The 112643-nt window shown below is 59.2% G+C and carries 109 protein-coding genes, 1 tRNA gene and 4 pseudogenes (2 of these 114 cut by a window edge); 68 read left to right on the top strand and 46 right to left on the bottom strand.

The window, feature by feature from the left end:
- Positions 1–705 carry the 3' portion of an acyl-CoA dehydrogenase family protein gene (locus tag AC1Q6D_RS09145; RefSeq protein WP_103403047.1) on the top strand. It extends 534 nt beyond the left edge of the window, so 705 of the gene's 1239 nt are visible here — the last part of the coding sequence; the start codon falls outside the window, past its left edge; the stop codon is at positions 703–705.
- 112 nt (positions 706–817) lie between these two features.
- On the top strand, positions 818–1597 hold the full coding sequence (locus AC1Q6D_RS09140) for a TSUP family transporter (protein WP_047529357.1): 780 nt from the start codon (positions 818–820) through the stop codon (positions 1595–1597).
- On the opposite strand, the gene nudC is transcribed toward AC1Q6D_RS09140, so the two are convergent.
- Together nudC and AC1Q6D_RS09130 are read right to left on the bottom strand one after the other, a co-directional pair.
- Positions 1565–2395: an NAD(+) diphosphatase gene (gene nudC, locus AC1Q6D_RS09135; RefSeq protein ID WP_103403046.1), complete on the bottom strand. Its 831-nt coding sequence runs from the start codon at positions 2393–2395 to the stop codon at positions 1565–1567. The two genes, AC1Q6D_RS09140 and nudC, sit on opposite strands and share 33 nt — an antisense overlap.
- Positions 2396–2402: 7 nt before the next feature.
- Positions 2403–3215, bottom strand: coding sequence for a crotonase/enoyl-CoA hydratase family protein (locus tag AC1Q6D_RS09130; protein ID WP_103403045.1), 813 nt, complete (start codon positions 3213–3215; stop codon positions 2403–2405).
- A gap of 260 nt (positions 3216–3475) precedes the next feature.
- On the opposite strand from AC1Q6D_RS09130, the gene AC1Q6D_RS09125 reads away from it, so the two are divergent.
- From AC1Q6D_RS09125 to AC1Q6D_RS09115, 3 genes are all read left to right on the top strand, one after another.
- The gene (locus AC1Q6D_RS09125) at positions 3476–4009 is read left to right on the top strand and encodes a tetratricopeptide repeat protein (RefSeq protein ID WP_103403044.1); all 534 of its coding nucleotides are present in this window, start codon (positions 3476–3478) and stop codon (positions 4007–4009) included.
- 66 nt (positions 4010–4075) lie between these two features.
- Positions 4076–4561, top strand: a complete 486-nt coding sequence (locus AC1Q6D_RS09120; RefSeq protein WP_256590126.1) for an RNA polymerase sigma factor — start codon at positions 4076–4078, stop codon at positions 4559–4561.
- Entirely contained in the window at positions 4558–5319 is a 762-nt protein-coding gene (locus tag AC1Q6D_RS09115) for an anti-sigma factor family protein (protein ID WP_103403042.1), read from the top strand. The genes AC1Q6D_RS09120 and AC1Q6D_RS09115 overlap by 4 nt, the downstream gene beginning before the upstream one ends.
- A gap of 80 nt (positions 5320–5399) precedes the next feature.
- On the opposite strand, the gene AC1Q6D_RS09110 is transcribed toward AC1Q6D_RS09115, so the two are convergent.
- Positions 5400–6698, bottom strand: coding sequence for an ATP-binding protein (locus tag AC1Q6D_RS09110; RefSeq protein WP_103403041.1), 1299 nt, complete (start codon positions 6696–6698; stop codon positions 5400–5402).
- Between the two features lie 4 nt (positions 6699–6702).
- On the bottom strand, positions 6703–7404 hold the full coding sequence (locus AC1Q6D_RS09105; RefSeq protein WP_103403040.1) for a response regulator: 702 nt from the start codon (positions 7402–7404) through the stop codon (positions 6703–6705).
- Positions 7405–7681: 277 nt separating this feature from the next.
- Between AC1Q6D_RS09105 and AC1Q6D_RS09100 the strand changes: the two genes are divergently transcribed.
- The 10 genes from AC1Q6D_RS09100 to AC1Q6D_RS09055 all read left to right on the top strand — a co-directional run bounded on the left by AC1Q6D_RS09100 (position 7682) and on the right by AC1Q6D_RS09055 (position 19689).
- Positions 7682–8839, top strand: a complete 1158-nt coding sequence (locus tag AC1Q6D_RS09100) for an efflux RND transporter periplasmic adaptor subunit (protein ID WP_103403039.1) — start codon at positions 7682–7684, stop codon at positions 8837–8839.
- A 15-nt stretch (positions 8840–8854) separates the two neighbouring features.
- Positions 8855–11953, top strand: coding sequence for a multidrug efflux RND transporter permease subunit (locus AC1Q6D_RS09095; RefSeq protein ID WP_103403038.1), 3099 nt, complete (start codon positions 8855–8857; stop codon positions 11951–11953).
- A gap of 153 nt (positions 11954–12106) precedes the next feature.
- Positions 12107–12748, top strand: coding sequence for a DUF1345 domain-containing protein (locus AC1Q6D_RS09090; protein ID WP_103403037.1), 642 nt, complete (start codon positions 12107–12109; stop codon positions 12746–12748).
- Positions 12749–12825: 77 nt separating this feature from the next.
- Positions 12826–13665, top strand: coding sequence for an AraC family transcriptional regulator (locus AC1Q6D_RS09085; RefSeq protein WP_103403036.1), 840 nt, complete (start codon positions 12826–12828; stop codon positions 13663–13665).
- A 53-nt stretch (positions 13666–13718) separates the two neighbouring features.
- Positions 13719–14327 (top strand): LysE family translocator, encoded by a 609-nt coding sequence (locus AC1Q6D_RS09080; protein ID WP_103403035.1) that lies wholly within the window; start codon positions 13719–13721, stop codon positions 14325–14327.
- A gap of 132 nt (positions 14328–14459) precedes the next feature.
- Positions 14460–15485 (top strand): LacI family DNA-binding transcriptional regulator, encoded by a 1026-nt coding sequence (locus AC1Q6D_RS09075; RefSeq protein ID WP_103403034.1) that lies wholly within the window; start codon positions 14460–14462, stop codon positions 15483–15485.
- A gap of 95 nt (positions 15486–15580) precedes the next feature.
- Positions 15581–16363: a sugar phosphate isomerase/epimerase family protein gene (locus tag AC1Q6D_RS09070; RefSeq protein ID WP_103403033.1), complete on the top strand. Its 783-nt coding sequence runs from the start codon at positions 15581–15583 to the stop codon at positions 16361–16363.
- Entirely contained in the window at positions 16356–17345 is a 990-nt protein-coding gene (locus tag AC1Q6D_RS09065; protein WP_103403032.1) for a sugar kinase, read from the top strand. The genes AC1Q6D_RS09070 and AC1Q6D_RS09065 overlap by 8 nt, the downstream gene beginning before the upstream one ends.
- Before the next feature lie 46 nt (positions 17346–17391).
- Positions 17392–18690 (top strand): MFS transporter, encoded by a 1299-nt coding sequence (locus AC1Q6D_RS09060; protein WP_103403031.1) that lies wholly within the window; start codon positions 17392–17394, stop codon positions 18688–18690.
- 21 nt (positions 18691–18711) lie between these two features.
- Positions 18712–19689: a 2-hydroxyacid dehydrogenase gene (locus tag AC1Q6D_RS09055; RefSeq protein WP_103403030.1), complete on the top strand. Its 978-nt coding sequence runs from the start codon at positions 18712–18714 to the stop codon at positions 19687–19689.
- A 155-nt stretch (positions 19690–19844) separates the two neighbouring features.
- Here AC1Q6D_RS09055 and AC1Q6D_RS09050 read toward each other — a convergent pair whose 3' ends face one another.
- Both AC1Q6D_RS09050 and AC1Q6D_RS09045 read right to left on the bottom strand, forming a co-directional pair.
- On the bottom strand, positions 19845–22079 hold the full coding sequence (locus AC1Q6D_RS09050) for a fibronectin type III domain-containing protein (protein ID WP_158249376.1): 2235 nt from the start codon (positions 22077–22079) through the stop codon (positions 19845–19847).
- Positions 22080–22209: 130 nt separating this feature from the next.
- On the bottom strand, positions 22210–23403 hold the full coding sequence (locus tag AC1Q6D_RS09045) for a pyridoxal phosphate-dependent aminotransferase (RefSeq protein ID WP_103403028.1): 1194 nt from the start codon (positions 23401–23403) through the stop codon (positions 22210–22212).
- A gap of 463 nt (positions 23404–23866) precedes the next feature.
- Between AC1Q6D_RS09045 and AC1Q6D_RS09040 the strand changes: the two genes are divergently transcribed.
- A complete protein-coding gene (locus AC1Q6D_RS09040) occupies positions 23867–24151 on the top strand; it encodes a helix-turn-helix transcriptional regulator (RefSeq protein WP_103403027.1) in 285 nt (94 codons plus the stop codon).
- Between the two features lie 109 nt (positions 24152–24260).
- Here the strand turns inward: AC1Q6D_RS09040 and AC1Q6D_RS09035 are convergent.
- Positions 24261–24911, bottom strand: a pseudogene (locus tag AC1Q6D_RS09035) (glycerate kinase); the annotation flags it as partial.
- Positions 24912–25122: 211 nt separating this feature from the next.
- Between AC1Q6D_RS09035 and AC1Q6D_RS09030 the strand changes: the two are divergent.
- Both AC1Q6D_RS09030 and rarD read left to right on the top strand, forming a co-directional pair.
- Entirely contained in the window at positions 25123–26136 is a 1014-nt protein-coding gene (locus AC1Q6D_RS09030) for an aldo/keto reductase (RefSeq protein ID WP_103403026.1), read from the top strand.
- Positions 26137–26294: 158 nt separating this feature from the next.
- Positions 26295–27176, top strand: a complete 882-nt coding sequence (gene rarD, locus AC1Q6D_RS09025) for an EamA family transporter RarD (protein ID WP_103403025.1) — start codon at positions 26295–26297, stop codon at positions 27174–27176.
- Between the two features lie 64 nt (positions 27177–27240).
- On the opposite strand, the gene hppD is transcribed toward rarD, so the two are convergent.
- Together hppD and AC1Q6D_RS09015 are read right to left on the bottom strand one after the other, a co-directional pair.
- Entirely contained in the window at positions 27241–28317 is a 1077-nt protein-coding gene (gene hppD / locus AC1Q6D_RS09020; protein ID WP_047529408.1) for a 4-hydroxyphenylpyruvate dioxygenase, read from the bottom strand.
- 249 nt (positions 28318–28566) lie between these two features.
- Positions 28567–29511, bottom strand: coding sequence for a DMT family transporter (locus tag AC1Q6D_RS09015; protein WP_103403024.1), 945 nt, complete (start codon positions 29509–29511; stop codon positions 28567–28569).
- Between the two features lie 78 nt (positions 29512–29589).
- Here AC1Q6D_RS09015 and AC1Q6D_RS09010 point away from each other — a divergent pair, with 78 nt between their 5' ends.
- The 3 genes from AC1Q6D_RS09010 to AC1Q6D_RS09000 all read left to right on the top strand — a co-directional run bounded on the left by AC1Q6D_RS09010 (position 29590) and on the right by AC1Q6D_RS09000 (position 32704).
- A complete protein-coding gene (locus AC1Q6D_RS09010) occupies positions 29590–30462 on the top strand; it encodes a LysR family transcriptional regulator (protein WP_103403023.1) in 873 nt (290 codons plus the stop codon).
- Positions 30463–30572: 110 nt separating this feature from the next.
- On the top strand, positions 30573–32105 hold the full coding sequence (locus AC1Q6D_RS09005; protein ID WP_103403022.1) for an EAL domain-containing protein: 1533 nt from the start codon (positions 30573–30575) through the stop codon (positions 32103–32105).
- A gap of 233 nt (positions 32106–32338) precedes the next feature.
- Positions 32339–32704: a histone-like nucleoid-structuring protein, MvaT/MvaU family gene (locus AC1Q6D_RS09000; RefSeq protein WP_047529417.1), complete on the top strand. Its 366-nt coding sequence runs from the start codon at positions 32339–32341 to the stop codon at positions 32702–32704.
- A gap of 175 nt (positions 32705–32879) precedes the next feature.
- On the opposite strand, the gene AC1Q6D_RS08995 is transcribed toward AC1Q6D_RS09000, so the two are convergent.
- On the bottom strand, positions 32880–33404 hold the full coding sequence (locus AC1Q6D_RS08995) for a DUF4946 domain-containing protein (RefSeq protein ID WP_103403021.1): 525 nt from the start codon (positions 33402–33404) through the stop codon (positions 32880–32882).
- A 145-nt stretch (positions 33405–33549) separates the two neighbouring features.
- Here AC1Q6D_RS08995 and gloA point away from each other — a divergent pair, with 145 nt between their 5' ends.
- On the top strand, positions 33550–34071 hold the full coding sequence (gene gloA, locus AC1Q6D_RS08990; protein WP_103403020.1) for a lactoylglutathione lyase: 522 nt from the start codon (positions 33550–33552) through the stop codon (positions 34069–34071).
- Positions 34072–34212: 141 nt separating this feature from the next.
- Here gloA and ahpF read toward each other — a convergent pair whose 3' ends face one another.
- The 3 genes from ahpF to AC1Q6D_RS08975 form a co-directional block, all read right to left on the bottom strand.
- Entirely contained in the window at positions 34213–35775 is a 1563-nt protein-coding gene (ahpF, locus tag AC1Q6D_RS08985) for an alkyl hydroperoxide reductase subunit F (RefSeq protein WP_103403019.1), read from the bottom strand.
- Between the two features lie 127 nt (positions 35776–35902).
- On the bottom strand, positions 35903–36466 hold the full coding sequence (gene ahpC, locus AC1Q6D_RS08980) for an alkyl hydroperoxide reductase subunit C (RefSeq protein ID WP_103403018.1): 564 nt from the start codon (positions 36464–36466) through the stop codon (positions 35903–35905).
- Positions 36467–36603: 137 nt separating this feature from the next.
- Positions 36604–37542, bottom strand: a complete 939-nt coding sequence (locus tag AC1Q6D_RS08975) for a site-specific integrase (RefSeq protein ID WP_103403017.1) — start codon at positions 37540–37542, stop codon at positions 36604–36606.
- A 178-nt stretch (positions 37543–37720) separates the two neighbouring features.
- Between AC1Q6D_RS08975 and AC1Q6D_RS08970 the strand changes: the two genes are divergently transcribed.
- A complete protein-coding gene (locus tag AC1Q6D_RS08970; protein ID WP_103403016.1) occupies positions 37721–38734 on the top strand; it encodes a DNA-binding protein in 1014 nt (337 codons plus the stop codon).
- On the opposite strand, the gene gorA is transcribed toward AC1Q6D_RS08970, so the two are convergent.
- Positions 38731–40089, bottom strand: a complete 1359-nt coding sequence (gorA, locus tag AC1Q6D_RS08965) for a glutathione-disulfide reductase (RefSeq protein WP_103403015.1) — start codon at positions 40087–40089, stop codon at positions 38731–38733. The two genes, AC1Q6D_RS08970 and gorA, sit on opposite strands and share 4 nt — an antisense overlap.
- Positions 40090–40220: 131 nt before the next feature.
- Positions 40221–41060 (bottom strand): UTP--glucose-1-phosphate uridylyltransferase GalU, encoded by an 840-nt coding sequence (galU, locus tag AC1Q6D_RS08960; RefSeq protein ID WP_047529432.1) that lies wholly within the window; start codon positions 41058–41060, stop codon positions 40221–40223.
- Between the two features lie 293 nt (positions 41061–41353).
- Between galU and AC1Q6D_RS08955 the strand changes: the two genes are divergently transcribed.
- Positions 41354–41542, top strand: a complete 189-nt coding sequence (locus AC1Q6D_RS08955) for a hypothetical protein (RefSeq protein WP_103403014.1) — start codon at positions 41354–41356, stop codon at positions 41540–41542.
- Positions 41543–41670: 128 nt separating this feature from the next.
- Positions 41671–41952 (top strand): hypothetical protein, encoded by a 282-nt coding sequence (locus AC1Q6D_RS08950; protein WP_047529436.1) that lies wholly within the window; start codon positions 41671–41673, stop codon positions 41950–41952.
- 12 nt (positions 41953–41964) lie between these two features.
- Here AC1Q6D_RS08950 and AC1Q6D_RS08945 read toward each other — a convergent pair whose 3' ends face one another.
- Both AC1Q6D_RS08945 and AC1Q6D_RS08940 read right to left on the bottom strand, forming a co-directional pair.
- A complete protein-coding gene (locus AC1Q6D_RS08945) occupies positions 41965–42195 on the bottom strand; it encodes a hypothetical protein (protein ID WP_103403013.1) in 231 nt (76 codons plus the stop codon).
- Between the two features lie 72 nt (positions 42196–42267).
- Complete coding sequence (locus AC1Q6D_RS08940) at positions 42268–42624, bottom strand: hypothetical protein (RefSeq protein WP_047529440.1); 357 nt, start codon at positions 42622–42624, stop codon at positions 42268–42270.
- A 212-nt stretch (positions 42625–42836) separates the two neighbouring features.
- On the opposite strand from AC1Q6D_RS08940, the gene AC1Q6D_RS08935 reads away from it, so the two are divergent.
- From AC1Q6D_RS08935 to ada, 4 genes are all read left to right on the top strand, one after another.
- Complete coding sequence (locus tag AC1Q6D_RS08935) at positions 42837–43139, top strand: DUF1883 domain-containing protein (protein ID WP_047529442.1); 303 nt, start codon at positions 42837–42839, stop codon at positions 43137–43139.
- Positions 43140–43174: 35 nt separating this feature from the next.
- A complete protein-coding gene (locus AC1Q6D_RS08930) occupies positions 43175–43345 on the top strand; it encodes a hypothetical protein (RefSeq protein WP_090469670.1) in 171 nt (56 codons plus the stop codon).
- Between the two features lie 127 nt (positions 43346–43472).
- Positions 43473–44138 carry a DNA oxidative demethylase AlkB gene (gene alkB / locus AC1Q6D_RS08925; protein WP_103403012.1) on the top strand — a complete coding sequence of 222 codons (666 nt, stop codon included), beginning with the start codon at positions 43473–43475 and terminating at the stop codon, positions 44136–44138.
- 87 nt (positions 44139–44225) lie between these two features.
- Positions 44226–45290 carry a bifunctional DNA-binding transcriptional regulator/O6-methylguanine-DNA methyltransferase Ada gene (gene ada / locus AC1Q6D_RS08920; protein WP_103403011.1) on the top strand — a complete coding sequence of 355 codons (1065 nt, stop codon included), beginning with the start codon at positions 44226–44228 and terminating at the stop codon, positions 45288–45290.
- A gap of 76 nt (positions 45291–45366) precedes the next feature.
- On the opposite strand, the gene acuI is transcribed toward ada, so the two are convergent.
- Positions 45367–46350 (bottom strand): acrylyl-CoA reductase (NADPH), encoded by a 984-nt coding sequence (acuI, locus tag AC1Q6D_RS08915; RefSeq protein WP_492618459.1) that lies wholly within the window; start codon positions 46348–46350, stop codon positions 45367–45369.
- Positions 46351–46664: 314 nt separating this feature from the next.
- On the opposite strand from acuI, the gene AC1Q6D_RS08910 reads away from it, so the two are divergent.
- From AC1Q6D_RS08910 to AC1Q6D_RS08870, 9 genes are all read left to right on the top strand, one after another.
- Positions 46665–47729 (top strand): NAD(P)H-dependent flavin oxidoreductase, encoded by a 1065-nt coding sequence (locus AC1Q6D_RS08910; protein ID WP_103404624.1) that lies wholly within the window; start codon positions 46665–46667, stop codon positions 47727–47729.
- Between the two features lie 142 nt (positions 47730–47871).
- Positions 47872–48639 carry a molybdate ABC transporter substrate-binding protein gene (gene modA, locus AC1Q6D_RS08905; protein WP_103404625.1) on the top strand — a complete coding sequence of 256 codons (768 nt, stop codon included), beginning with the start codon at positions 47872–47874 and terminating at the stop codon, positions 48637–48639.
- Positions 48640–49320 carry a molybdate ABC transporter permease subunit gene (gene modB, locus AC1Q6D_RS08900; RefSeq protein ID WP_047529455.1) on the top strand — a complete coding sequence of 227 codons (681 nt, stop codon included), beginning with the start codon at positions 48640–48642 and terminating at the stop codon, positions 49318–49320.
- Positions 49321–49323: 3 nt separating this feature from the next.
- Entirely contained in the window at positions 49324–50403 is a 1080-nt protein-coding gene (gene modC / locus AC1Q6D_RS08895) for a molybdenum ABC transporter ATP-binding protein (RefSeq protein WP_103404626.1), read from the top strand.
- A gap of 76 nt (positions 50404–50479) precedes the next feature.
- Entirely contained in the window at positions 50480–51499 is a 1020-nt protein-coding gene (locus AC1Q6D_RS08890; protein ID WP_103404627.1) for a DNA topoisomerase IB, read from the top strand.
- A 72-nt stretch (positions 51500–51571) separates the two neighbouring features.
- Positions 51572–51793: a hypothetical protein gene (locus AC1Q6D_RS08885; protein ID WP_103404628.1), complete on the top strand. Its 222-nt coding sequence runs from the start codon at positions 51572–51574 to the stop codon at positions 51791–51793.
- Between the two features lie 131 nt (positions 51794–51924).
- Positions 51925–52155 carry a hypothetical protein gene (locus AC1Q6D_RS08880; RefSeq protein ID WP_008031039.1) on the top strand — a complete coding sequence of 77 codons (231 nt, stop codon included), beginning with the start codon at positions 51925–51927 and terminating at the stop codon, positions 52153–52155.
- A gap of 205 nt (positions 52156–52360) precedes the next feature.
- Entirely contained in the window at positions 52361–52645 is a 285-nt protein-coding gene (locus AC1Q6D_RS08875) for a hypothetical protein (RefSeq protein WP_103404629.1), read from the top strand.
- Between the two features lie 174 nt (positions 52646–52819).
- Positions 52820–53026 (top strand): hypothetical protein, encoded by a 207-nt coding sequence (locus AC1Q6D_RS08870; protein WP_103404630.1) that lies wholly within the window; start codon positions 52820–52822, stop codon positions 53024–53026.
- A 306-nt stretch (positions 53027–53332) separates the two neighbouring features.
- Here the strand turns inward: AC1Q6D_RS08870 and AC1Q6D_RS08865 are convergent, their stop codons facing one another.
- The 3 genes from AC1Q6D_RS08865 to AC1Q6D_RS08855 all read right to left on the bottom strand — a co-directional run bounded on the left by AC1Q6D_RS08865 (position 53333) and on the right by AC1Q6D_RS08855 (position 56999).
- On the bottom strand, positions 53333–55573 hold the full coding sequence (locus tag AC1Q6D_RS08865) for a TonB-dependent receptor (protein ID WP_103404631.1): 2241 nt from the start codon (positions 55571–55573) through the stop codon (positions 53333–53335).
- Positions 55574–55681: 108 nt separating this feature from the next.
- The gene (locus AC1Q6D_RS08860) at positions 55682–56083 is read right to left on the bottom strand and encodes a ParB N-terminal domain-containing protein (RefSeq protein WP_103404632.1); all 402 of its coding nucleotides are present in this window, start codon (positions 56081–56083) and stop codon (positions 55682–55684) included.
- A 25-nt stretch (positions 56084–56108) separates the two neighbouring features.
- Positions 56109–56999, bottom strand: a complete 891-nt coding sequence (locus AC1Q6D_RS08855) for an HpcH/HpaI aldolase/citrate lyase family protein (protein ID WP_103404633.1) — start codon at positions 56997–56999, stop codon at positions 56109–56111.
- A gap of 603 nt (positions 57000–57602) precedes the next feature.
- Here AC1Q6D_RS08855 and AC1Q6D_RS08850 point away from each other — a divergent pair.
- The 12 genes from AC1Q6D_RS08850 (at position 57603) to AC1Q6D_RS08795 (ending at position 72729) form a co-directional block, all read left to right on the top strand.
- Entirely contained in the window at positions 57603–58997 is a 1395-nt protein-coding gene (locus tag AC1Q6D_RS08850; RefSeq protein ID WP_256590269.1) for a Y4yA family PLP-dependent enzyme, read from the top strand.
- Positions 58998–59011: 14 nt separating this feature from the next.
- Positions 59012–60055: a PLP-dependent cysteine synthase family protein gene (locus AC1Q6D_RS08845; RefSeq protein ID WP_103404635.1), complete on the top strand. Its 1044-nt coding sequence runs from the start codon at positions 59012–59014 to the stop codon at positions 60053–60055.
- A gap of 28 nt (positions 60056–60083) precedes the next feature.
- Positions 60084–61241 (top strand): NAD/NADP-dependent octopine/nopaline dehydrogenase family protein, encoded by a 1158-nt coding sequence (locus AC1Q6D_RS08840; protein ID WP_103404636.1) that lies wholly within the window; start codon positions 60084–60086, stop codon positions 61239–61241.
- A gap of 37 nt (positions 61242–61278) precedes the next feature.
- Positions 61279–63129 (top strand): IucA/IucC family protein, encoded by a 1851-nt coding sequence (locus tag AC1Q6D_RS08835; RefSeq protein ID WP_103404637.1) that lies wholly within the window; start codon positions 61279–61281, stop codon positions 63127–63129.
- A gap of 13 nt (positions 63130–63142) precedes the next feature.
- Positions 63143–64387, top strand: a complete 1245-nt coding sequence (locus AC1Q6D_RS08830) for an MFS transporter (RefSeq protein WP_103404638.1) — start codon at positions 63143–63145, stop codon at positions 64385–64387.
- A gap of 16 nt (positions 64388–64403) precedes the next feature.
- On the top strand, positions 64404–65588 hold the full coding sequence (locus AC1Q6D_RS08825) for an aminotransferase class V-fold PLP-dependent enzyme (protein ID WP_103404639.1): 1185 nt from the start codon (positions 64404–64406) through the stop codon (positions 65586–65588).
- Positions 65589–65671: 83 nt separating this feature from the next.
- Positions 65672–66187: a sigma-70 family RNA polymerase sigma factor gene (locus tag AC1Q6D_RS08820; protein ID WP_103404640.1), complete on the top strand. Its 516-nt coding sequence runs from the start codon at positions 65672–65674 to the stop codon at positions 66185–66187.
- Entirely contained in the window at positions 66188–67165 is a 978-nt protein-coding gene (locus tag AC1Q6D_RS08815; protein WP_103404641.1) for a FecR domain-containing protein, read from the top strand. It abuts the gene before it with no gap.
- A 99-nt stretch (positions 67166–67264) separates the two neighbouring features.
- Positions 67265–69679, top strand: a complete 2415-nt coding sequence (locus tag AC1Q6D_RS08810; RefSeq protein WP_103404642.1) for a TonB-dependent receptor — start codon at positions 67265–67267, stop codon at positions 69677–69679.
- Positions 69680–69740: 61 nt separating this feature from the next.
- Complete coding sequence (locus AC1Q6D_RS08805) at positions 69741–70922, top strand: ABC transporter substrate-binding protein (RefSeq protein WP_103404643.1); 1182 nt, start codon at positions 69741–69743, stop codon at positions 70920–70922.
- Entirely contained in the window at positions 70919–71980 is a 1062-nt protein-coding gene (locus AC1Q6D_RS08800; RefSeq protein ID WP_103404644.1) for a FecCD family ABC transporter permease, read from the top strand. The genes AC1Q6D_RS08805 and AC1Q6D_RS08800 overlap by 4 nt, the downstream gene beginning before the upstream one ends.
- On the top strand, positions 71974–72729 hold the full coding sequence (locus AC1Q6D_RS08795) for an ABC transporter ATP-binding protein (RefSeq protein WP_103404645.1): 756 nt from the start codon (positions 71974–71976) through the stop codon (positions 72727–72729). The genes AC1Q6D_RS08800 and AC1Q6D_RS08795 overlap by 7 nt, the downstream gene beginning before the upstream one ends.
- Positions 72730–73451: 722 nt before the next feature.
- On the opposite strand, the gene AC1Q6D_RS08790 is transcribed toward AC1Q6D_RS08795, so the two are convergent.
- Both AC1Q6D_RS08790 and AC1Q6D_RS08785 read right to left on the bottom strand, forming a co-directional pair.
- Positions 73452–74297, bottom strand: coding sequence for a hypothetical protein (locus AC1Q6D_RS08790; protein ID WP_103404646.1), 846 nt, complete (start codon positions 74295–74297; stop codon positions 73452–73454).
- Positions 74298–74313: 16 nt separating this feature from the next.
- Positions 74314–75132 (bottom strand): DUF2092 domain-containing protein, encoded by an 819-nt coding sequence (locus AC1Q6D_RS08785; RefSeq protein ID WP_103404647.1) that lies wholly within the window; start codon positions 75130–75132, stop codon positions 74314–74316.
- A 334-nt stretch (positions 75133–75466) separates the two neighbouring features.
- Between AC1Q6D_RS08785 and AC1Q6D_RS08780 the strand changes: the two are divergent.
- The 5 genes and pseudogenes from AC1Q6D_RS08780 to AC1Q6D_RS08760 all read left to right on the top strand — a co-directional run.
- A pseudogene (locus AC1Q6D_RS08780) lies at positions 75467–75667 on the top strand (arylsulfatase); the annotation flags it as partial.
- Between the two features lie 66 nt (positions 75668–75733).
- Positions 75734–76002 (top strand): annotated as a pseudogene (locus AC1Q6D_RS08775) (outer membrane protein transport protein); the annotation flags it as partial.
- Positions 76003–76047: 45 nt separating this feature from the next.
- Entirely contained in the window at positions 76048–76725 is a 678-nt protein-coding gene (locus AC1Q6D_RS08770; protein ID WP_103404648.1) for a DUF3313 domain-containing protein, read from the top strand.
- A 63-nt stretch (positions 76726–76788) separates the two neighbouring features.
- Entirely contained in the window at positions 76789–77205 is a 417-nt protein-coding gene (locus tag AC1Q6D_RS08765) for a hypothetical protein (protein ID WP_103404649.1), read from the top strand.
- A 15-nt stretch (positions 77206–77220) separates the two neighbouring features.
- Positions 77221–77679: a glycine zipper 2TM domain-containing protein gene (locus tag AC1Q6D_RS08760; protein ID WP_103404650.1), complete on the top strand. Its 459-nt coding sequence runs from the start codon at positions 77221–77223 to the stop codon at positions 77677–77679.
- A 359-nt stretch (positions 77680–78038) separates the two neighbouring features.
- Here AC1Q6D_RS08760 and AC1Q6D_RS08755 read toward each other — a convergent pair.
- A tRNA-Leu gene (locus AC1Q6D_RS08755) sits at positions 78039–78125 on the bottom strand.
- Between the two features lie 615 nt (positions 78126–78740).
- On the opposite strand from AC1Q6D_RS08755, the gene AC1Q6D_RS08750 reads away from it, so the two are divergent.
- On the top strand, positions 78741–79283 hold the full coding sequence (locus AC1Q6D_RS08750) for an Hsp20/alpha crystallin family protein (RefSeq protein ID WP_103404652.1): 543 nt from the start codon (positions 78741–78743) through the stop codon (positions 79281–79283).
- A 102-nt stretch (positions 79284–79385) separates the two neighbouring features.
- Here the strand turns inward: AC1Q6D_RS08750 and AC1Q6D_RS08745 are convergent, their stop codons facing one another.
- The 7 genes from AC1Q6D_RS08745 to AC1Q6D_RS08715 form a co-directional block, all read right to left on the bottom strand.
- Positions 79386–80528: an ABC transporter permease gene (locus AC1Q6D_RS08745; protein WP_103404653.1), complete on the bottom strand. Its 1143-nt coding sequence runs from the start codon at positions 80526–80528 to the stop codon at positions 79386–79388.
- Positions 80525–81949 carry an efflux transporter outer membrane subunit gene (locus AC1Q6D_RS08740; protein WP_492618458.1) on the bottom strand — a complete coding sequence of 475 codons (1425 nt, stop codon included), beginning with the start codon at positions 81947–81949 and terminating at the stop codon, positions 80525–80527. Before AC1Q6D_RS08740 ends, AC1Q6D_RS08745 begins: the two co-directional genes overlap by 4 nt.
- Positions 81950–82011: 62 nt before the next feature.
- The gene (locus AC1Q6D_RS08735) at positions 82012–82899 is read right to left on the bottom strand and encodes an efflux RND transporter periplasmic adaptor subunit (protein WP_103404655.1); all 888 of its coding nucleotides are present in this window, start codon (positions 82897–82899) and stop codon (positions 82012–82014) included.
- A complete protein-coding gene (locus AC1Q6D_RS08730; protein WP_103404656.1) occupies positions 82896–83615 on the bottom strand; it encodes an ABC transporter ATP-binding protein in 720 nt (239 codons plus the stop codon). Before AC1Q6D_RS08730 ends, AC1Q6D_RS08735 begins: the two co-directional genes overlap by 4 nt.
- 22 nt (positions 83616–83637) lie before the next feature.
- The gene (locus tag AC1Q6D_RS08725; RefSeq protein WP_103404657.1) at positions 83638–85011 is read right to left on the bottom strand and encodes an MBL fold metallo-hydrolase RNA specificity domain-containing protein; all 1374 of its coding nucleotides are present in this window, start codon (positions 85009–85011) and stop codon (positions 83638–83640) included.
- Positions 85012–85108: 97 nt separating this feature from the next.
- A complete protein-coding gene (locus AC1Q6D_RS08720) occupies positions 85109–86029 on the bottom strand; it encodes a universal stress protein (RefSeq protein ID WP_103404658.1) in 921 nt (306 codons plus the stop codon).
- A 76-nt stretch (positions 86030–86105) separates the two neighbouring features.
- Entirely contained in the window at positions 86106–86360 is a 255-nt protein-coding gene (locus AC1Q6D_RS08715) for an Lpp/OprI family alanine-zipper lipoprotein (RefSeq protein ID WP_103404719.1), read from the bottom strand.
- A gap of 236 nt (positions 86361–86596) precedes the next feature.
- Between AC1Q6D_RS08715 and AC1Q6D_RS08710 the strand changes: the two genes are divergently transcribed.
- Positions 86597–87244, top strand: coding sequence for a BON domain-containing protein (locus AC1Q6D_RS08710; protein ID WP_103404659.1), 648 nt, complete (start codon positions 86597–86599; stop codon positions 87242–87244).
- 21 nt (positions 87245–87265) lie between these two features.
- Entirely contained in the window at positions 87266–89107 is a 1842-nt protein-coding gene (gene ftsH, locus AC1Q6D_RS08705) for an ATP-dependent zinc metalloprotease FtsH (protein WP_103404660.1), read from the top strand.
- Positions 89108–89129: 22 nt separating this feature from the next.
- Here ftsH and AC1Q6D_RS08700 read toward each other — a convergent pair whose 3' ends face one another.
- The gene (locus tag AC1Q6D_RS08700) at positions 89130–90014 is read right to left on the bottom strand and encodes a universal stress protein (protein ID WP_103404661.1); all 885 of its coding nucleotides are present in this window, start codon (positions 90012–90014) and stop codon (positions 89130–89132) included.
- 43 nt (positions 90015–90057) lie between these two features.
- Positions 90058–90981, bottom strand: a complete 924-nt coding sequence (locus AC1Q6D_RS08695; RefSeq protein WP_103404662.1) for a universal stress protein — start codon at positions 90979–90981, stop codon at positions 90058–90060.
- Positions 90982–91268: 287 nt separating this feature from the next.
- On the opposite strand from AC1Q6D_RS08695, the gene AC1Q6D_RS08690 reads away from it, so the two are divergent.
- Together AC1Q6D_RS08690 and AC1Q6D_RS08685 are read left to right on the top strand one after the other, a co-directional pair.
- Positions 91269–92195 (top strand): universal stress protein, encoded by a 927-nt coding sequence (locus AC1Q6D_RS08690; RefSeq protein ID WP_103404663.1) that lies wholly within the window; start codon positions 91269–91271, stop codon positions 92193–92195.
- A gap of 194 nt (positions 92196–92389) precedes the next feature.
- Positions 92390–92953 (top strand): GNAT family N-acetyltransferase, encoded by a 564-nt coding sequence (locus AC1Q6D_RS08685; protein ID WP_103404664.1) that lies wholly within the window; start codon positions 92390–92392, stop codon positions 92951–92953.
- Between the two features lie 39 nt (positions 92954–92992).
- On the opposite strand, the pseudogene AC1Q6D_RS08680 reads toward AC1Q6D_RS08685, so the two are convergent.
- The 3 genes and pseudogenes from AC1Q6D_RS08680 to AC1Q6D_RS08670 all read right to left on the bottom strand — a co-directional run.
- Positions 92993–93136: pseudogene (locus AC1Q6D_RS08680) on the bottom strand (hypothetical protein); the annotation flags it as partial.
- Positions 93137–93243: 107 nt separating this feature from the next.
- Positions 93244–93912 carry a dienelactone hydrolase family protein gene (locus tag AC1Q6D_RS08675; protein ID WP_103404665.1) on the bottom strand — a complete coding sequence of 223 codons (669 nt, stop codon included), beginning with the start codon at positions 93910–93912 and terminating at the stop codon, positions 93244–93246.
- Positions 93905–94612 (bottom strand): phosphoribosyltransferase, encoded by a 708-nt coding sequence (locus AC1Q6D_RS08670; protein WP_103404666.1) that lies wholly within the window; start codon positions 94610–94612, stop codon positions 93905–93907. The genes AC1Q6D_RS08675 and AC1Q6D_RS08670 overlap by 8 nt, the downstream gene beginning before the upstream one ends.
- 290 nt (positions 94613–94902) lie before the next feature.
- Between AC1Q6D_RS08670 and AC1Q6D_RS08665 the strand changes: the two genes are divergently transcribed.
- Both AC1Q6D_RS08665 and AC1Q6D_RS08660 read left to right on the top strand, forming a co-directional pair.
- Positions 94903–95469, top strand: coding sequence for a bifunctional pyr operon transcriptional regulator/uracil phosphoribosyltransferase PyrR (locus tag AC1Q6D_RS08665; RefSeq protein WP_103404667.1), 567 nt, complete (start codon positions 94903–94905; stop codon positions 95467–95469).
- Between the two features lie 42 nt (positions 95470–95511).
- Complete coding sequence (locus tag AC1Q6D_RS08660) at positions 95512–96477, top strand: ribose-phosphate diphosphokinase (protein WP_103404668.1); 966 nt, start codon at positions 95512–95514, stop codon at positions 96475–96477.
- 28 nt (positions 96478–96505) lie between these two features.
- On the opposite strand, the gene AC1Q6D_RS08655 is transcribed toward AC1Q6D_RS08660, so the two are convergent.
- From AC1Q6D_RS08655 to AC1Q6D_RS08640, 4 genes are all read right to left on the bottom strand, one after another.
- Entirely contained in the window at positions 96506–97066 is a 561-nt protein-coding gene (locus AC1Q6D_RS08655; protein ID WP_103404669.1) for a nitroreductase family protein, read from the bottom strand.
- A 446-nt stretch (positions 97067–97512) separates the two neighbouring features.
- Positions 97513–97719, bottom strand: coding sequence for a hypothetical protein (locus tag AC1Q6D_RS08650; protein ID WP_256590273.1), 207 nt, complete (start codon positions 97717–97719; stop codon positions 97513–97515).
- 138 nt (positions 97720–97857) lie between these two features.
- The gene (locus AC1Q6D_RS08645; RefSeq protein WP_103404670.1) at positions 97858–98313 is read right to left on the bottom strand and encodes a hypothetical protein; all 456 of its coding nucleotides are present in this window, start codon (positions 98311–98313) and stop codon (positions 97858–97860) included.
- A gap of 465 nt (positions 98314–98778) precedes the next feature.
- Entirely contained in the window at positions 98779–99858 is a 1080-nt protein-coding gene (locus tag AC1Q6D_RS08640; RefSeq protein ID WP_103404672.1) for a GGDEF domain-containing protein, read from the bottom strand.
- Positions 99859–101077: 1219 nt separating this feature from the next.
- Here AC1Q6D_RS08640 and AC1Q6D_RS08635 point away from each other — a divergent pair.
- The 3 genes from AC1Q6D_RS08635 to AC1Q6D_RS08625 all read left to right on the top strand — a co-directional run bounded on the left by AC1Q6D_RS08635 (position 101078) and on the right by AC1Q6D_RS08625 (position 103477).
- A complete protein-coding gene (locus AC1Q6D_RS08635) occupies positions 101078–101410 on the top strand; it encodes a YceK/YidQ family lipoprotein (RefSeq protein WP_103404674.1) in 333 nt (110 codons plus the stop codon).
- Between the two features lie 262 nt (positions 101411–101672).
- Positions 101673–101882 carry a hypothetical protein gene (locus tag AC1Q6D_RS08630; RefSeq protein WP_103404675.1) on the top strand — a complete coding sequence of 70 codons (210 nt, stop codon included), beginning with the start codon at positions 101673–101675 and terminating at the stop codon, positions 101880–101882.
- A 332-nt stretch (positions 101883–102214) separates the two neighbouring features.
- Positions 102215–103477 (top strand): phospholipase D family protein, encoded by a 1263-nt coding sequence (locus AC1Q6D_RS08625; protein ID WP_146041500.1) that lies wholly within the window; start codon positions 102215–102217, stop codon positions 103475–103477.
- Positions 103478–103692: 215 nt separating this feature from the next.
- Here AC1Q6D_RS08625 and AC1Q6D_RS08620 read toward each other — a convergent pair whose 3' ends face one another.
- Complete coding sequence (locus tag AC1Q6D_RS08620; protein ID WP_103404677.1) at positions 103693–104595, bottom strand: GGDEF domain-containing protein; 903 nt, start codon at positions 104593–104595, stop codon at positions 103693–103695.
- A 633-nt stretch (positions 104596–105228) separates the two neighbouring features.
- Between AC1Q6D_RS08620 and AC1Q6D_RS08615 the strand changes: the two genes are divergently transcribed.
- A complete protein-coding gene (locus tag AC1Q6D_RS08615) occupies positions 105229–107298 on the top strand; it encodes a SwmB domain-containing protein (RefSeq protein WP_103404678.1) in 2070 nt (689 codons plus the stop codon).
- Positions 107299–107425: 127 nt separating this feature from the next.
- Here AC1Q6D_RS08615 and AC1Q6D_RS08610 read toward each other — a convergent pair whose 3' ends face one another.
- Both AC1Q6D_RS08610 and AC1Q6D_RS08605 read right to left on the bottom strand, forming a co-directional pair.
- Positions 107426–107944, bottom strand: a complete 519-nt coding sequence (locus AC1Q6D_RS08610) for a lysis system spanin subunit (RefSeq protein WP_103404679.1) — start codon at positions 107942–107944, stop codon at positions 107426–107428.
- Complete coding sequence (locus AC1Q6D_RS08605) at positions 107941–108474, bottom strand: glycoside hydrolase family 19 protein (protein ID WP_103404680.1); 534 nt, start codon at positions 108472–108474, stop codon at positions 107941–107943. Before AC1Q6D_RS08605 ends, AC1Q6D_RS08610 begins: the two co-directional genes overlap by 4 nt.
- On the opposite strand from AC1Q6D_RS08605, the gene AC1Q6D_RS08600 reads away from it, so the two are divergent.
- Complete coding sequence (locus AC1Q6D_RS08600; protein ID WP_103404681.1) at positions 108473–110458, top strand: glycosyltransferase family protein; 1986 nt, start codon at positions 108473–108475, stop codon at positions 110456–110458. The two genes, AC1Q6D_RS08605 and AC1Q6D_RS08600, sit on opposite strands and share 2 nt — an antisense overlap.
- Before the next feature lie 55 nt (positions 110459–110513).
- Here AC1Q6D_RS08600 and AC1Q6D_RS08595 read toward each other — a convergent pair whose 3' ends face one another.
- Complete coding sequence (locus AC1Q6D_RS08595; protein ID WP_158249395.1) at positions 110514–110666, bottom strand: hypothetical protein; 153 nt, start codon at positions 110664–110666, stop codon at positions 110514–110516.
- Positions 110667–110754: 88 nt separating this feature from the next.
- Here AC1Q6D_RS08595 and AC1Q6D_RS08590 point away from each other — a divergent pair, with 88 nt between their 5' ends.
- On the top strand, positions 110755–111858 hold the full coding sequence (locus AC1Q6D_RS08590) for a DUF4214 domain-containing protein (protein ID WP_103404682.1): 1104 nt from the start codon (positions 110755–110757) through the stop codon (positions 111856–111858).
- Between the two features lie 16 nt (positions 111859–111874).
- On the opposite strand, the gene AC1Q6D_RS08585 is transcribed toward AC1Q6D_RS08590, so the two are convergent.
- Positions 111875–112486: a DUF4376 domain-containing protein gene (locus AC1Q6D_RS08585; protein WP_207291504.1), complete on the bottom strand. Its 612-nt coding sequence runs from the start codon at positions 112484–112486 to the stop codon at positions 111875–111877.
- Positions 112483–112643 carry the final stretch of a glycine-rich domain-containing protein gene (locus AC1Q6D_RS08580; protein WP_492573987.1) on the bottom strand. It continues 700 nt past the right edge of the window, so only the last 161 of its 861 coding nucleotides appear in the window; the start codon falls outside the window, past its right edge; its stop codon occupies positions 112483–112485. Before AC1Q6D_RS08580 ends, AC1Q6D_RS08585 begins: the two co-directional genes overlap by 4 nt.

The following is a 112643-nucleotide window of genomic DNA, read 5'->3' as shown; positions in this document are numbered from 1 at the left end:
GGTGGCGACGTCATTGCCGCCGTGCGCACGCGCCAGCCGGGCATCGTGCAGAGCGATGACTGGGACGGCTTCGGCCAACGCACCACGGGCAGCGGAACATCGCGCTTTGTCGATGCCGAGGTGGACGCCGAGAACATCATCGATTTCGCGACCCGCTTCAAATACCAGACGGCGTTCTATCAGCTCGTGCTCCTGGCCACCCTGGCAGGCATCGGCCGTGCGGCATTGCGTGATGTGTCGCGTCATGTGCGCGAACGCCAGCGCATCTACAGCCATGGCAACGCACAGCGGGTCAGCGATGACCCGCAGGTCCAGCAAGTGGTCGGCAATATTGCCGCGTGGGTGTATGCCGCCGAAGCCAGCGCCTTGAGCGCGGCGAAACCCGCGCAGGAGGCCTACCTGGCGCGTTTCGCCGGTGACGACGAACGGGAAACAGCGGCGAATGTGGCGGCGGAAATCGAATCGGCGAAGGCGCAAGTGGTGGTCACGGAGCTGATCCAACGGGCGACCACCGAGCTTTTCAATGCGTTGGGGGCTTCGGATATTCGCCAGGGCAAATCGCTCGACCGGCATTGGCGCAATGCGCGGACCGTGTCGTCGCATAATCCGCTGATCTACAAGGCACGGATTGTCGGGGACTGGACGATCAACGGAACCGAGCCACCGTTTGTGTGGCAGATCGGTAATGGGCCGCAGCTTAAATGATCTGTCGTCAGGGCTGACGCCTTCGTCGGGTCGCCGCCAAAGGTGGATGTGGGTAAGATGTGAGCCCTCCCCGCATATCCACCTTTGGCACCTCGCCGAATAAGCCGATTCCATGCCTTTCGAACTCAGCGTTGACCTCACCACCCTCGCCATTCTCGCCCTTGTCGCCTTTGTAGCCGGCTTCATCGACGCCATTGCCGGCGGTGGTGGCCTGTTGACCACCCCGGCCTTGCTGACCGCAGGCCTGCCACCGCACCTGGTCCTGGGCACCAACAAGCTCAGCTCGACCTTCGGTTCCGCCACCGCCAGCTTCACCTTCTACCGTCGCAAGCTGTTCCATCCCAGGCAGTGGACTCACGCCATCGTCGGCACGCTGGTTGGCGCCCTGAGCGGTGCCGTGGTCGCCCACTACCTGCCGGCCGAATGGCTGAACAAGATGCTCCCGGTGATCGTCTTTGCCTGCGGTGTCTATCTGTTGTTTGGCGGAACGCCGAAAGCCCCGCTGGACAGCGACGCGCCGATCAAGAAAACCTGGCAATCGACCCAAGGCTTCAGCCTCGGCTTCTATGATGGTGTGGCCGGTCCCGGCACCGGCGCGTTCTGGACCGTCAGCAGCCTGCTGCTCTACCCCATCGACCTGGTGAAAGCCAGCGGCGTGGCGCGCAGCATGAACTTCGTCAGCAACGCGGCGGCGCTGTCGATCTTCATTTTTTCCGGTCAGGTGGACTGGGTGATCGGCTTGAGCATGGGCTCGTCATTGATGGTCGGCGCCTTCTTCGGCGCTCGCACCGCCATCAGTGGCGGCGCGAAGTTCATTCGTCCGGTGTTCATCACCGTGGTGTTGGGCCTGACCGTGCGCCTAGCCTGGCAACACTGGTTCAGCGTGGCCTAACCGCCGCGCCACATAGACGTCGATCAGGTAACGGGCAATCGAGCGTGACGCCGGCAACGGCGGCAGCTCGTGCACGTTGAACCACTGGGCGTCTTCAATCTCGTCTTCCTGGCAGACGATCTCGCCGCCGGCGTATTCAGCATGGAAGCCGAGCATCATCGAATGCGGGAACGGCCAGCACTGGCTGCCCATGTACTGGATGTTCCTGACCTCGATCCGCACCTCTTCTCGCACCTCGCGAATCAGGCAATCCTCGGCGGACTCACCCGGTTCGGCAAAGCCCGCCAGCGTACTGTAGACCCCGGTGACAAACCGTGGCGAACGCGCCAGCAGGATTTCGTCGCCACGGGTCACCAACACGATCATGCTCGGCGAGATCCGTGGATAGCTGCGCAGATCGCAGGGCTGGCAATACATAGCCCGTTCACGCGGCACCTGATTCATGGCTTGCCCGCAATTACCGCAATAGCGGTGCTCACGGGCCCAGGTGCCGATCTGCGCGGCGTACGCGAGCACCTTGTACACCGTGTGATCGCCTTCGAGCATGAACGCCCGCAAGCCTTTCCACTGACAGCCCGGGACCTCGCTGTGGCTGCGCAATTCCAGCAGATACACCGGCTCGCCATCGAGATGACCGATGCCATGCTCGGCCAGAATCGCCAGGTCCTGGCGCTTGAGCCATTCACGGGGGAACAGCGCGCCATTGTCATCGAACAGAAAGCCTTCGGGGCTGCGCGCCACGGCCCAGCCGCCGGGTTGATCGGTGTCCAGTACTGCAGTGGTCCAGCGTGAAGTCATTTTTCAATCAATCCAGAAATTCGGGTTTCTGTTTGCTCATATGGGCGGCCATGGCCACGCGCAAGTCAGTGGATTGCAACATGGCGGCGTTCCAGGTGGCGACGTATTCCAGGCCATCATCGATGCGGTGATCGCGCATGTAGCTGATCATTTCCTTGGTGCCAGTGACGGCAATCGGCGACTTGCCGGCGATCTCGCGGGCAATGCCCATGACGCCATCAAGCAGGCTGGCATTGTCGCTGTAAACGCGATTGACCAGGCCCATGCCCCGCGCCTCTTCGGCACCAAAGGTGCGACCAGTGTAAGCCAGTTCGCGCAGCATGCCGTCACCGATGATCCGCGGCAAGCGTTGCAGCGTGCCGACGTCAGCGGCCATGCCGATGTCGATTTCCTTGATCGAGAACTGGGCATCTTCGGCGGCGTAGCGCATGTCGCAAGCGGCAATCAGATCGATGGCACCGCCCAGGCAGTAGCCTTGGATGGCGGCCATTACCGGTTTGCGGCAGTTGTCGACGGCATTGAACGACGCTTGCAGATTGAGAATCTTGCGCCGCAACAGGCGCGCGTTGCGCCCGACGTCCTTGCCCATTTCATTGGCCACGCCCGCCAGCATCATCAGGTCGATGCCCGAGGAAAAATGCTTGCCGGCGCCACTGAGGACCACCACTCGCACCTCGTCGGTGTCGTCGATCCACTGAAAGATCTCGACGATTTCGCTCCAGAACGCAGCATTCATCGAGTTGATCTTTTCCGGGCGGTTGATCTGCACATGGGCGATTTTATCGACCAGTTCGACGTTGAACGCTGTGTATTGGGACATGCCGGTGATCCTTTAGCGGGCAAAAAAGAGGCCCGAACTATAACAAGGCAGTGCGGTGGGCAGTAAGGCAGCGGTTCGGCCAAAAGCGGGACCGCATGCGGACATAGCCCCTCGATTTGAGCCTTTCTTGCAAAGAACCCCGCAACGCAATGAATAATTGTCCGCCCTGCAGTGTTTACCTTTTGACGGGCACTGGCAGAACAATTCGACGTATTCGGCCTGTTCGATGTCCCGACCCTGATTCCTGTGGAGCATTGTCCATGAATAACCGTTTTTCAGTGTTCATCGCACCGCTGTTGATTGCCACCGCGCTCACCAGTTCCCTGGCGCTGGGCCATGGCGATGACAATTCGCCCGCCAAACCCGAATGCCCTCGAGGCCAGGTTTTAGATAAAAAAACGCAGAAATGCGTCCTGCAAACCAGTAAAGCGCTGTCTGACGCCGACCGCACCGATTACGCTTACCAATTGGCCAAGGACAATCGCTACGAAGAAGCGCTGGCCTTGCTGGATACGCTCAAAGACCCCAACACCGCCAAGGCGTTAAACTATCGCGGCTATGCTACGCGTAAACTGGGGCGTACCGACGAAGGTATCGGTTACTACCTGCAGTCGGTCAAACTCGACCCGCAGTACGCGAAGGTCCGCGAGTACCTCGGCGAAGCCTATGTGGTCAAAGGTCGGCTGGACCTGGCCCAGGAACAGTTGCAACAGATCAAGTCGATTTGCGGCAACACTTCCTGCGAGGAATACCAGGACCTGTCTGAAGCCATCCACGATTCATCGAAAACCTGACATCCCGAACGGACGGAGGTCGCCATCGCCAGCGATCAGGCAATACGGGCAGAACTGAGCCAGCACCTGGCGCGTCTATGGCGCTACGGCCTGCTGCTGTCCCGACAACGGCATGTTGCCGAAGACCTGGTGCAGGCCACGTGCGTGCGCGCACTGGAACGGGCCGGGCAATACGAACCGGGGACGCGGATGGACCGCTGGCTGATGAGCATCCTGCATTCGATCTGGATCAACGAAGTGCGTGCGCGACGGGTGCGTCAGGGGCAAGGCACGGTCGATACCGACAATGCGTTGTCGTTTGACGGAGAACACGCGGCGCAGACCCATGTACTGGCGTCGCAGGTCATTCGCCGTGTCGATGCGCTGCCCGAGGCGCAACGGGAAACGGTGTTTCTGGCCTATGTCGAGGGGCTGTCCTATCGCGAGGTCGCCGAAGTGTTGCAAGTCCCCATCGGCACGGTCATGAGTCGCCTGGCAGCGGCCCGGGTGAAACTCGCCGAATACCCGCCGTTGCAATCCGTGCCGAACCCTTCCAGCGGAGAACGTCGATGAACGCGAAACTCTCGGATGAGCAACTGGTGGCCTACCTGGATGACCAGCTCGATACCGAACAGCGGGCACGCATCGACGCGGCCATTGCCGAAGACCCGATGATCGGTCTGCGCCTGCAATGGCTGGATCGCAGCAGCCTGCCGTTCAAGGATGCGTTCAACCAGTTGAGTCGCCAGGCCCCCGTGGATCGCCTGCAAGCGATGCTCGACACCTTGCCCTCGCCGGCCCGTCCACCGCTCAGCCGTCGCTGGTTCCTGGCGGCAGCGGCCGGGCTGGTGGCCGGTGGCGTGCTGGCGGATCGCCTGTTCCTGGGCTGGCAGGAAAGTCAGCAAACCAGCAACTGGCGCGGGCTGGTGGCCGACTACATGGCACTCTACGTGCCGCAGACCCTCGACCACTTACCGAGCGATGAAACCACTCAGCGCGCGCAATTGCAGACCCTTGATGAACATCTGGGCCTCAAGCTCGCACCCGCGCAGTTGAGCTTGCCCAGGATTGAACTCAAGCGCGCACAAATCCTTGAATACGATGACGTGCCGATCGCCCAGATCACCTACCTGGACCCGGTCCATGGCCCGCTTGCGCTGTGCATCACCCTTTCCGGCACCGGCAGTCGACATATCGCCCGGGAACGTCGGCACGGGTTGAACATTGTCTATTGGTCGGACATGCACCACGCCTGGATGCTCATCGGACACAACCCGGCGGCAGAACTGGAGGCAATGGCCACGACGCTACGCAGCCGATTAAGCGCCTGACTGCACGAATCTCTGTGGCGAGGGAGCTTGCTCCCGCTCAGAGGCGCAGCCGTCGTAAAAACTTTGACAGGAATGCAATCTCACGCCGGCGTCGGCAACCACAAGCGGAATCGTGCCCCGCCCAGCGGCGATGCTTCGACCGTCAAGGTACCGCCCTGCGCCTCCAGTGCCCGACGACTGATCGCCAGCCCCAGGCCAAACCCGCCCGTGGCGCGATCACGACTGCGGTCCAGCCGATAGAACGGCTCGAAAATCCGCTCACGCTGATCATCCGGAATGCCGATGCCGTCGTCGTCGACCCAGATCTCGCAGCCTTTGGGGCACACCTGCACGCCAATCTGGATGCGTTTTTCGCAGTAACGCATGGCGTTGCGCAGCAGGTTCTGCAGGGCGCGGGCGGTCAGGCGCGGGTCGAGGCTGAAGCGTTCGAGCTGACCATGGAGCAGCACGTCGATGACGATGTCCGGTGATTGTTCTTCATCCACACTGCCCAGAATGCTGTCGATGAATTCATCCAGCGACACCTCGACCTGTTCCGGCACCCGCGCCGGATTCTGCAAGCGGCTGTAGGACAGCAGTTCCAGCACCAGTTCATCGAGTTCACGGATGTGGTCGACCAGCCCTTGCAAACGTTCGCGGCTGGTGGCCGGCAGGTCGTCGGACAGGGCCAGGGCCAGGCCGAAATCCAGTCGCGTCAACGGCGTGCGCAATTCGTGGGACACCGCGTTGAGCAGGTCTCGCTGCTGGTTCAGCAGGTTTTCGATATCGCCGGCCATGGTGTCGAAGACGTTCGCCAGACTGCCGATGTTGGAACTGGCCGCAATCTGCGTGCGCTCGCTCAAGTGGCCCTTGCCGAAGCGTTCTGCCGCACGTTTCAGGCGCTCCAGGTCACGCCAGTGCGGACGCAGCCACAGCAACAGGCACGCGAGCATGGTCGCGCCGATCAGCACGTTGATGCTCCAGTACAGCAGGTTGACGTCCAGCGGGTCCGGCGGCACCACCATTTGCACCACGGTGCGCTCATTCAGCGGCGCCACCGCCAGGGTGCGCCAACCCCAGTCGCCGACACGCACCACGTTTTCACCGCGCTGCAAACGTTGCTGCTCGTCGAGGGACAACCCGGGATCGTCGATCGCGCTGAGTACGATGTGCAGCGGCCGGAAGTCCTCGTCCATTTCGGCCGCCAGGGCTGGCCACCGCTCGACCGGAACCGCCTTGAACTGCTTGACCATGAGGGTTTGCAGCCCTCGGGAATAATCGAGGTTGTAGCTGATAAAGCGCTCCTGGAAGACCTTGATCACCAGGTCCGGCACCAGATAAATGGCGGCGCTGAACGAGACAATGGTCACCAGGTAAAGGCGAAAGAGGATTCTGAACATCGGCTCAGCATTCCCACTCGGAACGGCTGAACAGGTAGCCCTTGCCCCACACGGTCTTGATCTTGCGCGCTTCGCCCGCGTGGTCGTCAAACTTGCGTCGCAGCTTGGAGATCGCCACGTCCACCGAACGGTCAGTGCCGTTGAACTCGATGCCGCGCAGCCGTTGCAGAATCTGGTCGCGGCTCAATACTTCGCCGGCATGCCGGGCCAGCACCACCAGCAGGTTGTACTCGCCGCTGGACAGTTCGACCAATTGTTCGCGCCAGGTCACGGTGCGCTCGGACAGGTCGATGCACAGGTTGCCCATCAGGATCCGGTCGTTGGCGGTCTGTGGCTCGCTGAGGCTGCTGCGCCGCAGCAAGGTGCGCACCCGGGCCAGCAATACGCGAGGCTCGCAGGGTTTGGTGACGTAGTCGTCAGCGCCCATTTCCAGGCCCAGCACCTGATCGTGGCTGTCGTCGCGGGCGGTGAGCATCAGGATCGGCAGGCTCGCCGAATCGGCGCGCAACAGGCGGCACACTTGCAGCCCGTCGAGCCCCGGCAGCATCAGGTCGAGGATCACCAGGTCCGGCGGATTGAGCCGCGCCCGCTCGCGCACATGATCACCGCGACTGATCACGCAGACGGAGTAGCCGTTGCGTTCCAGGTAGCTGGCAATCAGCTCGGCGAGTGCGGTGTCGTCTTCGACCAGGAGGATGTTGGGCATGGGGGTGTTCCAGAAAGTGCTGTGGCGCTTGATAGACAGCTATCGCGAGCAGGCTCGCTCCCACATTTGATCTGTAGCGTTCACAAATCCCCTGTGGGAGCGAGCCTGCTCGCGATGGCGGTCGACCAAGCGCAAATGAAATCAAGGCCAGCAGGATATACGCCCACACGCACACCTGAGTAAAACCCTTACACAATTTCACACAGCGCCTACAAAGCTTCACCGCTACCCTCGCCGCCGCCCAGTAGGATGCTGGGGGTCATCATTGGGGTCATTCATGTCTAAACATCTGCTTGCCAGGCTCAGTCTTGTAGCGCTGGCGTTGACGCTCAGCGCGTGCGACAAGTCCACCAACGCCGAGGAAGAGGCGCCTTTGGCCACCGTTCGCATCGAAACCATCGAAGCCCGACCACTGTCGATCAGCAGCGAGCTGAGCGGGCGGATCGTGGCGCCACGCATCGCCGAAGTGCGGGCCCGGGTGGCCGGCGTGGTGTTGCAACGGACCTTCCGCGAAGGCAGCGACGTGAAGAAAGGCGATGTACTGTTTCGCATCGACCCGGCACCGTTCAAGGCCGACCTGGAAAGCGCCGAAGCGGCGTTGCGCAAGGCCGAGGCCAATGCGTATCAAGCCAGACTGCAAGAGCAGCGCTACGCCCAGTTGATCGACGACAAGGCCATCAGCGGGCAGGACTACGACAATGCGCGGGCCGCCGTGCGGCAAACGGCGGCCGATGTCGCGGCCAACAAAGCGGCGGTGGACCGGGCAACCCTCAACCTGGGTTACGCCACCGTCACCGCACCGATCTCCGGGCGCGTCGGTCGCGCGCTGGTCACCGAAGGCGCGCTGGTGGGGCAAAACGAAACCACGCCGCTGGCACTGATTCAGCAACTGAATCCGATCCACGCCGACCTCACCCAGTCGACCCGCGAACTCAACGACCTGCGCCGGGCGTTCCGCTCCGGTCAGTTGACAGCAGTGGGTCAGGGACAGGCCAAGGCCACGCTGATCCAGGACGACGGCAGCCTTTACCCGTTGCCGGGCAAACTGCTGTTCAGCGATATCACGGTCGATCCAGGCACCGGGCAGATCATCCTGCGCAGCGAATTCCCCAACCCGGACCTCGACCTGCTGCCGGGCAGTTTCGTACGCGTGCGTCTTGAGCAAGCGATCAATCAGCAAGGTATCAGCGTGCCGCAGCGGGCCATCCAGCGTGACAGCGCCGGGGTGGCGCAAGTGTTGTTGCTCGATGACCAGCAGCGGGTCGGCCTGCAACCGGTCGAACTGGGCCCGGTGCAGAACGATCGCTGGGTCGTCACCGGTGGCCTCAAACCTGGCGACCGCATTGTCATCGAAGGCCTGCAACACGCCCGCCCCGGCGAGAAAGTACAGATCGACGACACCCCTCTTCCACTCGCCCAGGTTTCTGGCCAGTAAGCAGGACGCTTGTTTATGCCGCAGTTCTTTATCGACCGCCCGGTGTTTGCCTGGGTGGTCGCGTTGTTCATCCTGCTGGCCGGTGCCCTGGCCATACCTCAGTTGCCAGTGGCGCAGTACCCCGACGTCGCGCCGCCGCAGATCGAAATCTATGCCGTGTACCCCGGCGCTTCGGCACAGACCGTAGACGAGAGCGTGGTCAGCCTGATCGAGGAAGAACTCAATGGCACTGATCACCTGCTGTATTTCGAATCGCAAAGCAGCCTGGGCAGTGCCACGATCAAGGCGACGTTCCAGCCCGGCACAAACCCGGAAATGGCCCAGGTCGATGTGCAGAACCGCCTGAAAGTCGTGGAATCGCGCCTGCCGCAAGCGGTGACCCAGCAAGGCTTGCAGGTGGAGAAAGTCTCCGCCGGGTTCCTGCTGTTGATCACCCTGACCTCCAGTGACGGCAAGCTCGACGATGTGGCGCTCAGCGATTACCTGGCGCGCAACGTGATGAACGAGATCAAGCGTCTGGACGGCGTCGGCAAAGCACAGCTGTACGGCGCCGAACGGGCGATGCGTATCTGGATCGACCCGCAGAAACTGCTCGGTTTCAACCTCACGCCCGCCGACGTCAATGCCGCCATCGTGGCGCAAAACGCGCAGGTCTCGGCAGGCAGCATCGGCGATTTGCCGAGCCGCGGCACCCAGGAAATCACCGCGACCATTCTGGTCAAGGGCCAATTGTCTACGCCTGAGGAGTTCGCCGATATCGTGCTCAAGGCCAATCCCGATGGCTCCACGGTGCGCATCGGCGATGTCGCCAGGGTCGAGATCGGCAGCCAGGACTATCAGTTTTCCACGCGCCTGAACGGCAAGCCGTCAACCGCCGTCGGCGTGCAACTCTCGCCCGGCGCCAACGCCCTGAGCACCGCGACGCTGGTGCGGGCGAAGATGGATGAACTGTCGCGCTACTTCCCGGCCGGAGTGCAATACAAGATCCCGTACGACACGTCGCCGTTCGTCAAAGTCTCGATCACCAAAGTGGTCTACACCCTGGGCGAGGCGATGCTGCTGGTGTTCGCGGTGATGTTCCTGTTCCTGCAGAACATCCGCTACACGCTGATCCCGACGCTGGTGGTGCCGGTGGCGCTGATGGGCACCTTTGCGACCATGCTGGCGCTGGGTTTCTCGATCAACGTACTGACCATGTTCGGCATGGTGCTGGCCATCGGCATTCTGGTGGACGACGCGATTGTGGTGGTGGAGAACGTCGAGCGAATCATGGCCACTGAAGGCCTGTCGCCCAAGGAAGCGACGCGCAAGGCGATGAAGCAGATCACCGGCGCGATCATTGGTATCACCCTGGTGCTGGTGGCGGTGTTCATTCCGATGGCGTTCATGCAGGGCTCGGTCGGGGTGATTTACCGCCAGTTCTCGCTGTCGATGGCCACTTCGATCCTGTTCTCGGCGTTCCTCGCCCTGACCCTGACCCCGGCGCTGTGCGCGACGCTGTTGAAGCCGATTGCCGAGGGTGAGCATCACGAGAAAGCGGGTTTCTTCGGCTGGTTCAACCGCCGTTTCGAGCGACTCACGGACCGTTATCAGGGTTGGGTCGCCTATGCGTTGAAGCGCAGCGGCCGTTACCTGTTGATCTACGGCGTGCTGCTGATCGGTTTGGGGGTTTGCTTCAGTCGTTTGCCTTCCTCCTTCCTGCCGGTGGAGGACCAGGGCTACACCATCACCGACATTCAACTGCCACCGGGCGCAAGCAAGCATCGCACCGTGCAAGTGGTCGAGCAGATCGAAGCGCACAACGCCACCGAGCCGGGCGTCGGCGACAGCACAGTGATCCTCGGCTTCAGTTTTTCCGGCAGCGGGCAGAACGCGGCGCTGGCCTTCACCACCTTGAAGGACTGGTCCGAACGCGGCCGCGATGATTCGGCGAGTTCGATCGCCGACCGGGCCAACATCGCCCTCAGCCAGATCAAGGACGCCATGGCCTTTGCGGTGCTGCCGCCGCCGGTCGACGGACTCGGCACCTCCAGCGGCTTCGAGTTCCGCTTGCAGGATCGCGGTGGCCTCGGTCACGCCACGCTGATGCGCGCCCGTACTGAATTGCTGGCCGCCGCCGAGAAAAGTCCGATCCTGATGAACGTGCGCGAAAGCGCCCTGGCGGAAGCACCGCAAGTGCAACTGGTCGTCGACCGCAAACAGGCCAATGCCCTGGGCGTGTCCTTTGCGGACATTGGCAGCGTGCTGTCTACCGCCGTCGGTTCGACCTATATCAACGACTTCCCCAATCAGGGGCGGATGCAACGGGTGGTGGTGCAGGCTGAAGGCGACCAACGCAGTCAGGTCGACGATCTGCTGAAGATTCACGTGCGCAACAACGCAGGCGACATGGTGCCGCTGTCGGCGTTCGTCCAGGCCAAATGGACCCTGGGCCCGGCGCAGTTGACCCGCTACAACGGCTACCCGGCGATCGCGATTTCCGGCGAACCGAAACCCGGTCACAGCACGGGTGAAGCCATGGCGGAGATCGAACGGCTGGTCGCGCTGGGCCCGGCAGGATTGGGCCAGGAATGGACCGGGTTGTCGTTGCAGGAACGTCTTTCCGGTAGCCAGGCGCCGATCCTGCTCGGTTTGTCCTTGCTGATCGTGTTCCTGTGCCTGGCGGCGCTGTACGAGAGCTGGTCGATCCCGACCTCGGTGCTGCTGGTGGTGCCATTGGGCGTGCTCGGCGCGGTATTGGCGGTGACCTTGCGCGGCATGCCCAACGATGTGTTCTTCAAGGTCGGGCTGATCACCATCATCGGCCTGTCGGCGAAGAACGCGATCCTGATCATCGAATTCGCCAAGAGCCTGTACGACGAAGGCCATGAGCTGATCGACGCCACCTTGCAAGCGGCGCGCCTGCGACTGCGGCCGATCGTCATGACCTCGCTGGCGTTCATCCTCGGCGTGGTGCCGCTGGCGATCGCCACTGGGGCCAGCTCGGCGAGCCAGCAGGCCATCGGCACCGGGGTGATTGGCGGGATGATCACCGCGACCCTTGCCGTGGTGTTCGTGCCGGTGTTTTTTGTGGTGGTGATGAAGCTGGTCAGCAAGCGCCACAAGCCGCATTAACCGACACCACAGTCCCTTGTGCGAGCTTGCAGGCCAAACGCGGTGCCCTTGGGTGCGTCGCGAGCAGGCTCGCTCCTACAGGGATCTCGGTGATTTCAAGATTGTGCTCACCTGGGCTAAGGTGTTGGCAATACCCCGACCCTTCGAGTGCTCATGTCCTTCCTCACCCACACCCACCCTCGCCTCTCCGCCGGCATGACAGTCGGCATCGCGGCGGGCATTCTGGTTCCGGCCGATTCGATCATCACCAAAATACTCATCGGCTGGAATGCCGGGGTCTGGACTTACCTGATCCTGATGGCCTGGATCGTCGTACGCTCCAAAGCGGCGGATGTGAAACGCATTGCCGACATGGAAGATGAAAACGCCGGGCTGGTGCTGTTCGTGGTGTGCATTGCGGCGATTGCCAGCCTGGCGACCATCACCTTCGAACTGGCGGGCAGCAAGGACCTGGAAACCACCCGAAAACTCCTGCATTACGGCTTCACCGCATTGACCGTGCTGGGTTCCTGGCTACTGATCGGGGTAATTTTCAGCGTGCATTACGCGCGGCTGTATTACACCTGGCAAGGCAAGGAGCCGGCATTGCGCTTTGCCGAGGGTTTGACCACGCCCAATTACTGGGACTTCCTGTATTTCTCGTTCACCATCGGTGTGGCGGTGCAGACGTCCGATGTCGGCGTGGCGACCCGTGACTTACGCAAAATTGTACTGGCGCAGTCGCTGATCGGCTTTCTGTTCAATACGGCGATTCTCGGGTTTTCGATCAACATCGCCGCCGGGCTCTTCAACTGACAAGCTGCACAAACGTTCTAGGCGTCGAGCCCGGCGCAAGTGTTAAATCGTTGGGCAATAAGTCCCTCAGGTGCAGCATGACGTCTCATAACTGGATCGACCTGTCCAAGGATGCCGACACCGGCATCGAGACCCTGCGCGCGCATTTCCAAGGCCACGCCTACGACCCGCACTGGCATGACAGCTATCTGGTGGGTGTCACCGAGCAAGGCGTGCAGCAATTCAACTGCCGTCGCGCCAGGCATCAAAGCACGCCGGGCAAAGTGTTCTTGCTCGAACCGGGGGATATCCATGACGGCGAAGCCCCGACCGCTGACGGTTTCACCTACCGCATGCTCTACCTCGACCCGCAGTGGTTGCAGCAAGAACTTGGCGCCGTGTTCGACAGCTCGCCAGACCACAGTGCATTGAGTTTCGCCAATACGCTGGCCAACGATTCGCGGCTGGCCCGTGCGACCAGCCTGGCGTTCGAAACCCTGCACCGCGGCGAGCTCAAGATCGTCCGGCAAACCGCCCTCGCCGACTTGCTCGAGCGACTGACCGGCCATCTGCACTGGCGTGTCCGCTGTGGCGAAGACCCTCGCCTGCCTCGAGTGGCCCAGCGGGCGCGAGAGTACCTGCACGCCAACGCTCAATACGACATCGGTCTCGACCAATTGGCGGCCGCCACCGGCGTCGACCGTTTTCGCCTGACCCGCGCCTTCAAGGCCGCTTATGGCATCGCGCCCCATGCCTATCTGGTGCAATTGCGCCTGGCCAATGCCCGGAGAATGCTCGCCCAGGGCGAACAACCGGCAGCGGTCGCCATGGCGCTGGGCTTTGCCGATCAAAGCCATCTCGGCCGCTGGTTCGTCCGCGCCTATGGTCTGACACCGGCGCTGTACCGCAAGCGCTGCTCAAATCTTCCAGACCGTTAAGCGCCGCACCGGTGAAGATCGATTTCACTGATCTTCACCGGAGTTTGCCTGCGATGCTGTCCTCTTTCCCGACGTTACTGCCCTTCCTGCTATTTGCCTTTGTGGCCTCGATCACGCCCGGACCGACCAACATTCTGGTGTTGAGCAACAGCGCCCGGTTCGGCCTGGTCGCCGCCATGCCGATCGTGCTTGGCGCCTGTGCCAGTGCCGCGCTGCTGGTACTGCTGGTGGGCACGGGGGCCGGTTCTACGTTGAGTCAATGGCCCCTGCTGCAAACGCTCATGCAGTGGGCAGGAGTGGCCTGGCTGACGTGTCTGGCATGGCAGATCTTCCGCGCCCCCGCCGAAGCCATTGCCACCCAGAAGACCGAGAAGCGTCTCGGTTTGCTGGGCGCCGCCGGCCTGCAATGGATCAACCCGAAAACCTGGATGATGGCACTGGCGGTGGTCAGTGTGTTTGCCGGGGTGGGTGAAGACCGGTATGTGCATGTGATGGTGTTGTCCCTGGCGTTTTTCCTGATCTCGCTGCCGTGCCTCGGCGCCTGGGCAGTGCTTGGCGCCGGCTCCAGCCGCTGGTTGCGATCACGACGCGCGATGCAGCGGTTCAACCGCGGCATGGGTCTGTTGTTACTGGGTTCGACATGGTTGAGCGTGCTGTGCTGAGCTCCATTGGTCGGTTTTTGTCAGACAGTGATTCATCGAACACTTGACGGCCTATTCATTTCTGGTGTCTTCTGAAACCGGTTTCAGCGCCATGCGCTCAGCCTTATAAATCCAATAAGAAGGTTTCAGACCGTGAACGATTTCTCCGCCGCCCAGCGCAGCCGCGTGACCATGCTCGACGTGGCCCAACACGCCAGGGTCTCCAAGGCCAGCGTTTCGCGGTTCATCGGCGAAGACCGCGCCCTGCTCTCCGATGCCATCGCCCAGCGCATCGAACAGGCGATTGCCGAGCTGGGCTATCGTCCGAACCAGATGGCCCGCGGCCTCAAGCGCGGGCGTACCCGTCTGATCGGCATGCTGGTGGCCGACATCCGCAACCCTTATTCAATCGCCGTGATGCACGGGGTGGAAACCGCCTGCCGTCAGCACGGCTACAGCCTGGTGGTGTGCAACACCGACCGCGACGACGAGCAGGAACGCCAGCACCTGGCCCTGTTGCGCTCTTACAACATCGAAGGCCTGATCGTGAACACCCTCGGCCATCACCGGGACGAGTTGCTCGAACTGCACCGTGAAATGCCCCTGGTGCTGGTCGACCGCAAGGTCGAGCATCTGGAGAGCGACATGGTGGGCCTGGACAACCCCGCAGCCGTCGAGATGGCCCTCGCCCACCTTGAAGAACGTGGCTACCGCGATGTGTTGCTGGTGACCGAACCTTTTGACGGCACCAGCTCACGCATCGAGCGGGTCGCCAGCTTCAAGGCGCACATCGCGCAACGCCCGGCCCTTCGCGGCACGCTGGTCGAAACCGGCAGCGATCTGACCGCCCAACTCAAAGCCTTTCTCGATAGCCCCGGACCGGGTCCCAAAGCGCTGTTTTGCGCAAACGGGATCGCGGCACTGGCCAGCACCCATGCGCTGCGTGAGCTCAAGTGCAACCTGTTTGAAGACGTGGGCCTGATTGCCCTGGATGATCTGGACTGGTATCCGCTGGTGGGCAGCGGCATCACCGCCCTCGCCCAGCCGACCACCGAGATTGGCGCCAGTGCGTTCGAGTGTTTGCTCAAGCGTTTGCGCGGGGATGACGGCGCGGTGCGGACGCTGGATTTTGCGGCGCGATTGATTGTCAGGGGGTCGACCCTTGGGAATTTCAGGTGACCGGACTGCCCCCTTCGCTGGCTTGCCAGCGATGAGGCCCTAATGGTCTCGTTCTTTTGAACAAAAATGAAACCGGTTTCAGAGGTAGAAAAACAATGAACAAACCCGCCGTTTCCATCAGCCTCTCCAGCTACGGTGCCGATCTGGTCCGTCAGCGCGGCCAGGGCAGTTTCATCGCCGTGCTGGCCGCCGCCGGCGCCACGCGCATCGAATGGCGTGAAGAGCTGCTGACCTTTGAGAACCCCGCGCACCTGGCCGACGCAACTCGGGCGGAGGGCCTGGAAAGCGTGTACTCGTCACCGATGGAGCTGTGGCTGGCCGGTCAATCCAAACCCAACCCCGAGCTGATCGACGCCCTGCAACGCGCCCAGGCATTCGGCGCCAAGTGGTTGAAGGTTTCGTTGGGTTATTTCACCGACAACTGCGACTTGCATGCCCTCGCTCAGAGGCTCGGCGAAAGCGCAGTGCAATTGTTGGTGGAAAACGACCAGACCCTGCACGGTGGCCGCATCGAACCGTTCCAGCGCTTCTTCAATCAAGTCGAGCAACACCACCTGCCGATCAAAATGACCTTCGACATCGGCAACTGGCAGTGGCAGGACCAGTCCGCCGCCAGCGCCGCGCGGTTGCTCGGTCGTCACGTCGGTTATGTGCACTGCAAGGCGGTCACGCGTCGCGCCGACGGCAAACTGATCGCCATCCCGCCCTCCGCCAGCGACTTGCAACAGTGGGAACACCTGCTGCGGCACATGGCCCCAGGCGTTATGCGGGCCGCTGAATACCCGCTACAAGGTGAGGACCTGGTGCAACTGACCGCCGAGCATGTCGCCGCCCTCGCCCACCTCGGCCAGTCGCAACGGGAGAGCGCCCATGTCTGAGATCGATATCCTCTCGTTCGGCGAAACCATGGCGATGTTCGTCGCCGAGCAGGCCGGCGATCTGGCCAGCGTCAGCGCGTTCCACAAACGCATTGCCGGGGCTGACAGTAACGTCGCCATTGGCCTGTCGCGCCTGGGTTTCAAGGTGGCGTGGCTGAGCCGGGTCGGTGCCGATTCACTGGGCCGATTTGTGATCGATACGCTGGAGAAAGAAGGCCTGGATTGCCGTCACGTCGACATCGACCCCGCGCACCCCACCGGATTTCAGCTCAAATCCCGCACCGATGACGGCAGCGATCCCGCCGTCGAGTACTTCCGCCGTGGTTCGGCGGCCAGTCACTTGTCGCTGCATTCGATCGTGCCCGATTTGCTCAAGGCCCGGCACCTGCACGCCACCGGCATCCCACCGGCGCTGTCGGAAACGGCGCGGCAGATGTCGTTCGAATTGATGAGCCGCATGCGCGATGCCGGCCGTAGCGTGTCGTTCGACCCCAACCTGCGCCCGAGCCTGTGGGCCAGCGAGCACCAGATGATCACCGAGATCAACCGCCTCGCCGCCCTCGCCCATTGGGTACTGCCGGGCCTGAGCGAAGGTCGCCTGCTGACCGGTTTCGAGGACCCGGCCGACATCGCCGCGTTCTACTTAGACCAGGGTGCCGAAGCCGTGGCGATCAAACTGGGGCCGCATGGCGCCTATTACCGCACGCACCTGGATGCCGGTTTTGTCGCCGGCGTACCGGTGCAAACGGTGGTCGACACCGTGGGTGCCGGTGATGGCTTTGCCGTGGGCATGATCAGTGCGCTGCTGGAAAACCACAGCTTTGCCGAGGCGGTCAAGCGTGCCAACTGGATTGGCAGCCGCGCGGTGCAGAGCCGGGGGGACATGGAGGGGTTGCCGACCCGGGCAGAAATGTCCGTTGAATTTGAGGCCGCCTTCGCGGGCAAGCCCGCGATGAGGCCCGCCCAGTCACTGAAGATTTGAAACCGTTACCTGCTGCGACAAAAACAACAAGCTCAGGAGCACCACCATGAAAACCGCAACGCTCGCCACCCGCCGCTGGTGGTACATCATGCCCATCGTGTTCATCACCTATAGCCTGGCGTACCTCGATCGCGCCAACTATGGGTTCGCCGCCGCCTCGGGCATGGCCGCGGACCTGATGATCACCCCGGGCCTGTCGTCGATGCTCGGCGCGCTGTTCTTCCTCGGTTACTTTTTCTTCCAGGTGCCGGGGGCGATTTACGCGCAGAAACACAGCGTGAAAAAACTGATTTTCGTCAGCCTGATCCTCTGGGGTGGCCTGGCGACCTTGACCGGGATTGTCTCCAACGCTTATTGGCTGGTGGTCATCCGCTTCATGCTCGGCGTGGTTGAAGCCGCGGTGATGCCGGCGATGCTGATCTACCTGTGCCACTGGTTCACCCGTGCCGAACGCTCGCGGGCCAACACCTTCCTGATCCTCGGCAACCCGGTGACCATGCTGTGGATGTCGGTGGTGTCGGGCTATCTGGTGCAGCATTTCAGCTGGCGCTGGATGTTTATCGTCGAAGGTTTGCCGGCGGTGCTGTGGGCCTTTATCTGGTGGCGTCTGGCCGATGATCGCCCCTCCCAGGCGACGTGGCTCAACGACCAGGAAAAACTCGATCTGGAAAGCGCCCTGGCGGCCGAACAGGTCGGCATCAAAGCGGTGAAAAACTACGCCGAAGCGTTCCGCTCCAGCAAAGTGAGCATCCTGGCCCTGCAGTTTTTCTGCTGGAGCATCGGCGTGTACGGCTTCGTGCTGTGGCTGCCATCGATCCTCAAGGCCGGCGCGCAAATGGACATGATCGAAGCCGGCTGGCTCTCGGCCCTGCCTTACCTGGCGGCGGTGATCGGCATGCTGCTGGTGTCCTGGGGTTCGGACAAGCTGCAAAAACGCAAACGTTTCGTCTGGCCGCCGCTGCTGATTGCTTCCATCGCCTTCTACGGTTCCTATGCCCTGGGCGCCGAACATTTCTGGTGGTCCTACACGCTGCTGGTGATTGCCGGTGCCTGCATGTACGCGCCTTACGGCCCTTTCTTCGCAATCATCCCGGAAATCCTTCCGTCCAACGTCGCCGGCGGCGCCATGGCATTGATCAACAGCATGGGCGCCCTCGGTTCGTTCGGTGGTTCCTACCTGGTCGGCTACCTGAACAGCTCTACCGGCTCACCCGGCGCCTCGTATCTGCTGATGAGCGGCGCGCTGATGCTCTCGGTGGTACTGACGATTTTCCTCAAGCCCGGCGCCAGCGACCGGGAGCGGCCCACGGTCGCGCTAACCCGTCGCACCGCCGCTCACCCATGAATTGATGTCGAGAGAACCCGGATGAAAAAGCAGGTCGTTCTATACAAGACACTGTCACCGTCGCTGATGGCTCGCTTGCACGAGCAGACTGAAGTGACCCTGATCGAAAGCCTCGATGCCGAGGGGCTGGCCAAGCTGCGCGACGCCCTGCCCCGTGCCCAGGGTTTGCTCGGCGCCAGCCTGAAGCTGGATGCCGGGCTGCTCGACCTGGCGCCGAATCTTGAAGCCATCGCCAGTGTCTCGGTGGGCGTCGACAACTACGACATCGACTACCTGACCGAACGGCGCATCCTGCTCAGCAACACGCCGGATGTGCTGACCGAAACCACCGCCGACACGGGTTTCGCCCTGATCCTGGCCACCGCCCGGCGCGTGGTGGAACTGGCGAACATGGTTCGCGACGGCCAGTGGACCCGCAACATCGGCCCTGCGCATTTCGGCAGCGATGTGCACGGCAAGACCCTGGGCATCATCGGCATGGGACGCATCGGCGAGGCTCTGGCCCAGCGCGGGCATTTCGGCTTCGGCATGCCGGTGATCTACCACAGTCACTCGCGGAAACCGGCGGTCGAACAGCGCTTCAATGCCCAGTACCGCAGCCTCGACGAATTGCTGCAGCAGGCCGATTTTGTCTGCCTGACGCTGCCGCTGACCGCCGAAACCGAAGGGCTGATCGGTGCGCGGCAGTTCGCGCTGATGGGGCCGCAGACCATCTTTATCAATATTTCCCGAGGCAAAGTCGTGGATGAAGCGGCGCTGATCCGGGCCCTGAGCGAACGGCAGATTCGCGCCGCGGGGCTGGACGTGTTCGAGCGCGAGCCGCTCAATCATGATTCGCCGTTGCTGCAACTGGACAATGTGGTGGCCACCCCGCACATGGGTTCAGCGACTCATGAAACCCGGGAAGCGATGGCCCGGTGTGCGGTGGACAACCTGTTGGCCGCGCTGGCGGGTCAGCGGCCGCTTAATCTGGTGAATGGCTCGGCCTGGAAAGGCTGAAAATCAACGATCGCAGCCGTCGGCAGCTCATTGAGTGAACGCAACTCAATGCAGGCGCTTCCAAAGGCTGCGTTTTTTTCAGAGCCGCCGGGGACCCAGCGGCTCTGGCGTACATCGACCATCACGAACGTCCCGCCATCGGACATCGTTCGATTTCAGGATGTAGCAGCAGATCCCCCACCGTTAGTGAACGTCTTGGTGACGGACAAGGAACGATTTCCAGCGGCATCTTTGGCCCTGACTTCAAAAATGTCCGAGCTCCCCAAGCCTGAAACCGGGTAACGGGTGTCGCTCACCGAAATCCAGTTGCCCGCGTTGCGACGCACTTCGTAGCCGCTGACCCCGACATTGTCCTGCGAGGCGCTCCAGCTCAGTAGCGCATTGCCAGGCGTCGAGGGCGTCAGCTTGAGGGCCGTCACCCGAATCGGCGGTACTTGATCATGGGTCACCACGTTGATCGCAGCCGACAGGGCCGGCACCGGTCCTTCGGACCGACGCGGCTGAACCGTGAACCGATATTCCTGTTCGGGCATCAGCCCCGTGGCGATATGTTCACGCGCACTGGTGCGAACAAGCGGTCGTCCCGGGCACGTGACTTCGTAATCGATCAGATAAGAGGCGTCCTGCGGCGCATCCCAGGTCAGCCTCGCCTCGTTGAACGTCCTGCCGGGATTGCTCAGGTTTCGTGGTTGCGTCCTGTCCGGGCCGATGGTGACGGTCGCATACGAGGGCGCGGAATATCCGGTCTCGTTGAACGCGCGCACTTCGATGAAATAGGTCACATCGGGCGACAGATACCTCAACAGCCAGGTCAGATGCTCGGTTTCATATCGCGCGATGACTTGCGGGTGTTGACTGAGCAGTCCATAGGCCACCTCGTACCCTGGCTGATTGATCGTCGCCCAACTGACACGCACCGTATCAAAGGTGTCCAGCACCACCAACGGGCCTGGCTTGGGCGGCAACGGCGGGCCATCCAGTGTTCGTTGAGTGATGCGCGACGGCGAAGACTCGCCGTTGGCATTACGGGCGCTGACTTCGATGAAATAAAGGGTATTTTTGTTGAGGTTGGCCAGCGTTTCGCGCAGTAGCCGGGTGGTCAGCGTATTGACCGCTCCTCCGGGTTCGATGCCGTAACGGACCACATAATCGACGGCCCCCGTGGCTGCGGACCATTGAATTTCCAGGGTCGAGATGGTCGACGTCGCCCGCAAGCCAGCGGGCGCCGGAGGCACTTGCAGGGTCTGCCTGGTGATCCGCGTCGGCGCCGAATCGCCGACGTTATTGGTCGAACGCACATCAAAGTAATAGTTGGTTCCGGCGTTCAGGCCGCTGACCGTGTAAGCCGCTGCCACCGAGGTCGCGGTGCCGATCACCGCACCACTGGGCGCCAGACCATAACTGATCTTGTAACTTGAGGCGTCGGCGGGGCCGGACCAGCTCAGGGCCATGCTGTTTTTGGTGGGTGTGGCGCCGAGATTGGCCGGGCTTGCCGGTGCCGAGGCGGCGGGATGGGTTTTGGCCTGGGCGTCCTTGCTGACTGGCGATACGTCGCCGCCCTTGAGCCCGAAGACCTGGATGAGGTATTCCGTGTTCGGGTTCAGCCCGTTGACGCTATAGGTCAACGAACTGATGGGGACATCGAACTCGCCGACCGTGGAGCCGCCGACCACCGCCCACCTCACCCGCGAGCCGGTGTGCCCGCCACCGGCCGTGTATCCCCAGATCACGCGAATGGCCGAGGTCGACTGAGCGGACGCGGTGAGGGTGATCGGCGGGGCCACGTTCGCCGCCTCAGGCAAAGTCTGTTTAGTGATCCGCGTCGGCGCCGAATCGCCGACGTTGCTGGACGAACGCACATCAAAGTAATAGTTGGTTCCGGCGTTCAGGCCGCTGACCGTGTAAGCCGCTGCCACCGAGGTCGCGGTGCCGATCACCGAACCATTGGGGGCCAGACCATAACTGATCTTGTAACTTGAGGCGTCGGCGGGGCCGGACCAGCTCAGGGCCATGCTGTTTTTGGTGGGTGTGGCGCCGAGATTGGTCGGGCTTGCCGGTACCGAGGCGGCGGGATGGGTTTTGGCCTGGGCGTCCTTGCTGACTGGCGATACCTCGCCGCCCTTGAGCCCGAAGACCTGGATGAGGTATTCAGTGTTCGGGTTCAGCCCGTTGACGATATAGGTCAACGAACTGATAGGGACATCGAACTCGCCGACCGTGGAGCCGCCGACCACCGCCCACCTCACCCGCGAAGCGGTGTGCCCGCCACCGGCCGTGTATCCCCAGATCACGCGAATGGCCGAGGTCGACTGAGCGGACGCGGTGAGGGTGATCGGCGGCACCACATACGCCACCCCAGGCATGGATGATTCGTTTTCGTGCCCACTCATTCGCAAGCCTCCAGCAACGGTTTGACTGTTTGCCATTTAAATACCGTTTGCTGGTACAACGCCACTGACAGAACTGACAGTGGCGATCGGCCAGTTTCTATGCCTTCCACGGCCAGATCATCAGATTTTCTCAACCAACATTCGCATGAGGTTCCAGAAGGTCGCTGGCGCACAGCGCAATGCGCCGACAGGCATCCAGCAGTTGCAGTTGATCCACCACCAGGCCAATACGAATATGCCCCGCCGCGCTCGGCCCAAACGCCTCGCCTGCGAGAACCGATACGCCGTAACCTTCCAGCAGTCGCTCGGCGAAGCGTTGGGCACACAGACCTGTCTGGCGCACATCGACCATCACGAACATGCCGCCATCGGGCAGAACGGGGCGCAAACCCGGGCACTGGCCAAGAATCCCGCATACCAGATCGCGGCGCTGGCGATATTCCTCACGCATCGACGCCACTTGCGGCAAGTCTTTGTCCAATGCCAGTTGCGCGGCGTTCTGCACGAAGTCCGGAATACCAAACAACATGCTCAACGACAAATTAACCAGATGCTCGGCCAAGGGTTTTGGCCCGATGACCCAGCCCACTCGCCATCCGCTCATGGCGTGGGATTTGGACAAGCTGTTGATGGTCGCCGTACGCTCGGCCATTCCCGGCAGGCTCGCCGGGCTGATGTGCCGGCCCTCATACAACAGCTCGCTGTAGACCTCGTCGCTGATCAGCCACAGGTCATGACGAATGCACAACGCTGCCAGTTGCTGCCAGATCTCCAGTGAAAGACTGGCCCCCGACGGATTGTTCGGGCTGTTGATCAAAATGGCCCGGGTTCTGGGCGTTATCCGCGCAGCGACATCCGCCGGGTCCACGCGAAAGCCGTTCTGCGGGCTCACTGGCACAGGCACCACTTTGGCCGCGCACGCACCGATCACGCCTTCATAGGTCACGTACATGGGTTCGGCGATGAGGACTTCGTCACCCGGATCGAGCAAACATTGCACCACCGAATAGACCGCGCACTGCGCACCCGGGAAAACAATGACATGGTCGGCATCCACGGCCTGACCGCTGTGTTGGCGGTGACGGCGGGCGATACTGTCGCGCAGACCGCGGCTGCCGCGCACTTGCGGATAGTGCGTGTCACCGGCCAGCAAACTGTTGATGGCGGCCTGGACGATGGGTTGAGGGGTGTCGAAATCCGGATCGCCGATGGACAACAGCAGTACATCGACGCCCTGCTCGCGCAATTGCAACGCTCGATCGTGAATCTGCCAGGCCGCCGCCCCTTCTCCGGCAATGCGTTGCGTCAAGGCTGAATAGCGCATGTCGTTCTCCTGTCGCGCGAGTTCCCAGCCACAACCCTATCTCAAATCGAGAAACGCGCCACCCGCGTTTTTTAAGCGACGAACGGCATAGCGATGCGGATCAAAAACTGGCCGTTGCATTGCCGCGTATTCGGTCGGCATCTGCGTGGTGACGCGGCTCCGTTCAACGCACAAAATCCCGGCTATTCAAAAAATTAACGCGCATTTCTCAGGAGGTCATCATTCAAAGACCTGTCCTACAACCCTGAAAGTCTTTAGCTGACAGCCTTATCCATAACACCTGATTAAAGTCCGTCACCTGTAATTTCTGACAGGTTCCAAGTCGGTTGATTCGCGTTATAACGAGACCTCTCCTACAGCCCAGCACCGGGTTTGTAGGACGGCCGCGCGAACCACGCCTTTTTTGAAGTAGGACGATTCTGCCGCGCCCACGCCGTCATAGATGATGAATGGGAGATCCAAAATGCATCAGTCCGCTACCGCTTCAGTTCGTTCATCGAAAGCCCCGCTCAAAAAGCTCGTTCAGGAGGTCGATCAACCCAAGAAAGTCAAGCTCACCCCCCGGGAAAAAGAAGTCCTGATGTGGATCGCAGCGGGCAAATCTTCCTGGGAAGTCGCGCAGATCATCAGTCGTACCGAGTCTGGTGTGAACTACCACCTATACAACATTCGCAAAAAATTCGACGTGAACTCACGCTGGATCGCCCTGGTCATGGCGCTGGAACAGGGCTTGATCCGCATGCCTTGAACTTGTCCTCATCAAGGGTCCGCGTGTCATCGACCCTGTTGAGATATTTCATGAATCTGGAATACAAGCCCCAACGCCTGGTATCAAAGACTGCCCCCCAAAGTGCCTGTGGCGATACCCCCGTATCGTACGGGCACCTTGCCGAGGCACCGTCAGGCCCGCACAGTGGATTGTTCACATCCGCCGCAATCTCGAAACGCACGTTGGCCAGACGCGGGTCGAGGTCCTCCAGACTGATGCGTGCCAATTGCCCGAGCGCCAGACCACCCGGTGCAAGCGACTGGCCCTGTGCATCGAGCAGCTTCACGCCCAGCGCTTGCATGGCCCCGGCGCCACCGTCATTGGTCGCACTGCCACCGATGGCCAGAATCACCCGCTGCGCCCCGGCGTCCAGGGCCGCACGAATCAACTCCCCGGTGCCAAACGTGCTACTGATGCACGCATCGCGCTGATCCACGGGGACCAACTGCAAACCGCTGGCTTCGGCCATTTCGATGATCGCGGTATGGCTGTCGGGGAACCAGCCCCAAGCGGGATTCACAAGCGCGCCCAACGGCCCGCGAACCGAGAAAGTACGGCGCGGTTCGCCATCGGTCGCCGCCAGCACTGACGCGACCGTCCCCTCCCCGCCGTCAGCCATCGGGGATTTGATCAACTGCGCATCGGGCCACACTTGCGCCCAACCGAGGGCGATGGCATCGGCCGCGCATTGGGCGCTGAGGCTGTCTTTGAACGAATCAGGGGCGATCACGACTTTCATGGGCATTCTCCATTTCCGATGCATCCAAGCTTCCCACCGACACAAACGATAACGCTGGTCCCCTGCACAAGCGGTCACACGAGTATTGCTCATTTCCACAAACCCGGCGGTTGCCGCGTGACTGGATTGGAAGTTGATCGATTTTTAATTTTGCTCCCTGCACGTGTTCTGGTATTTGATTGAGCCTTTCCACCGGTAAAAGGATTTCGTCATGAGCTACCGCACGCTGGGTCATTCGGGACTGCAGGTTTCCACCCTGACCCTGGGCACCATGATGTTCGGCGAACAGACCAGCACCGAAGATTCCCTGCGGATCATCGACAAGGCCTGGGACCAGGGCATCAATTTCATCGACACCGCCGACGTCTACACCCATGGTCGTTCGGAAGAAATCGTCGGCGAAGCGATCGCCAGTCGCCGTCAGGAATGGGTGCTGGCCACCAAGGTCGGTTTCGGCCCGGTGGACGGCGTGCCGAATCGTAGCGGCCTGAACCGCAAGCACCTCTTCAACGGTATCGAAGCCAGCCTGACGCGTCTGGGCACCGATTATCTCGACATCTATTACCTGCACCGCGAAGACCACAACACGCCACTGGAGGTCACGGTGTCGGCCATTGGCGACTTGATTCGCCAGGGCAAGGTCCGCTATTGGGGCCTGTCGAACTACCGTGGCTGGCGCATCGCCGAAGTGATTCGCATCGCCGACCACCTTGGCGTCGACCGCCCGGTGATCAGCCAGCCGCTGTACAACATCGTCAACCGCCAGGCCGAAACCGAGCAGATCACCGCCGCACAAAACTACGGCCTGGGCGTGGTGCCTTACAGTCCATTGGCGCGCGGCGTGCTCAGCGGCAAGTACGCACCGGATGTCACCCCGGACGCCAACAGCCGTGCCGGACGCCAGGACAAACGCATCCTGGAAACCGAATGGCGCGTCGAGTCGCTGCGCATCGCCCAGCAGATCCAGCAATACACCCAAAGCCGTGGCGTCGGCATCGTCGAGTTCGCCATTGCCTGGGTGCTGAACAACAGCGCCGTGACGTCGGCCATCGTCGGCCCGCGTACCGAAGCGCAATGGGATGCCTACACTAAGGCCCAGGCGGTGAAGATTACGGCTGAAGATGAAGCGTTCATCGATTCGCTGGTGACGCCGGGGCATGCATCGACGCCGGGGTTCAACGACGTGAGTCATTTCGTGCCGGGGCGTAAACCGCGTACCTACTGACGGTACATTTCACTTCTGGGAGCGGGCTTGTCGGGTCGCTCCCACAGGGTTTCGGGTCTTGCCCAAAATGTTGTGAATATTGATCATACGGCCAATATTCTGCACAAAAACCGCGTATCCTCCGCACCCCGTTTCACCTTCAACCACGCGAGGACAGCTTGTCTAAAGGTATCGCTCTATCGGTTTCAGCCTCGGTGCTGTTTGCCGTCATGTATTACTACACGTCGCTGCTCACGCCCTTGAGTGGCGTGGAAATCTTCGGCTGGCGCATGTTGCTCACGGTGCCGTGCATGACCGTGTTCATGGTGATGTCCGGGGAGTGGAAACGCGTCGTCGACATTGTGCGGCGAGTCGCAGTCCGGCCTGTTCTGTTGCTCGCCCTGATCCTCTCTTCGGCCTTGGTCAGCGTACAGCTCTGGCTGTTCATGTGGGCGCCGCTCAATGGCTACAGCCTGGATGTGTCGCTGGGGTACTTCCTGTTGCCGCTGACCATGGTCCTGACCGGCCGGCTGGCCTATGGTGAACGCCTCTCCTACCTGCAAAAAATCGCTGTGTTTTTCGCCTGCCTCGGCGTGATCAACGAGGTGTATCAGGTTGGCGGATTTTCCTGGGCGACCTTGCTGGTGTGCATCGGCTACCCCACCTATTTCGTCGTGCGCAAGCGACTGGCAACGGACAACCTCGGTGGCTTGTGGCTGGACATGAGCCTGACCCTGCCCGTGGCATTCTGGTTCGTTCAAAGCGGTGAACAGAGCTTCAACGTGTTTGACCAGCATCCATGGCTCTCGCTGCTGATCCCGTTGCTTGGCGTGATCAGTGCGTCGGCGCTGGTGGTCTACATCATCGCCAGTCGCTTGCTGCCGTTCAGCCTGTTTGGACTGTTGAGTTACGTCGAGCCCGTGCTGTTGCTGGGCGTCGCGTTGCTGCTGGGGGAAAGCATCAAGGCCGGCGAATGGCTGACCTATATCCCGATCTGGACGGCGGTGCTGGTGCTGGTGTTCGAAGGGTTCAAGCATTTGATGCGACAGCGCAGGCTTTAACCTCACCCAGAACCCGATGTGGGAGCGAGCAAGCTCGCTCCCACAGGTTTACAGGTGTTATGGCTTAGTCGGTGGCCAACACACCACGACGCACCTGGTCGCGTTCGATGGATTCGAACAGCGCCTTGAAGTTGCCCTCGCCAAAACCATCGTCGCCTTTACGCTGGATGAATTCGAAGAACACCGGCCCCATCAGGGTTTCCGAGAAGATCTGCAACAGCAGTCGCTTGTCACCCGATTCGGACGAACCATCCAGCAAAATGCCCCGTGCTTGCAGTTCGCCAACCGGCTCGCCGTGGTTCGGCAAACGGCCTTCGAGCATTTCGTAGTAGGTGTCCGGCGGCGCGGTCATGAAGCGCATGCCGATGCTTTTCAGGTGATCCCAGGTCTTGACCAGGTCATCACTGAGGAAGGCCACGTGCTGGATGCCTTCGCCATTGAACTGCATCAGGAACTCTTCGATCTGCCCGGCGCCCTTGGACGACTCTTCGTTCAACGGGATACGAATCATGCCGTCCGGCGCGGTCATGGCCTTGGAGGTCAGGCCGGTGTATTCGCCCTTGATGTCGAAATAACGGATTTCGCGGAAGTTGAACAGCTTCTCGTAGAAATTGGCCCAGTAGGCCATGCGCCCGCGATACACGTTGTGCGTCAGGTGGTCGATGATCTTAAGGCCCGCTCCGACCGGGTTGCGATCGACGCCTTCGAGGAACACGAAATCGATGTCATAGATTGAGCTGCCTTCGCCGAAACGGTCGATCAGGTACAGCGGCGCGCCGCCGATGCCTTTGATCGCCGGAAGGTTCAGCTCCATCGGACCGGTCTCGATGTGAATCGGCTGCGCGCCGAGCTCCAGCGCACGCTTGTAGGCTTTCTGCGAATCCTTGACCCGGAACGCCATGCCGCACACCGACGGACCATGCTCGGCCGCGAAGTACGAGGCCACGCTGTGCGGCTCATTGTTAAGAATCAGGTTGATCGCGCCCTGGCGATACAGGTGCACGTCCTTGGAACGGTGGGTCGCAACTTTGGTGAAGCCCATGATCTCGAAGATCGGCTCCAGGGTGTTGGGGGTTGGCGATGCGAATTCGATGAACTCAAAACCCATCAGGCCCATTGGGTTTTCGTATAAATCTGCCATTTTGGCGCCTCATCATGCTTTTGGAATTAACAAACGTTAGTTGCTAGCGATGCTGAGGCCGGAGGGTGGCGCGCAGGAGATACCCCGCACACTGCGGGCGAGGAAATCACCAAAGATCAATTGAAACCCGAATATCTTCATTGTCGACCCAAGGCTTTTGCGGGCGAGGCTTCTGCTGCCAGAAGTCGTTTATTCTTGTATGCGTAACCTGATTCTACACAGCGTAAATCAGTTTGTCCGCCTTCTGTATCAAATCCCCTTTTTCCCTGCACGCGCAAGGGGTTTATTGCACAGGAAAATCCCGGCCAGGATCAGCCCTCCTCCCAGGCACATGGCCAGTGTCAGTTGCTCTCCCAACAGCAGCGCCCCGAGGATCACGGCCGTCAATGGGTTCAAAGCGATGAACACCCCGGAACGGGTCGCACCGATTTTGCGAATGCCGTCGTAATAGCCGATATAGGCCAGAGCCGAGCCAAAGACGCCCAGGTACATCAGACTCAACCACTGTCGAGGGCCAAGCTGGACAAGCGCGGCCACACTCAACTCGCCTCGGATGGCGCTGGCAATCCACAGCATCAATGTGCCGAGCAGAATTGACCAGGTCACCGTTTGCAATGGGCCCAGGCTTTGATTCAACGCCTTGGAAAACAGCGAATACACGCCCCAACCGAGCACGCAGCCGAAAATCAGCAGATCGCCGATCCAGGCATCGGCCTTGCCGGCCAAGAGTTGCGGATGGCGGCTGACGATGACCAGGCACGCGCCGACGATACAGATCGCAATGCCGGCAATCTTCGTCCGGCCCAGGCGCTCCTTGAATAGCAGCCAAGAGGCCAATCCGATAACGGCCGGGTTCAAGGCCACGATCAACGAGGCTCGCGAAGCATTGATGTAGTGCAGGCCATAAAAGAAGCACAGGTTGTAGAAAAAGATCCCGCAAAAGCCCAGCAGCGCCAGCTGCAGCCATTGCCCTGGGTTGGGTCGGGCCAATGGGATGCGGGACATCAACAAGAACAGTAATAGTGATGTGCTCGCCAGCAGGAAGCGCAAGCTGGCGGCAAACAAAGGGCTCAGGCTTTCAGCAAGAAACCGCCCAGCCACGAAGGTACCGCCCCAGATCATGGTGACCGCCGCCAGTTTCAAATAAACCGGCGTATCCGTCGGGCTTGGCAGGTATTTCTCATGAGTAGTCATACGTCTTCGGAACGGGTGATGGGCGGTATGGCGTATGATTCGACTAATGCCAAGTCATCGTAAAATGAGTAAATACTCATGACCCTCACCCAACTGGAGATTTTCTCCCTCGTCGCCGAACTGCGCGGCTTCACGGCGGCAGCCCATCGTTTGGGGATCTCCCAATCCGCGGTTTCCCATGCCCTCAAGTCGCTGGAACAGGAATTGGGGGTCGAATTGTTGCGCCGCCATCAGTCAACGGTCGAGTTGAGTGACATCGGCCAGCAACTGCTGCTGCGCGCCCGTGCCATGCTGGGCCTGGCCAATACGTTGCGCCAGGAAGCGGCGGATGCCCGTGGGATGAAGCGCGGCACGTTGCGTATCGGCTCGTTCGGGCCCACGTCTTCGATCAAACTGTTGCCCGATATCTTGCGCCACTACCGCGCCGAGCACCCTGGCATTGAGATCCATATCGACGAAGGTCCGGACCGTCAGGTGATCCAGTGGCTGGAAGAACGGCGAATCGATGTCGGTTTCGTGGTGCTGCCGCAAGAGCGTTTCGACACCGTTGCGCTGGTCGAAGATCAAATGGTTGCGCTGCTCCCGGCTGGCCATCCTTTGGCAACCCGCAACAGCGTCAGCCTGAGCGAGCTGTGCGATGACCCTTTTGTACTGACCGAGGCTGGCTCTTCGGAGCTGGTTTTTCGCCTGTTCAATGCCGCGCGCCTGACCCCCAATATCCGCTATCGTTGCTCGCAATTGCTGAGTACGCTGGATACGGTTGGACGCGGCGACGGTTTGACCGTGGTCGCCGATGGTTCGCTGCCCGAGCACGGTGACAATCGCCATGTTAAAAAACCGCTGTCGCCACCGGTGGCGCGGCAGGTCGGCCTGGCGGTACTCGACCGCCGCCAGGCGTCACCGGCGACGCTGGCTTTCATCAAACTCGCCGAGCGGCTGAGTAACCGGTGAGCGGCATAAGTGACAAGGGCCAACTATCATGGCTCGTACCCGAACTCTTCATGGGAGGCGTTTCGCCCTGCCAGCATTTGAGAGCCCTATCATCGCTACAGGTTTCTTGAATGCCACTGAGAGCCAAAACCCGCACACGCCGCATCAGGATGGCCGTCACTCTGCTGAGCGGATTGCTTCCGGTCTTGTTGGGCACCGCCATCCTTTATATCCAGGCTGGACGGGCGCTCGAACAAAGTGCTCAACAAACCGCCGAAGAGGCCATTCGCCAGTTCGACCTCATGCTCGACAACACCGCCCAGGCTGCCGGGGAATTATTGCCACTGGCCGGGCAAAGTTGTATCGACGTCAATTTGGCCCTGCGTGAACAAGTCACGCGACGCCCCTTCGTACGCTCGACCAACCTGATATGGGACGACGCCATTTATTGCAGTTCTTTGTTCGGCGACTATCACGAAAAGCTCGCTGCCGGGGACTTCAGCCAAGGCCGGTTGCTGTTGATGAAGGGCAACCCGGTCACCCCTGATACTGCGTTGTTGGTGTATCGCCTCGGCAAAGGCAAACAGGGCGCGATGAGCACACTGGACGGTTATCACCTGAGTAACGTGTTGCGCCTGATTGGTCGCCAGACATTGCTGATACTGCAGGTCGGGCCCAATTGGTTGACGGCCGATGGCCAGTTTCATGAAGACGCGCCACCCGCCATGCCAACCGCACAAAACAATCTCGGCTCGTCACATTATGGTTTCAGCGTAACGGCCGGATTTCCCAAAGGCGAAACCTGGCGTTACATGCGCAGTCAGTATCCCCCTCTGTTCAGCTTGTTGATCTTTTTCGGCGTGATTTCCGGATCGCTCGGGCATTTTCTACAGAAGCGTACGTCATCACCGACTCATGAAATGCAACGTGCGCTGGATGCGGCGGAGTTCGTCCCGTATTTCCAGGCGGTCGTGCATGGCGACAGTAAAAAGTTATCCGGCGTCGAAGTACTGATGCGCTGGAACCACCCGAAAGAAGGCCTGGTGCGGCCCGACCTGTTTATTCCGTTTGCCGAACACTCCGGGCTGATCGTGCCAATGACCCGATCCCTGATGCAACAGACCGCCACGTTGCTCGCGCCGCTGTCCGCATCGTTCAAGGAGCCGTTTCATATCGGCATCAACATCACCGCCAGCCATTGCCAGGGCCTCGACCTGGTCAAGGATTGCCGCGAGTTTCTCGACGCTTTCGCCCCCGGCTCCGTGCACCTGGTACTGGAATTGACCGAACGCGAATTGATCGAACCGACAGCCATCACGCATCAACTGTTCGACCAACTTCGTGATCTCGGCGTAAAGATCGCCATCGACGACTTCGGCACCGGTCACTCCAGTCTCGGCTATCTGCGTCAATTCAACGTGGACTACCTGAAGATCGACCAGAGTTTCGTCGCCATGATCGGCATCGATACCCTTTCCAGCCATATTCTGGACAGCATCATAGAACTGGCGATCAAACTCGGCCTGGCAATGGTTGCCGAAGGTGTGGAGACCCAGCAGCAAAGTGATTACCTGACCGCTCATAACGTTAACTTTCTGCAAGGCTATCTGTACGGCAGACCGATGCCTGGCGTCGAGTTCATTAGTGCATTAAGCGATCATTAACTAGCGGTTTTAAGCGATGTGGTAACGTTGCCGTGCACCCATTTGAATCAAAAAACAACTCTTGTTACATGACAGAAAAGACATGATTTACTCTTGAGCAATTAACTACTACAATTTTTCATGCCTGCCGTAATTTGGCGGGTGAGCCATTATCACCGGGTCGCTTCAAGGCTCTTGGCTTATAGCTTTGTTTGCGGTTGGTATCAGCCAAACACACTATTGGAGTAAAGATATTGTCCAGACTCGCTGAATTTCGTGCCGCTGAAAAGGCCCTTCAAGAACAGCTCAAGCAGCTTGAATCCCTGAAGAACGATGCCGGGCTCAAGAAAGAAATCGAATTCGAAGAAAAGCTTCAAGGACTGATGAAAACCTACGGCAAGAGCCTGCGCGACATCATCGCCATTCTCGATCCGAACCCGGCAAAATCCGGTCTGCAACAGGCCGTAGCACCTAAAACCCGTCGCGCTCGCGTGGTCAAGGTTTATCAGAACCCGCACACCGGTGAACTGATTGAAACCAAGGGTGGCAACCACCGCGGCTTGAAAGCCTGGAAGGAACAATACGGTGCCTCGACCGTTGATTCCTGGTTGCGTGGCTAAGCACTCGCGCCGACACACAAAGCCCTGCGAATGCAGGGCTTTTTCATGAATATCCTCTAAATTCAGCGACGAGGGTCGATCAACTCTCTAGTTGCCGATCAACTTTATGCTTAATCCCATTGGGTATCTAAACATTTGTGGGCGCGCTGAAGACCGCGTTTATTGAAGTTTTCAACTAAAGCTTCAAGCCGTTACGTGCCGCCTCTATTTCATCCTGGCTGGTTTTATAAGCGTCGGCCTGCCCCGCATAGGAAAGAACGTAGGCTTTATCGGCGTCCACCGCAGCGACCAATGTTTGCGAAAGCACATGACGTCCGTTTTGCGTGATGGTGCAAGTCGTTTCCAACGCCGGTAATCGGCTCAAGGTTGTCGCATGGATCCGGCTGCACGCACTTTGATAGCCACTCTGATAAAAGCCTTTTTGCACGGACTTGCGCATTTCCAGTAGCACGGCTTCCAGATTGACCTGATGACCGGTTTCCACCTGGGTCATGGTCAGTTCCATCACCATGACCGGCTCGCCAGCCTGATTGTTTTTCACTGCGCGCTGGCGACTGACACCCGCCTTGCCGTCACCTTGCGGCACGTCTTCGATTTGCCAGCCGGTTGGCCAGGGCATGACCGGCGCATCGGCGTGAGCCATGCCGACCGTCGACAGCACGCCCATCAAGAGGAACAACGTTTTACCGAATCGAATCATTGCAATGAACACTCGCCAATTGTGGCCGGAAGTCTGAGCTTCGACCGGCCGTCAGGCAATAGCCGACGGTTTTGGTTTGGTGATGTCAGAGGCCTTGCGTATCATTGTCGCCATTCTTCAGCCCCACTTGTTTTCCGGAGGGCCCATGAGCCTGCAAGAACTGAACAGCTTCCCCGGCGTGACCGCGCAGCCTGATACCGCGACCCAGAACTTCGTGTTCAACCACACCATGCTGCGCGTCAAGGACATCACCAAATCCCTGGATTTCTACACGCGTGTCCTCGGTTTCTCACTCGTGGAAAAGCGCGACTTCCCGGAAGCGGAATTCAGCCTGTATTTCCTCGCGCTGGTCGACAAAAGCCAGATCCCGGCCGACGCCGCAGCACGTACCGAGTGGATGAAATCGATCCCCGGCATTCTCGAACTGACCCACAACCATGGCACCGAGAACGACCCGGAATTCGCCTATCACAATGGCAACACCGACCCACGCGGCTTTGGCCACATCTGCATTTCGGTGCCAGACATCGTTGCCGCGTGCGAGCGCTTTGAAGCGCTGGGCTGCGATTTCCAGAAACGCCTGAATGACGGTCGCATGAAAAGCCTGGCTTTCATCAAGGACCCGGATGCCTATTGGGTCGAGATCATTCAGCCTGCGCCGCTGTGATGCAAAAACCCGTCTTGTGGGCGCTGGCCCAGCGTTGGCGTCCTTGAAATCGCCATCGCCGGCAAGCCGGCTCCCACAATGATCGCGGACACAAAAAACCCCATGATCGCTCATGGGGTTTTGTGTTTTCAGCGCCGGGGTTTACGCCGGGGCCGAGGTGCGAATCAAGTGATCAAACGCACTCAGGGATGCCTTGGCGCCCTCGCCCACGGCAATCACGATCTGCTTGTACGGCACGGTGGTCACGTCGCCAGCGGCAAATATGCCCGGCGTCGAGGTTTCACCACGGGCATCGACGATGATCTCGCCACGCGGCGACAACTCGATGGTGCCCTTGAGCCAATCGGTGTTGGGCAGCAGACCGATCTGCACGAAGATCCCCTCCAGCTCCACGGTCCGCAGCTCATCGGCCTTACGATCCTTGTAGCGCAGGCCATTGACTTTCTGCCCGTCGCCGGTGACTTCAGTGGTTTGCGCATGGGTGATCACGGTCACGTTGGGCAGGCTGTTCAGCTTGCGCTGCAAGACCGCATCGGCGCGCAGCTGCACGTCGAACTCCAGCAGCGTCACGTGGGAGACGATACCTGCCAGGTCGATAGCCGCTTCGACACCGGAGTTACCGCCGCCAATCACCGCCACGCGCTTGCCCTTGAACAGCGGGCCGTCGCAGTGTGGGCAGTACGCTACGCCTTTGTTGCGATATTGCTGCTCACCCGGCACGTTCATTTCACGCCAGCGAGCACCGGTCGCCAGGATCACGGTCTTGGCTTTGAGCTTCGCACCGCTGGCGAAGTGCACTTCGTGCAGCTCACCGTCCTTGCCGGGTAGCAACTTGTCGGCGCGCTGCAGGTTCATGATGTCCACGTCGTACTGCTTGACGTGCTCTTCCAGCGCTACCGCCAGTTTCGGCCCTTCGGTCTCCTGCACCGAGATAAAGTTTTCGATGGCCATGGTGTCCAGCACCTGCCCACCAAAACGCTCCGCCGCCACACCGGTACGAATGCCTTTGCGAGCTGCGTAGATCGCCGCCGAAGCACCGGCCGGGCCGCCACCGACCACCAGCACGTCAAAGGCTTCCTTGGCGCTGATCTTCTCGGCTTGCCGCTCAATGCCGCTGGTGTCGATCTTGGCGAGGATTTCTTCCAGGCCCATGCGGCCCTGGCCGAAGTTCACGCCGTTGAGGTAGATGCTGGGCACCGCCATGATCTGGCGCTCATCGACTTCGGCCTGGAACAGCGCGCCGTCGATGGCGACATGACGGATGTTCGGGTTCAGCACCGCCATCAGGTTCAGCGCCTGGACCACGTCCGGGCAGTTTTGACAGGACAGCGAGAAGTAAGTCTCGAAGTTGAACTCACCCTTGAGCGAGCGGATCTGTTCGATCACTTCGACACTGGCCTTCGAAGGGTGGCCGCCGACTTGCAGCAAGGCCAGCACCAGCGAAGTGAATTCGTGGCCCATCGGGATACCGGCAAAGCGCAGGCTGATATCAGCCCCCGGGCGATTGATCGAGAACGATGGCTTGCGTGCGTCGTCACCGTTGTCGAGCAAGGTAATTTGGGTGGAAAGACTGGCAACGTCTTTCAGTAGTTCGAGCATTTCCCGGGATTTCGCACCGTCGTCGAGGGAGGCAACGATCTCGATCGGCTGGGTGACGCGTTCCAGGTACGATTTCAACTGGGCTTTTAGATTGGCGTCCAACATACGGGCGATTTCCTTTTGATTCTTTTAAAAAAAAACGCCCGAGCGAATCTCGCCCGGGCGTTTTTATTGGGCGGTGCAGCTTGCTTAGAAGGTGCGGAAGTCCGCCCTGATGAAGCGCGTCACAGACTTAGATCTTGCCGACCAGGTCCAGGGACGGCGCCAGAGTGGCCTCGCCTTCTTTCCACTTGGCAGGGCAAACCTCGCCTGGGTGAGCAGCGACGTACTGGGCAGCCTTGATTTTGCGCAGCAGTTCGGAAGCGTCGCGGCCTACACCGCCGTCGTTCAGTTCGACGATTTTGATCTGGCCTTCAGGGTTGATCACGAAGGTGCCACGGTCAGCCAGACCCGCTTCCTCAATCAGCACGTCAAAGTTGCGGGAGATGGCGTGGGTCGGGTCGCCGATCATGGTGTACTGGATTTTGCCGATCGCTGGCGACGTGTTGTGCCAGGCAGCGTGGGCGAAATGAGTGTCGGTGGAAACGCTGTAGATCTCGACGCCCAGCTTCTGGAAGGCATCGTAGTTGTCAGCCAGGTCTTCCAGCTCGGTTGGGCAAACGAAAGTGAAGTCAGCCGGGTAGAAGAAAACGACAGACCACTTGCCTTTCAGGTCAGCGTCCGAGACTTGTACGAAGTCGCCGTTTTTGTAGGCGGTCGCTTGGAACGGTTTAACTTGGCTGTTGATGATAGGCATCGTTGACTCTCCATCGGGGTTAAGAAGTTGATGGGGAGAACTTTACTCACTCGACGGACGGTTGGCTCATTGGCAAACCTCATGCCGCTGATTGGCGTTGGCTATTAGCCAACCTTATTAATAGAAGAAAAGCGTATTTACGGGCCCAACGACTTTTCCGCGAGGCGGGCCATGCCCAGGAACGGACTGGCTTCGATGTAGCGCATGGCCGACTTCATGTCCTTCCAACCCACATAGCTCATCAACGACTTCAAGTCCCAACCACTCTGATGCGCCCACGAGGCAAAGCCGCGGCGCAACGAGTGACTGGTGTAGTGCTCGGCCGCAAGGCCCGCACGCCCCAATGCCTGGCGCAGCAGGGGAATGACACTGTTTGGGTGCAGGCCCTCCTCGCTCAAATGCCCCCAGCGATCGATGCCGCGAAACACCGGACCACGGACCAATGCCGCTTCACCGATCCAGTCGATGTAGGCCTGCACCGGACATAAACGCTGCAGCGCGGGTGTCTGGTACGTCTTGCCAAGGTTCTCGCGGTCACTCTTGCTGCGCGGCAGGTACAGGCTGATGCCCGAACCGGCGCTGGCCTGCACATGCTCGACCTGCAGGCGACACAACTCATCGCTACGGAACCCACGCCAGAAGCCGAGCAAAATCAACGCGGTGTCGCGCCGGGCGCGGAGCAACCCCGGACGATCACCCTCAGCCCTGGCCGTTTGCGCCTCTTGCTCCAGCCAGCCGATGACTTGCTCAAGGTGCTGCAGTTGCAGGGGCTCGGCCTGTTTCTCCTGAGCCGGATGCAGCGCACGAATCCCCTTGAACACCTTGCGCACCACAGGCGCCTTGGTTGGGTCGGCGAACCCCTGACTGTTGTGCCACTGGGCCAGCGCCGACAACCGCAACTTGAGGGTATTGATCGACAACACGCCGGCATGGGCCACCAGATACCGCGCCACGCTATCGCCCGTTGCCGGCAGGAACCCGCCCCAACTGACTTCGAAGTGCTCAATGGCGGCGCGATAGCTGCGGCGGGTGTTGTCGCGCGTCGCCGCTTGCAGGTAACGATCCAGCTCACTCATGGGTCCAACTCTCGAATGCGTACCGCTTTTACGGGTGAAAAACCGGTTTTCCGATGATCACACGGGGTAATACCAGTATATCCCGTGTTATTCGTCGCCTGTATTTATCTTTTAATATTCGATGGTACAATGCGTAATACGGCATTACGTACCACACATCAAAATCGCAGGAGTAATCATGGCCCGTGGCGGCGTTAACAAAGCAGTGGTTCAAGCCGCGCGTCTGGCGATCCTCGCCCGTGGCGAAAACCCGAGCATCGATGCAGTACGGATCGAGATGGGCAATACGGGCTCCAAGACCACGATCCATCGCTATCTGAAAGAACTGGGGGAAGGCACTCAACCTGATGACACGGAAGCGCCGGAGCCTATCGACGATGAATTACTGGCCCTGGTGTCACGACTGGCGCAACGCCTGAAGGAACAGGCACAAGAACCTATCGACCAGGCCCGCGAGCAGTTCGAACAGCAACGCAAGGACCTGGAAACCCGGCTGCACGAGGCCGAGCAGGCCAATACGCAATTGCAGCAGCACTACGAACTCCAAAGCCTGGCACTGGCCCAGGAATCCGAGGCCCTGCACAGCACCCGCTCCATGCTGCAGACCGAACAAACCCGCAATGCCGGACTGAACCAGGCACTGGCGGATTTCGAATTGCGCTTGCAAGACAAGGACGAGCAGATCCGCTCGCTGGAAGAGAAACACCTGCATGCCCGCGACGCGCTGGAGCACTACCGCAACGCCGTTAAAGAGCAGCGCGAGCAGGAACACAGCCGCCATGAAAGTCAGGTGCAGCAGTTGCAGATGGAATTGCGCCAGGCTCAGCAGAGCGCCCTGGTGCGCCAGGATGAAATCACCCAGTTGCACCGCGACAACGAGCGCCTGCTGACCGAAAACCGGGGAACCCTGCGCGAGCTGAGTTCGCTGCAAGAGCAGCTCAAGCAGAGCAACAGTCGCCAGGATCAGTTACTGGAACAAGCCAATCGCGTTGACGGCGAACGCACCCTCCTCCAGGAACGCCTGCGCGTCGCCCTGCTGGAAAGTCAGTCGCTGAAACAGAACGTCGATGAACAGCTGCAGATCAACAAGTCGCTGGAAATCGAATTGATCAAGGCACAGGCTGAACTGGAAGAAAGCGAGCGCCTGGCGGCTGCCGTTGCGACAGCGCCAGACACCGCCAAGGACGATTAGCCGGCAACCGGCGTGCGCATGGTGACGAACTCTTCGGCGGCCGTCGGGTGCACGCCGATGGTCTCGTCGAAGTGGCGCTTGGTGGCGCCAGCCTTCAAGGCAATCGCCAGGCCCTGGACGATCTCGCCCGCCTCTGGACCGACCATGTGGCAGCCCAGCACCTTGTCGGTCTTGGCATCCACCACCAGTTTCATCAGCGTGCGTTCCTGGCATTCGGTCAGGGTCAGCTTCATCGGCCGGAAACGGCTTTCGAAGATCACCACATCGTGCCCCGCGTCGCGCGCTTCTTCTTCGGTCAAACCGACGGTGCCAATGTTCGGCAAGCTGAACACCGCCGTCGGGATCATTTTGTAATCCACCGGACGATACTGCTCAGGCTTGAACAGGCGACGGGCCACTGCCATGCCCTCGGCCAGTGCCACGGGTGTCAGCTGGACGCGACCGATCACATCACCGAGCGCCAGAATCGACGGCTCAGCGGTCTGGTACTGCTCATCCACCTCAACGAAACCTTTCTTGTCGAGTTTCACCCCGGTGTTTTCCAGCCCCAGGTTATCCAGCATCGGACGCCGGCCGGTGGCGTAGAACACACAGTCAGCCTCCAGGTGCCGGCCGTCCTTGAGCGTCACCTTCAGGCTGCCGTCGGCCTGCTTGTCGAGGCGCTCGATGTCGGCATTGAATTGCAGGTCCATGCCGCGCTTGGTCAGCTCCTCCTGCAAATGCTTGCGCACCGAACCGTCGAAACCGCGCAGGAACAGTTCACCGCGATACAGCAACGTGGTTTTCGCGCCCAGACCGTGGAAAATCCCTGCGAACTCGACGGCGATGTAGCCACCGCCGACCACCAGCACACGCTTGGGCAGCTCTTTGAGGAAAAACGCCTGGTTGGAGCTGATCGCGTGCTCATGCCCCGGAATCTGCGGAATCTGCGGCCAGCCGCCGGTCGCGATCAGGATGTGTTTGGCACTGTGGCGCTCGCCATTGATCTCGACCGTGTGCGGGTCGACGATCATGGCGTGACCTTCATGCAAGGTCACGCCACCGTTGACCAGCAGGTTGCGGTATATGCCGTTCAGGCGATTGATCTCGCGGTCCTTGTTGGCGATCAGCGTCGCCCAATCGAACTGCGCTTCATCCAGGCTCCAGCCAAAACCCGAAGCCTGTTCGAAGTCTTCGGCGAAGTGCGCGCCGTAGACCAGCAGTTTTTTCGGCACGCAGCCGACGTTGACACAAGTACCACCCAGGTAGCGACTCTCGGCCACGGCCACTTTCGCGCCGAAACCGGCTGCAAATCGGGCAGCCCGCACACCGCCAGAGCCGGCACCAATCACATAAAGGTCAAAATCGTAGGCCATTTTCTATCTCCTCGGCAGGCCATCAGCATACCCGCCGCCATGGGTTGGGCAAGCTCTGCTATCGATATGGGGCCCGAAAATGAAAAAGCCACCCGTAGGTGGCTTTTTCAGTACAGGCAGCTCAGGCGCTATCAGTAAGCCTTGCCAGTCTTGTAGAAGTTCTCGAAGCAGAAGTTGGTCGCGTCGATATAACCTTCGGCGCCACCGCAGTCGAAGCGCTTGCCCTTGAACTTGTAGGCAATCACGCAACCGTCCTGCGCCTGCTTCATCAGGGCGTCAGTGATCTGGATCTCGCCACCTTTGCCCGGATCGGTCTGCTCGATCAGGCTGAAGATGTCCGGCGTCATGATGTAACGACCGATGATCGCCAGGTTCGACGGGGCATCTTCCGGTTTTGGCTTCTCGACCATGTTGCGCACGCGGTACAGATCATCACCAATCAGGTCGCCTGCAATCACGCCGTATTTGCTGGTTTCTTGCGGGTCGACTTCCATGATTGCGACGATGGTGCAGCGATACTGCTTGTACAGTTTGACCATCTGTTTGAGTACGCCGTCACCTTCCAGGTTGACGCACAAGTCATCCGCCAGCACCACGGCGAACGGCTCGTCGCCGATCAGCGGGCGACCGGTCAGGATGGCATGGCCCAGACCTTTCATTTCCGTCTGGCGCGTGTAGGAGAACGAGCACTCATCCAACAGGCGGCGGATACCGACCAGGTATTTTTCCTTGTCGGTGCCCTTGATCTGGTTTTCCAGCTCGTAGCTGATGTCGAAGTGGTCTTCCAGAGCGCGCTTGCCACGACCGGTAACGATGGAAATCTCGGTCAAACCGGCATCCAGAGCTTCTTCGACGCCGTACTGGATCAGTGGCTTGTTTACCACCGGCAGCATTTCTTTGGGCATGGCTTTAGTCGCTGGCAGGAAGCGAGTACCGTAACCGGCTGCTGGGAACAAGCATTTCTTGATCATAAAAGTCCTTGAAAGGGCTGTGTGTACGAGTTTCGGCGCAGTCTAATCAGGCAGCGAGCACCTTACAATGCCCCGCACTGGCTAACCGATGCCATCATAGAGAAATATTTCAGCGGATAGTTCCGCTGGGAGCTCCGCAGATTGCTCAGCAACCTGTTATTGATAGCAGACACTGCCAGACTTGCACGGTTTGTCATCTGAACGGGCAATCGGCCCACCATACGCCCATCCGCACCCGATGCGTGCATTTGGCGTTATCATGGCGCGATTGAACCAGCCAACGAGGCAGATAGATGTCGGCAGCAAAGAGCGTCAACGGTTTCCTGATCAACAAGGCAATGGATGGACAATGGTGGGTAGGCACTGTCGCCGGTGAGAATATTGCCGGGCCCTTTCCGACCGAAGCCATGGCGATTGAAGTGGCCTCGGTGCTGGAGCTTGAGCACCCGGAGCCCAAGCGACGCGGCAAGGACAAGCACTGATCGGCACCCAAGCCCTGCCATTGCGCAGGGCTTTTTCATGAAAACCGGCAACAAGTGGCCTATCGCTATAACCTTTTGCTGCCGGCGCTGTCACAGCTTTTGCCCACCTCTTTGACGACGACAACGACATGACTAAATTTTTGCCACTGATCGCGGTATTGGCCCTGAGTGGCTGTGCGACGTCCCAAACCACGTACTTGAATAACGGCGAACAGGGTCTGGCCATTGATTGTTCCGGGGAAGCCAACTCCTGGGCCACCTGCTACGAAAAGGCCGACGCCTCGTGCGCCGGCACCGGTTACCGGATTGTGGGCACCGATGGCACGCCCGCCACCAAGGAAAGCGACAAAACCCTGGGCGTCGACGTCGGCAACTACAAGAATCGCAGCGTGGTGGTGGTCTGCAAGTAAGGCGTGCGGCCTTTACATGTGGATTTCGGCGAACTTGATACCCAGGCCCCGTACCGTTTCGATCAGGTCGTCGAGGCGATTGAAGGATTCCACTTCATCGTTGTCGTCCACCAGAAAAAAACTGCGCCCTCCGCTTTTCTTGAAAAAAACGATCCATTCGCCCGGATCTGCCGGGTTCTGAATCACGTGGGTGCCAGAGACCTGCCCCTTTGAATGGCGCTCCCGTACTTGCTCTCGCTTCATGCTCGACTCCAGAAATGACAATGCCGCCAAAGTCTTGCTTTGACGGCATCGGTGCTGACCGTTGGTATTGTATCAGCCGGAAATGCACTCGGTGGCAGCGTCGCGCACATCCCGTGGGCGCAGGGGCACGTTGGAAATACGCTCATGCAGCTTGATACTGCTGCCGCCGGAGCGATGTTCGATATCGAATACGGCGGCCGGCCCGGACGAGAACTTCTGCGGCACGATGACTCGAACGTCCTCTTTATGCGTTTCTATCTGCAAGGCACCACGGCTGCTGGCGAGCTTTTCGCTCAGGCATTGCGCGTACTCATGGGGCTTCTTGCCTGAAATCACGTTCATGGTGGGCAGGGTCTCGCTGATCTCCGCGACACTTGCACACCCACTGATTGCCAGAAACAACGGCAGGACCCACGCACCCCACTTCATATAAAACCTCCAATAAAGACCCTCGGACAGCAAAGACGCTGTTTTTCTCCAAGGCCCACTGTATTTAATGCCCAAGGATTGCCCGATATCGGTTTTTTATTGCCAAATCGGACCTCAACGACCCGATAATAACGCCTGCGGGCTGATAAACTGCGCCAATCGCCCATTGCTATCGTTTTGATTTTGTAGAAAAAGCCCTTCTGGAGGCGCCCATGAAATTTATCCACCAGCGCGAGCACCTCAACGAAGACGACATCGTCGTCATCCAATGCTCCCAAATGTGCAACATCCGCTTGATGAACGACGCCAACTTCCGCAGCTTCAAGAATGGCGGCCGTCATACCTACCACGGTGGCGCGTTCGACACCTTTCCGGCCCGCATCACCGCGCCGAGCACCGGTTTCTGGAATATCACCATCGATACCGTCAACCGCCGGGCGATCAGCGTGACCCGTAAACCGACCCTGACTCACTCGATCAAGATCATCCGCCGCACCAGCTCGAAATTGAGCTGAGTGACGCCCCAGTCCGCACACAGACAGGTATGACCGTGGCCCAAACGACCAAATACGTCATCAAATACAAGCTTAACGGCGAACGTCGCTTCGAGTTCGCCCAGCTTGAAAACGGCACGGCAGAAGAAGCCAAAGCCGCGCTGGAAGCCATTCACGGCCAGAGCGAAGACGTCATCAGCGAGATCAGCGTCAGCAAAGCGCTGTAACACCCTGTGGAGCGGCAACATGGATGTCTGCTCCCGGCGTTGATCATTCGCGTCATGGCATCCCTCGCCTGCACAGCGAAAAACGGCTTTCCCCAGGCATTATTTCCACAATGCATCATGGATCACCATGAACCCTACCACCCCTGATCTGTTCGCCGACGCGGAACCCGTGCAGCAACCCCGGCGTGAGCAAATCGGCGAACAGTCATACATATTGAGAGGCTTTGCCTTACCCTGGCTGGAACGTTTGCTGCCGGCACTCGAGGCTGTGCTGGCTGCGGCACCGTTTCGGCAGATGATCACGCCGGGCGGGTTTACCATGTCGGTCGCCCTGAGCAGTTGTGGCGCCTTGGGCTGGACCACTGACCGCAGCGGTTATCGCTATACGCACCACGATCCGCAGACAGGCGAGCCGTGGCCGGACATGCCGGAGATTTTCTTGCAGTTGGCCCAGGCCGCCGCGCAAGAGGCTGGTTTCAGCGAGTTTCTCCCCGACTCCTGCCTGATCAACCGATACCTCCCAGGGGCGAAAATGTCTTTGCATCAGGACAAAAACGAATGCACCTACGCCGCGCCGATCGTCTCGGTATCGCTCGGCTTGCCAGCAATGTTCCTGTTCGGCGGTTTTGAACGCAGCGATAAAAGCCAGCGTGTCCCGCTGCTGCACGGCGACATCGTGGTCTGGGGCGGCGTTGATCGCTTGCGCTATCACGGTGTCCTGCCGATCAAGGAAGGCCAGCATTCACTGCTGGGTGAACAGCGGATCAACTTCACCTTCCGCACGGCGGGATGAACCTGTCGAATTTGACCGCAAGCACCGGAGTGTGACGGCACGCCGACGTGGTTAATCTGCCGTAAACAGGTCAACGGACTTCCCGCCATGACAAGCCATACGACAAAAAACACCGCTGAACTCGACCCACGCTGGGCCGCCGTCGTCGCTCGCGACCCACACGCCGATGGGCAATTTGTCTATGCCGTGAAAACCACCGGCATCTACTGCAATCCCAGTAGCCTGGCGCGCTTGCCGAATCCGCAGAATGTCGAGTTCTTCGACACGGCCGAACAGGCACAAGCAGCGGGTTATCGTCCGAGCAAACGCGCGGCGAAGGATCAAAGCGCCGTGGCCGCGCAGCATGCCGCCACCGTGGCCGCCGCTTGCCGGCAGATCGAAAGTGCACAAACGCTCCCGGCCTTGAACGAACTGGCCGAAACAGCGGGACTGAGCAGTTTTCACTTTCATCGAGTGTTCAAGGCTGTCACCGGCCTGACACCCAGGGGTTACGCCGCTGCCCATCGTTCCCGCAGGGTTCGGGAGTGTTTGACGGATGGCGGTTCGGTAACCGACGCGCTGTACGACGCCGGCTTCAACTCCAACAGCCGTTTTTATGAAGCAGCGGATCAACTGCTGGGCATGAAACCTGCGGATTATCGCGCGGCCGGCCAGAACAACGACATTCGGTTTGCCGTCGGCCAATGTTCCCTGGGCGCGATCCTGGTGGCGCAGAGCGAGCGCGGGGTTTGCGCCATTTTGCTGGGGGACGATCCGCAGCAACTGGTCTGCGATCTGCAGGACAAGTTTCGCCGGGCCAATCTGATCGGTGCCGATCAAGACTTCGAGCAATTGATCGCCAGGGTTGTGGGTTTCATCGAGGCCCCGGCGCTGGGCCTGGACTTGCCTCTGGACGTGCGTGGCACGGCGTTTCAGGAGCGGGTCTGGCAAGCCCTGCGGGACATTCCCGTCGGCCGCACGGCCAGCTACGCCGATATCGCCCGGCAAATCGGCGCGCCAAAAGCCGTTCGCGCGGTGGCCCAAGCCTGTGGCGCGAACAGCCTGGCGGTAGCGATTCCCTGCCACCGCGTGGTGCGCAGCGATGGCAATCTGTCGGGCTACCGCTGGGGCGTAGAGCGCAAGCGGCAGTTGCTGGAACGGGAAGCGCAGTAGCGGTAAACACGGCGGTAAATCCTGCAGGGCAACGCGTCCCCTTATGGGATCTGCCGCAGGCAGGATGGCTGGTTTGTCAGCGGTTGACGTCGACGACAACCCTGCCCCGCAGTTGGCCGGCGAGCAAACGTGGCGCCGCGTCAATCGCTTCGCTCAACCCGATTTCGTGGCTGATCAGTGGCAACAGGTCAAAGTCCAGATCCCGGGCCAGACGATTCCACGCCTCGACCCGCTTGGCTTTGGGTTGCGTCACGCTGTTGATGCCCGCCAGGGTCACGCCACGCAAGATGAACGGCGCGACAGAGGCCGGGAAGTCCATGCCCTGGGCCAGACCACAGGCAGCGACCGTACCGTTGGCCTTGGTGCTGGCGCAGGCATTGGCCAGGGTGTGACTGCCGACCGAATCGATGACCGCAGCCCAGCGCTCCTTCGCCAGGGGCTTGCCCGGCTCGGACAGCGTGGCGCGGTCGATGATTTCGCTGGCCCCCAGTTGCTTGAGGTAGTCGTGTTCCGAAGTACGGCCGGTGGACGCCACCACGCGATAACCCAGTTTGCTCAATAGCGCGATAGCGAAACTGCCTACGCCGCCATTGGCGCCCGTCACCAGGATTTCGCCTTGCTCGGGCGTCACGCCGTTATGCTCCAGCGCGAGGATGCACAGCATGGCCGTGTAGCCCGCCGTGCCGATGGCCATCGCCTGAGCGGCGGTAAACGCCTTGGGCAGCGGAATCAGCCAGTCGCCATTCAGGCGTGCCTTCTGCGCCAGGCCGCCCCAATGCCCCTCACCCACCCCCCAGCCATTGAGCAGGACGTTGTCACCCACCTTGTAGTCCGGATGCCCGCTGACTTCGACAGTGCCCGCCAGATCGATCCCTGGCACCATCGGGAATTTTCGCACCACCGGGCTACTACCGGTGATCGCCAGGCCGTCCTTGAAATTCAGCGTGCTGTAGGCGACACGTACAGTCACATCGCCCTCGGGCAATTGGTCGTCATGGATCTGCTGCAGCCTGGCCCGGTAACCGCTGTCGTCTTTCTCGATCAAAATACCTTGGAACATGACTGTCTCCTGGTGTGATTATTTGTTGTGGCTTGAATTAAATACCACATCGCAAAAAAATGCCGCATTCGACTTTAAGCCAATCGATAAAACCTCGGAGCCTTTCCATGACCTGCGGGGATGCGTTTTCCGGTGCTCAGGTCGGCTGGCCCTGCCCGCCGCGAACCGCTACCGGACCCATCGCGCATTTGGCGCCGCTGGCGGGCTGCTTCGCCGCTGATTCAGCGTCAAACAAGACTGGCCTCGGGACAGTCATTGCTGCTACAAAACCGCTTGAACCGCCCTGCCCGGTTTCAACGTCGGAGACCTCAAAAATGAGCCTATGGCCAGACACTCGTATTCTTGATCTGTTCGGGATCGAGCTGCCCGTTATTCAGGCCCCCATGGCCGGTGCCACCCAGTCATCCATGGTGATTGCGGCAAGCAATGCCGGCGGCCTGGGCTCGATGCCCGCCGCCATGCTGAGCATCGAGCAATTGCGCGCCGAGTTGACGACCATTCGTCAACACAGCTCACGCCCGTTCAACGTCAACTTCTTCTGTCACCAGCCGCCGGCTGCCGATGAGCAACGCGCGCGTGACTGGAAAAACCTGCTGGAACCCTATTACCGGGAGTTGGGCGTCGACTTTGAGGCGCCGACGCCGGTGTCCAACCGCGCGCCCTTCGATGTCGCGGCCTGTGAGGTGATCGAAGCGTTTCGCCCCGAAGTGGTCAGTTTTCACTTTGGCCTGCCGGAAAAATCCTTGCTGGATCGGGTAAAAGCCACCGGGGCAAAGGTGGTGTCTTCGGCCACCACCGTCGAAGAGGCCATCTGGCTTGAACACCATGGCTGCGACGCGATCATCGCCATGGGTTACGAGGCAGGAGGACATCGCGGAATGTTTCTCAGCGATGACCTGAGCAGCCAGGTCGGGATCTTTGCCCTGGTGCCGCAAATCGTCGATGCGGTGCAGGTACCCGTGATTGCCGCTGGCGGCATTGCCGACGCGCGAGGTGTCGCGGCAGCCTTCATGTTGGGCGCTTCGGCGGTGCAAGTGGGTACGGCCTATCTGTTTACGTCGGAAGCCAAAGTCAGTGCGTCTCATCACCAGGCGTTGCGTACCGCCCGGGAGAGCGAGACCGCCGTCACCAACATTTTCACCGGGCGCCCGGCGCGCGGCATCCTCAATCGGGTCATGCGTGAACTGGGACCGATGAGCGACAAGGCGCCGGCCTTTCCACTGGCCGGCGGCGCGTTGATGCCTTTGCGGGCGAAGGGCGAAGCGGATTTCAGCAATCTCTGGGCCGGACAGGCATTCCCTTTGGGTGTGGAAATGACCACGGCAGCGTTGACCCGACGACTTGCTGAAGAAGGGTTGGCGAAATTGCTTGGACGCTGACGATTCCTCAAGTCAACACAAACCTGTGGTGAAGGGGGCTTGCCACAGTCCAATGCCCCCAAGTTCCGTTTGCAGGCATTTCGCTATATATTCTTATATATAGCGTTGCCCCTCTATGTAATGCCTGCCACGGAGCCGTTTCATGTCCCATAGCGCCTCACGTTTCGCCCCTGCTTGCCTGACCAGCCTTGTCGCGGTGTTCGCCTTCGGCTGCGCCCAGGCGGACGAAGTCCAGGTGGCGGTCGCTGCCAACTTCACCGCGCCGATCCAGGCCATCGCGGCGGGCTTCGAAAAAGACACCGGTCACACGCTGGTGACCGCCTTCGGCGCGACGGGTCAGTTCTACACCCAGATCAAGAATGGCGCGCCGTTCGAAGTGCTCCTCTCGGCGGACGACACCACCCCGAAAAAACTCGAAGACGAAGGCGACACGGTCAAGGGCTCGCGCTTTACCTACGCCGTCGGCACCCTGGCGTTGTGGTCGGCCAAGGAAGGCTACGTCGATGCTCTGGGCAAGGTCCTGAGCGACAATCAATACCAGCATCTGTCCATTGCCAATCCAAAAGCCGCTCCCTATGGCCTGGCGGCCACCCAGGTACTGGCCAGGGAAGGTCTGACCGACAAGGTCAAGGACAAGATCGTTGAAGGCCAGAACATCACCCAGGCCTATCAGTTTGTCTCCACGGGCAATGCCGAGTTGGGTTTTGTCGCGCTGTCGCAGATTTACAAGGACGGTAAAATCACCAGCGGTTCGGCCTGGATCGTTCCGGCCAGCCTGCATGACCCGATCAAACAAGACGCGGTGATCCTCAACAAAGGCAAGGACAATCCGGCTGCCAAGGCCCTGGTTGACTACCTTAAAGGGCCGAAAGCCGCCGCCATCATCAAGTCCTACGGTTACCAACTCTAAATGACGCTATCGAGTGCCGATTTTTCCGCCATCTGGCTGACCCTGAAACTGGCGTCCCTGACGACCGTCATCCTGCTGGTGATCGGCACTCCGATAGCGTTGTGGCTCTCGCGCACCCAATCCTGGCTGCGCGGCCCGGTCGGGGCGATCGTCGCCCTGCCCCTGGTGCTGCCGCCCACGGTGATCGGTTTTTATCTGTTGCTGGCGCTGGGCCCGAACGGCTTTGTCGGCCACTTCACCCAATCGCTGGGGCTGGGCACCCTGACCTTCAGTTTCGCAGGGTTGGTCATCGGTTCGGTGCTGTACTCGATGCCGTTTGTGGTCCAGCCCCTGCAAAACGCTTTTTCCGCCATCGGCACCCGCCCGCTGGAAGTGGCCGCGACCCTGCGCGCCAATCCCTGGGACAGTTTTTTCAGCGTAACCCTGCCGCTGGCCCGCCCCGGCTTCATCACCGCCGCCATCCTCGGCTTCGCCCACACGGTCGGCGAATTCGGCGTGGTGCTGATGATCGGCGGTAACATTCCCGATAAAACCCGAGTGGTCTCGGTGCAGATCTACGACCACGTCGAAGCCATGGAATACGCCCAGGCCCATTGGCTGGCCGGCGCCATGCTGGTGTTCTCCTTTGCGGTGTTGCTGGCGCTGTACTCCAGCCGTAAAACCAAAGCGGGCTGGAGCTGATCGATGATTCAAACGCGCCTGAAATTGAGCTACCCGGGGTTCCACCTCGATGTCGACCTGCAACTGCCCGGCCGTGGTGTCACCGCACTGTATGGCCATTCCGGGTCCGGAAAGACCACCTGCCTGCGCTGCATCGCCGGCCTGGAAAAGGCCGATCAAGGCTTTATCCAGGTCAACGATGAAGTCTGGCAGGACAGCGAAAGGAAGATTTTCGTGGCGCCGCACAAGCGGGCCCTGGGTTACGTTTTTCAGGAGGCCAGCCTGTTTACGCATTTGTCGGTGCTGGCCAACCTGGAGTTCGGGCTCAAACGTATCCCGAAACCCCAGCGTCGGGTCGACATGGCCCACGCAACCGAACTGTTAGGCATCGGCCACCTGCTGGATCGCCATCCACAACACCTGTCGGGCGGGGAACGCCAGCGAGTCGGCATCGCCCGCGCCCTGCTCACCAGCCCGAAACTGTTATTGATGGACGAACCGCTGGCGGCGCTCGACGCCCAGCGCAAAAGCGAAATCCTCCCGTACCTGCAACGATTGCACGACGAACTGGACATCCCGGTGTTGTATGTCAGCCACTCCCAGGATGAAGTGGCGCGCCTGGCCGACCACCTCGTCCTGCTGAGCAACGGCAAGGCGCTGGCCAGCGGCCCGATCGGCCAAACCCTGGCACGCCTGGACTTGCCACTCGCGCTGGGCGACGACGCCGGCGTGGTGATTGAGGGGCGCGTCTGTGCCTATGACAGCCACTATCAATTGCTCACCCTGCAACTGCCCGACACGGCCTTGAACATTCGCGTGGCGCACACGCCAATGGCCACGGGCCAGGCGTTGCGCTGCAAGGTTCAGGCGCGGGATGTCAGCCTGAGCCTGCACAGCGCCGAGCACAGCAGCATCCTCAATCTTCTGCCGGTCACTGTGGTCAGCGAGATGGGCGCCGACAATGCCGCCCATGTACTGATCCGTCTCGACGCGGCGGGAACCCCTTTGTTGGCGCGTATCACCCGCTTCTCCCGCGACCAGTTGAATGTCCATCCCGGCCAGCAACTCTGGGCGCAGATCAAAGCCGTGGCGGTGCTCGCGTAAAGGCATTGGCACGACTGAGGCGGCGCGGGGTCAATGCCTTTAACGGCCCCCTGACTCCTCGCCAAGGACAATTGCCATGCCCGATGCGCTGCCGTCCGACCTGCACTACGTGGATGACACCCAACCCGGAATCCGCCGCCAGAAACAGCGCGGCAAGTTCTGCTATTTCGATCCGGCGGGACAACGCATCACCGACCCGGACGTGATCCGGCGCATCAACGCGCTCGCGGTGCCGCCGGCCTACACCGACGTGTGGATCTGCGCCGACCCGCGCGGGCACCTGCAAGCCACCGGCCGTGATGCCCGGGGCCGCAAGCAGTACCGGTATCACCCACGCTGGCGTGAAGTTCGCGATCTGGACAAGTATTCGCGCCTGCGGGATTTCGGCCTGGCCTTGCCGAAACTGCGCAAACGGCTGGAAGCCTTGTTGGCCGCGCCGGGTTTCAGCCGCGACAAGGTCATGGCCACGGTCATCACCTTGCTCGATGCCACGCTGATCCGCGTCGGCAACACTCAATATGCCCGGGACAACCGCTCCTACGGCCTGACCACGCTGCGCAACCGGCATGTCGAGATCAACGGCAGTGCGATCCTGTTCCAGTTTCGTGGCAAGAGTGGCGTCGAACATCAGATCACCGTTAAAGACCGGCGACTGGCACGCATCATCAAGCGCTGCCAGGAGATCCCCGGACAAAACCTGTTTCAGTACCTCGATGAAAACGGCGAGCGACACAGCATTACCTCGTCCGACGTCAACGCCTACCTGCAAACCCTGACCGGTGCCGACTTCACCGCCAAGGACTACCGCACCTGGGCCGGTAGCGCCCTCGCCCTTGCGGTGCTGCGAGAGTTGCAATGGCAACCGGAATCGGAGGCGAAGCGGCACGTGGTGGAGATGGTGAAAAACGTCGCCCGACAGCTAGGCAATACGCCGGCAGTGTGCCGCAAGTGCTACATCCATCCGGCGGTGCTCGAAGGCTTTGTGCTGGGTACGTTGGCGCAGTTGCCCAGGCCGCGCATGCGTAAAGGCCTGCGCGCCGAGGAAGTCGGATTGGCCATGTTGCTGGAGAAACTGGTGTCTGAGCCGACGAATTGACTTGTCTATTTTTTGCACGATTACAAATGACTTCTATAGTTGATGTGTAAACGAATCAGCTGCGGTGACGCCATGGAAGACATTTTCGTCGTGAAGCGATGCAACAAGATCATCATTCATGGCCGCCGGGCCGGAGAAACCGCTCACTCGCCTCCTGACGCCGCTGTCTGGTATCGCATCGCCGATACCCGAACCCACGGTTTCATCGGTGACGGTTACGATCTCGAGGAAGACGCCCGGCACGTTTGCCGACAGCTCAACGCCAGGTCACACATCATGGCCCGACAAGGCTGATGAGCTTTAGCGTGCCTTGTAGGGGTCTATACTGAAAGGAGCTGAAGGACCAGCAATCCATCGGTAGAAAGCTCGCGCCCGGCGGGCTTTTTACTGCCAACTGCCAGGTTTCTCAAACGGAGGTGTTTTCCATGTCCGAAAAAGAGTCCATCACCACCCTGCTCACCCTGCTCGACTCGCGCCAGGTTCGCTTGGCTGCGGCGTGCAAGGAAATCGCCGACTGGGTCGATCATCAAGGCGGACATCCGACAGCCCTCAGAATTCGTGATCGCCTGAACGACATCGAAAAGGATACGCCGCTGATTCGCAACACCCTGTCGTCGCTCAAACCTGTCGAGCCTCCGCTGCCACGGTTCAGATGATTCGAATCGCACATTCGATGCTAAGGCGCGACCCGATGTAGCAGGCATGATTGGCGAGATTATCGTCACCGGTTGCGTGCCTGCCTGATTGTCTTCCTTTCTCCCCTGCCCAGCCCCGCGCCGGGATTTTTTGTGCCCGGGTCACGACCGAACGTCCCCGACCGTGAGTGGTCAAACGCTTACACGTCACCAAGGAGACGTTCTGATGGTCACTCACTTCAAAGTCAGCGGGCATTTGGCCTGCGGTCACAAAGGTACCCATCTCACCTCGACCCGCGAACTCAACCGGGTGAAATGCAGAAGCTGCCGCAACACCGAGGTTTTCAAGGAAGCACGCCGAAACGAACGTAACGCGGCACGCCGCGCCGCCCGCAAGGCCAAAGTCCCACACATCGTCACTGACTGGCGCCAGGCCTGGACCGAACGGTTGTCGGCCATGGCGGGACGGCAAAGATTGCCACGGGGCTTTGGTAGTCAGGCTTACGTCTAGACAAAAAATTCGGGCCGATCACATCGGCCCGAATTTCATGGGTCACAATCCGGCGGACTCGCGAGGCTGATGTCCGACACGCTGCAGTGGCGATAGTCAGTTTCCTCGACTAGGGTCTCAAACGTATCGAACTGCGGTGCCTTTATTGGCAGGAGCCTGATCAAGGAGGAAGCGATGTCACCCACGCGTAGTGCCGAACACACCTATCGTCAGTGGTCCAGCCCTATCCTGCTGGAACTCAAAGCGCGAGAGCACCAGTTGACCCCGTCGGACCGCGAAGCGCTGCACAATATTCTGCTGGAAAGAAGGCTGATAAACACTGGCAATCCAGCAGGCCCGGATCGGCGCAAGGCAGCGCCGCCCGATGATGCGAACCGTTAAAAACAGCTGATGTTGCAAAGCCCGATCCCGATGTCGGGCTTTTTCATTCCCCCCCTCAAGGTGCACCGCACGCCCCCTGCGCGGCGATGCTTATGAGACTGGTACGCAGTCCGTAAACTCGCAACATCTCGCGGATATGGCGATTCGCACTGCAATCAAATACCAGAGCAAGTTGATGGGTCGTCGCCTGAAACGGACGACACCGGTCAACAGAGGTGAATCCACGGTTGTCCAGCATGCGAATACTCCTGTTCACAAATGAAACAGGGCAGGCAGCAGGCCCCGGACTGTGCCTGCCCCTGTGCGTCAGAAGTCGACCGTCGCGGACAGTTGCAAGGTCCGCGGATAACCTGGCGAAAACGCGCCATACGAAGCAACGCCCGACCAGTACTCACGATCGAACACGTTCTGCACCGTGGCGCGGAAAGTCGTCGGCCGGCCTTCGATTTTCGTCGCATAACGGGCGCCGGCATCGAAACGGGTCCAGGCGTCCAGCTCCTGGGTATTGGCCTGGTTGACGTACTGACTGTCGGTATAAATCGCACCGCCGGTGAGGGTGAACCCTTCAAGCCATGGCGTATCCCATTCGGCCCACAGATTGGCCTGCACGTCTGGCACACCGACCGGTTTGTTGCCACGGTTGGCGGCTGTCGCCGAATCGGTCAATTCGCCGTCGAGCACCGTCACGCCGCCCATCAGGCGAGTGCCTGGTGCCACCTCGCCGAACATGCTCAACTCGATCCCGCGGTTGCGTTGTTCGGCTTGTACCGAAAACACGTTGCCGGCGCCGATTTCACCGCTCGGTTTCTCGATCTGGAACAACGCCAGGGTGGTCATGAAGGTGCCGTGTTCGTATTTCACACCGAGTTCATGCTGCTTCGATTCATAAGGCGCGAATGTCTCGCCGGCATTGGCCGCCGTCCCCGGTGCAATATCCCCTTTGCTCAAGCCTTCTACATAGTTGTAGTAGAGGGAAACGTCTTCCCAAGGCTTGACCACTACACCGACCAGAGGCGTGTTGGCGCTTTCGTTGTATTTCGAACTGACCGAACCCGCTGCGTTGTAGTTGCGAGATTCGATGTCCTGCCGACGCACGCCAAGGGTCAACTGGAAACGATCATCGAGCATGGACAGTGTGTCGGTCAGCGCAACGCCTGACAGTTCCGACTCGGAGATGCGCAGCACCTTCGGTGAGTTGATGTATTGCTTGGGCACATCGACCGGGTGATAGATGTTCGAACGGATCTCGGTGCCATTGGTGATTCCCCGGGACAGCTCATCCTGATATTTAGTCGCCATCAGCGTCGTCGTGTGGGTGATCGGCCCGGTGGCGAACACACCACGGATACCGGCGTCCGCCGTTGAGCGATCAACGTTGAACTTGTAGTAGCCCGGAATATTGCTGGTATCGCCAGCGTCGTTGAGGATTCTAGGCACCTGGTCGGACAGGCGCTTGACGTCGGATTTGCCGCCACCGGCGTGGGCAAACACAGTGACCGTGTCGGTCAGGTCATATTCGCCGCCAAGCAAGGCCGACTGCTCTTTGGTGTCCGACCAGCCCCAGTCCTGCGGCAGGTTGGTGCGGCCATTCGGCGCGGACGGGACATCGATGCCCGGCGCCACCGTGAATGGCCGCGACGCCGCCTCGAAACTCTCTTTCTGGCTGATGTAATCGAGGTTCAGGCGCAAGCGCTCGCCACGGTAATCAAGCGCGATGGCACCGATACCGAGGTCGCGGTGTTGATCGTCGATGGCCGTGTCGCCACCCTGCAGGTTGCCGTTGAAGCGCACGCCAAATTGATTGTCCGTGCCAAAGCGACGGCTCAGATCCAGATGACCACCCACCTGGGAATCCGAAGCGTAAGTGGTGGTGACCCGCGTCAAGTCTTCATCCAGCGGACGCTTGGGCACGATATTGATCACGCCGCCGACGCCGCTGTTGGGCGAGATGCCGTACATCAACGCCCCTGGCCCCTTGAGCACTTCGACCCGTTCGGCGTAGTCGGTAAACACGCGATAGTTCGGCGCTACGCCATACACACCGTCGAATGCCAGCTCGCCAAGATTGCCTTCGCCGATCGGGAAGCCGCGAATGAAAAACGAATCGACGATACCGCCGGTTTGACCGGTGGAGCGCACCGAAGGATCACGCTCCAGCGCATCGGCAACGGTCACGGTTTGCAGGTCGGCAAGGGTCTTGGCGGTGTAACTGGTGACACTGAACGGCGTGTCCATCACATCCTTGTTGCCCATCATGCCCAGGCGGGCTCCCCGTGCAACCTGGCCACCGGCGAAGGTTTCCGGCAACGACGTCGGGCCGCTGTAGGAAGCGTTGATGTGAGTGGTGTCGAGCGTCAGCGCGTCCGGGCTGTCATCGGCCGGCGTGGCTGGCGCGACGTTAGAACGCGGGTCGGCGGCAACGTCTTGTTGCTCGGGGCTGGCGGCCCAGGCGCTGGCGCTTCCTGCGACCAAAATAAAATTCAGCATGGCGGTACGCATGGCAAGCGTTAGCACGCGCTCACCGCTGGGACGACTGACAACAGGCATGACGTGGAGATCCTTTCATCAATAGGAAATGGTAATCACTCCTATTGCCAGTCAATTCACGAAAAAGTATCACCCCCGGAAAAGTTTTTTGGATGGGCCCGGCGAGGGTCAGGCGTACAGCCGCTCCAGCGGTATCGCGACCCTTGGTAACGCGGGGTCGAATGCATGCCGGGTGGTCTTGTACGGAAAGAGTTCACCGCGGGCGATGGTGGTGAATATCTGCGCCACTTCGAATGCCTGCCCTGTCTGCCAATGCCGCACACAGACCCGCGGATCGGTGTAATCGAGCTGGATGCAGGGCACCCGCTTCAAGCCCAGTTGCAACGCGGCGTTGAAGCGGTGATTACCGTCCATCACGATGCCGCGCGAACGCTCGACGATGATCGGTTCCAGCCAATGTCCCGCACGAACGATCAACTCACGCAACATCGTCACATTGGCCGGATCGACCTGCTCCGACTGCAGCACCTGGCACAGTGGCCACAACGCAATCTGATAACCCTGTTCCATGATGATCTCCTGATTGGCCAAGGGTTCAACAGGCATCGACACGGGCAATGGGCGTGTGCTGGCGGGCGACATCGAGCAGGCGCTGGGCGTGCTCGATCAGCGGCAAATCGACCATCTCACCGTCCACTTGCACCGCGTGACTGCCCGTGGCCACCGCGCTCATCACCCGATCGGCCCAGGCCAACTGACGCGAGTCCGGCAGGAAGGCGCGCTGCACCGTGTCCAGTTGCGCGGGATGGATGCACAGCTTGGCGCCGAAACCCAGCGAACGCGCGTAATGCGAGTCCCCGGCGACCACCGCCAAATCGCTGATCGCCGGCGTGACACCATCGATCGGCGACGGCAAATCGGCGGTGCGCGAAGCCAGCACAATGCGGTTGCGGGCGAACAGAAACGCCTCGGGTATCTGGCTGCAGTTGATATCGAGGGAAAAATCCAGTGAACCAAACGCCAGGCGTGCCAGGCCGGGGATCGCCGCAATTGATTCGACCTGCTGTAGCCCTTTGGCGGTCTCGATGATTGCGACGATCTTCAGCGTCGGCTGCCACTGCCGCAGACGTTCGACCACTCGGCTCAAGGCCTCGGGGCACTCGGCCTTGGGCAGGAAAATCCCGTTGCAGCGCTGCGGGTAGCGCATGTCGTTGAGCCAGGTCAGGTCCTGGCGAAACAACGTGCTGCTGACGCTGTTGAGGCGAATGTAACGCTCGCAGGCAACGCAAGGCGTAGTCTCCTGCCAGGCCCAGATGGCGGCGCGGGCGGCCGGTTTGCTGTCCGGGTGCACGGCGTCCTCAAGATCGAGAATGATCGCATCGGGCCCCGCTTCGACCGCTTTGGAAAAGCGCTCGGGACGATTACCCGGCACGAACAGGTAGCTGATCGCGAGTGGGGCCTTGCTGCTGAGTCGATCGAATTGCATGGCGTTGCTCCTTGGCGTGAACCAGTCGTGGTTTTTGAACATTTTCCGGCCCCGTCAGCGTCAGATCCGGGTGCTCGTCCGGGGCCTCTTGCAACAACCCTTAACGCCTTGGGGATCAAGGCATTAAAGGACTTTTTTATTTCGGGACGACCGCTTCCTTGAGCGTGTAAATACACGTTCATTGAGTGGCCTTGCGCCGGTCGTTATTCAAAAATATTTGAAAACCATACTTGATAATAGTTCTCGTTCGCAATATTGTTCGCTCCGCCAAGAGGAACTACCCTCGCTTCAAAGCGCGTTATCAGCACCTCGGGAAGTACAGGCCAGTGATGTCATTTGAATCTCAGTTGCCGGCCATCTACAGGGCATTACCCGTAAACGGGTGGCCAATCGGAACGTCCGTACAAAACTAATGGAATGAGGTTCCAATGCGATTTTTTTGCGATCCATTTATTACGGTCAGCGTTAAGCATCCAACTTCAGCTATCGCCTGGCACCCGCCTCCGAATGTCTAAACCTTGCTTCTAACGAGTAAAAGATTTCGATAGCAAACAGTGATCAACCTATCAGTGGCGACGTTGTTTTCGACGCCAGGGGTTAACGATGCCTACAGCAACTTCATTGCCAGTTGAACAACTAACAGAAGTTCACCATCCACACATGTTAAAACCGCTGATCGACCCGGTCATTTCCACACTCATCAACAAATTCCCGGGTAGGCTGGCCGATTTGGTCAAACAACATGGTTCCCCCTTGAATCTGGTTTGGCCCCATGCCTTTGAATTAAATACACAGGCTCTACTGGCCGTATTGAAACGCTACAACGTGCCTTACGCCATCTTCTATGGCGCCAAGGCCAACAAGTCCCAGAGCATGCTCGGCGCAGCGGCGAATTCGGGGATCGGCGTCGATGTGTCAAGCATCCACGAGCTGCAAGCGGCGCTGCGAGCCGGTACACCCGCCGCCAAAATCTGCGCCACCGGACCGGCCAAAACTGCGGTATTTCATCAGGCACTGGTCAGCGCAGGTTCACTGATTTGCGTCGATTCGCTGGAAGAGTTCGATCATCTGCAAAGCACTGTCGAAGCACGGCGCCCCCTCACCAAAGCCAGGGTTTTACTGCGTTACAGGCCCAAAAGCAGTCCACAGAGTCGCTTCGGCATGAGCTCGCAAGACTTGCTCGACAGTCTTCAACGGCTGACCAGGAGCACTGATGCTTTTCACTTCGAGGGTTTCCATTTTCATCTGGGCGGCTATGGATTCGAATCCCGCGCACAAGCGTTACGCGAGGTCACCGGGTTCATCGAGGCGGCTCGGGAAATGGGCCTGAGTCCGCAGATGATCGATATCGGTGGCGGTTTGCCGATTCGTTATGTCGAGCCGCAGACCTATGCCCGATTCTTACAGAACGACAATCAACCGAGCCATTATCACAACCAGAAAGTGCCCGACGCCTATTATCCCTACGGCGCAGAACTGACGGCGCCACAATGGTTGACGTTATTGCTGGAGGCCGAGCATTCACCCGGACTGTCCATATCCAATTATTTAAAACTGCAGAATATAACCCTGGCGCTGGAACCCGGGCGGAGTCTCGTCGATCAAGCAGCGATTTCATTGTTTCGCGTCACCCGCACCAAACAACTCGCCGACAACAAAACCGTCATCTTCGTTGAAGGCAGTAGTTTCAGCGCGTGCGAAACCTGGTTTGCCTCTGAGTACCTGGTTGATCCGATCCTTATCAGTTCACACGCCCCGCCCCACACCCCGACTCAAGCTTATATCGCCGGCCATAGTTGCCTGGACGATGACGTTATCAGTCACCGCCTGATTAACTTCTCGACTGCACCACAGCCAGGCGACTTATTGATTTACATCAATACTGCCGGCTACCAGATGGACTTGCTGGAAAACGAGTTTCATCGCCATCCCCTGCCCCGGCGGTTGACGGCGACCTGTTGTACGGAAGGTAACTATGCGTTTTCACCTGACTACTAAAGGGAACAGTTGAAATGATATTGAATAAAACTTCGGATCTTATTGGTAACACACCGATGTTGGGCATTGAAGTTCCGGATACCCATGCACGTTTGTTGTTGAAGATTGAAAAGAACAACCCCGGCGGCAGCATCAAAGATCGCATGGCACGCAATATGGTGTTGGCGGCGCTCAAGTCCGGTCGCCTGAAACCCGGCGGCGTGGTCGTCGAATCGTCCTCCGGCAACACCGGGATTGGGCTGGCCATGGCAGCGGTGGAGTTTGGTTTGCACTTCATCGCCGTGGTCGATCACCACGCCGCACAAGACAAGATCGCCGTGATGAAGGCACTGGGTGCGGACATTCGTTTCGTCAAAGGCACCTATCGGGAAGATGAAGTCGCGGTGGTCGAGCGGCAACGACTCGCCGCCGAACTGGCCAGTGAAATTCCCGGTGCCGTGTTCATGAATCAGTCCGATAACGCGGCCAATGCGGGTGGCTACAGTGATTTCGTTCGCGAAACCATCGCCCAGGTTGAAGGCGTGATTGGCGCCTATGTCGGCTGCGTCGGCACCGGCGGCTCGATGACCGGCATCGCTCGCGGCCTGAAACTGCATAACCCGGACACCATCACCGTGGCGGTGGAACCGGCCGGCTCCATCGTGTTCGGCCATCCCGGCTATCCCTACTACCAATCAGGCACCGGCACGCCGGCCGGCGACACCGTCGGCCTGGTGCTCGACTACAGCTGCATCGACCTGGGTGTGCAAGTCACCGATTCCCAGGCCTTCGAAACCGCCCGCTATATCGCGCGCAACCTCGCCCTGTTGGTGGGTGGCTCAACCGGCGGTGCGATCTTCAAGGCGCTGGAACTGATCCACAAAGGCGTGCTGACCGGCAACGTGGTGGTGCCAATCGCCGACGGCGGCGAGAAATACCTGCACACGGTGTTCGACGAGAAATGGCTGCAAGAACGCGATCTGATCGATCCAGGCATTGCGCCGCAACTGGATGCCTGGCTGGGCAAGACCCAATGGCTGGAATCCTTCTCCGCACCGCTGCAATTGAGCGTCGCATGACTCACCCATCACACAGGAGCACCGCTCGATGAATGTGTTGAAAGTCGCCATCTGTGGTGGCGGCAGGACCGGCCATCTCAACGCCATCCTGTTCAAACAACTGCCCAATGTTCAGGTTTCGATGCTCACCGGCAATCAGGAGATCATCGAACGGCACGCCCGCCAGTCGCCGATGCAGGCGCTGTTGCCCGACGGTTCGACACTGGAGGCCCGACTGGATCGCGTGACCACCGATGCCAGGACAGCCGTCGAGGATGCCGACATCGTCATCATCACCGTGCCTGCCCATGCCCGACCGCAAACCTTGCAAGCCATCGCGCCGCATCTGAGTGCAAGCAAACCGGTATACATCGGTGCGATTCCCGGTTTCTGCGGTTTCGACTGGCTGGCCGAAGCCACCCTGCCCGACCGTCCGAACCTGGTGATCTGGGGCATGAAGGATGTCCCGCATACCGCGTTCGAACTGGCGCCGGGGCGCTCGATCAAAATGGGCGGCGGCAAAAGCCAGCTGTATGTGGCGACCCATGCCAGGGAGTCGCAGGCATCACGCCGACAGCTGCAGGAAATGCTGACCCGGCTGTACGGCCCTTGCGTGACGATGCTGGAACACTACCTGGAGATCACCCTGACCCCGGGCAACCCGATCATGCACAGCTCGGTGATCTACGGACTGATCGGCCCCTACGGCCAGTGGCACCGCAAGATTTTCCCGCAACCCATGTGCTGGTGGACCGAGTGCCCGGAACTGGGCGCCTACTTCCTCGAACGCATGGATCAGGAAAGCCAGGCGTTGTGCGCGGTCATCAGTCAGCGTCTGGGCATCGACCTGTCCTCGGTCAAATCCCTGAAACAGGAAATCGTCGACGCCTACGGCGGGCAAATCCGCGACCAGAGCAGCATGCTGGCAATCCTGCGCACCAATCAGGCCTACAACGACATCCTTGCGCCGATGGTGCCAGCCGCCGACAACCGCGCCGGCTACGTGATCGAACGCGAGAGCCGGGCCTTCAACGAAGACGTCGCCTACGGCCTGGTGCTGTTGGTGGAAATGGCCAGGCGCTTCGACCTCAAGGTGCCTTACATCGAAGAAGTCTTGCACTGGAGCGTTGGCTACATGCAGGGCCTGCGCGACTCGGCACTCGACTACTTCCCCAGCCAGTGGCCACGCCCGGCAACCGCCGCCTGACCCATTCATTCAATTTTTCGACGAGCAGACCGCTGATATGGATGACTTCAAGACACTGATCGCCTACTCCCGCAAAAACGCGATGCGACGCTTGATTCGCTGCCTTTTTGCCGAAAATATCCTCGACCGTTCGGCCCTGAGCTTTTCCGACGAGGGCCACCAGGCCACTTACCCACTCAAGGGCGGCCGCGCTCACCTGGCCTTTTCCGACATCGCCAACGGTCCGGCCGACACCGTGGTCAACGACGGTGACGTGGTGCTGGTCACCGACGACGGCGTACGCCAGGTCATCACCCGCCATCAGGACATGCTCGATGTGCTGCGCGCCAGTTTCGACTTCGAACCCACCGACGAGGGCGTGGCCGGACTGAAGGCCGACATGGAAAACAGCCTGACCAACGACGCGCACGCCCGTCAGCATCGCCAGCAATGGAACGCCCGGTTGCAGCAGGCCGCCAGGGATCAGGGCCTCGCCAGTTTCACCGACTACCTGCGCCAGCAGGCCAACACCAAGGACGCTGCGATCCTGCTCGACCAGTGGGGTTCGCTGGAAGGTCATCCGTACTACCCGACCTGGAAATCGCGCCCGGGTCTGACCGATGCCGAAATCGAGCAACTGTCCCCCGAGTTCAATGCCCAGGTGCCGTTGCGTATCGCCTCGTTGCGCGCCGACAACGCGAAAAGCGAGAGCATGCCGCACGTGACCAGTTACCACGACTGGTTCGCCAGCCATTTCCCGGCGCAATGGGAACAATGGAAAGCCTCGCTCAACAGCAAAGGGCTGGACGAACGCCAGTGGCTGCCGTTGCCGATACACGCCTGGCACTTGCAGGCCTATGTCCTGAAGACGTTCGCGGCGGAAATCGAAGCGGGGATTCTGATCACCGACGGCCCCGATATCGCCACCCTGCCGACCATGTCCTATCGCACGATGATGCCGGTGCTGGACAACTGCGCGCCGCTGATCAAGCTGCCGATCGCCGTGTGGATGACCAGTGAACTGCGCAGCCTGCAAGCCAAATCGATTCACATGGGGCCGCGCATCAGCACGGTGATCACCAGGATTCTTGAGGCGGAAAACGGCTTCGATCAACGTCTGGAAATCTTCCCGGAAGAAATCGGCGTGCGTTACAGGAACGCGATCACTCAGGACGATCATCCCGGCCGTCATCTGTCCGTGGTCTATCGCGCCAGCCAGCCAGCGTTCGAGCGCACCGACGATTGGCTGCCGATTACCGTGGCGTCACTGTTCACCCGCTTGCCCGGCAGTGGTCGGCCGCTGTTCACCGATCTGATCGAGCGCGACGGCGTGCGGGCGAGCCCTATCCAGGTTGAACACTGGTTCCGTGAGTACGCCACCGTGGTGACCCACCCGGTGGTGGCGATCTATCTGATGTATGGCATCGGCCTTGAAGCGCATCAGCAAAACACCATGGTGCTGTTCTCCCCCGACGGCAAAGCACGTAGTCTCCTGATCCGCGATTTCGGCGATGGCCGCACGTACGCTCCGTTATTGGAAGCGCGTGGCTACCACCTGCAGCCCCACGTACAGCCGGGTATTCTGCCGACGGTGTTCCGCGGCGATATCGAGCCGGTGCGCATGTTCGTGCTCGACGCGGCGTTCCTCACGCATCTGCACGAGATGGCGCTGTGGCTGACCAAGGAATACGGGTTGAACAACACACGGCTGTGGGAAGTGTTGCGCGAAGAAACCGATCTGGCCTTCGAGGCTGTGCGCCACCGTGTGTCGCCGGCATTGTGGGAGGTCGAACACAAGGCGTTCGTCGAAGACCCATGGCCAACCCGGTCGTTGCTGCGCATGCACTTGATGCAATACAGCAACTATCGTTTGCAACACACCCTGACCAACCCGCTCGCTAGCGTTTAACCGAGGCTGACTCATGTCCCATGCAGGTGTCATCCAGGGTTCAAGAGTACGAATCCTGATTTATCTTCTATTTGCGATCCAATTGGTATCGATGGGTGCGATGGAAATGAGCGGGCCGTTCTGGCCTGTCCACCTGCGTGGGCTGACCACTTCGGAGTCGGTTTTCAGCTTCGCCAGCATCGCCGTGTACGTCGGGCCGATGCTGGGCATTATTCTGACCAGCGCATTCTGGGGCCGCATCGGCGATCGCTACGGTCACAAGTTGATGATGATCCGCGCCCTCGCCGGTTTGTCGTTGACCCAACTTGGGCTGGCGCTGTTCAGCGACATTTGGGTCATTCTGATCCTGCGTTTTTTGCAAGGCGCGTTCGCCGGCTACATCGCCCCGGCACAGGCTTATGGCGTCAGCATCGAGGCCCCTTCGCGGCGGGCGCGGTTGTTCGCCATCCTGCAGATCTCGACCAATGTCGGTTCGTTGCTCGGCGCCGTGGTCGGCGGATTGATCCTCGACTACGCGACGTTCTTCTGGATCAACATCATCGCCTCGGCACTGTGTGCGGTGTGCACCGTGATCGCCGCCGTGACCTTGCCGGACGTGCCGCCGGTGAAGAAAGCCCCGACCGCCGACAAGGCAACTCCCACCGGCCGTTCAGGCAGTGTGTGGCAGGGCTCGCCACTGCTGTCGTTACTCGGTGTGATGGGCATTCTGCTGCTGGCGCGGATGCTGCCGCAGACCGCCTTCTCGCTGTATGTCAGCTCGGTGTTCGAGGTCAGCCACTCGGTGGTCGGCCTGTGCTACGGCTTGCTGGCGCTGGGCTTCATTCTCTCGGCCACGGCCTGGTCGCGCTATTTCGAACACCGTGGTCAGCAGGAAACCCTGCAGCACATGACTTACGTTGTGCTTGGCTGCATCGCTCTCACCGCTGTGGCGGGCATCACGCGTAATCCGCTGGTATTTGTTGTCGCCTACTTCATCTGGGGCGTGCTGCTCGGTGCGACCACGCCGGTGCTGATGGCGCTGATCTCAAAAACCGCCGACAGCTCGCAACAGGGTCACGTGCTGGGGATTGCCCAGGGCACGGCGCAATTTGCCTCCATCGCGGGGATTTCAGCCGGGGGCTTGCTCAGTCAGGTTTACGGTCTGCAATACACCTACCTGTTCGTGTGTCTGGCCTATGGGGTGGCGCTGATTCCGATTGTCGCGCTGCGCTACTGGCCGGCGGTCATGCAACCGAGCCATGCCCCGCCGGGGGATTGATCAAGGAGTTCGTGCTTTGAACATTGAACAACTGCGCGCCGATACGCCCGCTGTCGCGCAACTGATCCACTTTAACAATGCCGGCGCGGCGCTGATGCCGACGCCGGTCATCGACACCGTGACCCGCCACCTCCAGCTCGAAGCACGCCTTGGCGGGTATGAAGCGGCCGCGCAATGTTCGGCCGAGCTGGAAAACGTGTATGGCGCCATCGCCCGGCTGATCAACGCTCAGCCGGACGAAATCGCCGTGATCGAGAACGCGACCCGCGCCTGGGACATGGCCTTTTATTCGTTGCCGCTGCAAGCGGGTGATGTGGTGCTGACCTCGACCACCGAATATGCCGGCAACTACATTCCTTACCTGCAACTGAAGCAGCAGCGCGGCATTGAAATCCGCGTCATTGCCAACGATGAGCACGGTCAGGTGTCATTGCCGGCACTGAAAAAAATGCTCGAGGACGAACGCGTCGCGTTGATCGCCTTGCCGGTGATCGCCACCAACGGCGGTCCCGTGCAACCGGTCGAACAGATTGGCGCCCTGGCCCGCGCTGCCGGCGTACTGTTTCTGCTGGATGCCTGCCAGGGGGTCGGACAGATGCCGATCGATGTGAAGAAAATCGGTTGCCACATGCTCGCGGCTACCAGCCGCAAGTACCTGCGCGGACCGCGGGGCATGGGATTCCTGTACGTCGAAAGGTCCTTGTGTCAGAACCTCGAACCGGTCTTTCTCGACCTGCACGCCGCATCGCTGCAGACATCCGACACCTTCGAAATCCGCGCCGATGCCCGCCGATTCGAGAACTGGGAGTGCAACGTCGCCGCCAAACTGGGCCTGGGTGCGGCGGTGCAATACGCACTGGCCCAGGGCGTGGACCCCATGTGGTTGCGAATTCAACATTTGGCCGGCTACCTGCGTCAGCGCCTGGCGGATATCCCGGGCGTCACACCGCGCGACGTCGGCAGCCTCACATCAGGCATCGTGACATTCACTCATCAGGGCAGCAGCGCGGCGCAGGTTCAACAGTGGCTGGCGGCACAGGACAAGCGCATCAACGTGTCGACCTCGACCTTCCGTTCGACCTTGATCGATATGCAGCACAGGGACTTGCTGGAGGTCAGTCGCGCTTCGCTTCATGCCTACAACACCGAAGCGGAAATCGACACGATGATCGCCGCACTGAGCTGTCTGCCGGGCGCCTGACGGGGATACCAATCGGCGCTTGCGTCGCAGCCGGGTTGCAAACTAGAATTGGGAATACTTCTCAATTGCATAAAGCTGCAGCCATGAGCGAAACCCTTCCCGCGAATAACAACCATCACCTGCGCGCAATCGAAGCCCTGTACAGCGGCCATCACGGCTGGCTGTACGCGACGCTGAGAAAAAAACTGGGTAACGCCATGGATGCGGCGGATCTCGCGCAGGACACCTTCACCCGTATCCTCGCCTCCCAGGTCACCGTCATCGAACAGCCCCGCGCCTACCTGAGCTGCGTGGCCAAGGGCATTCTGGTCAACTGGTATCAACGCAAGGCCCTGGAACGCGCCTACCTGGATGCCCTCTCCCATTTGCCTGCGCCAGAAGTGCCTTCGCCGGAGTTGCGCTTCATGGTCCTGGAGACCCTGCACGAAATCGACGCGATGCTCGACGCGCTGCCGCCACTGGTCAAACGTGCGTTCCTGCTCTCGCAGATCAGCGGCCTGAAATATGACGACATTGCCACGCAACTGGGCGTCTCGCTGATCACCGTCAAACGCTACATGAAGCAAGCCTTCGTGCAATGCCTGTTGCTGGTGGAATGAATGCTCACCCACCGCAACGCGCCGCCCTCCGATCGACAGGCCCTTGAAGAAGCGGCCGACTGGCTGATCCGCTTGAGTGAAGGCGAACTGAGTGACCCTGAACGCGCCGAATGGGACTGCTGGAAAGCCAGCACCCCCGAGCGCGGCCGGGCCTGGGCGCGGGCGCAGTTGTTGCAGGGCAAACTCGGTGGACTGCCACCGTCTCTGGCGATGTCGGCGCTTGATCGCCCAAGCAGCCCGGAACGCCGTGCGGCGCTGGGCAAACTGGCCATGATCCTGGCGATCCTGCCGGTTGGCTGGGCCAGCTGGAAGCTGGCAGAGTCCCGACAATGGTCGGCCGACTATCGCACGGCTGTCGGCCAGCGACGCGAACTGACCCTGGCCGATGGTTCGAAAATCACCCTTAACACCGACACCGCCATCGACGTGCTGTTCGACACCAACCAACGCCACCTGCACCTGCGCGAAGGCGAAATACTGGTGCAGACCGCGCCGGACAATTCACCGTCGCCCCGGCCTTTCCTGGTCAGCACCCGCCAGGGCCGCCTGCAAGCGTTGGGCACGCGCTTCACCGTTCGCGAACTGCAATCACGCACTCGCCTTGCCGTCCTGGAAGGCGCTGTAAAGGTAGAGCTGGCAGATGATCGCAAGGGAGCACCGCTGATCATCGGTGCCGGGCAACGCACCGACTTTTCTTCCAGCACCTTCGGCCCGGTCAGCGTCGCCGGCCGCTCCGCCGGCGACTGGACGCAAGGCATGTTGATGGCGGACAAGATGCGCCTGGCGGACTTCGTCGACGAGTTGACGCGCTATCACCGTGGTGTTGTGCGCCTCGACCCGGCCATTGCCGATCTGCGCATTTCCGGTGCCTACCCCATCAGCGACACCCAGCGCACCTTGAACATGCTGGCGCACACCTACCCGATCCATGTCAGCGGCCATTTGAATGGCTTCTGGGTCATGCTTTCCCCCACTTGAGTCGCCGAAAAATATTGCCGCACCGGTGATACTTTTTTTGATCTCGACTGGCTATGGGGGAGAAACACTTTACCGTCCTGTTTATAGGTCCATCCATTCATGCCTGCTGCACGCCTCCTGCGCCCGGATCGTCAGTTCAAACCAGTGATTCGCAGTGCGTTGCTCAGCCTTGTCCTGATCGGTGTCGTTTGCCCGTTTGCCTTGGCCGTCGTGCCTGTCCAACTGGACTCTGTCGCGGTCCGTGCCTACGACATTGCCTCCGGGCCGCTGGGCGCCACCCTTTCCAGCGTTGCCGTCGAGGCCGGTATTGCGCTGTCGTTTCAGCCTTCCCTGACCGAAGGCCTGACCAGCCCTGCACTGATCGGCCATTTCACCGCGCAAGAAGCCATCACTCGCTTGCTGGACGGCAGTGGCCTGGACATGGTCTTGCTCAGCGATGGCAGCTACTCGCTGGTACAGCGCCGGGTGACGCTGGATGAGACGGCAGTCATCGGTACCGACCAACGCGCCGATGCCCTGCCGCAGGTGTATGTCGGTGGCCAGGTGGCCGGCGGTGCCCGTCTGGGTATTCTCGGCAATACCGACGTGATGGATGCTCCGTTCAGCATCAGCACCTACACCTCGGCACTGATCAAGGATCAACAGGCCGTCACTGTCGGCGATGTATTGGAGCGCGACTCCTCGGTGCGTTCCACGGGGCAGGCCGGGGGCATCGTCGACTCGTTTTTCATCCGTGGTTTTCCCGTCGGTGAAGGCAACCTCGGTGAATTGGCGTTCGACGGCGTCTACGGTGTCGCGCCCAACTACCGGGTGTTCACCGAGTACGCCGAGCGTGTCGAACTGGTCAAAGGCCCCGGTGCCCTGCTCTATGGCATGTCGCCCAACAGCGCAGTCGGCGGTGTTATCAACGTGGTGCCCAAGCGCTCCCTCGATGAAGACCTGACCCGTTTCACCGCCAGCTACGCCATGGACTCGCAGCTTGGCGGGCACCTCGACGTGAGTCGACGCTTCGGTGAAGAACGTCGCTTCGGCCTGCGCCTCAATGGCAGCACCCAACTGGGCAACACCGCGATCGACGATCAATCGCGGCATGTCGATATCGGTGCCCTGTCCCTTGACTATCAAGGCGAACGCCTGCGTACCAGCTTCGACTGGCTCAATCAGGAAGAACGTTTCGACGCTGCTTCGCGCCCCTTCCTGATCGCCTCGGGCGTGGACATTCCCTCGGCGGCCAATGGCCGTATCAATGTGAGCCAAGCATGGGGCTGGTCGCGCACCCGGGACAAATCCGCCCTGCTCAGTGGCGAATACGACCTGAGCGACGCACTGACTGTTTTCGCCCATGCCGGCGGTGGCCAGTCGGATGTCGCGCGGATGTCCGACCAGACGCCGACCCTCATGAATGCCGTCGGCGATACGTCTTCGATTCCGGGCTATTACAAGTTCGAAGTCGAGCGATACACCCTCGACGCCGGTGCACGCCTGCGTTTCGACACCGGGCCGGTCAGCCATCGCACCGCCCTGCAAGTCAGCCGTTATCGCGATGTGCTGTCGCGCGGGATCATTTCCAGCGCGCCGATCCTGTCGAACATCTATCACCCGGTGGATCGGCCAAAGCCGTACCTCCCCAAGCCGGACACGCCGAAAGTATCCGAAAGTGAACTGACCGGCGTGGCGCTGGCGGACACGCTGTCGGTACTGGATGACCGGGTGCAGCTAACCGTCGGCGTACGCCGGCAGAACATCCAATCCGACAACTACAACGCCACCGGGGTGGTCACCACGTCCTACGATGATGGCCGGACCACGCCGCTGTACGGCGTGGTCATCAAGCCCTGGGATCACGTTTCGTTCTACTACAACTACATCGAAGGCCTGAGCAAGGGCGACATTGCGCCGTCCACCGCCTCGAACGCCGGCGAGATCTTTGCCCCTTACGTTTCCCGTCAGCACGAACTCGGCGTCAAGGCCGACTACGGCACCTTCACCTCCACCCTTTCCCTGTTCCAGATCACCAAACCCAGCGGGGAACTGGCCTCCGGGGTGTTTGCGGTGCAGGGCCAACAGCGCAATCGCGGCCTGGAACTGAATGTGTTCGGCGAAGTCGCTCCAGGCACGCGACTGCTCGGTGGCGTGACCCTGCTCGATGCGCAACTGAGCAAAACCTCGGTGGCTGGCAACCGTGGCAATAAACCGGTTGGCGTACCCGAAGTGCAAGCCAACCTGTGGGCCGAACGGGATGCCTCGTGGCTGGAGGGACTGACGCTGACCGCTGGCGCGATCCATACCGGTAGCCAGTACGTCAACCAGGCCAACACTCAGAAACTGGATGACTGGACCCGCTTCGACGTCGGCGCGCGCTACACCACGCTCATCGATGAGCGACCGACCACGTTTCGCGCCACCGTGCAGAACGTGTTCGACCAGGCGTACTGGTCGGGCGTGGCCTCCTACGGCGCGTTCTCCCAAGGTTCACCGCGCACTTTATTACTGTCGGCAACTGTCGATTTCTGAAACGTTCAGCCGGCTGACGGTGTGAACCGTTGACCGACCTGACTTTGCAAAGGCTTTGACCATGGTGATTTTCGATAGACGCAGCTATGCATGGGTTGCACTGCTACTGGCAGGCCTTCTGGGGCTGATTTCCTGGGTACCGCGCCCTGCGCATGCCGCCGAGGCGGACACAGCGCGCACCGAGGTGACCGATCTGCTGGGGCGCAAGGTCAAGGTTCACCTGCCGGTCAGGCGCGTCATCCTTGGCGAAGGTCGACAGTTGTATCTGGTCGCCGCCCTCGATGTGCAAAACCCGATCGAGCGCATCGTCGGCTGGCGCAAGGACCTGATCCAGTCTGATCCGGACACCTACAACGCGTACCTGCGCACATTTCCCGGCATCGCCAAAATCCCCACCTTCGGCGGTTTTGAAGACGGCACCTTCGACATCGAGCAGGCCATTTCCCAGCGACCGGACGTGATCATCCTCAACATCGAGGCACAGCACGCCACTGAAGATGCACGCTACATCGAAAAGCTCGACGCGCTGGGCATTCCGGTGGTGTACGTCGACTTCCGTAACAACCCGATGCAGAACACCGAGCCGACCATGCGCCTGTTCGGTCAACTGTTCGGCATGGAACAGCGCGCCGAAGCCTTCATCGATTTCCGCAACCGGCAGATTCACCGCGTCACCGACGTCATCGAGAAAAATCATCCGCCACGTCCCAGCGTGTTCATCGAGCGAATCGGTGGCTACACCGATGATTGCTGCCTGAGTTTCGGCAACGAGAACTTCGGTCTGTTCGTCGAGATGGCCGGTGGCAACAACATCGCCCGGCGCATCATTCCCACCACGTTCGGCCAGTTGAATCCCGAGCAAGTCATTGTCGCCAACCCGGCCCATGTGGTGATCACCACCGCCAACTGGGAAGCCTTTGCTCCCGGCGGCCATTGGGTCGGCGTCGGTCCTGGCGCAGACATGACCCTGGCGCGGAAAAAACTCGCCTGGTACACACAGCGTCCGGCCTACGCCGGCATCAAGGCTCAGGACAACCAGGCGTTTCACGCCATCTGGCATCAGTTCTACAACAGCCCCTATCAGTTCGTGGCCATCCAGCAACTGGCGAAATGGTTCCATCCCGAACTGTTTGCCGATCTCGATCCGGAGGCGTCATTTCGCGAACTGCATGAACGCTTCCTGCCCGTGCCCTATGAGCCCGGCTACTTTGTCAGCTTGCCGCAACCGGAGGTCAAACCATGAGTTCGTTGACTGACGCCGTGGTCGTACAGCGCGAGACCTATCGCCGCCTGGTATTGCGCAAGCGCTTGATCCTTGCAGGGCTGGTGTCCCTGTTGTCATGCAGTGTGCTGCTCGACCTGGCGCTGGGGCCGGCGAGCTACAGCTTCAGCGAAGTCCTCGGCGCGTTGTTTTCGCCGGGCAGCGCATCGCCGCAGGTTCGCGTGGTGATGTGGGACATTCGTCTACCGGTGGCGCTGATGGCTGTCGCCGTCGGGGCGGCGCTGTCACTGGCCGGCGCACAGATGCAGACCATCCTCAATAACCCGCTGGCCAGCCCGTTCACCCTGGGCATTTCCGCAGCCGCCGGTTTCGGCGCCGCGTTGGGACTGGCGTTCGGTGTCGCGCTGTTCCCGCTGGCGGCGCAATTCATGGTGCCGCTCAATGCGTTCATCATGGCCATGCTCTCGGCGCTGTTGATCCATTTCCTGAGCATGCGTCGCGGCGTCACCGCCGAAACCATTGTGCTGCTCGGCATTGCACTGGTGTTCACCTTTAACGCGTTGTTGGCACTGGTGCAGTTCTTCGCCACCGAGCAAGCGGTCGCCGCCGTGGTGTTCTGGACCATGGGCAGCCTGACCAAAGCCACCTGGCCAAAACTCGGGGTGATCTGTCTGGTGATCCTCATCACCCTGCCGATCTTCGCCAAACGCGCCTGGGCTTTGACCGCCCTGCGCCTGGGCGACGACAAGGCCGCCAGTTTCGGCATCAACGTGCGCAGGCTGCGTTTTCAGACACTGATCATGGTCAGCCTGCTGGCCTCGTTTCCCGTGGCGTTCGTCGGCACCATCGGTTTTATCGGACTGGTCGGCCCGCACATCGCCCGCATGCTGATCGGTGAAGACCAGCGTTTCTTCCTGCCCGCCTCGTTGCTGACCGGATCATTGATCCTCTCGGCCAGCTCGGTGGTCAGCAAAACCCTGATCCCCGGCGCGATATTCCCCATCGGCGTGGTCACGTCGCTGATCGGCGTACCGTTCTTCATATCTCTGATTCTCGGCGGGAAGAAAAACGCATGGTGAAGCTGCAGCTGGATAATCTCGGTGCCCACTATGGGCAGCGCGAGATCATTAGCGGTGTGTCGTCTACCGTATTTTCCGGCGGTCAGGTGGTCGCCGTGGTCGGTCCCAACGCCGCTGGCAAATCGACGCTGTTCAAACGCATCGCCGGACTGATCGACGGCCCCGGACAGGTGATTTTGCAGGACTCCAAAAAAGGTCCGACAGGCATCAGCTATATGCCGCAGGGCCTGAACGCCAGTGCGCGGTTGACGGTGTATGAGTCGGTGCTGCTGGCGCGCAAGCAACTGACGCCGGGCTGGGTCGTACACGACGATGAGTTGAAACGGGTCGATGAGATTCTCGCGGCGTTGGGCGTCACCGGATTGTCCTTTCGCAACCTCGGTGAACTCAGTGGCGGGCAGCAGCAGTTGGTGTCCATCGCGCAAACCCTGGTGCGCGAGCCGGAAATCCTGCTGATGGACGAGCCGACCAGCGCCCTGGACATGCATCGCCAGGTGCAGGTGCTTAACTTCATGCGCACACTGGCCCGCCAACGCGAGGTGATCGTGTTCATCGCCATCCACGATTTGAATCAGGCACTGCGGTTCGCTGATCAGGTGCTGGTCATCGCTGAGGGCACCGCGCAAGGCAGCGGCCCTTGCTTCGAGGTGATTACCGAGCAAATGTTGCGCAATGTTTACAAGGTCGAAGCGCGGATAGAACAGTGCAGTCGCGGACTGCATCACATACTGATCGACGACATCGTTTAACGTCGGATGTGCGGCCAGTCATGACTTTACGTCAGGCAAAAAAACCGCACGCGTCGGGCTGGATTGATGACACGGGTAGTCGTTAGTCGGAGTGATTCATTGCGCTGGCGTTGATACCATCGCGCCCACGTTCTCCATGCATTAAGGGATGTGGGGGAAAATAGAAGCCCCGGCGATTGCGAACCGCCGGGGCTTTGCTTTTTCAATCCCGCTGAGCGCCTGGCGCCGTCCATTCGGACGCTGCCCCAGGGCGTGAGGGAATAGGGCAACCACCATCGCGAACGCAAGAAAACACCACCACCGAAATACATTGCGCAATCAACTCCAGGTGCCGCAATGCGCATTCGGCCAGGTCGAGTCAGGCAGCACATTCGTCTTGCCCGGCAAACGGATGTCAGTAATGACCAGCGCAATTGAAATTGAGTCTTCCAGCATGGGGAGAGCGTCATCGGCACAAGCGCAATCAATCACACATAGGCCTAGCAGCGAAATTGCCTCGACCGTTAGAGGGCGAAGTATTTCATCATCCTCTACGTTCAGCCCAGTTGGAGACATGGCTGAAAATCCCGAAAGCTTATCACTTTTAGTGATGTGACAGATGGCAAGCGTTTCGGACAACTGAGCAGCGGTGTCGGGTGGACGAGCGATTGTTGAATTTCGTCAATCCACTAGCCTGTTTGATCGGCAAAATTTTTCTGGCGGGTACCTTCACCTGAGGTAGATCAAGGCATCGGCACCACAGTGTAGAACACGCCATTGGCACCGTAAGCAGGACGCACCCATGAATTGCCGCACTGGTAAAATGTGCCTTGCGCAACGGTTCTCAACCCACATCCGGAAGGTAGGCTGGCAAAGGTTGCGCCTATGGGCATTGTCGGCGGCGCGGAAGCGACCATGCCCGCGTTATACCCTGCTCCGTAGGCATTGTTGTTGGCATTCTGGTTTGCCACCGTCGCGACAGCCGCTCCCGCCACCACGCCTGCCGCAGCCGCAGCTGCCGGGTTGACTCCCTCGTTATAACCACAGTTATAGCAACCGCTGTTGGCAATGACAGTGGTGGGCGGATGATAGTAGGCCGTGCCATAAGGAACGGGGTGATACCCACTCGCACCGGAGACAGGCGGACGGTAAGCGGTCGTGCCATAACCGTCCGCGTGATAGCCGCTGGCCGTCGCACCATATTCACCCTGGGCATGCCATGCACCTTCACCACCCGAAGCCGTTCCACCCTCGGCGCCCGTACCGTGCCAGCTCCCTCCGCCACCGGAGGCAGTCCCGCCATTTTCATCCCTGGCGTTCCAACTGCCTTCGCCACCCGACGCCGAGCCGCCGCGATAGCCTGATCCGCTCCAGCTACCGCTGCCGCCCGACGCCGAGCCGCCACGATTGCTTTCGCCACTCCAACTGCCTCCACCGCCCGACGCCGAGCCGTATTCGCCCGAATGGCTCCATGAGCCCCCCCCTCCCGAGGTGCGCCCAAAACCGGATGCGTGAGACCAGGCTCCCGCTTCGTTACAGGAGAGTATTGCGACAATCAGGCCGGCGAATTTCAAGGTAGATCTGTTCATGCTTCAGTCTCCTTGCTCAAGGTTTCGACACCGGCTCTTTTACCCCTTGCGGTGCACGAAGATCGGGCGGCGGGGAAAACTGAATCCGATGCGCCGTTTCGATATGGTCAGGTTTGAAAAATTCCGCAGACATCGCTGATTCAAGTTTCCAGTCACTGAAATCGACCTGATGCCGGGATCGTGTCGGATCATCCAGAAACACGGCGCGCAACCGACGTGGAAGCTTGTCCTGTACGCCGATCCACGCCTGAACGAACACACTCTCACTGGTGTAAGCGAGCACATCAGTGGTGGTATCCCCGACCACTGTGCTCTGGCCGATGTAAAACGCTACACGCATGTCCCGTGACAAATCCTTGTACGGATCAGTGACGATCACGTCAGTAAAGGGAAAATAGATCGCGGCACGCTGGTACGCGGCCTCCAGGGTTGCATCGATGGTTGGTGGCGCATCCGCTTGAGCCAAGAGGTTGTCTTTGCGCTCGAAGGCATAAGCTTTTTTGCCGTCGTAGTAGAACTCGGTAACCGGGCCGTCGCCCGAACTCATCACGCGAAGGCGATCCGGTCGTTGCAGATTGACCAGGTCCACCGTGCCATAGGCCAAGGGAGGCCCCAGCCGGCTGGGCTTTTCATAGGTTGTCACCGCTTTGAAACTCATGCCCTGGGTGGACGCCAACCTTGCGCTCATGGCCTTGAGTATCTCCAGGGCCTTGGGCTCCAACTGCGCCGGCGGGGGATCGACAGCAGGGGGTTGTGCAGCGTGCAGTGGTATAGCGAACAGTCCCAAGACTAAACCGAGCGAGAACAACCGGACATGCTGATGAAGACTTCGCATCGTTTGTTCTCCGCGCAGACGTAGAGCTGGGACGATTCGAGTTGACGAACAGTCGCGATACGCCAGCCAACCTGCAATCGGCCGTTTCGCAACATCCGAAATGCGCCGGTTTGCTGCTGATGCCTACGCGGTCATTTCAGCAAAGCTCAGTTTTGTGTCTATCGCCATTCAATCGATAAAAAACTTGTACACATCCAGACAAAACAGCCCGCCAGCGTAAAAATTTTCTGGAAGTTTCGGCATTGCTACCTAATCTCCTCGCGGGGGATCCAATTTTCAGGAGCAGGCGTGAGGCTTCTCTCACAGCGCTCGCACCACGGCAAAGGATCTCGAGATGAACCGGACACCATTTCCCTCGTTGATTGCTCTGCCGATACTGCTGACTGCTATGGCTCTACCCGTCATGGCACAAGCCGCCGATAAATCGGCGCCCAACATTGTGGTCATCATGGGTGACGATATTGGCTGGTCCAATATCGGTGTCTATAACCAGGGCATGATGGCCGGGCGCACACCTAACCTCGACCAACTCGCCCTTCGGCCTGACCGACCGCAGCGACGGCCAGTTCAAGTACAGAGACAACGATTGGGGCTTTAGCTGTTGTGGAACGTCGGCGTGGCGTACGACAGCAGTGCCGTTTCGGACAGCAATCGCACGGTCACCGTGCCGATGGCCGAATCCTGGCGCATTGCGACAGGAGCCACCTATGCGCTGAACGAGGACACCGACATCAACGTCAGCTGGGCCTTGGTGTGGCTGGGCGACATGCCGGTGGATCAGAGCAAAACCCTGTCAGGTGATCGAATTTCCGGTCAATTCGACAGTGCCTGGATTCAAGCGGTGACCGGAAACAGACCTGGCGTTTCTGATTGCCTTTGAACAAACACGACTTGATCCAAGGAGCACACAACACTATGAACCTGTCCCGAAAAATGCTGGTCGGCGTCGCGCTGACCGGCCTGCTGCTCGGTGGCTGTACCTCGAAAGTCACCGAGACAACGCAGTACTCCGGCTTCCTGTCCGATTACAACAATCTGCAGGAAGTGAGCACGCCAAGCGGCGGTACGGCGATGCGCTGGGTGAGTCCTTCGTGGAACGCCAATGCGTATGACACGGTGGCCTTCAACAAGCTGCAACTGTATCCAGCGCCTCAGCCCAATGAGCGGGTCAACCAACAGACGCTCGATGACCTTCAAAACTACATGACCACCAAGGCCAAAGGCGTACTGGGCCAGAAATACCGGATTGTATCCAGCCCGTCCGCAGCACCGGCCGCCTCGAGAACCCTGATCCTGCGTTCGGCCATCACAGGTGTGAACGCCTCCAACGAAGGCATGAAGTGGTATGAAGTCGTGCCCGTCGCGGCAGTCGTTGGGGCAACTCAGGCCGCGACCGGTCACCGGGATCAGGACACGAACCTGTTCATCGAGGCCGAGCTCATCGACGCAAAAACCAATCAGCCCGTGGTTAAGGTGGTGCGCAAGCTGTTCGGCAGCCAGTTGTCCAACGCCAGCCAGAAGATCACCACTAACGACTTCAAGGCTGCGATTGAAAAACTCAACGCCGATATCTGGGCGTTCATCCGTAGCTGAGCCGCCCTTCAGTCGCCGGCACCCGCTGGCGACTGAATAATCCTCAAGCACAGGACATCCGACATGCAGGTTTATTCATCGAAATTACTCCGGCCCTTGCTGGACGCTGCGCTCCTGGCGAGCGTGCTCGCATTGAGTGCGTGCGCAACGGTCGACGCCCAGACGACCGCTTACGTCGGGGTGGAACACCCGGCGCCAACGTTGGCCAGCCAGGTCCAGGTATTACGGGTAGAACCCACCCGGCCCAATGTGCAGCTGGGTGAAATCCTGATCGATGCCAGCGTCGACCCGGCGCCTCCCATCACGCAGGTCGAACAGAAACTGCGCGAACAGGCCGCCACGCTCGGCGCCGACGCAGTGGTCGTGGTGTATGACCATATCCAACCCGTCGCCACTTATGTGACAGGCCCGCTGTGGAGTCGCAATATCGAAACGATTCAGGGCCGCAAGCTCAAAGGCATTGCCATCCGCTATCAGTAAAAGAGGTGTACCGAAATGAAAACAATTCTGTCCTGGCTGACGCTTGTGTCGATGGCTGTGGTGATCAGTGCCTGCTCCGCCGTGGGAGCCAACGATGGCGGCGCCGGTGAAAGCCAGATTCGCGCGGGCAAGATCGAGCAAATATCACTGACGCAAATGCAGACTAATCACGACAGCGGCGTCGGAGCCGTACTTGGCGGCCTTGGCGGCTTGGGTATCGGCAGCCTGATCGGTCGTGGTACCGGGCGCGATGTCGCCATGGTCGCCGGTGCGCTTGCGGGGGCCGTCGGCGGTAACTACGCAGAGAAGAAAAAGTACGACCAGCCGGTAGAAGCGCAGCAGGTGATCGTGCGGGTACGAAACGGTGTGCTGGTGTCGGTGACTCAGCCGATCAATCCATCCCTGAGCAAGGGCATGAATGTATATATTCAGGGCTCAGGTAATGAGGCTCGAGTAGTACCGCAAGGCGGTTGAGGCGCATCCTGATGGTGGTAATCGATTCTGGACAGCCGATGACGAGGAGCGTGCTAAGGAAAAGATTCGATGACGCCAGAGAGGCAGCCGGGATCCCGAATGCACAATTTCAGATGCGGGACTGACGAGCAAAAACGGCAACGGACAAAGAGGCGTCAACAGGGAGCATCCGCGAAGCTCGGGACCCATAGGGACACACAACCGTCGGGATGACAGAACAGTACATCCGAATGCGAAAGGGCATGAAGGTAACCCCTACGAAGTGACTGACGGTCACGAATTGCGGAAAAGATTTTTCGATTGCGGAAAAAAGAACTAAGGGCTTGCATGAGGTATGTCATGCAAGCCCTTGATATTCATGGTGCCCGAAGCCGGAATCGAACCGGCACGCCCTTACGAGCGGGGGATTTTAAGTCCCATGCGTCTACCAGTTTCGCCATTCGGGCGGTAGCGCGGTAAAGCGGTCTGAACCCTGCCTACTACGATCTGGCAGTGCTGACCCTTGTGCAGCAGAGGAGGGAATATATACATCCCGTCCTGGTGAAGCAAGTTCGCAAATGTACTTTTGTAGACTAAATCTTTCAAGCCAGCGCGAATAAAAAAGCTCCGTAAATCATGGATCTACAGAACTTGTTTAAGGGTGCTGGCCAAAGTCGGAATCGTCCGGCCCAGGCGAATGTCTTGTCCACTGAAAAAGTCAGGCAGATCAGGAGGCTAGCACGAGATGAGTTGCGCAAGCCACTGATATTCAAGGGATGAGCCCGTCGAAAATCACGGGCTGGTCTCATTCCCGGGGCCTTGGACCCTCTCGGTGATGGCGTTTATCGGACAGCAGTAGTGTTTGCCCTCCTCCTGATCTAAATCAAACACGCTTTGCGCGTTTACGCAGAAATTAAAGTCAGCACTCGCCCCCTGAATCGGTGTCTGCGCAAACGCCCGTCTCTTAAAGGCTGCCCATGAAAACGCACCCAAAAGCCCGAGACGGCAACATTTTTGACTACCCGTTTGATCTGGGTGGACTGGCATTCCCAGCCTGCCCTTCACCATAGGAGTCACGAAAAATGAGCAATTCCGTGAAAAAGATGCCGGAGCATCCTGACGAAAAGGCCAGTCAGCACCCCGTGGCGACAGACCTTTGGCGACCGCTGGAAAAACTGCGGCAACAGGTCGATCACCTGTTCGACGACTTCAATCGCGGTTCGAGCCTGTCGCCATTCGGTCGCGGGCTGTTCGATGTCGAACCCTTCTGGAAGCGTGAGCTGACAGGGCATGGCATGCCGGCCGTGGACATCAGCGAAAAAGAAAAAAGCTTCGAAATCACCGCCGAGTTACCCGGCATGGATCAGAAGAACATTGAGATCAAACTGTCGAACGGCAATCTGATCATCAAAGGCGAAAAGAAAGAAGACAAGGAAGAAAAAAGGAAGGGTTACCACCTTAGCGAGCGTCACTATGGCGCCTTCGAGCGGATGTTCAACCTGCCCAAAGGGGTCGATGCCGACAAGATCGAAGCGAGTTTCAGCAAAGGCGTGCTGAGCATCTCGTTGCCGAAAAAGCCCGAAGCCATGAAAGCGGATAAAGTCGTGCCAGTCAAAGGCGAGTAAATCCCAGGCGGCTGCGCCCCTTGCCGGGAAACCGGCAAGGGTTTTTTTGCCTCGCGGATCGGTGTGAAGACCGATGGTTTTAACCTTTGGCCCAGCCCCGCATCACCCTCTGAAAATATCGAACGGCTCGATCCTGAGGACTTTGCGGATCCCCAGGTAACTGGAAAAACCGGCAATCAACAGCACCAGCCCAAACGCCAGGCCAAGATTCCAGAACGTGATGATGGCGGCATAGTTGGGCAGGTAGGTCCGCGCAATGGCGATCATCAGGGTCACCAGGCCGATGCCCAGCCCGTAACCGGTCATGGCCGTAAACGTTGCCATGAACAGGATCATGTAGACCAGCTCCCGACTCTTGGCCCCAATGGCCTTGAGGGCGGCGAACTTGTCCAGGTTTTCCAGAATGAAGGTGTAAAACGTTTGGCCGGAAATCGACAGGCCGACCAGAAAACTGATGATCGTCATCATCAGGATGTTGGTGCCCACCCCGGTTTGATAAATGTAGTAATTGGCGATGCGCTGGTTGAATTCCTGCCTGGTCAGGGCGACATAACCCAATTGCGCTACTTGTTGCTTGATCGCGCCCTCGGCTTGTTTATTCCTGGGCTTGAGCAAGATGTAAGACACCTTGAAGCGAGTGGTCGGGATGTACTCGGTGGCGCGCCGGTAAGTGGTGTAAAGCGTCGGCACGCCGGTCAAGCCGCCGACCAGGACCTTGGCAATGCCAACAATGGTGCCGCGGTGGTCGTTGAGTTCAAAGGAGGTGCCGATCTTCGGGTTCCCCAGTTTCGAAAACTCGGCATCGTGGACCATGATGAAGGCGTTCTCCGCGTAGATGTCCTCGATAACGCCCTCCTCCAGCACCGGACGGCCATACAGACTGGTGTCGTCCAGTCCGATCACGCTGACCCCCTGGTAATTGCCGTTGGACAAGCGCACCTGCGCACTTCCGATGAATATCGGCACGGCGTATTCAACCTGCTTCATGCTGCGCACCGCATCGAGCAGGTAATCCGGCAGAGGGATGACACTGGTCGGCGTGTTCACCGCCGGATCGATGATCCACATCGGTGCGCCGATGTTGGTCACCGTCGAGTAAGCCCTGTTCAGGATGCCGGCAAACATCGCCGTCATCTGCATCATCAGGAACACCGAAAAAGTGATACCCACCAGCAACGCGGAGAATTTGGCCCGATCATTGACCAGCAGTTTGTAGCCGATGCGCAGGATGCCGTTGTATTTCATGGCGCAAGCCTGCCAGCGCCGGCATCGGCTCGGTTCCACCAGCCGCCGCCCAGCGCCACGAACAGCGCGACGGTGTCCTGATGCCGTTGGGCCAGTGCCTGCAAGTAAGCGATGTTGACCTGATGCAACTGCACATCGGCCACCAACAGCTCCAGATACGTCACCAGGCCCGAACGATAGTTGGCTTGCAACAGCCTCAAGGCCTCTTGGGCAGCGACTTGCGCCTCGGCCTGTTTTTGCAGGACTTGCGCATCGTACTCCAGCGCCTTGAGAACATCGGCCACCTGGGCGAAAGACACCAGCACCACTTGCCGATAGTTCGCCGACGCTTGCTGATAGGCATCGATCGCAGCCTGGCGGCCGTACCACAGGCGACCGCCCTCGAACACCGGGATGTCGATCGACGGCCCGACACTCCAGAATCGTCCGGCACCGCCGAACAAAGATCCGGTGGAAGACCCGGCGGTTCCGTAGGTGCCCGTGAGACTGAAACTGGGAAACATCGCCGCCGTCGCCACCCCGATATCGGCGCTGGCCTGGTGCAACTGCGCTTCTGCGGAAAGGATATCCGGCCGCTGGCGGACCAGTACCGAGGGCAGGCTGACGGGCAGGTTCTCCGGCAGCGACAGGCCCGTCAAGCGGATGTCGGGTTGCCTGGCGTCCGCAGGCATCACCCCTTCGAGCGTGGCCAGCAGATGTTCGGCCTGGCTGACTTTCTGCTGCAGCGCCGGCAACAACGCCTCGTTGGTGGCAATCAGGCTTTGCAGACTCAAGGTCGACGAATAAGGCGCGGTACCGCTGCGCACCTGTGCCTGGGTGGATTGCAGCTGCTGGCGTTGCAGTTCAATCAGCTGTTGCGTGGCCTCGATTTGCGCGACGTAGGCAGCACGGGCGATCGCGGTGTTGACGACGTTGGCCGTCAAGGTCAGGTAAGCCGCCTGCGTCAGCCAGGTCTGATTCTCCACCTGGGCTTGCAGGCCCTCGATCGCTCGCCGTTCGCCGCCAAAGACATCGAAGGTGTAGCTGATCGTCCCGCTGAGGGTCAGGACATTGAAGATTGAGCCGTTGGTGGACAGCCCCTGCTGAACAAGGGAACTGCGCTCGCGACTCGCGCCGAAGTGGGCATCCAGCTGCGGGTAGAACACCCCATAGCCGGCCATGAGCGTATCCTGGCTCTGGCGCAAACGGGCTTCTGCCGCCTGCAAGGTCAAGTTGTGGGAGATCGCCTGGCGCACCAGTGTGTCCAGCGGTGCCGATTGAAAGAACCGCCACCAGTCCGGTGCCACCTCGCCCCCGGGCACAAAGCGCTGGGCCTGCCCCTCAGCCACCACCGCAGCCGGCGCGGGCTCGGGCAGGTAAGCCTCCTGCGCGGGGGCTGCCGGGCGCGAAAAATCAGGCCCGACCATGCAGGCGCTGCTCATCATCAGCAGACTTAAGACGAGGCAACCGTTCCCTGTTCGGCCCAACCGGCCTGGCCTGTCCATCATTTCTGACCTATGAAGACGTCCACCAACTGCCCTGGGTAAACCATCGGCAGATCTTTTTTCTCAAAGCGAAAAACCACCGCCAGCACCCTCAGGTCGACCTTCTCCTGGCGCTGATTGGACAACTCGATTTTCGGCGACACATAGGGCTGCACCCGAACGAACTCCAGCGGCACTTTGATATCCGTGCCATGGATCAGCATCTGCGCCCGCATGTGCTCGGGAGCAGGCAAACGGGCAATCAGGATCTCGTCGACGTAACAGCGCACCGCCAGATGGCTCTGGTCGGCACTCATGACAATGAGCGGGCTGAAGCCCTGCGTGTACACATCGTAGGCCCCTTGGGGCGACACATAGCTGCCGACGGTGCTGTTGATCGCCAACACCACGCCATCGGTCGGTGCCCTGATCACGTATTGCGCCAACGCCACCGCCGATGCCTTCAGCGCCGCCTGTGCCTGGCTGGCGATGTCCCTGGCCGTGTCCAGGGTGTCCTTGCTGATGGACTTCGGATCGATGCCATAGGAGACCAGCCGTTTGTTGTACTGGTCCCGAGCGGTGTTCAACGTGGCCTGCGCCAGCTCGAAGTTAGCCTTGGGCAAGGCATCGTCCAGGGTCACCAACGGCAGGCCGCGGGTCACCGCTTGCCCCTCATGCACCAGTACTTGCGTGACGGGCCCGGCCACCTGCGGGTAAATCACGATGTTGCTGCCACTGGACTGCTCACTTTCGATAATGCCGTTGGCATAGATGGCGGTGTCGTAGGTACTGCTCGCCGGGGCAAAGGCCGGTGGCAGTGTCTGAGGAGTACGTCCGAGCAGGTAGGCCGCGATCAATCCGCCAAGGACACCCAAAATCGCCAGCGTGAACAGCATGGGCTTGTTCACGACGAAGTCCGCTGGGGCTCGGTGATTCGGCCGTCTTCCATGTAAATGATCCGATCGGCGTACTCGTTGATCCGCGCATCGTGGGTGACGATCAAGATGCAACACTGCTGGTTGAGGATCCGCTCCTTGACGAAGGCAATGATCATTTTCCCGGTATCACCGTCGAGGGACGCCGTGGGCTCATCCAGAATCAGGATCTGCGGCCTGCTCACGATCGCCCGGGCAATGGCCACGCGTTGTTGCTCACCACCGGAAAGCTTGACCGGCAGAATGTCCCCCCGATCCTTGAGCCCGACCACTTCCAGGCTTTGCCTGGCCTGCGCGATGGCATCGTCCCAGTCGTGGTGCTGGAGAATCAGGGGAATGGCGACATTCTCCGCAGCGGTCAACCGCGTGAAGAGGTGGTAGTCCTGAAACACGAACCCGATGTTGTTGAGGCGCAGCTCGGCCAGTCGATCACTGCTCAGGCTCCAGATGTCCTGACCATTGATCGTGACCGTCCCGGCGTCGGGCCGCAATATGCCGGAAATCATGCTCAGCAGCGTGGTCTTGCCACTGCCCGAAGGCCCGACAATGAACACCATTTCGCCAAACTGCGCGACCAGCGCCACCTCATCCACCGCCTTCATCCGCGCATTCCCTTCACCAAACCACTTGCTCAGCCCGCTGGAAACGATTGCCGGATGATGGGCCGTGGCGACTGCGGCGTTGCTCATGCGTGCTCCTCTCTGCCGGATGTCAAGGCGGGTCGATGTGGGTCAAGTCGACGCTGTCGCGATATTCCGGCACCGAGACCGACCAACCCAGTTCCAGGCTGATGCGTCGGCGCAGCACATCCGAAGCGTTAGGCTCTCCGTGCACGACATAGGTGTGTTTGGGCGGTCGCTTGAACCCGCGCAGCCATTGCATGATTTCGTCGGCGTCCGCATGGGCGGACAAGGTTTGCATCGGGACCACCTCGGCCCGGATCGGTACATCCTTGCCATGGATCCGCACCGAAGGCGCCCCCGCGACAATCTGCGCGCCTCGGGTACCACCGGCCTGGAAGCCCGGGACCAGCAAGGTGTTGACCGGGTTGGGGGCCAGGGTCTTGAGGTGGTGAATCACCCGTCCTCCCGTGGCCATGCCACTGGCGGCGATTATCACTGCCGGGGTGTTTCGCAGGTCCAGTTCGATGGAGTCCTTGGTGGTGCGTACGAACTGCGCCACATGGCACATGCCTTCGCACTCCTCCAGTGACAGCCGGTGCTCGCTGCGAAACCGTTGGTACAGCAGCGTGACATCGGTCGCCATGGGGCTGTTCAGGTAGATCGGCAAGTCCGGGATGGCGCGTTTCTGCATCAACCGGTACAGGTGATACATCAACAACTGCGCGCGTCCGACGGCAAACGATGGCACCAGAGTGATGCCATGGCGCAACGCGGTGCGGGTGATGACGTCCGCCAACTGTGCTTCAGGGTCCTCGTCCGGGTGCTTGCGATCGCCGTAGGTCGATTCCACCAACAAATAGTCGGTCTGTTCGATGAGTTCCGGGGCGTACATCAAGGGATCGTTCGGCCGTCCCAGGTCACCGGAGCACACCAGCGTGGTGCCATCAGCCACAATCTCCACGGTGGCGGCGCCCAGGATATGCCCGGCGCAGCGCATAAAAAGGCTCATGCCGGGAACAATTTCCACCCGGTGGTGCAGTTCGATCGGCCGCAAAAGTCTCAAGGCCCGTTGTGCATCCTCTTCGGTGTAGAGCGGCAACGCCGGCGTGTGCTTGGAGAACCCGTGTCGATTGGCAAACTCGGCTTCCTCTTCCTGCAAGCGGCCACTGTCGAGCAGCAGGATCTTCACCAGTTCGCAAGTCGCGGGCGTGGCGTAGACCGGGCCGCGATAGCCATTGCGCACCAGCACCGGCAGGTAGCCGCTGTGATCGAGATGAGCGTGGGTCAGGACGATGGCATCGAGGTCGTGAACGGGCAACTGGAACGCTTCCCAGTTGTGCAGGCGCAATTGCTTGTAGCCCTGGAACAAGCCGCAATCGATCAGAACATGCTGGTCACGATGCGCCAGCAAGTATTTGCTGCCGGTAACCGTGCCCGCCGCGCCAAGAAATGTCATGCGCATGGCCGTCTCCTTGAAGGTACATGGGAGCGCTAGTGATCGCTCTTTTCGTCCCATGTGCAGTTGATTTTTATCAACGATCGCCGCGACAACGGACGCGTCAGTCGAGCCAGGGCAATGGTTTGACGACCACCAGGCTGCACGGGGCCTTGTTCAACACGCTTTCGGCGGTGCTGCCGATGAACCGGTCGATCCCATGGGTGTAGGCCGTGCCGAGCACCACGATGTCGAAGGCGTGCTCTCGGGCGACCCGCGTAATCACCCGATGAGGGATTCCCGCCTCCAGATGCCGGCGTTTTTGCTCAATCCCGTAGCGCTCGGCCAGTTCATCGAACGCCTCTTGCTGCGCATCGTTGATTGCGTCTCGCAAACTGGCATCCAGCGCGGGGGTCGGCAGGCTCGCCACCGAGTCGCCCGTCACCGACCAACTGTTGACGTTGAGCAGGTGTAAAGCGGCGCCACAGGAAGCCGAGAGCGTCGCTGCAAAATCAAGGATCCGGTCATTCAGGCCCTGGGTCATTTCCTCAAGGTGCGACAGATCGACGGCGGCGAGGATCTTCAACGGTTTCGGGTTTTTCGCACCGGTCACCAGGTGCAAGTGCGCCGGACAGTCGCGCAGCAGCAGCCAGTCCAGGGGACGGTGAAACGCGCGGTCGAGGGCCGGGACATGCTGGGTGTCCTTGATCACCAGGTCCGGATGGAAGTCATTCACATACGCGAGCACATGCGCCAGGCTGTTCCTCGCCCAGACCACCTCGGTGGTCACCGGCAGCCCGACGCAGCGGTGGAACCTGGCTTGCTGCTCCAGCCACTGGCGATGCACCTGCAAGTAGCCTTCCCGTGCCTGGGCCATGGCGTCATGGTCAAACAGCCCGGCCACTGCCAGCGACTGGATATAGTCGAATGCAACGATGTGCAGCAACGCCCCGGTTGCACTGGCCAGGGCATGGGCCCGATCAAACGCCGGGGTGCGAACCCTCTCGGAGGGCGCTATCAACAGGATACGTTTAAGTTTCACCATCACAGACCTCGCCCTGACCCTGTATACCGGCGTAATGCTCATCCGACGTCCTGTCGGTCCTTCGGGCAATCACACATCACTTGCGCGTCGCCTTTTCCAGCATCCGGCTGGCGCGCGTATTCGCCTCATCAGCCGTGCGTTGCGCCTGACTGGCGGCTTGCGCTGCCTGTTCGGCCTTGTTGTAGGCCTCATCGGCCCTGAGCCGTGCGGAAGCGGCATTGTTTTCGGCGGACTCCAGCCGGGCGTCGATTTCCTTGGCGTGCTTGTTACTGCACCCGGCCGTCGTGGCCAACAAAACACTCAGCAAAGCAACGGACACATACTTGTTCATGGTGATTCCCTCGGTTGAATGCATCTGAAAAATCTCGCACAACTGGACCCAGTATTCGGGTGTCAACGCCTGCGCAATCTGATTTTTGTCAACAGATCGCTGACTGGCGGTCTGCACAGCACTCACTGAAGCCTTGTTGATTTAGCTCAAGGTGTTTGTGTCGATCAGGCGTAAAAAAAACAGACCGGGTTCATGTGACCCTCCGTCATCCCGTATATCCGACACAGGACACGATCATGAGTGACTTGAGCCTACGTAAAACCATTCTGGAAGAGCTTGAGTTCCAGCCCCACATCGACGCCGCCCACATTGGCGTGGGCGTCGAAAACGGCATTGTCACCCTCTCCGGCCATGTCAGTAGCTACGCCCAGAAAGTCAGTGCCGAACACGCGGTCAAGGCCATAAAAGGCGTGCGCGCCGTGGCCGAAGAAATCCAGGTCCGGCTGGAAAAAGGCGCTGGTACGGCGGATGACACCATCGCGAACCGCGCCTTGAACATCATCACCTGGAGCTCCGATATTCCAGAGGGCGACATCAAGGTCATCGTGCAAAAAGGCTGGATTACCCTCGAAGGCCAGGTGCACTGGCAATACCAGAAAGAAACCGCTGAGCGTGCGGTGCGCAAATTGTCCGGTGTGGTGGGCGTGGACAACCGCCTCACCCTTCGTCCGCGGGTAGAGGTCGTCGATATCCAGCACAGCATCGAAGAAGCCCTCAAACGCAATGCCGAAGTCGACGCCAAGGCGATACGCGTCAAGGTCGAAGGCGGCCTGGTGAAACTCGAAGGCCGGGTGCATTTCTGGCGCGAGCGTCAGATCGCCGAACGGGCTGCCTGGGCGGTACCAGGCGTCAGCCAGGTGGACGATCAATTGCTGATTGCCTGAGCCCATGTGCGAGCCAAGTCCATGAAAAAAAATCACCAGTGGAACCTGTCCTACTTCCTGATCGCGTTTGTCGTGCTCAGCACGGTGCAAATGCTGTTTATCGAACGGCGAGCGGTGCAGAGCATTCCGTACAGCCAGTTCCTGCAGTTGCTCAGCGAGCAGAAAGTCAGCGACTTGCAGATCGAGAAAGACCAGATCAACGGCAAACTCCAGGAGCCGATTGACGGGCACAACCAATTCTCGACCGTGCGTGTCGACCCGACACTGGCCACCGACCTTGCCCAGTCAGGCGTCGGGTTCACCGGGGTTAACGAAAACACCTTCCTCGCCAGCCTGCTGGGCTGGGTTCTGCCCTTTGTCCTGATCATGGTGCTCTGGCACTTCCTGTTTCGCGGGCTGGCGGAAAAACAAGGCATGGGCGGGCTGATGAGCATCGGCAAGTCCCGGGCCAAGGTGTTCGTCCAGCGCGACACCGGGATCACCTTCGCCGACGTGGCCGGCATCGATGAAGCCAAGGCCGAATTGGTGGAGATTGTGTCGTTCCTCAAGGACAAGGAGAAATATGGACGCCTGGGCGCCCATATTCCCAAGGGCACGTTGCTGGTCGGCCCGCCGGGCACCGGCAAGACCCTGGTCGCCAAGGCCATCGCCGGTGAAGCCGGCGTGCCGTTTTTCTCGATCTCCGGTTCGGAGTTTGTCGAGATGTTCGTCGGCGTCGGTGCCGCCCGCGTGCACGATTTGTTCGAGCAAGCGCGGCAGGCCGCGCCCTGCATCATTTTCATCGACGAACTCGACGCCCTGGGCAAAATGCGCGGCGTCGGCGCGTTCGGCGGCAATGACGAAAAGGAGCAGACCCTCAATCAGTTGCTGGCCGAACTGGACGGTTTCGACCCGCGTGAAGGCGTGGTGCTGCTGGCCGCGACCAACCGGCCGGAGGTACTGGACCCTGCCCTGCTCAGGGCCGGTCGTATCGACCGGCAGATTCTGGTCGATCGCCCTGACCGCAAGGGCCGCCAGGCGATCCTCAAGGTCCACCTGCAAAAGATCACCGTGGCACCCGGCCTCAATGAAGAGCGAATCGCCGACATCACCACGGGATTCACCGGTGCCGACCTGGCCAACCTGGTCAACGAAGCGGCCATTGTGGCCACCCGCCGTGGCGCCGACGCGGTCAGCCTCGACGATTTCACCGCCGCCGTGGAGCGCATTGTCGCCGGGGTTGAGCGCAAGAGCAGTGTGCTGCGCCCCGAAGAGCGCCAGGTGGTGGCCTATCACGAGATGGGGCATGCCCTGGCGGCCAGCAGCCTGCCGGCCATGGACCCGGTGCACAAGGTGTCGATCGTGCCGCGCGCCATCGGTTCGCTGGGCTATACATTGCAGCGGCCGACCGAAGATCACTTCCTCATCAGTTGCCAGATGCTCAAGGACCGGATCGTGGTCCTGATGGCCGGGCGTGCGGCCGAATTCCTTGCCTATGGCCAGATTTCCACCGGCGCGGCCGATGACCTGGCCCGCGCGACGGATATCGCCCGGCAATTGATCACCCGGTTCGGCATGAGCCCCGAGCTCGGTCAATCGGTACTGGAACGCCAGAGCGCGACGTACCTGGGCGAGCGCATGCAGGGCATGGGCGAGAAAGATTACTCGGAACAAACGGCCAGGGAGGTGGACCTGGGTATTCGCGCCCTGATCGATGAAGCCTATGGACGGGCCAAGGCCTTGCTTGAGAGTCGTCGTGCCGATCTGGACGCCGGTGCGCGTCTGCTGCTGGAAAAGGAAACCCTGACGCCCGAAGAGTTTCCCGCGCTCCTGCCGCTAAAAACCGCTCCGGCCTCCGTACGGGTGACAGTGTCCTCATCCTGAGGCCTGTCACCCTTCAACGCTTCTAGACCGCCATGACGCAGCAAGGGACCTGATAAAGAATGTGTTCGGTCGTACTGCCCAGAAGCTTGTCCACGCCACCGGACTGGACTTTTCCCATCACGATCACGTCGACGTTCTGCTCGTTGGCAAACTCGCTCAGTGCCGAGACGGGGTGACCCATGACGAAGTGTCGATGATCGGCGGCCACCCCGTACTGGCCCGCCAACCTGAGGAAGTTTTTCTCGAGATCCTTGCGCAACTCCCTGGTGAGATCAGCGAGCGCCAGGCCGTCCATGTCTGCCAGATAACCCGCCGAAATGTCGCAGGCGAAAAGCAGATGCAGGTCGGCACCACATTGCATGGCCAGGGAAGTCGCTTGCTGAATGATCCGCTCATTGAGTTCGTTGTCCGGCGATTCCTTGTCTGACACCTCCACCGCCGCGACAATCTTGCGCGGCAAGACGAAGCTGCTGGCGCCCACCAGGTACACCGGTATCGGACAGTGCCGCAGCAAGTACCAGTCCAGAGGGGTGAAAAAGGCGCGCTTGAGCAAGGACTCATGCTGAACCTCCTTGATCAACAGGTCGGGCTGCATTTCCGCGACATGCGCCAGGATGTCTTCGCGCAGGTCATCGGCCCAGGCCACCTCGATCGTCACCTCGAGTCCCCGGGTACGCAAATTGTCGGTTTGCGCCTTGACCCAGTCGCGGTGATCCTGCAGGTAGGCTTCCCGCGCCGTTTCCCGGTCACCCTGTTCAAGAAAGGACAAAAGGTCCAGCGGCCCAATCAAACCCGCGATATGCAAACTGGCGCCGCTGGCCTTGGCCAGCGCGGCCGCATGATTGATCGCCGGGGAATGACGCAAGGCCGGGTTGATGATCAATAACAGCTTTTGGTACTGGCTCATGATCTGCCTCTAATCAGGTGAGTGTTCGATTGCAGCGCCCCGCTCAGGACTGCAACATCCGGTCTGGCTTGATCGCCAACACATCGCAGGGCGCCCGATGCAACAATTGCTCGGCCGTGGCCCCCAGCAACTTTTCCAATCCTTTGTTCTGAACCGTGCCCATGACAATGACATCCGTGTGGTGCTCGACTGCGAAGCCACAAATGCTCGGCACTGGTACGCCCTCCATGAAGTGGCGACATTCAGGTGGCACGCCATGGCGTTCGGCAATCGCCGCAAACGCCTCGTGCTGAACCGATCCCAACGCTTCATAAATGCCGGTGGCCAGCGGCAATGCGCCAAAGCCCATGTCCTGGGTGTACAAGGATGTCCAGTCAAACACATGCAACAGCTCCAGCCGGGCATTGCACACCTCGGCCAACTTCACGGCGGCGTCGATGATCTGGTCGTTGAACACATGATCCTGATCTTCACCGCGCAGCACGTCGATGATCGCCAACACATTGCGCGGGCGCGCGTTAAGCGGATGGGTCACCAGATGCACCGGCACCGGACAGTCGCGTAACAGCTGCCAATCCAGTGGCACGAAGAACACGCGTTTCAAGGCAGGTTCTTCCTGCGCATCCTTGATGATCATCGCCACCGGCATTTCATTGACGAACTGCACGATCTCCTCGTAAGGGTGCTGGACCCACACCACTTCGCTCGTGACCTCAACGCCGAGTTTGCTCAAGGACTCGGCTTGTTCGGCAAGCCATTGCCGATGGGTTTTCAGGTAGCCATCAATGGCCTGGCTGATTTGCTCGGGGGCAAAAAAACCGGCGACCGCCAGGGCCTGGACATAATCAAACGCCACAATGTGCAGGGGCAACTGCAGGGCATGGGCCAATGCGCCAGCCCGGTCGAATGCGGGCGTACGGGTCATGGTGGTAGGGGCAATCAACAGTAAGCGCTGGTGTTGCGACATGGGGCACCTCGGCACACGGAAATGGCATGGAACAGGCCTACAGAATGAACGCACCACGTTCCGTCGACTTGATCTTTGTCAGTTCTCGTTGAGCTCAGGTCAGTTGAGCAAACGGCCAGCCACATCACGCTCACCGCATGTCGGGCACCGTTGTCCTTGCCACCTCTGATTGACAAAGATCAAGCCCCGTTCCAGAGACCGACGCAGGATAAAGGCTGGGTTCACCGAGCGGGTGCATCACGCCACTGCGCATTTGCGTCCAAACCATTATCGACGGGAGAGGTGCCATGCCTGATCAACCACGTTTCATGCTGGTCGTTTCGCACCAGATGGAAAACACACCGGCTTTCGACCGGGCCGCCGCGCTGGCCAAGGCTTCGGGGGCAGCACTGCACATCGTCGCATTCGATTACCTGGAGGGCCTGGCGAGCGCTGGCGTGGTCAATGACGAGGCGCGCGAGCAGATGCGGATCGGCTATGTCGAGCGCCATCGCCAATGGCTGGAGGCTCAGGCCCGTCCGTTGCGCACAATCGGCATACCCGTCACCACCGAAGTGGTCTGGGTGGAAAGACCCTTGCAGGAAATCCTCATTCATATCAAAGAGCAGCCGATGGCCTTGCTGATCAAGGCACTGGAACACGAAACACTGCTGTCACGCCTGATGTTCACCCCCCTGGACATCCATCTTCTGCGTGAATGTCCGGTGCCATTGCACTTTGTCAGCCAGGTACAGCATGACTTGCCGCGCCGCATCGTCGCCGCCGTCGATCCTTTCCACCGCGACGGCGAGTACAAAAATTTCAATGACCGGATACTGCACGAGGCGTTAAAACTGGCGACTACCTGTAACGCCGAGCTCGACGTGATCTATGCACACGACCTTTCCTCCATCAGCGCCGACGAATTCGGCTTCGATAACGCCACGACGTTTTTCTCCTCGAGCAAAGCCAAGACCCTGTTCGATGCTCAGGCCGATGCCTTCCACGAACTGGCCGAACGCAACGGCATTGCGCCGGAACGCCAGCACATGATCATGGGTGACCCGGCCAAGGTCCTGGCCAGCTACGCCGATGCCTATGACATTGACGTGATCGTCATGGGCCGTGTCGGTCATCGAGGCATGAGCCGTCTGGTGGGCAGTACGGTGGAACATCTTCTGTACAAAATGCCTTGCAGCGTCTGGGTGGTTTCGCCGCAAGTACTGGCTGAATGATTAAAGCCGTGATCAGGCTGCTCACGTTGCTGGTGGCCACAAGCAGGCAAAACGGCCACCGGTCCAGGCAGCCTGCTGGCGGTGTCCAGTGCTGATCCAGATCATGTTCGACAACCGCCGACGCTGTAAAAAGAAGTGAACCATGTGGTTCATCACTGCGCGCCAACCTTTGATACCGGCGGGAGGATCGTCCGATGTTCACTGTCAAGAATCATGATTTTCGGTCCGCTGAAGCCTATGCCAAAGTCACTGGCCAATACTGGATCGAAGCACTCCGGGATGGTCGTCACGTATTGATCCGGCAATTGACGGATAAAGACCGCGAGCGTGAATACGCCTTCATCAAACGCCTGTCCCCCGAGTCCCGGCACATGCGCTTTCTCGCGCGGGCCAACGAACCGCAAAAAGCCATGCCCGGCCCCTGGGTGGACAAAGAAAATAAACAGCGCATGGCGTACATCGCACTGGCCCACGAGGATGGCCGACTGATCGAGATCGGCGTGAGCCGCTATGGCGCCACGGGTGAGCACAAATGTGAATGTACCGTGACAGTCGCCGAAGAATGGAAGCAACTGGGGTTGGGTACGCTGCTGATGGAGCATTTGATCACGGCCGCGCGCAAGAATGCTTTCCACCACATTTACGCGGTCGACGAATCCAGCAACGCGCCCATGCGCGCCCTGGCCAGATCCCTGGGTTTCGAGACGCGCAACGATCCCTTCGAGACCAGCAAAGTCGTTCACCTGCTGTACCTGTAATCGTCCACGCCCCCTGATGGCTCGGGATTCCTCCTCGGTGGCGCTGGCCACACACGCCCTGGCCTTGAACACACCATCTTCATTGAGCTTGAGGCCTTGCTTCCGGGCCCGCTGCCAAATCGCAGTGTCATGCGCCTTGCTGCCAGTGAAAGACACCCGTGCCGCGCCCTCGACACCGTGCATCTGCCGCAGATGCGTTGCGCCATCTCAAAGGTCAACGCTCTTAATGCCCGCGCTGCATGATGGCAAGCGCGGATCCGGGAGGGATTGGCGTCTGAGCGGATCAAGGCTCATCGTGCCGACTGGCGGCCACCTTGCAGATGCGTTTCAAACCAGTCGCCCGCCAGTCGGGCGACTTCCTCGAGGGTTCCGGGCTCTTCGAACAGATGCGTAGCGCCCGCCACCACGTCCAGACGCTGCTCGCAGCGCAAGGCATGGCGGCTTCGCTCATTCAATTCGAGCACCACCGGGTCCCGTGCGCCGACGATCTGCAAGGTCGGCGCCCGGACTTGCGCCAGTGCCGGTCCCGCCAAGTCGGTTCGCCCTCCCCGGCTGACCACCGCATGCACCACGTCCGCGCGCGTCGCAGCGGCCAACAGAGCCGCAGCCGCACCGGTGCTGGCACCGAACAGACCGATGCGCAGCGAGCGCAAATCCGCGTCCCGGCCCACCCAGTCGATCACCTCCACCAGCCGTCTGGCCAGCAAGTCGATATCGAACCGCAGCTCGCCGGTGAGGTTATCCAGGCGTTGCTCCGGCTCTGTCAGCAGGTCGAACAACAGCGACCCCAGCCCCCGCCGCGCCAGCGATTCGGCGACAAACTGGTTACGCGGGCTCAAACGGCCGCTGCCGCTGCCATGAACGAAGATCACCAGACCGTCAGCCTGCAGCGGCAGACGCAAATCGGCGGATAACTCAACGTCTTGCAAGTCCAGCTGGCGGGATCGAGTCTCAGTCATCGAAAGGCTCCCGAGCGGAGGAATCGCTGGTGGCTTCCCGCTGCCATGCCCGCTGCAACAGATCAATGACTTCATCGTCCGAAGTCTGGGGGAAGCTCAAGTACCAATATCCGATCGACATCATCCATTCAGGCATGAGCGGACAGATCACCTCATCGACTTCGAAGCTCAGCGCCTCCACCGTTTCCAGTGGTGCAACCGGTACGGCGACAACGATGCGAGCAGGCGCTTGCAGGCGCACCGCGCGGATAGCCGCCATCATCGAGGCGCCCGTCGCCAGGCCGTCATCGATCAGAATCACCACCTGTCCCTTGAGCTGCAAGGGTGGCCGGGCGCCCCGGTACAGTTGCTCGCGCCGCTGCAATTCCTGTGTTTCGCGCGTCACCACGGCCTCGAATGCGGCCGGGGAAATCGGGTGAGCCCGCAGCGCGTCTTCATTGCGAATCTGGATACCGCCACTGGCAATGGCGCCCATGGCGAACTCCGGGTTCGATGGCACGCCCAGCTTGCGCACCAACATCAGGTCCAGGCGCACGTCCAGGGCCTTGACCACTTGATAGGCGACCGGCACGCCGCCCCGGGGCAAGGCCAGAACGATGACATCGGGTCGCTGCGCGTATTTGAGCAACGGTTCCACCAGACGTTGACCGGCTTCGACGCGGTCCTGCAAGGTGGTTTGCAATGAGGGACTTTGAGTCATGGAAAACCTCCACCGACGGTGAGGCCTGGGGTGACGTTACGCCAGGTTGGTGGCGTGTTGAATGATGCGGTCATTCAGCTCGCGCTTCGCAGACGCCGACTAAGGCACCCGCGTTGAATCAGGTTCCTCCGTTGAGGTCGTCATGGCGTTGATCAATATCAAATCCCCGCGCAAAAACGCGTATTCACGCATTGGCATCGAGCGTCATGTCAGCGCACTTGATCAATATCAATAGGGCCCGGACCGAACGGTACTAGTTTAAAAAAATCGGTCCTCGACAGGAGATGTGCATGTCGCCCCTCATTGCCAGTCCGCACTTGCGTTTGTATGACAGCGACGAACTCGATGGCGTGCTGCAGGCGATGGCGCACCAGGCGGCGGCCTTGTTGCCGCCCACCCAAGCGGCACTGATTGGTATCCAGCGCCGCGGCGAGCCTCTGGCACAGCGTTTACAGCAGCATTTAGCCCGCCTGACCGGACAACCGGAACTGCCGATCTACCCGTTGAAGGTCAAGCGCTATGCCGACGATCTCAAGGTGTTGCATGCTCACACCGAATTGACCGAGAACCCGGTGCTTATCGGACTGGATCTGGCCAATACCACCCTGCTGGTGGTCGATGATGTGCTGTTCGAAGGCCATTCGCTGCTGCGCACCTGCGCGTACCTGGCGCAGCTCGGTGCCCGTCGGGTCTACACTGCAGTTCTGGTCGACCGGCATGTCTGCCAGCAGCCGATTCGTGCCGACATTGTCGGCGTGCATCTGCAAGTCGCCGCCCAGGACATCGTCGAATGCAATGTCCCGCCCTATGAAACGGAGTTCTGCATTGAAGTCTGGCGTCATGGTGCCGCCCGATGACGGCGCGACTGTTCGCTCGATGAGCCTCAAAGGAGCCAATCCATGCCCAGCCATCGCCCGCTTCTTTTCGCTCTGCAAGGCAGTGAGGACTACGCAACCGGTGTCGCGCAGCGACTGGGCTGCCCGCTGGCGCTTCATGAGGAGCGCGACTACGAAGACGGCGAGCATAAATGCCGGCCGCTCGAATCGGTCAACGGTCGCGAGGTCGTGGTGTTCCATTCCCTGTATGGGGATGGCCGGCAGAGTGCAAACGACAAGCTGTGCCGCCTGTTGTTTTTTTGCGGCGCGCTCAAGGATGCCGGCGCTCGCCCTGTTCAGGTGGTCACGCCTTACCTCTGCTACGGGCGCAAGGATCGTCGCAGCCAACCCCAGGACCCAACGATCACGCGCTACGTGGCGACCCTGCTTGAAGCCTGCGGCATCGATCGCCTGATGGCACTGGAGGTGCATAACCCGGCGGCGTTCGACAATGCCTTTCGCATTCCCGCGCGAAACGTACAGTGCGCAGAAATTTTCGCCCGACACTTCGCCAGGCACGTCGGTGACGCCGATGTGGTGGCGGTATCTCCGGACTCCGGCGGCGCCAAGCGCGCCGAACAGTTTCGCCAGGCCCTGGAACGACAACTGGGGCGTCCGGTAGGCAGTGCGCTGATGGAAAAACACCGAGTTCACATGACATTGACGGGCACCCTGCTGGTCGGCGACGTCGCGGGCAAGACCGCCATTGTGTTCGACGACCTGATCAGCACCGGGGAAACGCTGAAACGTGCCGGCCTTGCCTGCCAAAGAGATGGAGCGGCGCGGATATTCGCCGCCGCCACCCATGGTTTGTTCACCAATGGCGAGCAGCTGTTTGACCCGCCATTGTTCGAGCACATTGCGATTGCTGACGGCGTACCGCCGTTTCGCCTGTCCGCCGACTGTGTGAAGCAGCATGTGCATGTCGTCGACAGCACCGCCCTGATCGCCACCTTACTCGCTGAAAATGGCGCTTTTGATAGCGTTTAGGCAGGTGCATCGGGTTTGGGCGTGACGATCAACCCATCCAGCGAATCACCGGCTCCTTGTGCGTAACGGGCACCGGGGTGGTCTCCGGATAGCCGACGATGATCGGTGCCACTGGCGCCCACTCGGCCGGCAGGCCGAGGGTCTTCTTGCCCTGCGGCGTATTGAAAAAACTCTGGGCGAAACCAATCCAGCAGCTACCCAGCCCTTCTGCGTACGCGGCAAGCATCAGGTTCTCGGCCGCCAGTGCGCAGTCTTCGACAATCCACTGTCCCGGCACATTGCCTGAAATGAGGATGAGTGCTGGCGCGTGGTAGAAAATCTGAAAGTTTTCGTCAGTCAGCAACCCATGGAAGTGCCCGGAGTGCGGGCCTGCCGGCATTGTCGCGAGCATGTAGGCCTTGGCTTCACGGGAGATCCGGTCCAGCAGTTCCTGGTCGCGGATCACCGTGAACGTCCATGGCTGCTGGTTCACCGCACTGGGCGCCTGGATAGCGGCGTTGATCAAACGACGGATGATTTTTTCATCCACGGCTTCAGTCGTGTACTCGCGCGTCGAGCGCCGTCCGGAAATGGCCTGGTCAATGTTCATGAATGCGTACCACAAAATGGGGGGCGTTCCATAAAGTCGGCCAGCCACCGGCACCCGCTGTTGATTTAGATCAAATCGACGCCGAACCAGCCTTTCGTTTCGTCTGAAGTCTCACCTGCGGCGGTGCGACACGACGTCGTAGGCGTTTGATCTGCATCAGAAGGACGCGATGGGCTCACTGCACACTGGATACGCCCGGCTCGCGCTCGCGAGAGGGGCAATGTCGGTGCAAATGGTCACGCCGTCATTGCACAACAGCGCGACTCGGTTTACCAAGGACCGGGAAAAGCCCTGAAAACACGGTCATCCACGACGTGCAACCAGTGATGAAGCTTTCGGGCAGCTTCTTGCTCAACCATCGCACTGAAATGGTCAACCTGATCGAGCACACCGAGAAAAAGGAAAAAGCCGAGCATGCCCTGTAGCGCATCATCAACCTGACTGACTCAGGGGATGACCTGATCGTCACCACCACTGGCATCCATCTTGTCCACCGCATCGGCCATGCGCTGGAAGCCGCGTACAAAGGCGACTCTGACTACCGGTACGGCGATAATGAGTATGGCTTGAGCGCCACTTGGAGACGTGACGAATACCACCGGGCGCCGCAGATTCCTGAAGCCTGGCGCCTGGGCGATCACGCCACGCGGCAATTGCCATTCACCTGCTGTTGTCTATTCAAGTCCGGTTTCGGCGGCCTGCCCTTCGGTGGCCTTGCATGGGGGATGAAGCTCCATTGGCGTGAGATCGGGGAAGCCTGCGTGCTACCAGACTACATTCGGCAACTTCATTCAGAGGGCCAGGCGCGTGGCCAATCCGGAATCTGGCACCCACAGGGCATTGATGCAAAACGCCTCTTCCGCTTCTGTCACCGGTTCGAGGGACTGCGGATCAAACCAGTGCCGATTGACCATTGCCAGGCGAACGATACCGTTCTTGTCGAGGAGCGATTGCGCCAGGCATTCGCACAAGGACCGTGGCAGCGCTTCTTCGAGGGGATCGATGTCGGCACCTTCAAGCTCGATCTCGAAACGCGCGGTGCATGTACCCACTAAATCCTGCACCGTGTAGGAGGCGTAGCGAAACGCTGTGAGATATCCCACCGTCAGTACCAGCATGATCGACATCAGGATGCTGGCCTCGCGCTTCCAGGACTTCGTGCCCGGCCGACGCAGCCACCTGAGTACGGTGCCCCTGCCCCAGTGCCGGACCGCGAGAACCCCGCTGAGGAATTTATTGTTCGTCATGACCGGATCTCTCGCCCAGGTTTTGCCAGAAGCATGGCGCCGATTGCCACATAGCGTTTGATCTGGATCAACCACCGCACAGCCGGGGCACCACTGGATGACGCCCGGCAGCATTTGGCTGAGAGCCAGTCTGCCCGGCAGCGTCAGGTCGAACGGTACGAATCAGGTAGCGGCTGGGTCTCGAAACATGGACTCCGGTTTGCGATGGGCCGGACTTCTTGTTTTTGCGACATCCTTTTCACGCAGCGCTCACAGGATGGAGCGCAATTTACCTGTACTCCTTTGCAGAATCCCAGCTAGGCCCGCCCGCACGCGGGCCATTTTTTTGGACCCAAGAAAGGCGCTGGCTCCTCGACCGGCTCAACGTTACTCGGTCCGTGCGGCCCAGCAGCAGATGAGGGCCCGGCGCCATGTCTGCCGGCCGAAGCGAAAGCTGCTGCCAGGCGGTGAAGACTTCAGGTGCCTTTAGTCGGGCCGGAAGAAGGTGTAGCGGTCCTTACCGCTGAGCTTTGACTCGTACATCGCGTGGTCTGCTTTTATTAGCGCGGCATGCAAGGTGTCGGTCTCGATCCGGGTTACGCCCACGCTGATGGTTGCCGGGTGGTGGGTGGACGTTTCGCGCACCCGTTGGCACAGGGTGTTGACCAAGCGCTCGGCATCCGCCTGCGTGACACCGGACAGGTAGACCCCAAACTCTTCTCCCCCAAGGCGGGCATATTCGTGATCGGCCATGATGTGCTTGATGTCGGCGGCGATGCGCTTCAGGACTTCGTCACCGATGTCGTGGCCATATACATCGTTGACTTTTTTGAAGTTGTCGACATCGACCATGGCCAGGTAGCACTCGCCACTTTCTGGCGGGGTGCTCCGGTGGTTGCTGGCCCGTGTCATGAACGCGCGGCGATTGGGGATCTCGGTCAGGGTGTCAATGTAGGCGTGCTCTATCAGTAGCTTGGCCATGATGTAGTTGTGCAGCTTGGATCGGCGCAGCTTGAGGTAGGTGTAAATGGTCAGCGCGCTGATAAAGACGGCGGACAGCAGAACCATGGTACCGCTGAAGTCGAACAGAGAGAGTGTGGTCATCATAAAGGGGTTGAGGACAACCCAGGCGATGCCCAGCACGCCGAAAAATGCTTCTCGGCTCAAGGGTAATACCGAGGCACTATAGAGAATGCTGGAGGCCGAGAGGATCAGCCAGGTCGGGTGCAGGTGGGCCGGCAAGCCCTCGATACCCAAGCGGATGCCCAGGCAGATCATGAGCACATACACGAGGTTTAGCAGGTGGAAGTGGCGGGCTTTACGGGCGACCCGCTGTACACCGACGGTGATGAGCAGTAGCACGACGAGCAGCAGCGAAAGCGCGTAATGACGTTGATCGCCTATAAAACCAATAATCAAGTCGAACAACACCCAAATGCCGATACCTCCGATATAAATCAGCCCACTGAAGTTATGCAGACGCTCGACGTCGTATTGATAAAACTCGTATTGGAGGGCTTTGGGTGTTGCCTGTTTCGTTACTTCATTCTCAATCGTCTTGTACATCGGCAGCCTTGCTTGCAAAGGTGTTGCGGGTCGTTCATCTAGTAGGCTGCTAGCGTAACTGAAAACGGGGGCAGTAACCGCCTGCCCCTACTTTAGTATCTGTGCGATACGGCGAGGATTTCGTGCAGAACCTAGGATGCTTGAAAGCCGACACCTGTTAGATCTTCCGTCCCTGCTGACAAAACTATGTACCGTTAGGGTATAAGTCACTCGCGCTGGGCTTTGACGAAGCCAACAGGCATCCTTTAGAACAGGTCCGAAATTAGGCTACGGGCTACCTCGGCACTGTTGAGGGCGTGCTCGAACAACGACCTGTCAATGCACAATCCGCTGACTTGAATCTGAGCTGCACGCCACCATCGCTATATAAGGTGCAAGCGGTCACGCAAGAGCATCAATCAATGGGTTGCTGACACGCTTAGGGGTGCATGCCTGCCCTCCAATTCGGCAACCCTACCCCTTACAGATAAGGCGACTCTTATGAAGCACACGTACCTTTTTATCCTTGGCGACGACCGCCAGGTCGCAAGCATCGAATCAGATGGCCCGCTGCCCCACCTGAAGATTGGTGTGCACCTTGACCTTGACACAGATGACTATCGGGGAACTCCGGGTACGCATCTTGAGATTGAAGATATCTCTGTCGTCCTTCACCAGATCGGCGGAAAGGTCATACGCAATGATGTATGCCTGCATTGTGTGGAGCGACCCGGGCTCGCTCACTGATCTGGATGATAGAAAGCCCAGCGCGGGGCTGGGCTTTCTTCATCCTTGAAATAGACGAACGCTTCACTTTATTTAGCCCAATAAAAAACCCCGCAGACGTTAATCTGCGGGGCTTTCAATAGTGGAGGCCGAGGTCGGAATCGAACCGGCGTAGGCGGATTTGCAATCCGATAGTGAAACGCATGCAGGCTGCGGCCTGTAGCCTTTTTTTGTTCCGAAACCAAGGCGAAACAGATGCTCTACAGACCGCGTAGAATGCGGGCTCGCCTTTGAGTTTGGGAACTGATTTCCCCCCCAATCCTCCGGCGTTCTGCCGACCTCAAACTCCCCTGGCGCGCGTTTCTGATCGAAGGCGTTAAGCCTCTATTTCGACTCACGCTACCAGACTTGGACTTGTTGAAGGCGAAGAGTGCAGCAGCTAGTTGCTACCACCAGATATCTGTAGACTTGAAACCAATGGCGCTTGTCTGCGCTATCTCTCATGGATGAGCGTATGAAAGCTATTGCTTTAGCGATAATGATCTCCACTATTACTGGCTGCGGGACAATCAACACCGTATTCAGGGATGACTCAGTCACTAGCAGAAACCTGGGAAAGTCGAAGAGCTATTGCGGTTCGGTCCCGCGCGTGTATAGCGGCGTCATGTATGACTTCTGCGCGCTCAATGCACCCCCTGCGGACCTTGATAACTATGGTCCGTCGCCGGCCACCCTTTGGACCCTCGCTGACTTAGTAGTCTCGGGAGTCTTGGATACATTGGCCTTGCCGTACACGATTCCTCGACAGGATGCTGATGGCAATATTGAAATTTCTCACAAGCACTAACTCCTACTACGGCGACCTGTAACTCAGCACGCATTCCCATTCAGCGTCCCTCGCCCCCTAGCACCCCATGCACGCAGAGCCATAGCAAGACCCTCTGTATAGGCCGTAATCATTGGCGCTCGCTGCAATCGACTGCCTACAAGTGCTTATAAGTGCGTGTGAGAGTCACGCAAAAGTCACGCACGCTAAGTGCGCCCCTCCCCGGCGTTCTGCCGACCTCAAACTCCCCTGCTAAGCTGATTTCCTCCGCGGAGGAAATTCCATGCCAAACTCAGACCTGCTCCCTTCCCTGCTATTCAAGATCAACGAAAACCAACTCGCCCTGGAAGCCGCCATCATGGAGCTCACGCTATGGGTTGAGCAGCGTGGCGCAGCCCATGTAGCTGACAACGTTCGCAGCGCCCTGGACGCAATCGACCGGAATGAGGAATTCATCAAGATGACGCTGGCAGTAATGATGACGCCGGATTAGCGGCAATCGGTTGAATCTACAGCCGAAAGCGGACATTCTCTGCTGCAGGCTAACATCTCAAATGGACTCTAACGAAGCCCAGAGATTATTGGAGGGAGTCGAGAAGCTCATCATCAACAGGGGGCCAGATAAAACTAGAAAAAACCCTACTGGGCTTCCGCGCCAGCTGCCGCCGCATCCGTACAGACATTGTCCGCATTATCTACCCGATCTACTGCTCCGAAACTGTCCCGGTACTGTGTAAAGGCCTGCGTCTCTATCTACTAAATGGCCCTGGGCCAAACCTTACCCTGCTACCGAGTATTTTCATTTTTCCAATCGATGCAGCTGGCATGAACGCGTTTAACTATCCGCTGTATAAAGTCTGCAAGGAACGCCATACGATGTCCGTCGAAATCACCTCTGTTGTCGGCTCCAAAGAGACCGGAAAAAAACTACAGCAGCTCATAGCTCAGTGCCAGTCGTTTGCTTGGGCCAGCGCATGGATCACGCCGAATAAAACGTTTGAGGCTGCAATTAAGGCCAAGGCTAAACTTGAGAGCATCGTCATCGGCACTCACATGTACATCACTGATCCGCTCTGCCTTCAGATGTGCATCGACATCCCTCAGGCCAAGGTTCTGCTGCCCGACTCCGGGCCTCTGTTTCACCCCAAACTTTATGCCTTTCGGCATGAGAAGAAGGTCACCATCTACGTGGGCAGCGCCAACTGCACCAAAGCTGGCTTGAACAAGAACATAGAGGCTGGCGTCTTCCTCAACGGTGACCATCTCGACCCCAACCTTCTATCCTTCTTCACTTTCATCCAGGAGCAGGCGGCTAGAGCCCGGGAAATAAACGATCCACTCATAGAGTCCTATACGGCCAACAAAAAACTCAAACAGGACGCCCTTGAAGAACTCGACAATTTCACCTGGGTCAAAAAGCCAAGACTCACAGCCTCCACCTCACTCCACAGTGATCTCAATAGGACGGAGTGGGAGCAGTTTGTTCAGTTGGTGAGCGAGGACCACTCCAAGGACATGCGGCTTGAGGTCCTCGCTAAGGCGCGGCAACTCTTCGCAGGTGGCCGCACCTTTCGGGAGTTTACCGTCACTGAGCAACAGTGCGTAACTGGGCTTCTACAGCCTACCGAACTCGATGGCGTGGACTGGGGATACTTTGGCCAGATGAGCGCCCACGGCAGATTCAATAAGGTGCTGAGAGCCCATGCCAGTCTCTTGTCTCAGGCCCTCGATAAGATCCCGCTAGTGGGCCCCGTCAAGCGTCGGCACTACGAGGCATTCGCCGAAGTTTTTCAGCGCATACCTACGGCAAGGGCCACATGGATTGGCTTTGGTACACGCCTGTTGGCGATTAAAAGACCGGACTACTTCGTCTGTATCTGCAATCCAAACAAGCGGCAACTGGCCGATGTGTTCGCAACGTCCTTTTCGACGTTCAGCCTGGACAACTACTGGGATCGCGTGGTGGCGCCGATGCAACTGATGCCCTGGTGGCAGGAAGAAATGCCCAGCGAGGGGGTCGAGCAGCAGCTTTGGATGGGTAGAGCTGCGATGCTAGATGCCATTTGCTACGATCCCGCGATGCGCTAAAGCAGACGGGTAGAGCCCGGCGATGGCGAGCAGATGGGGATTTCCGGACTGTGGGAGGGCTGGAGGCAATCGATCGGAATGAGGAATTCATCAAAATGACGCTGGCGGTGATGATGACGCCGGAGTGATTGCTAACAGGCAGAAATCGGCCAGGAGCATCCACTCAGATGCGCCTATCAAAACGAAGGCGATTCAAGCTCGTAAAAACCATTACGTCAGACCGAAACAATCCTGTCTTTGCCCATGCTTTTGGCCTCATACAGGGCACCATCCGCCCGTTGGAGTGTGTCTTCGTATGAGCGGTCTTCCGGCAACATGGTTGTCACACCAATGCTCGCTGTGACGATAGTTCCTTCCACTGAAAAACGGCTTAGCTCTTTTCTGAGGCGATCATGTAAGCGCTTGGCGAACTGTATTGCCTGCTCACGCCCAGTATTGGGCAGAACAACCACAAACTCATCACCACCCAAGCGGCATGCGAAATCAATTGCCCGGAGCGCTGAGCGACAAATGTTGGCGACAACCTGAATCATCTCATCCCCTACGTGATGCCCCTTGGTGTCATTGACTTTTTTGAGGTTGTCCAGATCAAACAAAAAGATGGAAGTCGGCACGGAATACCGTACCAATGATTCGAAGTGAAGCGTCAGTTCATGCTCGAGTTTTCTCCGGTTGAAAAGGCCGGTTAACTGATCGGTATCGCTTAGCTCCCTCAGTCTCATCTCTAGGTTGTGTCGCTCTGAAATATTACTCGCGACCCAGAGCACTACCTCCTCATCGTCCACTAAAAAACTCAGGGCCTGGATTCGCCCTTCAAACCAGATCGGTTCCTTAGGGCCTTCATCGGGTAGACCTATTACATCCCTGTTGCTCAGTTCGTACTCCTCGACTAATAGTTTTTTAGACTCCAGCGCCCTGGCAATTTGTTCGAGAAACCAGTCTGCCTTCCCAGGCTTTATCAAATCTGAAAAATACTTACCGACAAGGCCGGTACCATCGTGGTAATAGCGCACATCACGTCCACCGAACACAGCAACGTATTTTCCACTACGGGACAGGATAAAAGCGGGATCCGGCAAGGCCTCAAGAATCAAGGCCATCTGTTCAAAATTGATCATGAAACACTTCTTCTGAGCCGTTTAATTAGTGGCTGATAGTGAGGCTGAAAGGAAAAGACACCGATCTTTCTCTGTGCCCATGACTATCGAGCAAAGAATGGACAGTCCAACCGTGGGGGGGAGTGAGTATGGCGCTGCCTGATACCGCCTTATTCACCAATTCTCGGCCTTTCTGCAAGCCCTCAATGCCAATTCCTCCAGCCCATCGGCGTGATGGGGTTGGCAATATCATTACGACATTACAGGCAGAATGATAGCCCTAGATGCAGTGAGCGGTTTTTGCCGTTGGTTGACATCCGCGAAAGGGAGCCAAGGGTCGATTGCAGCCCTTCAACTTCAGCGAGATACGTCCCTGACATATGCTTGGCTCGCTGCTAGCGCGATCAGTCCTTGGTCGCCGTCGCCGACAACGTTCGCAGCGCCCTGGACGCAATCGACCGGAACGAGGAATTCATCAAGATGACGCTGGCGGTGATGATGACGCCGGAGTGACTAGCATTGGCCAGTTTAACGAGCCTGTATATCCCGTACTAAACGACGGTTTCCTGGACATTGAATTATTTTTGTTTTCCGTCAGTACATCGGCGTTTACCATAAGGCTCGAACGACATCCTACCTTCGCATGGAGCAGATATGAGTGTACTTGGGACAATAACGCCAACCGATCCAACTGTAGCAATCAGTCCAGGTGCCGGGACTGTCGTCACATTCAACGTCACCATCACCTCATCCGTAGCATTGATCGGGACTCAAGTCAGCTTCACGCCTGCCATCCCAACTGGCTGGGCTGCTGTCTTGGATCCAGGCTCGGCCCTAACGCTTTCTGGCATTGTTATTAGCGGCGTCTATCCAGTGAGTTATACGATTACCGGGACGGGTACCGATACACCCGGCGGCGGACCTTTCACTGTAGGTCTTTCCTATGTCGAAACCGGCCTGCAAACAACTGATACCTTTACCTCTACTACAGCGTCAGTAACGATTGACAACATAGCTCCGACCAACACCATCGCCAGCATTATGTTCTCGGCTGATACAGGAAGTTCCAGCACGGACTTCATCACCAAAACCGCCTCTCAAACCATCAGCGGGACGCTGAGCGCGAATCTTGCCGAGGGCGAGAACGTGTATGTGTCTTTAGATAATGGCAGCACCTGGTCTACTGCCACTACTGTTGCCGGCACTAATACTTGGTCGCTTGCCGGACAAACACTGTCCGGCAGCAGCAGGCTACTAGCAAGAGTGGAGGATTCCGCTGGAAATCACGGTGTAACTGCCAGTAAAAACTACACGTTGGATACTACCAGCCCCACTGTTAGCAGTGTTGCCGTCCCTGCAGACGCTACCTATGAGCCCGGACAGAACCTCGACTTCACCGTCAATGCCGACGAAGCCATTACCGTTGACACCGCTGGCGGTACGCCTCGCATAGAGTTGATAGTGGGTGCCACAACGGTCTACGCCAATTACGTCAGCGGCTCAGGCTCGACCGCTCTAGTCTTTCGTTATACCGTCAAACCAGGTGACCAAGACGCTGACGGTATATCCGTGAGTGCGCTGTCTCCAAATGGAGGAAGCTTGCACGACACGGCAGGCAACAACATGGTGACCACCCTTAACTCGGTGGCCAGCACCGCTGGAGTGAACGTCAACGGCCTTGCTCCTGTTTTCACCGGTGCTTCGGTCAATGGTAATAGTCTTGTTATAAGCTATTTCGCTGCCACTTCGCTGGACTCAATCAATATTCCTGACCTCAGTGCCTACCATGTAACCGCAGACGGTGCAGCCAATGCAGTGACGGCAATAGTGGTCGACTCTGCAGCAAAAACTGCAACCCTCACCCTTGCAACAGCAGTGACTGCAGGCCAGGCAGTTACCATCGCCTATACCGACCCCACATCTGGTAACGACCCTCATGCACTTCAAAGCAGTACGGGCGAAGATGCAGCGAGCCTCGCAGCGACACCGGTGATCAACAACACCACTGCGCCCACCGCGCCAACCTACGGTGGCGGCGGCACAGGCGTCGTGAGTACGGCGCCAGAAAAAGGCGGCGTGCTGAACGGCACAATTTATGGCGATATCCTGACAGGCCTGGCAGGCAAAGACACTTTTTACCCAGGCGGCGGTGCGGACTCCATCGATGGTGGTGATAACGTCGACACGGTGGTCTTCAGTGGTGCCCGGGGACAGTACACGCTGACCCACAACAGTGACGGAACCTACACCGTGCGCGACATGCTGGACCCGTCAGTCAGCGTGGCGATGAAGAACATCGAGCGCGTGAATTTCAGCGATCAGGCGCTAGCGATTGATGCCACCCCTGAAAGTGCACGACTGGCCGAACTGTATCACCTCGCGCTGGGCCGCAAACCGGATGATGCCGGCTTGCAGTATCACATGGGGGTCAGCAACAGCGGCGCGACCACCAGCCAGATAATCGCGTCGTTTGTCGCGAGCAGCGAATTCACCTCAGGGCAGGGGCTGCTTTCCGACAGCGCCTTCCTCACCCAACTGTATGGCAATGCATTTGATCGCTCGCCCGATGCTGGAGGGTTTGCATACTGGATGCAGCAATTGGCGCAGGTACCAGGCACAGAAGGCCGCGCGCAGGTGATGGAAGGCTTTTTAGCGTCGAGCGAGATGACACTTCAGATCACAGGCCAAGTAGATTCCGGGATAGCATTACTTTTGCAGGCTTGAAAACTTGTCGGTGGTTGGTCGTTGCGTCAGTTAAAGACAGCTCAACAGCATTGTGTCTGCACTTGCAGGCGCTCCGAAGAGGCGGTGGTCGGAATGGATGTTTACGCATCTGCCCTTCCCCGCTCTTTTACCTACGCACTGAAACCTCTTTTACATAAGCCTGGCACGCCGCCAATGCGATCAGTCCTTGATCGCCGTCGCCGGTGATTCCGATAATTCGTTGAGCATGCGCTGGGTCAAGTCGGGCGCGCGTTCCTCCATGAACCACGCCGCCGGCGCCGGTGGCGGTTGGCACTGAGCAGCCACCGGTTGAATCCTCGGCGAGGAGGACTGACAACCGCAGATCAGAAGTGGCAAGGCGATCGCGCAGGCGAGCTTGGTCTTTTTGAGCATTAGTCAAAGCCTCGTGGTGGGTTTGGTCGCTAGCTGTAAGGCGCTGCTCGAGTGCGAGCCGTTTAGCCTGTTCGGTGCGTTGCTGTGCGGCAGCCGCATTGCCGATGGTGGTCAGATCGGCCTGATACGCGACGGACTGCTCGGCGAGCCGCCTGCCATAGCGCCAGTCTTGCACCTTCCAGACTCCGCCCGCCGTCAGCAGCAATAGAGCCAATACGCCAGCCAGAGCAACTTTCAGCGTTGCCGGGCTCATGCCAGCACCGCCGTCGCCTTACTCCAAAGCTTCAGCCGATCCGCCCGTCCATTGAGGCCACCATTGATCCGCCGGGTGATTTTTTCGAAGTCATCAGCATCAGCCAGGGTGTTCAGCCCATTGGTTGCCCAGAACCATGCGGCCGACAGGCAGGCGTTCTTCGGCTGCTCCAGCAGCTCCGGCTGATTGATCAGGTCCAGGCCCAGGGCTTCGCCGCACGCCGCATAGTTCGCCCGTCCGGTGATCTGGATCAGGCCCCGACCACGATACTTGAAGCCATCGCCCGGGACGGTGTTGCCCAGATCCTTGCGGCCTTCGTACTTGGCCTGGGCTGGAGTCGGTCCCCAGATCTCCCGGACGTAGACCAGCTGACCGGACTCATGTCCTATCTGGGCAATGAATGCCGCCACCCGTTTGGAGCCGACAATCTGGAACCGGCCCATGGCCGTGTTGAGGACAGGAACAAAAACGCCGGCTTTGGCGCCGGCGTTCGGGAGGATCTGCAGCAGTTGCTGTGTGGTGATGGGCATGGCGATCTCCGGGCAAAAAATACCCGCTCATCGCGGGCTTCAATATTCAGATAAAGGTGGCGTGATACCATTCACCATTTACCAGCGATGGAAAGCTTTTCAAATGAATAGGATGTTTCGCTTTTTCTCTAAGCGTTTCGTAAATGCAAACAGTTCTGTTATCGCGGATATTCCCGTTTCGGGGGTGCAAGAAAAGCCACGAGACGCAGCAAGCACTCATGTGCTTATGTGTGAAGCAATCCTGGATAAAAAGTTCTATCTCGAAACTTACTCCGATCTAGCCAGTGCAGGCGTCGACCCGCTGGAGCATTACATCGAGTTCGGACATGCTGAAGGCCGCTACCCGCTTAGCGTCTACTCCACGACAGCCGCCACAAAAGTCAGTCGCGCTTTGGAGCACAACCCATCTGACCGGATGGCGCTCGCGCTGCATGTAGCCATAGAATTGGCATCTAGTGATTTAGATAGAGTTCTAAAAGCCGTTGCAATTGATAAAAACTCATACATGGATGAGCCACCTCAGACATATCTAACCAATCCATTCGAGCAAGCCGCACTACTCATATTGAGCCGCTGGATAAGATTTGAAGGCACTCAACGTATCGGAGATGTTGAGCAACTAATTTCAAAGCTTCGAAAAACTTTTCCTAACTCCCTAACTCTGTGCTCTTTACATGCAATCTCCTTATTCGAGAGCGGCCAATTAGAGTTAGCTCGCCGAGCCTTCGAGCTGAATCCACATCTAGATGGAGTATCAGCCGAAGTAGCAAATATTTGTCGCGATGCAATAGATCAGATCACGGATTCAGCAAAATTAGGCGTCCGTCACGCACCAGATAACGGGCTTCTGCTTTTAGACTCCGCCTTCCCTTCATTGATATCCTCTTTTCGATATGGTGAGTTTTCTACATACTTAACCACCATAGAAGATAGTTCCATTCAGATTCGTCCTGATAGAAACCTACTGCGCTTTGGTGAATCAAACAGTTTCAAAACCCAGATCGACGAATTCTCGAAAGCTAGCGGAGTAAAACACAATAGAATCCAACATTTTGATTCAGCTTCAATTGGCAATCCGAAGGTCGCCTACTGCGTATTTTTGAGTCTTGCCGACCTATTTTTCACGCAGATTGGAATGCCTTCGGCGGAGCACTTGATTTTCACACTCTACCCGGGCGGAGGGTTTGCGCCAAACAACCAGCGATCAGACTTAGCACTTCGCCAACTATGCGACAACCCTAAAGTAGCGAAGATAATCACAACTCAAATTACTTCGTACCGCTATCTGATAGATAACGGGTTCTGCAGTCCTGATCGGGTCCTTCACATTTTCGGCGGCATCATTCCACAACTCTACTCCGAGACCATGCTCCCTTCACGGTCGATAAATCACTCTGCGATAGATATTTGTTTTGTTGCACAGCGCTACTCCGCCATCGGCGCGGAAAAGGGGTATGACATATTTGCTGAAGTGGTTAAAAAATTCGCTAACAATCCGTCGATAAACTTTCATGTCGTCGGTGGTTTTGACAAAACCGTGATAGATCTCGGCGGTGCTTGCAACGTGACCTTCTATGGCACTAGGCCTGCGTCGTTTTTCCCAGGTTTCTATGCCACCATGGACGCGATTTTGTCACCTAATATCCAGATCTCCGCGCTTGACCCGTCTCAGCCTGCGATATTCGATGGTTTCCCAACTACCTGTGTCGTCGAAGCTGGTTTGCAAGGAGTAGCGATGCTCCTAACGGACTTCCAGAATATGAACCAGCATCTGGACGGCACGCCAATTTTCTCGGCTAATGAGATGGAGATCATTACTCGTGATTGCAACATGATCAGTGACCGCCTCCAACACTACATTGAAGATCGAGATGCGCTGCACCAGCTTGGACAATCAGGACGCAAGGCTATCCTTAGGGAGTTCAGCTATGAACGTCAAATGGTTCCGCGCATAGAGCTGTTGCAGGAATATATGAAACACTAGCCCCTCAGGACCCCGAGGAGTTCGCAACTGGAGCAGGTCACGAGACTCCACAGCCTCAACCATCGCTAATTACTTGGGCTTGGATACTGGCGCCGGCCGGTACGATGATCGTGCGTTGATCCTCATCGGCCAGCACCAGGTCATCGAGCAGCTTGTAGGTGCGGCGGTCGGTCTGGTCGGTTTTCAGTGTGGTGACGGAACGGCTCATGAAACCCCTCCGAGACAAATGTTGCCAATCAGCCATCATTTGGCCATCATCCCATTCATTTCTGATCAGATGACAACTAGGATTAAAGATGGAACTTATTGACGCAAAAGCACGTGCTGCAATCATCGCCTTGGAAAAGAATTTCGTAGACCCCTACCTCTCCGTGTACTCCAATGTCACTCCGGCGCAGTATCTGAACTTTCAAATCGGGGTTTACGACGCTCTTTCGGAAGCGAATCCGGAATTTCCCGACATGTATAAACTATCGAATCTATATGCATTCAAAGCAGTTGCATCTTCGATACTTACTGCCGGCCACAGTAGCAAAATCGCTTTTGAAACCAACAACCCTCAATACGCCTCGGATACTCACGGTGACAAATACATCGAAAAATACCTTACTCCGGTGGTAATGGTTGACTGGCTGACGCCAAACCTCGATGGACAAGAGCGCACGAAAATTCTTTCAAAATTTTCCGGCGGCGAACTTGACCCGAAATCGTTTATCGCCTCGGTAGGCCTCGCTCTTGCCAGCGGGCAATCAGTTACATCGGCCTCAATCTTGGATGCCAGAGAGTCTCTCTACGGCGATGACGTCACTCTCGCCTCGTCGTCGAGAACAAAAATCGCAGACACTGTTGGCACAGACGCTATCGATACAATCCACTTAAACAGCGAGTCAATTGTATACATCAAAGAATACTCGCAAACCACTCACAACTTCACATTCACTCAGGCACAAACAACAAAACAAACAACGCTAGTGAATATTGAGCGAGTTGAATTCAGCGATGGAAAGCGACTAGCGCTAGACATTGAAGGGCACGCCGGCCAGGCCTATCGGCTGTATAAAGCTGCCTTTGACCGAGTTCCCGACAAGGAAGGACTTGGCTTCTGGATTGGACAATTAGACAAGGGGACCAGTATTGATTCGGTCGCTGCGGGTTTTATCGCGAGCCAAGAGTTCCAAACCATCAACGGGGCCTCTCCATCGAACCTGCAATTGGTAACCGGCCTCTACCAGCACATACTGGGTCGAGCACCGGATCAATCAGGCTTAGACTTCTGGAAGACGCAACTGGACAGTCATGCGCTAGATGCAAGTCACCTTCTAATGAACTTCGCCGAATCGAATGAGAATAAGATTGCCTTGACCGGCCAAGTTCAATACGGAATCGAATACGTCGCCTAAGACGCTAGGTGGTCGCTTACTGCGGCCACCCCTCTTCCAGCATCTCGGCGGTGATCGAGCTGTCGGCCACCGCGCCCAACAGTTCCGCCTCGCGGTTAAAACAGGCTTGCACGAACGCCCGCACCTGCGAAGCCAGGCCGATCACCTGGGCCCCGGTCAGATCAACGAAGCCCGTCGCGGCTTTCCATTTGATCTGATACGCAGGATCGAGCGATGCAGCAAAGGCGGCACCGGTGAGCAGCGCCTGGCTGTCACGCTCGGTGTTGACCGGGATACCTTGTACCGTGACCCCGCCTGTTTCCGCCTGAAAACGTCGAGCAGCAATGCGACCAGCCCACTCTGCAGCAATAGCTGAATCCCGTGCCGCCTTCTCTGCCGCCGTCATGGCTACCTGTTTGCGGCTCACTAGTACGACTTGGCGCTCTGCATCCAGGGTCAGCACCTCGGCGCCCCACTTCTTATTGGTGCCGAGTTCGCCTTCGGCGTTTTCCTCTGGCCACCAAGCAACGTCCTGCACACCCAATGACGGATCGGTCCATGACAGGTCCGCCACGGATTCAGGCATCAAGCCATACAGGAAGTCCGGCAGCGGCTCACGCGAGGCAGCGCCATCTTTGACTTTGATCATACTGGTAGCCCTACGTCAGTTGATGGAAACGCTCTGCCGGCACCCCATAGGATGCGAAGTGCACCAGTGCCTGCGGGTTTATTAAATGTGCCGCCCGCACCACCACCAAAAAACAGGTTGAAGTTTTGGCCAGGAATGCTGTTAGGGTTACCGTTGG

Source organism: Pseudomonas sp. MT92, assembly GCF_058792515.1.
This window is presented reverse-complemented; position numbering and strand designations above follow the sequence as displayed.

What these genes read in the sequence shown, in the direction of transcription:
- AC1Q6D_RS09040 (WP_103403027.1), top strand. Translation starts at nt 23,867, where the DNA reads ATGCATCAGTCCGCTACCGCTTCAGTTCGTTCATCGAAAGCCCCGCTC.
- AC1Q6D_RS08880 (WP_008031039.1), top strand. Translation starts at nt 51,925, where the DNA reads ATGTCCGAAAAAGAGTCCATCACCACCCTGCTCACCCTGCTCGACTCG.
- AC1Q6D_RS08750 (WP_103404652.1), top strand. Translation starts at nt 78,741, where the DNA reads ATGAGCAATTCCGTGAAAAAGATGCCGGAGCATCCTGACGAAAAGGCC.
- AC1Q6D_RS08945 (WP_103403013.1), bottom strand. Translation starts at nt 42,195, where the DNA reads ATGAAGCGAGAGCAAGTACGGGAGCGCCATTCAAAGGGGCAGGTCTCT.
- ahpC (WP_103403018.1), bottom strand. Translation starts at nt 36,466, where the DNA reads ATGCCTATCATCAACAGCCAAGTTAAACCGTTCCAAGCGACCGCCTAC.
- AC1Q6D_RS08740 (WP_492618458.1), bottom strand. Translation starts at nt 81,949, where the DNA reads ATGAGCAGCGCCTGCATGGTCGGGCCTGATTTTTCGCGCCCGGCAGCC.
- AC1Q6D_RS08820 (WP_103404640.1), top strand. Translation starts at nt 65,672, where the DNA reads ATGAGCGAAACCCTTCCCGCGAATAACAACCATCACCTGCGCGCAATC.
- AC1Q6D_RS08700 (WP_103404661.1), bottom strand. Translation starts at nt 90,014, where the DNA reads ATGAGCCAGTACCAAAAGCTGTTATTGATCATCAACCCGGCCTTGCGT.
- AC1Q6D_RS08715 (WP_103404719.1), bottom strand. Translation starts at nt 86,360, where the DNA reads ATGAACAAGTATGTGTCCGTTGCTTTGCTGAGTGTTTTGTTGGCCACG.
- AC1Q6D_RS08940 (WP_047529440.1), bottom strand. Translation starts at nt 42,624, where the DNA reads ATGAAGTGGGGTGCGTGGGTCCTGCCGTTGTTTCTGGCAATCAGTGGG.
- AC1Q6D_RS08720 (WP_103404658.1), bottom strand. Translation starts at nt 86,029, where the DNA reads ATGGTGAAACTTAAACGTATCCTGTTGATAGCGCCCTCCGAGAGGGTT.
- AC1Q6D_RS08995 (WP_103403021.1), bottom strand. Translation starts at nt 33,404, where the DNA reads ATGATTCGATTCGGTAAAACGTTGTTCCTCTTGATGGGCGTGCTGTCG.
- modC (WP_103404626.1), top strand. Translation starts at nt 49,324, where the DNA reads ATGATTCAAACGCGCCTGAAATTGAGCTACCCGGGGTTCCACCTCGAT.
- AC1Q6D_RS08630 (WP_103404675.1), top strand. Translation starts at nt 101,673, where the DNA reads ATGCCAAACTCAGACCTGCTCCCTTCCCTGCTATTCAAGATCAACGAA.
- AC1Q6D_RS09125 (WP_103403044.1), top strand. Translation starts at nt 3,476, where the DNA reads ATGAATAACCGTTTTTCAGTGTTCATCGCACCGCTGTTGATTGCCACC.
- modA (WP_103404625.1), top strand. Translation starts at nt 47,872, where the DNA reads ATGTCCCATAGCGCCTCACGTTTCGCCCCTGCTTGCCTGACCAGCCTT.
- galU (WP_047529432.1), bottom strand. Translation starts at nt 41,060, where the DNA reads ATGATCAAGAAATGCTTGTTCCCAGCAGCCGGTTACGGTACTCGCTTC.
- AC1Q6D_RS09105 (WP_103403040.1), bottom strand. Translation starts at nt 7,404, where the DNA reads ATGCCCAACATCCTCCTGGTCGAAGACGACACCGCACTCGCCGAGCTG.
- AC1Q6D_RS09080 (WP_103403035.1), top strand. Translation starts at nt 13,719, where the DNA reads ATGCTGTCCTCTTTCCCGACGTTACTGCCCTTCCTGCTATTTGCCTTT.
- alkB (WP_103403012.1), top strand. Translation starts at nt 43,473, where the DNA reads ATGAACCCTACCACCCCTGATCTGTTCGCCGACGCGGAACCCGTGCAG.
- AC1Q6D_RS08685 (WP_103404664.1), top strand. Translation starts at nt 92,390, where the DNA reads ATGTTCACTGTCAAGAATCATGATTTTCGGTCCGCTGAAGCCTATGCC.
- AC1Q6D_RS09050 (WP_158249376.1), bottom strand. Translation starts at nt 22,079, where the DNA reads ATGAGTGGGCACGAAAACGAATCATCCATGCCTGGGGTGGCGTATGTG.
- AC1Q6D_RS08610 (WP_103404679.1), bottom strand. Translation starts at nt 107,944, where the DNA reads ATGAGCCCGGCAACGCTGAAAGTTGCTCTGGCTGGCGTATTGGCTCTA.
- AC1Q6D_RS08875 (WP_103404629.1), top strand. Translation starts at nt 52,361, where the DNA reads ATGGTCACTCACTTCAAAGTCAGCGGGCATTTGGCCTGCGGTCACAAA.
- ahpF (WP_103403019.1), bottom strand. Translation starts at nt 35,775, where the DNA reads ATGTTGGACGCCAATCTAAAAGCCCAGTTGAAATCGTACCTGGAACGC.
- AC1Q6D_RS08810 (WP_103404642.1), top strand. Translation starts at nt 67,265, where the DNA reads ATGCCTGCTGCACGCCTCCTGCGCCCGGATCGTCAGTTCAAACCAGTG.
- AC1Q6D_RS08950 (WP_047529436.1), top strand. Translation starts at nt 41,671, where the DNA reads ATGACTAAATTTTTGCCACTGATCGCGGTATTGGCCCTGAGTGGCTGT.
- AC1Q6D_RS09055 (WP_103403030.1), top strand. Translation starts at nt 18,712, where the DNA reads ATGAAAAAGCAGGTCGTTCTATACAAGACACTGTCACCGTCGCTGATG.
- AC1Q6D_RS08645 (WP_103404670.1), bottom strand. Translation starts at nt 98,313, where the DNA reads ATGACGAACAATAAATTCCTCAGCGGGGTTCTCGCGGTCCGGCACTGG.
- AC1Q6D_RS08885 (WP_103404628.1), top strand. Translation starts at nt 51,572, where the DNA reads ATGGAAGACATTTTCGTCGTGAAGCGATGCAACAAGATCATCATTCAT.
- AC1Q6D_RS08745 (WP_103404653.1), bottom strand. Translation starts at nt 80,528, where the DNA reads ATGAAATACAACGGCATCCTGCGCATCGGCTACAAACTGCTGGTCAAT.
- AC1Q6D_RS08785 (WP_103404647.1), bottom strand. Translation starts at nt 75,132, where the DNA reads ATGCGAAGTCTTCATCAGCATGTCCGGTTGTTCTCGCTCGGTTTAGTC.
- AC1Q6D_RS08620 (WP_103404677.1), bottom strand. Translation starts at nt 104,595, where the DNA reads ATGATCAATTTTGAACAGATGGCCTTGATTCTTGAGGCCTTGCCGGAT.
- gloA (WP_103403020.1), top strand. Translation starts at nt 33,550, where the DNA reads ATGAGCCTGCAAGAACTGAACAGCTTCCCCGGCGTGACCGCGCAGCCT.
- AC1Q6D_RS08975 (WP_103403017.1), bottom strand. Translation starts at nt 37,542, where the DNA reads ATGAGTGAGCTGGATCGTTACCTGCAAGCGGCGACGCGCGACAACACC.
- AC1Q6D_RS08600 (WP_103404681.1), top strand. Translation starts at nt 108,473, where the DNA reads ATGGCGATCTCCGGGCAAAAAATACCCGCTCATCGCGGGCTTCAATAT.
- AC1Q6D_RS08970 (WP_103403016.1), top strand. Translation starts at nt 37,721, where the DNA reads ATGGCCCGTGGCGGCGTTAACAAAGCAGTGGTTCAAGCCGCGCGTCTG.
- nudC (WP_103403046.1), bottom strand. Translation starts at nt 2,395, where the DNA reads ATGACTTCACGCTGGACCACTGCAGTACTGGACACCGATCAACCCGGC.
- AC1Q6D_RS08710 (WP_103404659.1), top strand. Translation starts at nt 86,597, where the DNA reads ATGAGTGACTTGAGCCTACGTAAAACCATTCTGGAAGAGCTTGAGTTC.
- AC1Q6D_RS08655 (WP_103404669.1), bottom strand. Translation starts at nt 97,066, where the DNA reads ATGAACATTGACCAGGCCATTTCCGGACGGCGCTCGACGCGCGAGTAC.
- AC1Q6D_RS09090 (WP_103403037.1), top strand. Translation starts at nt 12,107, where the DNA reads ATGTCCTTCCTCACCCACACCCACCCTCGCCTCTCCGCCGGCATGACA.
- AC1Q6D_RS08615 (WP_103404678.1), top strand. Translation starts at nt 105,229, where the DNA reads ATGAGTGTACTTGGGACAATAACGCCAACCGATCCAACTGTAGCAATC.
- AC1Q6D_RS08670 (WP_103404666.1), bottom strand. Translation starts at nt 94,612, where the DNA reads ATGACTCAAAGTCCCTCATTGCAAACCACCTTGCAGGACCGCGTCGAA.
- AC1Q6D_RS08640 (WP_103404672.1), bottom strand. Translation starts at nt 99,858, where the DNA reads ATGTACAAGACGATTGAGAATGAAGTAACGAAACAGGCAACACCCAAA.
- AC1Q6D_RS09115 (WP_103403042.1), top strand. Translation starts at nt 4,558, where the DNA reads ATGAACGCGAAACTCTCGGATGAGCAACTGGTGGCCTACCTGGATGAC.
- AC1Q6D_RS08955 (WP_103403014.1), top strand. Translation starts at nt 41,354, where the DNA reads ATGTCGGCAGCAAAGAGCGTCAACGGTTTCCTGATCAACAAGGCAATG.
- AC1Q6D_RS08665 (WP_103404667.1), top strand. Translation starts at nt 94,903, where the DNA reads ATGTCGCCCCTCATTGCCAGTCCGCACTTGCGTTTGTATGACAGCGAC.
- AC1Q6D_RS08675 (WP_103404665.1), bottom strand. Translation starts at nt 93,912, where the DNA reads ATGACTGAGACTCGATCCCGCCAGCTGGACTTGCAAGACGTTGAGTTA.
- AC1Q6D_RS09095 (WP_103403038.1), top strand. Translation starts at nt 8,855, where the DNA reads ATGCCGCAGTTCTTTATCGACCGCCCGGTGTTTGCCTGGGTGGTCGCG.
- AC1Q6D_RS08725 (WP_103404657.1), bottom strand. Translation starts at nt 85,011, where the DNA reads ATGCGCATGACATTTCTTGGCGCGGCGGGCACGGTTACCGGCAGCAAA.
- AC1Q6D_RS09070 (WP_103403033.1), top strand. Translation starts at nt 15,581, where the DNA reads ATGAACAAACCCGCCGTTTCCATCAGCCTCTCCAGCTACGGTGCCGAT.
- AC1Q6D_RS08865 (WP_103404631.1), bottom strand. Translation starts at nt 55,573, where the DNA reads ATGCCTGTTGTCAGTCGTCCCAGCGGTGAGCGCGTGCTAACGCTTGCC.
- AC1Q6D_RS09010 (WP_103403023.1), top strand. Translation starts at nt 29,590, where the DNA reads ATGACCCTCACCCAACTGGAGATTTTCTCCCTCGTCGCCGAACTGCGC.
- ada (WP_103403011.1), top strand. Translation starts at nt 44,226, where the DNA reads ATGACAAGCCATACGACAAAAAACACCGCTGAACTCGACCCACGCTGG.
- AC1Q6D_RS08845 (WP_103404635.1), top strand. Translation starts at nt 59,012, where the DNA reads ATGATATTGAATAAAACTTCGGATCTTATTGGTAACACACCGATGTTG.
- AC1Q6D_RS08765 (WP_103404649.1), top strand. Translation starts at nt 76,789, where the DNA reads ATGCAGGTTTATTCATCGAAATTACTCCGGCCCTTGCTGGACGCTGCG.
- AC1Q6D_RS08815 (WP_103404641.1), top strand. Translation starts at nt 66,188, where the DNA reads ATGCTCACCCACCGCAACGCGCCGCCCTCCGATCGACAGGCCCTTGAA.
- AC1Q6D_RS09060 (WP_103403031.1), top strand. Translation starts at nt 17,392, where the DNA reads ATGAAAACCGCAACGCTCGCCACCCGCCGCTGGTGGTACATCATGCCC.
- AC1Q6D_RS08830 (WP_103404638.1), top strand. Translation starts at nt 63,143, where the DNA reads ATGTCCCATGCAGGTGTCATCCAGGGTTCAAGAGTACGAATCCTGATT.
- AC1Q6D_RS08890 (WP_103404627.1), top strand. Translation starts at nt 50,480, where the DNA reads ATGCCCGATGCGCTGCCGTCCGACCTGCACTACGTGGATGACACCCAA.
- AC1Q6D_RS09140 (WP_047529357.1), top strand. Translation starts at nt 818, where the DNA reads ATGCCTTTCGAACTCAGCGTTGACCTCACCACCCTCGCCATTCTCGCC.
- AC1Q6D_RS08760 (WP_103404650.1), top strand. Translation starts at nt 77,221, where the DNA reads ATGAAAACAATTCTGTCCTGGCTGACGCTTGTGTCGATGGCTGTGGTG.
- AC1Q6D_RS08635 (WP_103404674.1), top strand. Translation starts at nt 101,078, where the DNA reads ATGAAAGCTATTGCTTTAGCGATAATGATCTCCACTATTACTGGCTGC.
- AC1Q6D_RS08595 (WP_158249395.1), bottom strand. Translation starts at nt 110,666, where the DNA reads ATGAGCCGTTCCGTCACCACACTGAAAACCGACCAGACCGACCGCCGC.
- AC1Q6D_RS08690 (WP_103404663.1), top strand. Translation starts at nt 91,269, where the DNA reads ATGCCTGATCAACCACGTTTCATGCTGGTCGTTTCGCACCAGATGGAA.
- hppD (WP_047529408.1), bottom strand. Translation starts at nt 28,317, where the DNA reads ATGGCAGATTTATACGAAAACCCAATGGGCCTGATGGGTTTTGAGTTC.
- AC1Q6D_RS08590 (WP_103404682.1), top strand. Translation starts at nt 110,755, where the DNA reads ATGGAACTTATTGACGCAAAAGCACGTGCTGCAATCATCGCCTTGGAA.
- AC1Q6D_RS08730 (WP_103404656.1), bottom strand. Translation starts at nt 83,615, where the DNA reads ATGAGCAACGCCGCAGTCGCCACGGCCCATCATCCGGCAATCGTTTCC.
- AC1Q6D_RS08605 (WP_103404680.1), bottom strand. Translation starts at nt 108,474, where the DNA reads ATGCCCATCACCACACAGCAACTGCTGCAGATCCTCCCGAACGCCGGC.
- AC1Q6D_RS08770 (WP_103404648.1), top strand. Translation starts at nt 76,048, where the DNA reads ATGAACCTGTCCCGAAAAATGCTGGTCGGCGTCGCGCTGACCGGCCTG.
- AC1Q6D_RS08860 (WP_103404632.1), bottom strand. Translation starts at nt 56,083, where the DNA reads ATGGAACAGGGTTATCAGATTGCGTTGTGGCCACTGTGCCAGGTGCTG.
- AC1Q6D_RS08790 (WP_103404646.1), bottom strand. Translation starts at nt 74,297, where the DNA reads ATGAACAGATCTACCTTGAAATTCGCCGGCCTGATTGTCGCAATACTC.
- gorA (WP_103403015.1), bottom strand. Translation starts at nt 40,089, where the DNA reads ATGGCCTACGATTTTGACCTTTATGTGATTGGTGCCGGCTCTGGCGGT.
- AC1Q6D_RS09030 (WP_103403026.1), top strand. Translation starts at nt 25,123, where the DNA reads ATGAGCTACCGCACGCTGGGTCATTCGGGACTGCAGGTTTCCACCCTG.
- AC1Q6D_RS09130 (WP_103403045.1), bottom strand. Translation starts at nt 3,215, where the DNA reads ATGTCCCAATACACAGCGTTCAACGTCGAACTGGTCGATAAAATCGCC.
- ftsH (WP_103404660.1), top strand. Translation starts at nt 87,266, where the DNA reads ATGAAAAAAAATCACCAGTGGAACCTGTCCTACTTCCTGATCGCGTTT.
- AC1Q6D_RS09065 (WP_103403032.1), top strand. Translation starts at nt 16,356, where the DNA reads ATGTCTGAGATCGATATCCTCTCGTTCGGCGAAACCATGGCGATGTTC.
- AC1Q6D_RS08625 (WP_146041500.1), top strand. Translation starts at nt 102,215, where the DNA reads ATGAACGCGTTTAACTATCCGCTGTATAAAGTCTGCAAGGAACGCCAT.
- AC1Q6D_RS08835 (WP_103404637.1), top strand. Translation starts at nt 61,279, where the DNA reads ATGGATGACTTCAAGACACTGATCGCCTACTCCCGCAAAAACGCGATG.
- AC1Q6D_RS09100 (WP_103403039.1), top strand. Translation starts at nt 7,682, where the DNA reads ATGTCTAAACATCTGCTTGCCAGGCTCAGTCTTGTAGCGCTGGCGTTG.
- AC1Q6D_RS08695 (WP_103404662.1), bottom strand. Translation starts at nt 90,981, where the DNA reads ATGTCGCAACACCAGCGCTTACTGTTGATTGCCCCTACCACCATGACC.
- AC1Q6D_RS09015 (WP_103403024.1), bottom strand. Translation starts at nt 29,511, where the DNA reads ATGACTACTCATGAGAAATACCTGCCAAGCCCGACGGATACGCCGGTT.
- AC1Q6D_RS08795 (WP_103404645.1), top strand. Translation starts at nt 71,974, where the DNA reads ATGGTGAAGCTGCAGCTGGATAATCTCGGTGCCCACTATGGGCAGCGC.
- AC1Q6D_RS08585 (WP_207291504.1), bottom strand. Translation starts at nt 112,486, where the DNA reads ATGATCAAAGTCAAAGATGGCGCTGCCTCGCGTGAGCCGCTGCCGGAC.
- AC1Q6D_RS08850 (WP_256590269.1), top strand. Translation starts at nt 57,603, where the DNA reads ATGCCTACAGCAACTTCATTGCCAGTTGAACAACTAACAGAAGTTCAC.
- AC1Q6D_RS08870 (WP_103404630.1), top strand. Translation starts at nt 52,820, where the DNA reads ATGTCACCCACGCGTAGTGCCGAACACACCTATCGTCAGTGGTCCAGC.
- AC1Q6D_RS08855 (WP_103404633.1), bottom strand. Translation starts at nt 56,999, where the DNA reads ATGCAATTCGATCGACTCAGCAGCAAGGCCCCACTCGCGATCAGCTAC.
- AC1Q6D_RS08805 (WP_103404643.1), top strand. Translation starts at nt 69,741, where the DNA reads ATGGTGATTTTCGATAGACGCAGCTATGCATGGGTTGCACTGCTACTG.
- AC1Q6D_RS08910 (WP_103404624.1), top strand. Translation starts at nt 46,665, where the DNA reads ATGAGCCTATGGCCAGACACTCGTATTCTTGATCTGTTCGGGATCGAG.
- AC1Q6D_RS08800 (WP_103404644.1), top strand. Translation starts at nt 70,919, where the DNA reads ATGAGTTCGTTGACTGACGCCGTGGTCGTACAGCGCGAGACCTATCGC.
- modB (WP_047529455.1), top strand. Translation starts at nt 48,640, where the DNA reads ATGACGCTATCGAGTGCCGATTTTTCCGCCATCTGGCTGACCCTGAAA.
- AC1Q6D_RS09110 (WP_103403041.1), bottom strand. Translation starts at nt 6,698, where the DNA reads ATGTTCAGAATCCTCTTTCGCCTTTACCTGGTGACCATTGTCTCGTTC.
- AC1Q6D_RS09085 (WP_103403036.1), top strand. Translation starts at nt 12,826, where the DNA reads ATGACGTCTCATAACTGGATCGACCTGTCCAAGGATGCCGACACCGGC.
- AC1Q6D_RS08660 (WP_103404668.1), top strand. Translation starts at nt 95,512, where the DNA reads ATGCCCAGCCATCGCCCGCTTCTTTTCGCTCTGCAAGGCAGTGAGGAC.
- AC1Q6D_RS08840 (WP_103404636.1), top strand. Translation starts at nt 60,084, where the DNA reads ATGAATGTGTTGAAAGTCGCCATCTGTGGTGGCGGCAGGACCGGCCAT.
- AC1Q6D_RS08935 (WP_047529442.1), top strand. Translation starts at nt 42,837, where the DNA reads ATGAAATTTATCCACCAGCGCGAGCACCTCAACGAAGACGACATCGTC.
- acuI (WP_492618459.1), bottom strand. Translation starts at nt 46,350, where the DNA reads ATGTTCCAAGGTATTTTGATCGAGAAAGACGACAGCGGTTACCGGGCC.
- AC1Q6D_RS09005 (WP_103403022.1), top strand. Translation starts at nt 30,573, where the DNA reads ATGCCACTGAGAGCCAAAACCCGCACACGCCGCATCAGGATGGCCGTC.
- AC1Q6D_RS09045 (WP_103403028.1), bottom strand. Translation starts at nt 23,403, where the DNA reads ATGCGCTATTCAGCCTTGACGCAACGCATTGCCGGAGAAGGGGCGGCG.